This is a genomic window from Arthrobacter sp. 01T419 (assembly GCF_056398865.1).
This window is the reverse complement of sequence record NZ_JBFTQF010000002.1, coordinates 397,189-489,588: the sequence shown is the minus strand read 5'-3', so window position 1 is coordinate 489,588 and position 92,400 is coordinate 397,189. Positions and strand designations below refer to the sequence as shown.

General features: G+C 63.5%; 80 protein-coding genes and 1 tRNA gene (1 of these 81 only partly in view). 42 read left to right on the top strand and 39 right to left on the bottom strand.

Annotation, left to right across the window (positions count from 1 at the left end; genetic code table 11):
* The first annotated feature begins 477 nt into the window (after nucleotides 1-477).
* The 3 genes from AC1DLO_RS05935 to AC1DLO_RS05925 all read left to right on the top strand — a co-directional run bounded on the left by AC1DLO_RS05935 (nucleotide 478) and on the right by AC1DLO_RS05925 (nucleotide 3,709).
* Complete coding sequence (locus AC1DLO_RS05935) at nucleotides 478-2,046, top strand: NCS1 family nucleobase:cation symporter-1 (protein ID WP_476889605.1); 1,569 nt, start codon at nucleotides 478-480, stop codon at nucleotides 2,044-2,046.
* Between the two features lie 118 nt (nucleotides 2,047-2,164).
* Nucleotides 2,165-2,923: an aspartate/glutamate racemase family protein gene (locus AC1DLO_RS05930; RefSeq protein ID WP_284990320.1), complete on the top strand. Its 759-nt coding sequence runs from the start codon at nucleotides 2,165-2,167 to the stop codon at nucleotides 2,921-2,923.
* 21 nt (nucleotides 2,924-2,944) lie between these two features.
* Nucleotides 2,945-3,709: an SDR family oxidoreductase gene (locus AC1DLO_RS05925; RefSeq protein ID WP_476889604.1), complete on the top strand. Its 765-nt coding sequence runs from the start codon at nucleotides 2,945-2,947 to the stop codon at nucleotides 3,707-3,709.
* Here the strand turns inward: AC1DLO_RS05925 and AC1DLO_RS05920 are convergent.
* Both AC1DLO_RS05920 and AC1DLO_RS05915 read right to left on the bottom strand, forming a co-directional pair.
* On the bottom strand, nucleotides 3,706-4,617 hold the full coding sequence (locus AC1DLO_RS05920; RefSeq protein ID WP_476889603.1) for a glutaminase: 912 nt from the start codon (nucleotides 4,615-4,617) through the stop codon (nucleotides 3,706-3,708). The genes AC1DLO_RS05925 and AC1DLO_RS05920 overlap by 4 nt on opposite strands.
* Nucleotides 4,618-4,621: 4 nt before the next feature.
* Nucleotides 4,622-6,238 (bottom strand): PucR family transcriptional regulator, encoded by a 1,617-nt coding sequence (locus tag AC1DLO_RS05915; protein ID WP_476889602.1) that lies wholly within the window; start codon nucleotides 6,236-6,238, stop codon nucleotides 4,622-4,624.
* 275 nt (nucleotides 6,239-6,513) lie between these two features.
* On the opposite strand from AC1DLO_RS05915, the gene AC1DLO_RS05910 reads away from it, so the two are divergent.
* The 3 genes from AC1DLO_RS05910 (at nucleotide 6,514) to AC1DLO_RS05900 (ending at nucleotide 12,573) form a co-directional block, all read left to right on the top strand.
* Nucleotides 6,514-8,145, top strand: coding sequence for an amino acid permease (locus AC1DLO_RS05910; protein WP_476914428.1), 1,632 nt, complete (start codon nucleotides 6,514-6,516; stop codon nucleotides 8,143-8,145).
* Entirely contained in the window at nucleotides 8,145-10,958 is a 2,814-nt protein-coding gene (locus AC1DLO_RS05905) for an aminotransferase class I/II-fold pyridoxal phosphate-dependent enzyme (protein ID WP_476889600.1), read from the top strand. The genes AC1DLO_RS05910 and AC1DLO_RS05905 overlap by 1 nt, the downstream gene beginning before the upstream one ends.
* Nucleotides 10,959-11,082: 124 nt before the next feature.
* Nucleotides 11,083-12,573, top strand: a complete 1,491-nt coding sequence (locus tag AC1DLO_RS05900) for a cation:dicarboxylate symporter family transporter (RefSeq protein WP_476889599.1) — start codon at nucleotides 11,083-11,085, stop codon at nucleotides 12,571-12,573.
* 92 nt (nucleotides 12,574-12,665) lie between these two features.
* On the opposite strand, the gene AC1DLO_RS05895 is transcribed toward AC1DLO_RS05900, so the two are convergent.
* Both AC1DLO_RS05895 and AC1DLO_RS05890 read right to left on the bottom strand, forming a co-directional pair.
* A complete protein-coding gene (locus tag AC1DLO_RS05895; RefSeq protein WP_476889598.1) occupies nucleotides 12,666-13,097 on the bottom strand; it encodes a sterol carrier family protein in 432 nt (143 codons plus the stop codon).
* Between the two features lie 14 nt (nucleotides 13,098-13,111).
* Nucleotides 13,112-14,128 (bottom strand): asparaginase, encoded by a 1,017-nt coding sequence (locus AC1DLO_RS05890; protein ID WP_476889597.1) that lies wholly within the window; start codon nucleotides 14,126-14,128, stop codon nucleotides 13,112-13,114.
* Nucleotides 14,129-14,441: 313 nt separating this feature from the next.
* Here AC1DLO_RS05890 and purD point away from each other — a divergent pair, with 313 nt between their 5' ends.
* Together purD and AC1DLO_RS05880 are read left to right on the top strand one after the other, a co-directional pair.
* A complete protein-coding gene (gene purD / locus AC1DLO_RS05885) occupies nucleotides 14,442-15,752 on the top strand; it encodes a phosphoribosylamine--glycine ligase (protein ID WP_476889624.1) in 1,311 nt (436 codons plus the stop codon).
* Between the two features lie 3 nt (nucleotides 15,753-15,755).
* Nucleotides 15,756-16,691, top strand: coding sequence for a phosphoribosylaminoimidazolesuccinocarboxamide synthase (locus AC1DLO_RS05880; RefSeq protein WP_476889596.1), 936 nt, complete (start codon nucleotides 15,756-15,758; stop codon nucleotides 16,689-16,691).
* Between the two features lie 90 nt (nucleotides 16,692-16,781).
* Here the strand turns inward: AC1DLO_RS05880 and AC1DLO_RS05875 are convergent, their stop codons facing one another.
* Nucleotides 16,782-18,068, bottom strand: coding sequence for a helix-turn-helix domain-containing protein (locus tag AC1DLO_RS05875; RefSeq protein ID WP_476889595.1), 1,287 nt, complete (start codon nucleotides 18,066-18,068; stop codon nucleotides 16,782-16,784).
* Nucleotides 18,069-18,206: 138 nt separating this feature from the next.
* Between AC1DLO_RS05875 and AC1DLO_RS05870 the strand changes: the two genes are divergently transcribed.
* Nucleotides 18,207-18,467 (top strand): hypothetical protein, encoded by a 261-nt coding sequence (locus AC1DLO_RS05870; RefSeq protein ID WP_184738815.1) that lies wholly within the window; start codon nucleotides 18,207-18,209, stop codon nucleotides 18,465-18,467.
* Between the two features lie 294 nt (nucleotides 18,468-18,761).
* Here AC1DLO_RS05870 and AC1DLO_RS05865 read toward each other — a convergent pair.
* The 5 genes from AC1DLO_RS05865 to AC1DLO_RS05845 form a co-directional block, all read right to left on the bottom strand.
* Nucleotides 18,762-18,838, bottom strand: a tRNA-Pro gene (locus AC1DLO_RS05865).
* Nucleotides 18,839-18,910: 72 nt separating this feature from the next.
* Nucleotides 18,911-20,728, bottom strand: a complete 1,818-nt coding sequence (locus AC1DLO_RS05860; RefSeq protein ID WP_476889594.1) for an ABC transporter ATP-binding protein — start codon at nucleotides 20,726-20,728, stop codon at nucleotides 18,911-18,913.
* Complete coding sequence (locus AC1DLO_RS05855; RefSeq protein ID WP_476889593.1) at nucleotides 20,725-22,554, bottom strand: ABC transporter ATP-binding protein; 1,830 nt, start codon at nucleotides 22,552-22,554, stop codon at nucleotides 20,725-20,727. The genes AC1DLO_RS05860 and AC1DLO_RS05855 overlap by 4 nt, the downstream gene beginning before the upstream one ends.
* Before the next feature lie 438 nt (nucleotides 22,555-22,992).
* Nucleotides 22,993-23,955: a metallophosphoesterase gene (locus AC1DLO_RS05850; protein WP_476889592.1), complete on the bottom strand. Its 963-nt coding sequence runs from the start codon at nucleotides 23,953-23,955 to the stop codon at nucleotides 22,993-22,995.
* A complete protein-coding gene (locus AC1DLO_RS05845) occupies nucleotides 23,948-26,242 on the bottom strand; it encodes a transglycosylase domain-containing protein (RefSeq protein ID WP_476889591.1) in 2,295 nt (764 codons plus the stop codon). Before AC1DLO_RS05845 ends, AC1DLO_RS05850 begins: the two co-directional genes overlap by 8 nt.
* Here AC1DLO_RS05845 and AC1DLO_RS05840 point away from each other — a divergent pair.
* From AC1DLO_RS05840 to AC1DLO_RS05830, 3 genes are read left to right on the top strand one after another with little or no spacing between them, the layout of a single operon-like run.
* Nucleotides 26,241-26,396, top strand: coding sequence for a DUF4177 domain-containing protein (locus tag AC1DLO_RS05840; RefSeq protein WP_009359196.1), 156 nt, complete (start codon nucleotides 26,241-26,243; stop codon nucleotides 26,394-26,396). The genes AC1DLO_RS05845 and AC1DLO_RS05840 overlap by 2 nt on opposite strands.
* Nucleotides 26,397-26,398: 2 nt before the next feature.
* A complete protein-coding gene (locus tag AC1DLO_RS05835) occupies nucleotides 26,399-26,935 on the top strand; it encodes a RidA family protein (RefSeq protein ID WP_184738807.1) in 537 nt (178 codons plus the stop codon).
* Between the two features lie 17 nt (nucleotides 26,936-26,952).
* Nucleotides 26,953-27,864 carry an NUDIX hydrolase gene (locus AC1DLO_RS05830; RefSeq protein ID WP_184738805.1) on the top strand — a complete coding sequence of 304 codons (912 nt, stop codon included), beginning with the start codon at nucleotides 26,953-26,955 and terminating at the stop codon, nucleotides 27,862-27,864.
* A 101-nt stretch (nucleotides 27,865-27,965) separates the two neighbouring features.
* On the opposite strand, the gene AC1DLO_RS05825 is transcribed toward AC1DLO_RS05830, so the two are convergent.
* Entirely contained in the window at nucleotides 27,966-28,643 is a 678-nt protein-coding gene (locus AC1DLO_RS05825; RefSeq protein ID WP_011775987.1) for a Crp/Fnr family transcriptional regulator, read from the bottom strand.
* Nucleotides 28,644-28,890: 247 nt separating this feature from the next.
* Between AC1DLO_RS05825 and AC1DLO_RS05820 the strand changes: the two genes are divergently transcribed.
* Nucleotides 28,891-30,075, top strand: coding sequence for a MarP family serine protease (locus tag AC1DLO_RS05820; RefSeq protein ID WP_184738803.1), 1,185 nt, complete (start codon nucleotides 28,891-28,893; stop codon nucleotides 30,073-30,075).
* Nucleotides 30,076-30,353: 278 nt separating this feature from the next.
* On the opposite strand, the gene aroQ is transcribed toward AC1DLO_RS05820, so the two are convergent.
* From aroQ to AC1DLO_RS05795, 5 genes are all read right to left on the bottom strand, one after another.
* Complete coding sequence (aroQ, locus tag AC1DLO_RS05815; protein ID WP_476889590.1) at nucleotides 30,354-30,818, bottom strand: type II 3-dehydroquinate dehydratase; 465 nt, start codon at nucleotides 30,816-30,818, stop codon at nucleotides 30,354-30,356.
* A gap of 80 nt (nucleotides 30,819-30,898) precedes the next feature.
* Nucleotides 30,899-33,088 carry an alpha-galactosidase gene (locus tag AC1DLO_RS05810; protein WP_476889623.1) on the bottom strand — a complete coding sequence of 730 codons (2,190 nt, stop codon included), beginning with the start codon at nucleotides 33,086-33,088 and terminating at the stop codon, nucleotides 30,899-30,901.
* A gap of 108 nt (nucleotides 33,089-33,196) precedes the next feature.
* Nucleotides 33,197-34,552, bottom strand: a complete 1,356-nt coding sequence (locus tag AC1DLO_RS05805) for an ABC transporter substrate-binding protein (RefSeq protein ID WP_476889589.1) — start codon at nucleotides 34,550-34,552, stop codon at nucleotides 33,197-33,199.
* Between the two features lie 53 nt (nucleotides 34,553-34,605).
* Nucleotides 34,606-35,565 (bottom strand): carbohydrate ABC transporter permease, encoded by a 960-nt coding sequence (locus tag AC1DLO_RS05800; protein ID WP_476889588.1) that lies wholly within the window; start codon nucleotides 35,563-35,565, stop codon nucleotides 34,606-34,608.
* Nucleotides 35,566-35,577: 12 nt separating this feature from the next.
* Nucleotides 35,578-36,519: a carbohydrate ABC transporter permease gene (locus AC1DLO_RS05795; protein ID WP_476889587.1), complete on the bottom strand. Its 942-nt coding sequence runs from the start codon at nucleotides 36,517-36,519 to the stop codon at nucleotides 35,578-35,580.
* Between the two features lie 219 nt (nucleotides 36,520-36,738).
* On the opposite strand from AC1DLO_RS05795, the gene AC1DLO_RS05790 reads away from it, so the two are divergent.
* Nucleotides 36,739-37,941: a Gfo/Idh/MocA family protein gene (locus tag AC1DLO_RS05790; RefSeq protein WP_476889586.1), complete on the top strand. Its 1,203-nt coding sequence runs from the start codon at nucleotides 36,739-36,741 to the stop codon at nucleotides 37,939-37,941.
* A 14-nt stretch (nucleotides 37,942-37,955) separates the two neighbouring features.
* On the top strand, nucleotides 37,956-38,975 hold the full coding sequence (locus AC1DLO_RS05785; protein ID WP_476889585.1) for a LacI family DNA-binding transcriptional regulator: 1,020 nt from the start codon (nucleotides 37,956-37,958) through the stop codon (nucleotides 38,973-38,975).
* Between the two features lie 105 nt (nucleotides 38,976-39,080).
* Here AC1DLO_RS05785 and AC1DLO_RS05780 read toward each other — a convergent pair whose 3' ends face one another.
* The 6 genes from AC1DLO_RS05780 to acs all read right to left on the bottom strand — a co-directional run bounded on the left by AC1DLO_RS05780 (nucleotide 39,081) and on the right by acs (nucleotide 47,577).
* Nucleotides 39,081-39,860 carry a DeoR/GlpR family DNA-binding transcription regulator gene (locus AC1DLO_RS05780; RefSeq protein ID WP_184738787.1) on the bottom strand — a complete coding sequence of 260 codons (780 nt, stop codon included), beginning with the start codon at nucleotides 39,858-39,860 and terminating at the stop codon, nucleotides 39,081-39,083.
* A 29-nt stretch (nucleotides 39,861-39,889) separates the two neighbouring features.
* Complete coding sequence (locus AC1DLO_RS05775; protein ID WP_476889584.1) at nucleotides 39,890-41,983, bottom strand: beta-galactosidase; 2,094 nt, start codon at nucleotides 41,981-41,983, stop codon at nucleotides 39,890-39,892.
* Between the two features lie 6 nt (nucleotides 41,984-41,989).
* Nucleotides 41,990-42,901 (bottom strand): carbohydrate ABC transporter permease, encoded by a 912-nt coding sequence (locus AC1DLO_RS05770; protein WP_184738783.1) that lies wholly within the window; start codon nucleotides 42,899-42,901, stop codon nucleotides 41,990-41,992.
* On the bottom strand, nucleotides 42,898-43,902 hold the full coding sequence (locus tag AC1DLO_RS05765) for a carbohydrate ABC transporter permease (RefSeq protein ID WP_476889583.1): 1,005 nt from the start codon (nucleotides 43,900-43,902) through the stop codon (nucleotides 42,898-42,900). The genes AC1DLO_RS05770 and AC1DLO_RS05765 overlap by 4 nt, the downstream gene beginning before the upstream one ends.
* Before the next feature lie 123 nt (nucleotides 43,903-44,025).
* Nucleotides 44,026-45,342 carry an ABC transporter substrate-binding protein gene (locus AC1DLO_RS05760; RefSeq protein ID WP_476889582.1) on the bottom strand — a complete coding sequence of 439 codons (1,317 nt, stop codon included), beginning with the start codon at nucleotides 45,340-45,342 and terminating at the stop codon, nucleotides 44,026-44,028.
* Nucleotides 45,343-45,540: 198 nt separating this feature from the next.
* Nucleotides 45,541-47,577 (bottom strand): acetate--CoA ligase, encoded by a 2,037-nt coding sequence (gene acs, locus AC1DLO_RS05755; RefSeq protein WP_476889622.1) that lies wholly within the window; start codon nucleotides 47,575-47,577, stop codon nucleotides 45,541-45,543.
* 424 nt (nucleotides 47,578-48,001) lie between these two features.
* Here acs and AC1DLO_RS05750 point away from each other — a divergent pair, with 424 nt between their 5' ends.
* The 3 genes from AC1DLO_RS05750 to AC1DLO_RS05740 are packed head-to-tail and all read left to right on the top strand — an operon-like array spanning nucleotide 48,002 to nucleotide 50,708.
* Complete coding sequence (locus AC1DLO_RS05750) at nucleotides 48,002-49,228, top strand: hypothetical protein (RefSeq protein ID WP_476889581.1); 1,227 nt, start codon at nucleotides 48,002-48,004, stop codon at nucleotides 49,226-49,228.
* 11 nt (nucleotides 49,229-49,239) lie between these two features.
* On the top strand, nucleotides 49,240-50,031 hold the full coding sequence (gene nth, locus AC1DLO_RS05745; protein WP_184738775.1) for an endonuclease III: 792 nt from the start codon (nucleotides 49,240-49,242) through the stop codon (nucleotides 50,029-50,031).
* Nucleotides 50,028-50,708, top strand: coding sequence for an NUDIX hydrolase (locus AC1DLO_RS05740; RefSeq protein ID WP_476889580.1), 681 nt, complete (start codon nucleotides 50,028-50,030; stop codon nucleotides 50,706-50,708). The genes nth and AC1DLO_RS05740 overlap by 4 nt, the downstream gene beginning before the upstream one ends.
* A gap of 62 nt (nucleotides 50,709-50,770) precedes the next feature.
* Here the strand turns inward: AC1DLO_RS05740 and AC1DLO_RS05735 are convergent, their stop codons facing one another.
* The 3 genes from AC1DLO_RS05735 to AC1DLO_RS05725 all read right to left on the bottom strand — a co-directional run bounded on the left by AC1DLO_RS05735 (nucleotide 50,771) and on the right by AC1DLO_RS05725 (nucleotide 53,774).
* Nucleotides 50,771-50,971, bottom strand: coding sequence for a YegP family protein (locus AC1DLO_RS05735; protein ID WP_284983343.1), 201 nt, complete (start codon nucleotides 50,969-50,971; stop codon nucleotides 50,771-50,773).
* 209 nt (nucleotides 50,972-51,180) lie between these two features.
* On the bottom strand, nucleotides 51,181-52,044 hold the full coding sequence (locus AC1DLO_RS05730; protein WP_476889579.1) for a CHAD domain-containing protein: 864 nt from the start codon (nucleotides 52,042-52,044) through the stop codon (nucleotides 51,181-51,183).
* Between the two features lie 44 nt (nucleotides 52,045-52,088).
* Nucleotides 52,089-53,774, bottom strand: a complete 1,686-nt coding sequence (locus AC1DLO_RS05725) for a bifunctional 3'-5' exonuclease/DNA polymerase (RefSeq protein ID WP_476889621.1) — start codon at nucleotides 53,772-53,774, stop codon at nucleotides 52,089-52,091.
* Between the two features lie 186 nt (nucleotides 53,775-53,960).
* Between AC1DLO_RS05725 and ssd the strand changes: the two genes are divergently transcribed.
* From ssd to AC1DLO_RS05690, 7 genes are all read left to right on the top strand, one after another.
* On the top strand, nucleotides 53,961-55,127 hold the full coding sequence (ssd, locus tag AC1DLO_RS05720) for a septum site-determining protein Ssd (protein ID WP_476889578.1): 1,167 nt from the start codon (nucleotides 53,961-53,963) through the stop codon (nucleotides 55,125-55,127).
* On the top strand, nucleotides 55,124-56,404 hold the full coding sequence (locus AC1DLO_RS05715) for a TadA family conjugal transfer-associated ATPase (protein ID WP_476889577.1): 1,281 nt from the start codon (nucleotides 55,124-55,126) through the stop codon (nucleotides 56,402-56,404). Before ssd ends, AC1DLO_RS05715 begins: the two co-directional genes overlap by 4 nt.
* Entirely contained in the window at nucleotides 56,401-57,192 is a 792-nt protein-coding gene (locus tag AC1DLO_RS05710) for a type II secretion system F family protein (protein WP_476889576.1), read from the top strand. The genes AC1DLO_RS05715 and AC1DLO_RS05710 overlap by 4 nt, the downstream gene beginning before the upstream one ends.
* Complete coding sequence (locus AC1DLO_RS05705) at nucleotides 57,192-57,839, top strand: type II secretion system F family protein (RefSeq protein WP_476889575.1); 648 nt, start codon at nucleotides 57,192-57,194, stop codon at nucleotides 57,837-57,839. The genes AC1DLO_RS05710 and AC1DLO_RS05705 overlap by 1 nt, the downstream gene beginning before the upstream one ends.
* Before the next feature lie 161 nt (nucleotides 57,840-58,000).
* Entirely contained in the window at nucleotides 58,001-58,345 is a 345-nt protein-coding gene (locus AC1DLO_RS05700; RefSeq protein WP_476889574.1) for a DUF4244 domain-containing protein, read from the top strand.
* Nucleotides 58,342-58,977 (top strand): TadE family type IV pilus minor pilin, encoded by a 636-nt coding sequence (locus AC1DLO_RS05695; RefSeq protein ID WP_476889573.1) that lies wholly within the window; start codon nucleotides 58,342-58,344, stop codon nucleotides 58,975-58,977. The genes AC1DLO_RS05700 and AC1DLO_RS05695 overlap by 4 nt, the downstream gene beginning before the upstream one ends.
* A 104-nt stretch (nucleotides 58,978-59,081) precedes the next feature.
* Nucleotides 59,082-59,459, top strand: a complete 378-nt coding sequence (locus AC1DLO_RS05690) for an Rv3654c family TadE-like protein (RefSeq protein ID WP_476914427.1) — start codon at nucleotides 59,082-59,084, stop codon at nucleotides 59,457-59,459.
* A gap of 65 nt (nucleotides 59,460-59,524) precedes the next feature.
* Here AC1DLO_RS05690 and AC1DLO_RS05685 read toward each other — a convergent pair whose 3' ends face one another.
* Both AC1DLO_RS05685 and AC1DLO_RS05680 read right to left on the bottom strand, forming a co-directional pair.
* A complete protein-coding gene (locus tag AC1DLO_RS05685) occupies nucleotides 59,525-61,849 on the bottom strand; it encodes a DEAD/DEAH box helicase (RefSeq protein WP_476889620.1) in 2,325 nt (774 codons plus the stop codon).
* A gap of 85 nt (nucleotides 61,850-61,934) precedes the next feature.
* On the bottom strand, nucleotides 61,935-62,630 hold the full coding sequence (locus tag AC1DLO_RS05680; protein WP_476889571.1) for a GNAT family N-acetyltransferase: 696 nt from the start codon (nucleotides 62,628-62,630) through the stop codon (nucleotides 61,935-61,937).
* 124 nt (nucleotides 62,631-62,754) lie between these two features.
* Between AC1DLO_RS05680 and trhO the strand changes: the two genes are divergently transcribed.
* Entirely contained in the window at nucleotides 62,755-63,648 is an 894-nt protein-coding gene (gene trhO, locus AC1DLO_RS05675; protein WP_476889570.1) for an oxygen-dependent tRNA uridine(34) hydroxylase TrhO, read from the top strand.
* Here the strand turns inward: trhO and AC1DLO_RS05670 are convergent.
* Together AC1DLO_RS05670 and AC1DLO_RS05665 are read right to left on the bottom strand one after the other, a co-directional pair.
* Nucleotides 63,645-64,181: a DUF6023 family protein gene (locus AC1DLO_RS05670; protein ID WP_476889569.1), complete on the bottom strand. Its 537-nt coding sequence runs from the start codon at nucleotides 64,179-64,181 to the stop codon at nucleotides 63,645-63,647. The two genes, trhO and AC1DLO_RS05670, sit on opposite strands and share 4 nt — an antisense overlap.
* A gap of 45 nt (nucleotides 64,182-64,226) precedes the next feature.
* Entirely contained in the window at nucleotides 64,227-64,664 is a 438-nt protein-coding gene (locus AC1DLO_RS05665; RefSeq protein ID WP_476889568.1) for a hypothetical protein, read from the bottom strand.
* A 95-nt stretch (nucleotides 64,665-64,759) separates the two neighbouring features.
* Between AC1DLO_RS05665 and AC1DLO_RS05660 the strand changes: the two genes are divergently transcribed.
* The 7 genes from AC1DLO_RS05660 to proC all read left to right on the top strand — a co-directional run bounded on the left by AC1DLO_RS05660 (nucleotide 64,760) and on the right by proC (nucleotide 73,813).
* Nucleotides 64,760-66,466, top strand: coding sequence for a DUF7059 domain-containing protein (locus AC1DLO_RS05660; protein ID WP_476889567.1), 1,707 nt, complete (start codon nucleotides 64,760-64,762; stop codon nucleotides 66,464-66,466).
* A gap of 9 nt (nucleotides 66,467-66,475) precedes the next feature.
* Complete coding sequence (locus AC1DLO_RS05655) at nucleotides 66,476-67,117, top strand: ArsR/SmtB family transcription factor (RefSeq protein ID WP_476889566.1); 642 nt, start codon at nucleotides 66,476-66,478, stop codon at nucleotides 67,115-67,117.
* Nucleotides 67,118-67,258: 141 nt separating this feature from the next.
* Nucleotides 67,259-69,970, top strand: coding sequence for a type I DNA topoisomerase (gene topA / locus AC1DLO_RS05650; protein WP_476889565.1), 2,712 nt, complete (start codon nucleotides 67,259-67,261; stop codon nucleotides 69,968-69,970).
* A gap of 219 nt (nucleotides 69,971-70,189) precedes the next feature.
* Entirely contained in the window at nucleotides 70,190-70,663 is a 474-nt protein-coding gene (locus AC1DLO_RS05645; protein ID WP_476889564.1) for an SseB family protein, read from the top strand.
* A 71-nt stretch (nucleotides 70,664-70,734) separates the two neighbouring features.
* Nucleotides 70,735-71,799 (top strand): Ppx/GppA phosphatase family protein, encoded by a 1,065-nt coding sequence (locus tag AC1DLO_RS05640; RefSeq protein ID WP_476889563.1) that lies wholly within the window; start codon nucleotides 70,735-70,737, stop codon nucleotides 71,797-71,799.
* 1 nt (nucleotide 71,800) lies between these two features.
* The gene (locus AC1DLO_RS05635; RefSeq protein ID WP_184738743.1) at nucleotides 71,801-72,637 is read left to right on the top strand and encodes a sugar phosphate isomerase/epimerase family protein; all 837 of its coding nucleotides are present in this window, start codon (nucleotides 71,801-71,803) and stop codon (nucleotides 72,635-72,637) included.
* 345 nt (nucleotides 72,638-72,982) lie between these two features.
* Nucleotides 72,983-73,813 (top strand): pyrroline-5-carboxylate reductase, encoded by an 831-nt coding sequence (gene proC, locus AC1DLO_RS05630; protein ID WP_184738741.1) that lies wholly within the window; start codon nucleotides 72,983-72,985, stop codon nucleotides 73,811-73,813.
* A gap of 172 nt (nucleotides 73,814-73,985) precedes the next feature.
* Here proC and AC1DLO_RS05625 read toward each other — a convergent pair whose 3' ends face one another.
* The 4 genes from AC1DLO_RS05625 to AC1DLO_RS05610 all read right to left on the bottom strand — a co-directional run bounded on the left by AC1DLO_RS05625 (nucleotide 73,986) and on the right by AC1DLO_RS05610 (nucleotide 77,628).
* A complete protein-coding gene (locus AC1DLO_RS05625) occupies nucleotides 73,986-74,672 on the bottom strand; it encodes a YoaK family protein (protein ID WP_476914426.1) in 687 nt (228 codons plus the stop codon).
* A gap of 31 nt (nucleotides 74,673-74,703) precedes the next feature.
* On the bottom strand, nucleotides 74,704-76,314 hold the full coding sequence (locus tag AC1DLO_RS05620; RefSeq protein ID WP_476889561.1) for a gamma-glutamyltransferase family protein: 1,611 nt from the start codon (nucleotides 76,312-76,314) through the stop codon (nucleotides 74,704-74,706).
* A gap of 27 nt (nucleotides 76,315-76,341) precedes the next feature.
* The gene (locus tag AC1DLO_RS05615; protein WP_476889560.1) at nucleotides 76,342-77,055 is read right to left on the bottom strand and encodes a FadR/GntR family transcriptional regulator; all 714 of its coding nucleotides are present in this window, start codon (nucleotides 77,053-77,055) and stop codon (nucleotides 76,342-76,344) included.
* A gap of 75 nt (nucleotides 77,056-77,130) precedes the next feature.
* Nucleotides 77,131-77,628 (bottom strand): RidA family protein, encoded by a 498-nt coding sequence (locus tag AC1DLO_RS05610; RefSeq protein ID WP_476889559.1) that lies wholly within the window; start codon nucleotides 77,626-77,628, stop codon nucleotides 77,131-77,133.
* Between the two features lie 274 nt (nucleotides 77,629-77,902).
* Here AC1DLO_RS05610 and AC1DLO_RS05605 point away from each other — a divergent pair, with 274 nt between their 5' ends.
* Nucleotides 77,903-79,534, top strand: coding sequence for a purine-cytosine permease family protein (locus AC1DLO_RS05605; protein ID WP_476889558.1), 1,632 nt, complete (start codon nucleotides 77,903-77,905; stop codon nucleotides 79,532-79,534).
* Nucleotides 79,535-79,842: 308 nt separating this feature from the next.
* Nucleotides 79,843-80,163, top strand: coding sequence for a hypothetical protein (locus AC1DLO_RS05600; RefSeq protein WP_476889557.1), 321 nt, complete (start codon nucleotides 79,843-79,845; stop codon nucleotides 80,161-80,163).
* A 62-nt stretch (nucleotides 80,164-80,225) separates the two neighbouring features.
* On the opposite strand, the gene AC1DLO_RS05595 is transcribed toward AC1DLO_RS05600, so the two are convergent.
* On the bottom strand, nucleotides 80,226-80,864 hold the full coding sequence (locus tag AC1DLO_RS05595; RefSeq protein WP_171983496.1) for a potassium channel family protein: 639 nt from the start codon (nucleotides 80,862-80,864) through the stop codon (nucleotides 80,226-80,228).
* A 40-nt stretch (nucleotides 80,865-80,904) separates the two neighbouring features.
* On the bottom strand, nucleotides 80,905-82,338 hold the full coding sequence (locus tag AC1DLO_RS05590; protein WP_476889556.1) for a TrkH family potassium uptake protein: 1,434 nt from the start codon (nucleotides 82,336-82,338) through the stop codon (nucleotides 80,905-80,907).
* A gap of 112 nt (nucleotides 82,339-82,450) precedes the next feature.
* Between AC1DLO_RS05590 and AC1DLO_RS05585 the strand changes: the two genes are divergently transcribed.
* Complete coding sequence (locus AC1DLO_RS05585; RefSeq protein WP_476889555.1) at nucleotides 82,451-83,662, top strand: acetoin utilization protein AcuC; 1,212 nt, start codon at nucleotides 82,451-82,453, stop codon at nucleotides 83,660-83,662.
* Nucleotides 83,663-83,673: 11 nt separating this feature from the next.
* Here the strand turns inward: AC1DLO_RS05585 and AC1DLO_RS05580 are convergent, their stop codons facing one another.
* Nucleotides 83,674-84,183, bottom strand: a complete 510-nt coding sequence (locus AC1DLO_RS05580; protein WP_184738735.1) for a hypothetical protein — start codon at nucleotides 84,181-84,183, stop codon at nucleotides 83,674-83,676.
* Nucleotides 84,184-84,429: 246 nt separating this feature from the next.
* On the opposite strand from AC1DLO_RS05580, the gene AC1DLO_RS05575 reads away from it, so the two are divergent.
* Both AC1DLO_RS05575 and gdhA read left to right on the top strand, forming a co-directional pair.
* Nucleotides 84,430-85,044, top strand: coding sequence for a metalloregulator ArsR/SmtB family transcription factor (locus AC1DLO_RS05575; RefSeq protein ID WP_184738733.1), 615 nt, complete (start codon nucleotides 84,430-84,432; stop codon nucleotides 85,042-85,044).
* A gap of 204 nt (nucleotides 85,045-85,248) precedes the next feature.
* On the top strand, nucleotides 85,249-86,586 hold the full coding sequence (gene gdhA, locus AC1DLO_RS05570; protein ID WP_476889554.1) for an NADP-specific glutamate dehydrogenase: 1,338 nt from the start codon (nucleotides 85,249-85,251) through the stop codon (nucleotides 86,584-86,586).
* 120 nt (nucleotides 86,587-86,706) lie between these two features.
* On the opposite strand, the gene AC1DLO_RS05565 is transcribed toward gdhA, so the two are convergent.
* Nucleotides 86,707-88,005, bottom strand: coding sequence for an alpha-hydroxy acid oxidase (locus AC1DLO_RS05565; protein WP_311770552.1), 1,299 nt, complete (start codon nucleotides 88,003-88,005; stop codon nucleotides 86,707-86,709).
* An 80-nt stretch (nucleotides 88,006-88,085) separates the two neighbouring features.
* Between AC1DLO_RS05565 and AC1DLO_RS05560 the strand changes: the two genes are divergently transcribed.
* Nucleotides 88,086-88,790, top strand: a complete 705-nt coding sequence (locus tag AC1DLO_RS05560) for a FadR/GntR family transcriptional regulator (protein ID WP_476914425.1) — start codon at nucleotides 88,086-88,088, stop codon at nucleotides 88,788-88,790.
* Here the strand turns inward: AC1DLO_RS05560 and AC1DLO_RS05555 are convergent.
* Nucleotides 88,780-89,793 carry a LacI family DNA-binding transcriptional regulator gene (locus AC1DLO_RS05555; RefSeq protein ID WP_184738727.1) on the bottom strand — a complete coding sequence of 338 codons (1,014 nt, stop codon included), beginning with the start codon at nucleotides 89,791-89,793 and terminating at the stop codon, nucleotides 88,780-88,782. The two genes, AC1DLO_RS05560 and AC1DLO_RS05555, sit on opposite strands and share 11 nt — an antisense overlap.
* 319 nt (nucleotides 89,794-90,112) lie before the next feature.
* Here AC1DLO_RS05555 and AC1DLO_RS05550 point away from each other — a divergent pair, with 319 nt between their 5' ends.
* The 3 genes from AC1DLO_RS05550 (at nucleotide 90,113) to AC1DLO_RS05540 (ending at nucleotide 91,914) form a co-directional block, all read left to right on the top strand.
* Nucleotides 90,113-91,255 carry a 3-deoxy-7-phosphoheptulonate synthase gene (locus tag AC1DLO_RS05550; protein ID WP_184738711.1) on the top strand — a complete coding sequence of 381 codons (1,143 nt, stop codon included), beginning with the start codon at nucleotides 90,113-90,115 and terminating at the stop codon, nucleotides 91,253-91,255.
* A 158-nt stretch (nucleotides 91,256-91,413) separates the two neighbouring features.
* Nucleotides 91,414-91,626: a helix-turn-helix domain-containing protein gene (locus AC1DLO_RS05545; RefSeq protein ID WP_184738709.1), complete on the top strand. Its 213-nt coding sequence runs from the start codon at nucleotides 91,414-91,416 to the stop codon at nucleotides 91,624-91,626.
* A 189-nt stretch (nucleotides 91,627-91,815) separates the two neighbouring features.
* The gene (locus tag AC1DLO_RS05540; RefSeq protein ID WP_003792170.1) at nucleotides 91,816-91,914 is read left to right on the top strand and encodes a 30S ribosomal protein bS22; all 99 of its coding nucleotides are present in this window, start codon (nucleotides 91,816-91,818) and stop codon (nucleotides 91,912-91,914) included.
* A 398-nt stretch (nucleotides 91,915-92,312) separates the two neighbouring features.
* Here AC1DLO_RS05540 and AC1DLO_RS05535 read toward each other — a convergent pair whose 3' ends face one another.
* Nucleotides 92,313-92,400: the final stretch of an HAD family hydrolase gene (locus tag AC1DLO_RS05535; protein ID WP_184738707.1), read on the bottom strand. The gene runs 731 nt beyond the window's last position; the window shows 88 of its 819 coding nt (coding positions 732-819); the start codon falls outside the window, past its right edge; its stop codon occupies nucleotides 92,313-92,315.

Here is a 92,400-nt window from a genome sequence, read left to right as displayed (position 1 = left end):
CGCCCGCTCCGTGCCCTGCTCCCTGATCAACGCATCCAAAGACTCAACCCACTCGGCAGTCTCTTCCGGATCACGATCAGGCAGCTGGGAAGTCAACCCGCTAAGGATGTGTGAGGTCTCTTCTCCTGCAGCCACGTCCAACCTCTCTTCATTGAATGTCTGGGCGCTTGCACTGTGGTGCGCGCTGAAACGGCGTAGAAATTTCGTATTGTGAGAATAAAATTCTGTAATTCGAGATTAGCTATGCGTTCGCTGGGCGTCAATCCGGCGCCGCAGAGACTAGCGCCCACAAGGCCTTACGGCGGCGAGACTGCCATTTGTGACCGCGATTGGGGCCGTGGCCCTTGACCAAAGGTGATCCAGCTCATACAGTTATTTCACTATTCAATAACTAGATTCCACGATGCGAAAAAGCTTCATCCTCTCACAGTGTCTCGGAAGCCTAGTTGCAGCACCACAAAGAAGTGGAGATCCACGATGCAATCGACTCCCCCAGTCGGCGTCACGACGGCTCCGGAACCGACCACGCTGCCAGCCAGCTCGGCCCATCCGACCGTAGGAAATGAAACCCTTTGCGATGTAGCGTCCGTCGCAGCAGGCCGAACCATCAGCCCCAGCCTTTACAACCTCGACCTTGCCCCCACCAAGAAGGAGGGCAGGCGCTGGACCAGTTACAGCATCTTCACCCTCTGGGCCAACGACGTCCACAGCCTTGGCAACTATGCGTTCGCCATAGGCCTCTTCTCGCTTGGCCTGGGCGGGTGGCAAATCCTCGTGGCCCTTGGCATCGGCGCGGTCTTGCTGTTCACCCTCCTGACCTTCTCCGGATTCATGGGCCAGAAGACCGGCGTTCCCTTCCCCGTGATGAGCCGGATCAGCTTCGGTATCCGGGGCGCCCAACTTGCCAGCCTGGTCCGCGGGGCCGTGGCCATCGCCTGGTTCGGTATTCAGACCTACCTCGCCTCTGTGGTGCTCCGGGTCATGCTTGTCGCCATGTTCCCCGGACTCAAGGACATGGATGCCAACTCCATCCTGGGCCTGTCGACGCTCGGCTGGATCGCCTTCGTATCGCTCTGGATTGTCCAGCTGGTCATTGTCAGCTTCGGTATGGAAATGATCCGCAAGTATGAGGCCTTCGCTGGCCCGATCATTCTCGCCACCATGCTGGCCATTGCCATCTGGGTCTTCGTGGAGGCGGGGGGAGCCATCCAGTGGTCCGGTATCAAGGGCCTCGAAGGCGGCGAGATGTGGCGCACCATCTTTGCAGGCGGTGCACTCTGGGTCTCCATCTACGGCACCTTCGTCTTGAACTTCTGCGACTTCACCCGTTCCTCGGTGTCCAAGAAGTCGATTGTCCGCGGCAACTTCTGGGGCATCCCCATCAACATGCTCCTGTTCGGCGCAATCGTGGTCATCATGGCCGGCGGCCAATACAAGATCAATGGCAAGATCATTGAAAGCCCCTCGGACATCGTCCAGAGCATCCCCAACACGCTCTTCCTCGTCCTGGCCTGCCTTGCCTTGCTGATCCTGACCATCGCGGTGAACCTCATGGCGAACTTCGTGGCACCCGTCTACGCCCTCACCAACCTGTTCCCCAAGCACCTGAACTTCCGTAAAGCTGCGTGGGTCAGCGGCACCATCGGCCTGGTCATCCTGCCGTGGAACCTCTACAACAACCCCTTGGTGATCGTGTACTTCCTGGGCGGCCTTGGCGCCCTGCTTGGACCGCTGTTCGGCGTCGTCATGGCCGACTACTGGCTCCTGCGCCGCGGCAAGGTCAACGTCCTGGACCTTTACACGGACAACCCTTCCGGCACATATTTCTACAAGCGTGGCGTCAACCCCCGGGCGATCGCCGCGATGGTTCCGGCCGCCGTCGTCGCCATCCTCATCGCGTTCATTCCCGCACTGGAGGCCGTAGCGCCGTTCGCTTGGTTCTTCGGCGCAGGCATTGGGGCCTTGTGCTACTACTTGTTCGCGGACAAGAAGCAGCAGCACACCGACGTCTCCGGCGAGCCGATCTCCGTCGTCAGCAACCACTAAGAACCGCCAGAAGCCCGACTCGCTCGCAGAAAACGCTGTTTTGGCCCGTCAAAACGACAACAACTGCGAGCCAGTTGGGCTTGCAGGGCTACCAGGCAACCCAATCTAGGAGGAACCCATGCGAATCCTCGTCGCAAACGTCAACACCACCCAATCCATGACCGACTCCATCGCGGCCCAGGCGCGAAGCGTCGCGGCTCCCGGCACCGAAATCATCGGCATCACCCCACGGTTCGGCGCCGATTCCTGCGAAGGCAACTTTGAAAGCTACCTCGCCGCCATCGCCGTGATGGACCGCGTGGTCAACTACCCCGAACCGTTCGACGCCGTTATCCAGGCCGGTTACGGCGAGCACGGCCGCGAGGGGCTCCAGGAGCTTCTTGACGTTCCGGTGGTGGACATCACCGAGGCCGCGGCCAGCACTGCGATGTTCCTCGGCCACAAATACTCCGTGGTCACCACTCTGGACCGCGCGGTCCCGCTCATCGAAGACCGCCTCAAGCTCGCCGGGCTGGACGACCGCTGTGCCTCGGTCCGCGCGAGCGGCATGGCCGTGCTGGAACTCGAGGAGTACCCGGAACGCGCCGTGGAAGCCATTGTGGAACAGGCTGAACGCGCCGTGCGTGACGACAAGGCAGAGGTCATCGTCCTCGGCTGTGGCGGCATGGCCGGACTCGACGAACAGATCCGCCAACGCTGCGGAGTGCCGGTAGTGGATGGGGTGGCCGCTGCGGTGACCATTGCCGAGTCGCTCGTCCGCCTGGGACTGTCCACGTCCAAGGTCCGGACCTACGCCACACCGCGTCCGAAGACCGTCATAGGCTGGCCACTGACCACAACGGACACGACGACGGCGGACGCCCCCGCCGCGCACTAGCTCAACAAACAGGARAACCGCGTGAGCGAAACTATCCCCACCCAGCCCCGTGTCGCCGTCGTCACCGGAGCTGGTTCCGGGATCGGGCGGGCAGTCGCCCGGCTTCTGTTGGCCGAAGGCTACCGCGTTGCCCTCGCCGGACGCCGGGAAGCGCAGCTTCTCGAGACGGCTGACGGCCACCCCGAGGCGCTTGTGTTGCCGTGCGACGTGACAGTGCCCAACGACGTCGCGCGCCTTTTCCTGGCGGCCCGCCAGCGCTGGGGGAGGGTCGACGTCCTGTTCAACAATGCGGGCATCTTCGGTCCTTCCGGAGGTGTGGACGAGATCAGCGTGGCCGATTGGAATGCCACGCTTGCCGTGAATGTCACCGGCTCCATGCTGTGCGCGGCCGAGGCTGTGCGGACCATGAAGTCGCAGGAGCCGCAAGGCGGCCGCGTCATTAACAATGGCTCTATTTCGGCGCATTCCCCGCGGCCCTTGTCCGTGGCGTACACCGTGAGCAAACACGCCATGAGTGGCCTGACTAAGAGCATTGAGTTGGACGGGCGTCCGTTCGGCATCACGTGCGGGCAGATCGATATCGGCAACACCCGCACCGAAATCATGGACACCATCGGCGTGGGCTCGGGCGCGCTCCAAGCCGATGGCAGCAGGCGCGTCGAGCCGATGTTCCCTGTGGAGGACGCCGCACGGGCGGTTCTCATGATGGCTAACATGCCGGCGTCGGCCAATGTTGGTTCCGTGGTGGTGACCGCGGCGGGCATGCCATTCGTGGGCCGCGGCTAGAAAATCGACCAGCCCGTGCGGGTGGTGAACTCGTCCAGGGCAGCGACGCCCGCCAGCGAATTCCCGGATCGTCCCAGTCCAGGGCTCCAGACGCAGATGGTGCATTTATTGGGCACTACGGCGACGATGCCGCCTCCTACCCCGCTCTTGCCGGGGAGTCCCACGCGGTAGGCGAATTCGCCCGCGGCGTCGTAGGTGCCGCACGTCAGCATCACGGCATTGATCCGTTTGGTCTGCGAGGGGGACAACAGCGGCGTGCCGTCTCCGCGTAGCCCATTGTTGGCCAGGAACCTGCTCGCAAGGGCCAAGTCAGTGCAGCTCATTTCGAGTGCGCACTGGTTGATGTAGGCCTCAAGGACCGAGTCCACGGGGTTTTCGAGGTTTCCGTAGCTAGCCAGGAAGTGTGCCAGCGAGGCATTGCGGTGACTGTTCGCCGCCTCGGACGCGGCCACCTCGGGGTCGGTGTCAAGAGAGGCGTTGCCGCTTTCTTGCCGGAGCAATTCCCGGACGGGAGACGGCGAGTTGCCCGCAATGGTGAGCAGCCTGTCCGTCACAACCAGTGCTCCGGCATTGATGAAGGGATTGCGCGGAATTCCGTCTTCGTGTTCCAGCTGCACCAGGGAATTGAACGGATTCCCGGACGGCTCCCGGAATACCCGCTTCCAGATGCGGTCGCCATCCCCGGCGAGCACCAGCGCGAGGGCGTAAACCTTCGAAATGCTTTGGATGGAGAAGGGTACGTCGGCGTCGCCGGAGGAAAACACCTCGCCGTTGGCGGTGGCCACGGAAATGCCGAATTGCTTGGTATCCACCGCGGAGAGGCTCGGGATGTAGTCCGCGGGCGCTCCTTGGCCGAGCAGGGGCTGAACCGTGCCGACGATGTCGTCGAGGAGATTCTGGAGGTCCATATTCTTAGCGCCGTCCTTCGGAGTGGGTCCACAGCCTGAGCTGAAGATGTGCGAGCAACCGCTGCTCTGTGGAGGAGAGATCGATGCCGGCCACTTCGCACGCGCGCCGCAGCCGGTAGTGCACCGTGTTCCGGTGGACGGCTAGTTCCTCCGCGCAGCGGTTCACATCGCCGAAGAATTCAAGGTAGGTCAGCAGCGTTGTGGCGAACTCCGGGTACCGGCTGCAAAGGAGGGTGATGCCGCCGTGCCGAAGATCGGTCCTTGAGGCAAGCAGCTCCAGCAATTCCTTTGTCAGGACGGTCGTTTCAACGTCGGCGTAGGACGCCACATGGATCGAGGGCGTGCTTTCCAGGACCTTCAGGACGCTGCGGACGTGTTCAAGGGTGCCGTGCAAAGCGTCCAGGCGTTCGACGACGGGCCCGACGGCGGCCTGCACCTGGCAGTGCAGGTGGACCCTCGCGTCCCGGACAATAACGTTGATGAGGCGGTTGATGGCTGGCGGGGACTTTATGGGGTCGAGGTCAGGAAGAATCATCGCTATTTCCAAGCCGATGGCTCCCACCACGGCACCGGGACGGTAGGCGGCCGCATGGATCGATGCCACGTTGGCCAGCTCGCCACGCCGCAGTTGCAAGCCCGCCGCCGTCTCGTCGTCGCCCTGGGCGGAAATCAGGACGAGGGCTGCCGGCTTGGAGGGATCGATGCCCGCGGACTGTGCCTGGGAGTGGATCTGCGCCGTGCCGCTGAGCAGGCTGGAGATCCTGTCGCGCCGTAGTGCCTGGGACTGCTCATTACGGTGCCGGACCAGTTCTATGGCTGCGTGGCGCGCCGCTCCCACCATGAGCTTGTCAGTGTTGGGCGCGAGGGGTTCCTTCCCTTCCTGAAGCCAGATGTACCCGAGGATCCGGTTGCCTGCGTGGATACCGATGGCCACCCGCTCCCGGAGTCCTTCCGCGGGATTGGCTTCCATATGGATGGGAGCTTCGGCCGCTTGCAGGTGCTTGTAGACCCCGGACTCTTTCAACAGTTTCTGGTACCGCTCGGGCCCGCGCCGCGCGAGGATTGAGAGCCTGCGGAGCTCATCGACGTCGTTCGAGGCAGGTGAGTACGCCAAGACCCGGTTTGCCGGGTCCTCAATGACCACATGGCCGTTGGTCAGCGTCGCGGTAGTCTGGGCGATGGCAAAAAGATCCCGGTGGATGATCGTCGACGCATCGGTGGAAAGTGCAGGCTCCTGGATACGGTTCTTGGCGATGCCCTCCAGCGTGCCCCAGTTCATGGCGGGAGACACGGCGATCAACCCGATTCCGGTGGGCAGCAGCACCTCCCGGACGGCGTCCAGTTCCTCTTCGTTCCCTTTGACCGCGACGGCGGCGGGGTAGTCCGGAACCAGCTTCCGGATGCTGGGGAGTGCTGCGCGCCCCCGCACTCCGATCAGCAGGACCAAGGTCCCTCGCTGGACGGGCGTCCCGTCCTCGGCGTCCACGATGACCGTTTCGCGAACGGCGCCATTGCCGGGTCCGGGAGGAACAAGCAGCTGCCCGTTGTCGACGCCAATGTCTTCAAGTATGTCGCTGAGCATGGCGCCAATGACATGCTCGGCAGGTTCATGGGGTGCCACCCGTATTCACTTCCTCTAAGCGGCTTAGCCGCGCTCACAGCCATGAACATTACTCGCACTCCGCCTGAACGGAGTTGTCATCGGAGCACAATCGGGATCGGAGGAATTTAGCTGGCCAGACAGTTCGTTCCGTTCCGCCGGAATCTAGAGTTGTTTTCCGTCCCCCTCCGCCGATGATCCAGCAGTGCAGCTGTGATGACACACGAGCAGCAGGGGGACAAGTTCTGGAGCATGCAGCCGCACCCGCGGTACCGGAGTCAAAGGAGACCCCTGGAATGAAACGAACACTGAACTCGCCTGCGCCTGCGCCTGCGCYGGCCCCGGTCACCGGGCTGGACCCCGCTGATTCCTTGGAAAACGGCCGGGAGCTTCTCGGCGACCGTTCCACCACGGCGCAGGATTTTTCAAGCGAGGAAGCCGGATACCACAAGACCCTTAAGCCCCGGCAGATCCAAATGATTGCCATCGGGGGAGCGATCGGAACGGGCCTATTCATGGGAGCGGGCGGCCGATTGAACGGTTCCGGTCCGGCCTTGATCGTCGTCTATGCGCTCTGCGGCTTCTTCGCGTTCCTGATCCTGCGCGCCCTGGGCGAACTGGTTCTCCACAGGCCGTCTTCAGGCTCTTTTGTGTCCTACGCCAGGGAGTTCTACGGCGAGAAAATGGCCTATGCCGCCGGTTGGCTGTACTTCCTGAACTGGGCCATGACGTCGATCGTGGACGTCACCGCCGTCGCGCTCTACGTCAAATTCTGGGGACAGCTCTGGGCGCCGTTGCAAACAATCCCGCAATGGCTCATCGCTCTCTGCGCCCTTGTCATCGTGCTGGCACTCAACCTTGTGTCCGTGAAGATCTTCGGCGAGATGGAATTCTGGTTCGCCCTGGTCAAGGTGACGGCGCTGGTGGCCTTCCTCGTCGTCGGGGTCTGCTTCATTGTCTTTGGCGGAAGAACTGACATCGGCGTTCCCGGGCTGGGCGTGATCCTGGACCACGGCGGAGCATTCCCGACCGGTGCCGTAGCACCTTTGCTGGCGATCAGCGGCGTCGTGTTCGCGTATGCCGCGATTGAACTTGTTGGTACGGCTGCAGGCGAAACCGCCAACCCGGAAAAGGTGATGCCCAAGGCCGTCAACACGGTAGTGTTCCGGATCGCACTCTTCTATGTCGGTTCCGTGCTGCTCCTCTCGCTGCTCTTGCCGTTCACGGCGTACAAATCCGGAGAATCGCCCTTCGTCACCTTCTTCGCCCACCTGGGGGATCCCCATGCTGCGGCCGTTTCGGCGTCGGTGATGAACTTCGTTGTCCTGACGGCGGCGTTGTCGAGCCTCAACGCTGGCCTCTATTCCACGGGCCGGATCTTGAGATCCATGGCGGTCAACGGCTCCGCGCCGCGGTTCACGGCCAAGATGAGCCAATCGGGTGTGCCCTATGGCGGCATCCTGCTGACAGCAGTGATCACGCTGCTCGGCGTCGGCCTGAATGCCCTGGTGCCGTCCCAGGTGTTCGAGATCGTTCTCGAGGTATCTGCGATCGGGATCATCGGCGGGTGGGCAACCATCATCCTGTGCCACATCAAACTCCAGGCCTGGGTCAGGCGTGGCAAGGCCGCCCGCCCGTCATTCCGGCTGTTCGGTGCCCCTTTCACTTCATACCTCACACTCGCCTTCCTGGCCTTCGTCCTCGTCACGATGGGCTTCTCGGAGACAGGGCGCTGGGTCCTCGCTTCCCTGCTGCTCCTCATACCGCTGCTCATAGTCGGCTGGTTCGCTTGCCGCAAACGCATCCTGGAGGTAGCCGCGGCGCGCAGCGGCTACACAGACGGTCTACCGGTGGTCGCCGGGCCCTTTGCCCAGAGCGGTGCGGTTGCCCAGAGCGGCGCGGTTGCCCAGAGCGGTCAACGCTCCTGATGCCCAACGAATTGATGGAAAACGGAACTACCTTGCCCGCCACGACCTCCCTCAGCAACAGCACCCCGATGATCAGACGGATCTCCCTGAACAACGAAGCTCCAAGGCGGGAAATCGGCACTCCCAGCAGCGCCTGGCGTTCGCGCGCCGATGCCTGGGAGTTCCTCGGATACGCATTCAAGCAGCTGACAAAGGGCGGCCCAGGAACATCGCACTCCGGGCTAAAAGACCAAGCCGTCCAGGCGCTCCTCCTCCTGCAGGCCCTGGAATTGTATTGGGCGGCGCCCGGACCGGCAGCACTGGCGCCTCTGCGCGGTTGCGTGGATTCGGGAGATTACGACGCCGGACTGGCGATGATCCGCGGAATGTCGCCTTTGATGCCTTCCGACAGTCCGGGGCGGGCCGGGCCGGTCACTCCGGGGCAATTCCAGGCCGAGCGCTCCCTTTCAGGTGTCCTGGATGAAGACTCCAGGGAGCCGCGGCCGGCAAGGGATCGGCCCAGGTTCGAGGTCTTGTTCGTCGACGACATCACCGAAGAAGAAGCCGACGAGCTGAAAACGGAAATGCTGGCCCAGCGCAGGCCGTCCGATGCGTTCACCTACGAGCTCATCGTTCCCAGCTACGAGGATGCGCTGGTTGCCTTGGTTCTGAACCCGGCCATCCAGGCATGCATTCTCCGCCCGGGATTCACCATCGGCAGCAGCCAGCCCCTGGGCCGGGACCTGAGGAAATACCTCTCCGGCATGGTGGGTCCAGAGCTCGTGGGGATGCCACCGCTGGGCAGGTTCCTCAGCTTGGCGGAGCAGATTTCCGAGCTGCGTCCCGAATTGGATGTGTACCTGGTGGCCGGAGTCGCCATGGAGAGCCTCGCGGGCTCACTGACGAAGCGGTTCAGGCGGATTTTCCGTAGGCAGGACAATCTCGACCTGCATCTTTCGCTGTTGTCGGGCGTCGCTGAGCGGTACAGGACCCCGTTTTTCACCGCGCTGCAGGAATACAGCCGGCGGCCGGCCAGCGTCTTCCACGCATTACCGATCTCGCGCGGCGGTTCGGTGGGCAATTCGCCGTGGATCCGCGACATGGCGGATTTCTACGGACTGAACCTGCTTTTGGCCGAGACGTCCGCGACGTCGGGAGGCCTGGATTCGCTGCTGGATCCGCACGGATCGATCAAGGAAGCCCAGGACCTGGCGGCGCGGGCCTTCGGTGCGCAGAAGACCTTCTTCGTCACCAATGGCACGTCCACCGCCAACAAGATCGTCCATCAGTCCATCCTTGCCCCGGGAGATGTGGTCCTCGTCGACCGTAACTGCCACAAATCCCACCACTACGCTTTTGTTCTCGCCGGGGCGCAGGTTTCGTACTTGGACGCCTACCCGTTGGACAAGTACGCGTTTTACGGTGCGGTACCCCTGGCAAGCATCAAGGCCCGCTTGCTGGCCTACCGTCGAGCGGGGCGTCTGGACGACGTCAAAATGATCACGCTGACCAACTGCACTTTCGACGGCATCGTCTATGACGTCGAACGCGTCATGGAGGAATGCTTGGCCATCAAACCTGACCTCGTCTTCCTCTGGGACGAGGCCTGGTTCGCGTTCGCCAGGTCCCACCCCGTCTACCGGCGCAGGACGGCCATGGCCGCGGCCAGGAAACTTGATGCTTCCTTCAGTGATCCCGGCTATGCCGCGAGGCACGCCGAACAGGCGGCTTCCCTCCATGACCCGGCGACGGGCGCGCTTGCCGACGATGAACTCTGGTTGAAAACCCGGCTGATCCCCGATCCGGCCAAGGCCCGGCTGCGCGTCTATGCCACGCAGTCCACCCACAAGACCCTCACCTCGCTGCGTCAGGGATCCATGATCCACGTCTTCGACCAAGACTTCAGCGAGCATAACCAAGAGTCATTCCGGGAGGCATATATGACCCATACCTCCACCTCGCCCAATTACCAGATCCTCGCTTCGCTTGACGTCGGCCGCCGTCAGGTGGAGCTTGAAGGTTTCGGGTTGGTGCAGAAACAGGCAGATTTGGCGACCATAGTTGCCCAGACAGTGGCCCGCCACCCTCTGCTGAAGAAGTACTTCCGCGTCCTCACCTCGAGGGACCTGATTGCGGCCCCCTATCGGGAAACCGGAAGTGCCATGCCGCTCCGGGACGGCCTCTCCGCCCTGGCGGACGCGTGGCAACGTGACGAGTTCGTCGTCGACCCCAGCCGCCTCACGCTGGATATCAGCCGGACAGGGATCGACGGCGACACTTTCCGGCACCGCTATCTCGCGGACGAACACGGTATCCAAGTCAACAAGACCTCCCGCAATACCGTGCTCTTCATGACCAACATCGGCACGTCTCGCAGCGCCGTCGCCTACCTGATCGAAGTCCTGGTCAAGCTTGCCGAATCGTTCGAGGAGGAGCATCCGGCACGGGGCGACGCCGGAACCCCCTCACGTGCCAACCCGCCGCTGCCGGACTTCAGCAGCTTCGCGTCGCGATTCCAGCGGGATCCCCGAGCAGGCGGTCCCAGCAGCCTCGACGGGGACATTCGTGCCGCCTATTTCGAGAGCTACAAACCAGGTTCCACCACGTACCTTTCAGCGCGTGAACTCACGGCGAGGATAGAGGCGGGCGATGAGGTGATTTCAGCCGGATTCGTCACGCCCTATCCTCCGGGATTCCCCATCCTCGTCCCAGGCCAGGTCATCACAAGCCAGACGCTGGAGTTCATGGCTGTCCTCGATACGCGGGAAGTCCACGGTTTCGACTCACAGCGTGGATTCAGGGTCTTCGCAGATAAGGAGTTCGGCAAGGAGTAGCGTCACCTCACAGGATTCCACATTGTGAAATTTGAATTTCCCCTTGTGGAATCCTGTGATCGGGATTACATTGAAAACAACCCCCGAAATCAGGGGCTGTTCCCAAACTGATTGGTTCAGATCAATGAAGATCCCAGACTCTGCGGCGCTGAAGGCGAGTTCGGCCCCGCGGAAGAAGAAGCCACTGTACAAGTCGCTCTTCTTCCAAATTCTGATCGCCGTCGTCGCAGGTGTACTCATCGGCCATTTCTGGCCGAACATCGGGTCCACCCTCCGGCCCCTGGGCGATGGTTTCATTCAACTCATCAAGATGATCATCGCTCCGCTGATCTTCCTCGTGATCGTCACGGGAATCTCGGCAGTGGGCGACGTCAAGGCGGTCGGAAGGGTCGGGGTCAAGGCCCTCCTGTACTTCACCGGCGCCACGCTTTTCGCACTGGTTTTCGGACTGATCGTCGGAAACCTTGTCCAGCCCGGTGCTGGACTGCACATCGATCCCAGCACTCTCTCCCAGGATGCGCTGAACGCCAAGACCGGGACCGCGCCGCCCAAGGATGCGGCTTCCTTCCTCCTGGACATCATCCCCACATCGGTGATTGGCGCTTTCGCCAGCAACAGCCTTCTCCAGGTCCTGTTCTTCTCGGTCTTCTTTGGCGCGGCAATCGTCGTCATCGGACGCGAGCGTTGCCTCCCGGTCATCAGCCTCATGGAGACCGTCCTTGAACTGATCTTCAAGATCATGTCCTGGATCATGAAAGTGGCGCCCATTGGTGCCTTCGGTGCCATGGCCTTCATCATCGGCCAGTACGGACTCGACACCCTCGGGACCTACGCGCTCCTGATCGCCTCCTGTTACGGGGCAGCCATCGTCTTCATCGGCCTGCTGTTCCTCGTCGCGTGGAGCTTCGCCCGGGTGCCCCTGTGGCAGTTCCTCAAGTACACCCGCGAGGAATTCCTCCTCGCCCTCGGCACGGCATCCACCGAGGCTGTCATGCCCCGCATCATGACCAAGCTGACCAACGCCGGCTGCTCCCGCGCCACCACGGGCCTGGTTGTCCCCACGGGCTACTCCTTCAACCTCGACGGCGCCGCGATCTACCTTTCGATCTCGCTGTTGTTCCTGGCCCAGGCCTTCGGACACCACCTTGACCTGGGACAGCAGTTGGCAGCCCTGGGCGTCCTGCTCCTGACATCCAAAGGCATGGCAGGCGTACCGGGTTCGTCGTTCCTGGCTCTCTCCGCCACGGCCGCCGCCCTCGGCATCTTCCCCGTTGCCGGCGTTGCCTTGCTCCTGGGTGCCGACCGCCTCATGGACTCCATGCGCGTCGTCGTCAACCTTCTCGGCAACTGCGTGGCCACGTTTGTGGTCGCGAAATGGGAGGGCCAGTTCGACCGTTCCGTCATGGTTCGCGCCTTCCGCGGCGAAATTACCAACGAGGACTCCGCCATCATGCTCGGAGCCGAGGCCGTCTTCGAACAACAGGAAATCGAGCGCCTCAGTGGAGGGCAGGAGCCGTCTCCGAAGTTCCGCGGCGGGCCCAGCTCGGATGCGATCCCGCAGTTCGAGATGACCAAGCCGGGCCAACACCGGAGCCCGACTGTGAGTCCCGACTAGGTCAGTCCCGACTAGGCACCACGTTCCAATGCAAGTTGAGCGCTCCACGACACCGTCGTGGGGCGCTCAACTCTGTGCGGATCGCGTGGAGCTTAGTAAAGCGGAAGTAGCTCAGACAGGTCGGCGCGCAGACCCGATGCGGCTACCCGGCCGGCGTCGACGGCTGCGGACCACGCCAAGCGGCCGGTGACCATCTCCAGCCAGGTGGCGGCGTCGCACTCAATGACGTTCGGGGGAGTGCCGCGCGTGTGCCGGGGACCTTCCACGCACTGGGTGACGCCGAACGGCGGGACCCGGACTTCAACCGAGTTCCCCGGGGCGCGAGCCGTGAGTTCCTCAAGCGAGTAACGCACTGCGGTTGCCAGCACAGTGCGCGACGGCGGCGTCCCCGGCACTGCTTCCTGCCCTGCGGAGGACTGTCCGACGCCGGCCTGCCCGACGGCGGCCTGCCCGACGGCGGCCTGCCAGGCGGCCAGTGCCGCGCGGCCTTGCTCAAGGTCGATCCGGCGTCGCGCAATTGCCATTTTCGGGGCTCCAATCAGTCCAGCAGCGCCGAAACGGCGTGGCCGAGGCGGATCCTGCCGACCGAGTGGCCACCGCCGAGGACGGGCTCCACGACCTTTTCGAGCACGCTGGAGACACCGGGAATATCAACGGCGCCCGCGACAGCGAGGAGCGTCAAACCAACGAGGGTAGCTGCACGGGGATTCCCGTCCAGGATCTTTACTGCAACGGAGGCGCCAGTGGGTGTTGCCAAGACCAGGACACCTTCCGCCCCGCCCTTGGCAAGCACTTCTAGCTCATCCATCACGATGGTGTTCGCCTCGCCGCGGCCCTGCACTGCCCATGGGTAGTCCAACATGGAGGTGGCAATGGTTGCCGCGCGGGCATTGGAGCTCTGGTCCCGCGGGGCCTGCGCCAGGCGCGAGTAGGCCCGCGCCAGGCCGGTCAGGGAAAGCGCGGCCACGGGTGCTCCGCAGCCATCAATGCCGAGGTGCGCGATTTTCTCGCCGCTGTATTCCTCGATCACGGACCGAACGCGCTGTTGTAGGGGATGGTTGGGCTCCAAGTAGCTGTGCGTGTCCCAGCCGTTCTCGGTGCACGCCCAGAGGAACGCCGCATGCTTTCCTGAACAATTGGAAGCTAACTTCGACTTGCCGTGCTCGGAACGGATCAACCAATTACGGGCAACTTCGTCCTGTGGCCACACAGAGGGGCATTGCAGCTGTTCTTCCCGGACGCCGGCGGCTTTGAGCATTCCTTCCACCACGTCCATGTGGTCCAGGGAGCCCACATGGCTGGAGCAGGCCAAGGCAACCTGGGCGCCTCGCAAGGGCACGCCCGACTGCATCGACGCGAGAGCCTGGAAAGGCTTGAGCGCGGAGCGGGCATAGATAGGGGTGGTGATGTCGCCGAGCTGGGTCACCACGGAGCCGTCACCGGAAAGGACGACCGCGGAACCGATGTGGCGCGATTCGATGAACCCGCTGCGTTCAATCACTGCCAGCTCGACGGCGGAATCAACGCTGAAGGTTTCATGCGAACTCAAGGGCATGATGCAAGTCTAGGGTGCAGGAACCGTCTTCCCGGGCTACTCCACGGTCACCATAACGGAGTGCCAGTGGCGGAGTGGGACATGGCCCCTGTTGGCGCTGAGGGATGGGCATGTCAGTGCTATGTCCGTTGCTCGTGGCCAAGGCTGGGGATGCTCCTCCTCGGCGGTGGCTCCCAGTTTGGACATGGCCCCTGTTGGCGCTGAGGGATGGGCATGTCAGTGCTATGTCCGTTGCTCGTGGCCAAGGCGGGACATGTCCAGTGGTGGAGACAGCTTAGGAGTCCGGCCCTCGCACAAAGTACCCTTGAAGACTGTGAAGGTACTCGTCATTGGCCCCGGGGGCCGCGAACACGCCATTGTCCGCTCTCTGCTCAAAGATCCCAACGTTTCCGAGGTCCATGCGGCTCCGGGAAACGCCGGCATCGCCAAGCTGGTCCCCACGTACGCGATCGACGGCAACGACCCCGCCGCCGTCGCAGCGCTTGCGACGAAACTGGCCGTTGACCTGGTAGTCGTCGGCCCCGAAGCCCCGCTCGCCGCAGGCGTTTCCGACGCTGTTCGTGAAGCCGGCATTCCGGTCTTTGGCCCCAGCAAGGCCGCCGCCCAGCTCGAGGCTTCCAAAGCATTCGCCAAGGAGGTCATGGCTGAGGCCGGAGTACCCACGGCCATGGCCCGCGTGGCAACAAATGCCGCAGAAGCCGCTGACGCTTTGGATACCTTCGGCGCTCCGCACGTTGTCAAGGACGACGGACTTGCCGCTGGCAAGGGCGTGGTGGTCACCAACGATCGCGAGGAAGCCCTCGCACACGCGCAGACCTGTTTCGACGCCGGTGGAACCGTGGTGATCGAGGAGTTCCTGGATGGACCCGAGGTCTCCCTGTTCGTGCTGTGCGACGGCCGCACCACGGTCCCGCTGTCCCCGGCGCAGGACTTCAAACGAATTTTTGACAATGACGAGGGCCCCAACACGGGGGGCATGGGCGCTTACACGCCGCTCGACTGGGCACCCGAAGGACTGGTGCAGGAAGTCATCGACCGCGTGGCCCAGCCGACCGTGGACGAGATGGCCAGCCGTGGCACACCGTTCGTCGGCGTCCTCTACTGTGGCTTGGCCCTGACCTCCCGCGGCACGCGAGTCATCGAGTTCAACGCCCGCTTTGGCGATCCCGAAACCCAGGCCGTCCTGGCCCGGCTCAAGACCCCGCTCGGCGCCCTCATGTTGGCAGCCGCCAAGGGCGAACTGGACCAGGCAGAAGAGCTGCGCTGGTCCAAGGAGTCGGCCGTCGCCGTCGTCGTTGCCGCCGAAAACTACCCGGACACGCCCCGTACGGGGGATCGCATCCGTGGACTGAACAAGGTGGAAGCGCTTGAAGGCGTCCACGTCATCCACGCCGGCACCAAACTTGACGACGAAGGCAGGGTAGTTTCCGCCGGCGGCCGCGTGCTGGCCGTTGTGGCGTTGGGGACAGATCTCGTGGAGGCCCGCGAGCGGGCTTACGACGGCGTGGAACTGGTCCAGCTCGACGGCGGGCAGTTCCGTACCGATATCGCCGGCAAGGCAGCTCGCGGCGAGATCCACGTGGTCTCCTCGGCCACCGGTTCCATTCCGAACGTGAAGGCCTGAACCATGCCCGAAAACAACACAAACGGCCTGCAAACCGAAACCCTCGACCTCCCGGGGTGGGAGCACTTCTACTCGGGCAAGGTGCGCGATCTCTACGTCCCGGCAGAGGACGCCATGGCGGACGAAGTTGGCCAGGACCGCGTACTGGTGGTGGCCAGTGACCGCATCAGCGCCTACGACCACGTCTTGAGCAGCGAGATCCCGGACAAGGGCCGGATCCTGACGCAGCTGAGCCTGTGGTGGTTCGAGCAGCTCGGCGTGGAACACCACGTCCTGGCCTCCACGGCCGCCGAGGGAGTGCCGGCAGAGGTCGAAGGCCGCGCGATGATCTGCAAGCGCCTGGAGATGTTCCCCGTGGAATGCATTGCTCGCGGGTATCTCACGGGTTCGGGCCTGGCCGAGTACCGGAATTCAGGCACGGTCTGCGACATCCCGCTGCCGGAGGGCTTGGTTGACGGCTCGCGGCTGGAACACGCCATCTTCACGCCTTCCGCCAAGGCCGAAGTCGGCGAGCACGACGAGAACATCACCTACGACGACGTCGTAGCGATGGTGGGCGACGACATCGCCGCACGCTTGAGCGAACTGACGTTGAAGATCTACACCCGCGCGGAAGAAATCGCCCGCGGGCGCGGCATTATCCTGGCCGACACAAAGGTGGAGTTCGGCCTGGACACCGCAACCGGTGTCATCACCTTGGGCGATGAGGTCCTGACTCCGGATTCCTCGCGGTTCTGGGACGCCACCACTTACGAGCCGGGCAAGGCCCAGCCTTCGTATGACAAGCAGTTTGTGCGTGACTGGCTGACGTCTGCGGAATCAGGCTGGGACCGCTCAAGCGACACCCCGCCGCCGGCACTGCCGGCCGACGTCGTGGAGAAGACGCGTGCCCGCTACGTGGAAGCCTACGAAAAGCTGACCGGACGTACCTTCGTCTAGCCTGCGATGCTCAGCCTGCAGCTACCAGGCAACACGCATGGGAAGAGCCCCGGACCGTCTGGTCCGGGGCTCTAGCCGTGTATGGGGCTCTTAACTTGCGCGGGAAGACTGCGCGCTGCCACCTTGGCCTGCTGCCGCCCGACGTTCCGCCAGCTTTATTTCCAGCACGGAGTCGAGTGCCTGTTGGACCCGGTCTGCCGCTCCCGCGGCGGTGAAGTCACGTTGCGCTTCTTCGAGATGGACCAGGGCATCGGCGTTTTCACCGGCCGCTTTGAGGGCCTTGCCAAGGAGGAAAGCGACTTCGCCTGCGGTGTGGCGGGCAAGGACGTCGCGGTCTGCGTGGATTTCGCGCAACTTGGCGATGGCGGCCGGAATGTCGCCCGTCAGGTAGAGCCAGCGGGCGCGGATAAACGCAACCTCCAGCTGGTCCGTCTTGTTTCCCCCGACGATCGACAGAGCCAGTTCAGCCCGTTCGATGGCAGAGAGCGTCTCCGGCTCCACGATTCCCGAGGAGAGGCGTACAGCCGCAGATGCCTTGTTGAAGCGGGCCCACAGCTCAATGTCATTGGCGGGGGAGAGCAGCTTGGCGGCACGCTCGTGGTGCTTGATGCCCTCGATGTAGTCATGCCGCATGAAGGCCACGTTTCCCACCACCCAGGCCACCTCGCCTGCGAGCTGCGACATCGAATGGTCGTCCATCTGGCTGTTCATGGCCTGGCAATACGTCCAGGCTTCATCCAACCTGCCGCTCTCGGCCAGTGCTCCGATCAGCGCCCGATGCGCACCGATGATCAACGTTGAGCCTTTGGGCAACTGCTCGGAAAGCCTCACAGCTTCCTTTGCGTGTTCGACGGCGGTGGCCAGTTGGCCCTGGCCGTGGCAGACTGCGGCAAGCATTTGCCGGGCACGGACTCCCAAGCCCGCGGACTCTGTGGCCATGGGGTGTTCCAGGAGATGCTGGATGATCTGCTGGCAGTCCTTCAATTGCCCCTGCTTCATGAGGCACTCGGCCTGCATGTACGTCATGTTCCACCACGCGCTGGTGTTCTTTGCTTCAAGCGCGATTTGGGCTGCGGTCAATGCGTGGCTCGCTGCAAGGGGGTAGTCCCTCAGGTCCCAGGCCTGCCTGGCATACAGCCCCGCGAGCACGTATTCGGCGTCGCTGAGCGATACCGGCTGGCTCCAGGCCTCCAGTGCTTTTGGTGCCAACTCGAGGCGCCGGGCGAGTTCTTCAATGACCTCGGCAGTGGGTTCCCGCCGGCCAGTTTCAAGAAGTGAAATGTAGCTTGGAGAGTAAAGGTCCCTGCCCAATTCAGCCTGGGTCAGCCCACGTTCGAGCCGTTCGGCACGGAGCTTTTCTCCGAATCCGTTCCCCACAGGTTCCTCCTAGAGGCTTGTCTTTGCGCTGTCTTTACGCGTAAACCTTGACAGTCGCTGTGGAAAACATTTTACAATGAATGTCAACAGGGACCGCGTAATTTCCGTAACGAATCCGACTCGCATTGAGGAAAAATTATGTTGAAGAAGATTGCTGCAGCAGTCGCCTTGGCCGGCGCTCTTGCATGCTCCGCCGCGGCGCCAGCCGTCGTTTCCGCAGCCCCTGTGGCAGACACCGTCAGCACGGTGCTCAGCATTGGCAACTGGCCTGACCCGATGAGGGTCGCCCAGGCTATCGGCAACTGGCCCGATCCCATGCGGGCCTCGCAGGCTATCGGCAACTGGCCCGATCCCATGGTGGTGAGGCCGATGATCGGTAACTGGCCTGACCCTATGTAGGCAAAGACTGATGGCGGCTCCCGGGGAACCGGGCAGACGACGAATAATTCACATGAAGTGATGAATCCCCGGGGTGTGTAAATCGACACGCCGGGGATTTTTTTTGCGCCATGATCCGCCTGCTGTCATGGTCCCGTTCCCCCATTGCTTCGGGTTGTTAACAACACTTGTCTCTAAACCTCGGGCAGGCTCGGGAAAACCGGTCATAGGAATGTTTTTGAGATTTTACTGGCTCCGCCTAAACCTCGTTAAATAACGATAGAAGGCCTTCCGACTGGAAGACCTTCTATCAATTGGTCGGGATGACAGGATTTGAACCTGCGACCTCTTCGTCCCGAACGAAGCGCGCTACCAAGCTGCGCTACATCCCGATCCGCTGCGAAAGCAACTGTTCAAGAATAGCCGATGCCCGCGCGGATGCGAAATCGAACCGGGCGCCGACGTCAGACCAGCGAGTCCTTCCAAGCGCCGTGCAAGCGAGCGAAGCGGCCTCCACCGCTGATGAGTTCGGCCGGTGTGCCGTCTTCCACGATGCGTCCCTCGTGCACCACCAGTACCCGGTCTGCGGTCTCTACTGTAGAGAGCCGGTGGGCGATGATGATGGCGGTCCGCTCGGAATCCGATCGCGACAGGAGCCGGGACAAGCCTGCCTGGACCAGGCGCTCGGAGGGAATGTCCAACGACGAGGTCGCCTCGTCCAGGATGAGTACCGCAGGGGCGGCAATGAACGCTCGGGCGAAGCCGATCAGTTGCCGTTGACCTGCCGACACTCGTCCGCCGCGCTTGTTGACGTCGGTATCGTAGCCGTCGGGCAACGCGGAGATGAAGTCGTGCGCACCAACAGCCTTCGCAGCGGCTTCGATCTCCGCACGGGAGGCCTCCGGACGCCCCAGGGCGATATTGTCCGCCACGGAGCCGCTGAAGAGGAATGCCTCCTGGGTGACCATCACGACGGCGCGGCGCAGGTCCGCCGTCGAGAGTTCCCGTAAGTCAACGCCGTCGAGGGTCAAGGAACCTTCGGTGACGTCGTAGAAGCGCGCGATCAGCTTGGCGAAAGTCGATTTCCCGGCTCCGGTCTGTCCCACAAGCGCAACGGTTTGCCCGGCGGGGATGTGTAGGTCCAACTCGGGGACCACCACAGTCCCGTTGTCGTAGCCGAACTCCACGCCGAGGAAGTCGATTTGGCCGCGGGCATGGGGCAAAGGCGCGGGGTTCTTGGGAGGTCGGACGGTGGGGATCTCCTGCAGCAGGCCGGACACCTTCTCCAATGCGGCCTGTGCGCTCTGGAAGGAGTTGTAGAACATGGCCATCTGGTCCACGGGCTGGAAGAAACGCTTCGTGGAAAGGATCAATGCCAGGAGGACGCCCACTGCCAGCTCCCCGGAGAGTACCCGGAAGCCGCCGAACAGCAGGACTACCGCCACGCACACATTGCCGATCAGGACCAGGCCTGGTTGGAAGATGCCGTTGAGGTTGATGGAGCGGACGGTGACCTTGCGGTAGTCCTCGGACAGCTCGGCATAGCGCTCGGCGTTCTCCGGTTCCTTGCGGAATGCCTTGATGGCCCGGATGCCGGTCATGGTCTCCACGAAATGCACGATCAGCCGGGCAGAGACCACTCTGGATTCGCGGAAGGCGATCTGGGAATGCTTCTGGTACCAGCGGGCCAGGAAGAACATGGGCACGCCGGTGGCGAGCATGATGAGCCCACTGCGCCAATCGAGGACGAACACGGTGAATGCCGTAAAGAGCATGAACAGCAGCCCGGAAGCCAGGGAACTAACGCCCGAATCGAGCAATTCGCGCAGTGCCTCAAGGTCCGATGTCTGCCGGGCGATAATGCGGCCCGAGGTGTACTTCTCGTGGAACTCCAAGCTGAGCCGCTGCGTGTGCCGGAACACCCGCAGCCGCAAGTCAAGGAGCATGGCCTGGCTCAGGTTCGCCGTGGACGTGACATAGAGGGCCGTCAGTACAGCTGTTGCGATGGCCGCCGTCAGGTACAGGACTCCGGCAAGGAGCAGTGGCATGTTGTTCCCGGCGAGCAGTGAGGGCAGTGCATGGTCAATGCCGAAAGCGATGATCGCCGGCCCCGCCACGCGGGTGGCCTGCGAGAGCACCACCATTCCCAGCGTCAGCCAAAACCGCAGCCGCACCGGGCGGATGAGCGAGCCCAACAAGGCGACCGACCGCCGTCGTACTGCTTTGCTGTCGCTCCGGCTCAGGTGGGCATTGTCTTCATTGGCGGTTCCGAAAGTGCTCATCGGCGGCCCTCCCCGGCTTGGTCCATGTGCTGCTCCGCATCCAGCTCGTGTTCCAGTTCGTCCAGCTCGCGGTCGAGGTCCTTCGGACCCGCGTCCAGGCTCGCGATCACATAGCGGTAGTGCGCATTGTGGGCCAAAAGTTCCGTATGGGTCCCGACGGCGGTGATGCTTCCGTTTTCGAGCAGCGCGACGCGATCGGCCAAGGCCACGGTCGAGGGCCGGTGGGCGACGATAAGGGTGGTGGTGTCCCGGAGGACTTCGCGGAGCCTGGCCTCGACGAGTTCCTCGGTGTTCACGTCCAGGGCCGACAGCGGATCATCCAACACCAAGACTTTCGGCTTGGCTGCGATGGCGCGGGCAAGGGCAATGCGCTGCCGCTGGCCGCCGGAAAGGCTCAGTCCTTCTTCTCCGATGAGGGTCTCGACGCCGTCGGGCAGCGAGTACGCGAAGTGCGCCTGCGCGACGTCGAGGGCTTTGTCGAGGGCTTCCTCGGAAGCGTCGGGCGCGCCGAGCAGCACGTTGTCCCGGACAGAGCTGGAGAACAGCGTGGTGTCCTCGAAAGCAACCGCTACAACAGTCCGAAGCTGCTCCACGTTGAAGTCGCGCACATCCACGCCGTCGATGCTCACGGAACCTTCAGTGACGTCGTAGAGCCGCGGGACCAGCTGAAGCAAAGCACTCTTTCCGCTGCCGGTGATGCCCACGAGTGCCATGGTTTCGCCGGGCTCGATGTCCAGGGAGATGTCGTGCAGGAGCCGGGCGCCGTCGTCGAAGCCGAAAGCGGCAGCGTTGAAGCTCAAGGCCCCACGCAGTTCAGCTGGTGTCGTCGGGTTCGCGGGGTCCGTGATGGTGTTGGGCGTATCCATGACCTCGAAATGCCGGTCCAACGCCGTCTTGGCAGTCAGTGCCATGGCCAGAAGCATCCCCGAGAATTCCACGGGCGACGCCACCACCGCCGCGGTGGCGAAGAACGCAACGAGGGAGCCGATGCTGAGTTCGTGCGTCGACACCAGCAGGATGCCCGTCACGAGCCCGATTCCGAGTGCCAGTTCCGGCAACAGGGTGACCACCAGGGTGAACGTCGCCTGATGCTTGGCCTTGGCGATCTCGGTCTGCCTCAGCTCCTCGGCCTGCTCATTGAAGTTCTCCAGTGCTTCGCGGCTCCGGCCGAACGCCTTCAGAACGCGGATACCATGGACGGATTCCTCCACGGTGGTGGCGAGATCGCCGGCCTGGTCCTGGCTGAGCCGGGTCACCAGGCTGAAGCGGCGACGGAAACGGAACGAAAAGACCATGATGGGCACCGCGGCGGCCAGGAAGATCAAAGCCAGCTGCCAGCTCATCGAAAACATCACGACGACGCCGATCACCACTGTCAGCGTGGTCACCACCAGCATGATCGCGCCGAACGCCATCCAACGCCGCAGGAAATTCAAATCGGTCATGGCGCGCGACAGCAACTGTCCGGAACCCCAGCGATCGTGGAAGGACACCGTGAGATCCTGCAGATGCCCATAGAGCGACACCCGCATCCTGGTTTCCACCGTGGTCGCCGGATTGATGACGAACTGGCGCCGTAGGGCCACTAGCCCCGCCTCTGCGATGCCAAGGGCAAGAACCACGACGGCGGCGATCCAGACGGCGCTGCTGGGGCCGCCAGGGTGCAGGGAACCGTTGATCAAAACCCGCAGTACCTGTGGGATGGCAAGAGCTACGATGCTGGCCATCAACGCGCTGAGCAGCCCCATGAAAAGCCGGGGGAGGATCGGTTTGACGTGCGGATAGAGACGTTTGACGGAGGTGAAGAATGAAGTCTGTTTGGCCATGCCCACTTCTCAACAGCTTGTCCTGGTGTTCCGCGCCAACCCGGCGCGACGCTCGGATGTAGTTTCCTGTAGCAACTACCCTATGCCATCGCGTGACGGGATTCACAGCAGCATTGCGGTGCGTGATGGGAGGTATTGAGAACCTAGTTCACTGAGGACTTGGTTTCCCTGCGGGACCTGTTTTCCCGAGGGACATGTCCAGCTTTGGTAGCCAAGGATGGACATAGTGCTGTCATGCCCATCCTTGGCTCGGTGCGAAGGACATGCTCAGTGGTCAAGGATGGACATGTCCAACCTTGGTCTCGCTCGATGGGCATGCTCAGTGGGGCGGGGAGAGCTGGAGGGGACATGCCCGACCTTGGTCTGGCTGAACGTGCATGCTCAGGGGGCGGGGGCGAACTGTGTGCCGCGCTGCTGCTCGCGGGCTCGGCAGAAGGGCTACTGGCGGGCCGTGAGTGTCAGCAACACCGCTTCGGGCTTGCAGGCGATCCGTACGGGGGCGAAGCGGGAGGTGCCGATGCCCCCTGAGACGTTGACCGGCGTCGTGCGTCCGTTGTTTTCCCAGTCATGCAAGCCCTTGGCCCGCCACGTGGGGAGGTCGCAATTGGCAACGAGGGCGCCATAGCCGGGGATGCAGATCTGGCCGCCGTGGGTGTGCCCGGCGAGGATGAGGTCTGCGGAATCGTCCGTGAAATGGTCCAGGACGCGTTGGTAGGGCGCATGAATGACGGCTACGCGCAGGTGCGGGCGGGAGTCCTGGCCGGCAGTTCCGCGGGGCCAGCCAGCGTAGCGCTCCCTCTTCAGATGGGGATCATCGACGCCGGAGAAATCGAATCGGATCCCGTTGATGGGCAGGGATTGATGCCTGTTGGTGAGATCGATCCAGCCGGACATCCCGAAACCCGAACGCAGGCGCGGCCAATCAAGCTCGACGGGATTGTTCTTAACGCGCGAGGGGCCGAGGAAATAGCTGGCCGGATTCTTGAACCGAGGAGCGTAGTAGTCGTTAGAACCAGGGACGAAGACGCCTGGGAACTTCAACAGCGGCTGCAGTGCATCCAATAGCGGTACGACGGCGTGAGGGTGGCTGAGGTTGTCGCCAGTGTTAACCACGAGGTCTGGTTCGAGCGCCGCGAGCGAACGTAGCCATTCGGCTTTCTTCCGTTGGCTCGGGACGAAGTGAATGTCGCTCACATGCAGGACCCGCAGGGGAGCCGAGCCTTCGGGGAGGATGGGAAGGGTTTCCTCACGGAGCACGAACTGGTTCTTTTCCCACAGGCCATAGGCAAGACCCGCCACTCCAGCGGTTGCGCCTGCACCTGCAGCGACGGCGAAGCCGCGCCCGATGCTTCGAACGCGGCTTGCCAACGATTCAATGGCGGGCTTGGAGCCGTTAGCCATTCTTTTTCCCATTTCCGTTGCTGGGCTGGGTGCCCGGCTGGCTGCTTGGCGACGTGTTGCTCGGCGTCGGGGCTCGGAACGAGGGTGCATCCAGAAGGTTGGACGGCGGAGCCGGGAACGGGTTGGTTCCATAGGCGGGCGCAACCTGGGACATGTAGTTCGAGAACTGCGGACCGGCGATCATGTAACCGTCAATGCCTTGGTAGAACTTTCCATTGATGGTCACGTTTTGGCCCGGCCGTTGCTGGTTGCCCAGCGGATCTCCAAACCATGTCGCGGTCGCGAGGCCAGACGTGTAACCGGCAACCCACGTGGAGCTGTTGGTGTCGTTCGTGCCAGTCTTGGCTGCGATAGGGAAATTGGTCTTGGTGGAAATGCGCGGCTGGATCAGTGAGCCGGATCCCTTGTTCAGAACCTCTTGCATGGCGTAAGCAACGCCGTGAGCAACCTCTGGAGTCACCGCATCCCGGCAGTTGGTGGACTGAGCCGGCAGCTTTGCGCCCGTCTGGTCCGTCACCGAAGTGATAGCAATCGGCTCGCAGTACTTGCCGTTGTTGGCAAAGGTGGCAAAGGCGCTGGCCATGGTCAGGGGCGAAGTCTGCGTAGCGCCAATCAAGTTGGACAAACGGGTCATATTGACCTTGGGATTCGGGTCGCCTGTAGTGGCGTCAGGGAGGCCACTGTGGATGCCGACGGCATCGACAATCTTCTGGATGCCACACAGGTCAACCCTTGCTGCTGTGGCAAATGTCATGGTGTTGATGGAGTTGGCCAAGCCATCAACAACAGTCATAGGCCGGTAGTAGCCGCCTTCAGCGTTCTGAAGGTCGTGGGTTCCATTGGTGCTGTCGTACGAGTCGACGACTGGAGTCGGACAGGTGTTTTTCCAGGGGAATCCTGGCGCGTACCGCCGGACGGTGCCATCGAGCACGGTGTTCATCGACTTGCCCTCATTGAGCCATTCAGCAAACGTGAAGGGCTTCATGGTGGAGCCGGGCTGGAAGCCGCCCAAACCGTTGAGGTCATTTCCCTTGGCATCGAGCTTGTCCACGTTGAAGTTCTGTGTCTGATCAAACTTTCCGGCGGCGGGAAACCAGACTGTGTTTTGGGCCATCGAGATGATCTTGCCGCTGCCCGGCTGGACCGAAACCAAGGACGCCCCCCACTTGTCCGGATTGGCCCCGGCAGAAGCGTCAACTTGGGCTTGGGCCACGGCCTGGGCCTTGGGATCCAGAGTGGTCTGGATAGTCAGACCACCGCGCGAGACGCGGTTGACTCGCTCGTCCGGCGTGGCGCCGTAGGCCGGGTTGTTGTAGAGCAAATGCAACACGTAGTCACAGAAGTACGCAGCCGTAGGGGAATAAGGGCAGCCTTGGCGAGGCTGCGTCACTTTGGTGGTTACCGGCGTCGCGATGGCGGCGTCGTAGTCCGCCTTCTTGATCTTGCCCTGGTCTAGCATGAGGCCGAGTACCAGGTCGCGGCGCTGCTTCGCGTGGTCCGGGTTCGCGACGGGATCGTAGTAGGACGGGCTGTTGACGACGCCAGCCAGCAAGGCGGCCTGTGGCAAGGTGAGGTCCTTGGCACTGGTGCTGAAGAACAGCCTCGATGCGGCCTCGATGCCGTAGGCGTCTTTGTTGAAGAAGACGATGTTGAGGTAACCCTCAAGGATCTGCTGCTTGGAGAACTTCTTCTCCAAGGCGATGGCCAGCTTCATTTCCCGGAGTTTGTCGCCCACTCCCTTGTTGACGCCATTGAGCTTGACGTCTGCGGCCTTGTCCTGGGACACGAGAGACTCGTTGATGACATTGTTCACGTACTGCTGGGTGATGGTGGAAGCACCCTGCTTCTGGCCGCGCGCCGTGCTGACGATGGCGCGCATGATGCCAGTAGCGTCAACGCCGCCGTGCTCGTAGAAGCGGCTATCCTCGACCGCGACGATCGCGTCCTTGATGTACGGGCTCATCTGGTCAAGGGGGACTCGTGTGCGGTTCTCCGAATAGATGGAGGCGATCTGGCTGCCGTCCGCTGCCAAGATGGTGGTCGCCTGGCTGGGCGGGTTCACCTGGAGCTCAGCCGGCAGCGTGTCAAAGAACTGAATGGACCCACTGGCCGCACTGCCCGAAACGGCGGCGGCGGGGACGAGCAAGCCCGCCACCAGGACACCACAAATAGCGCTCACACCAAGGAATCCGAGGATCTTTCCAAGAGTGGTGGCAGTGTCGAATAGAGGGTTCCTACGAGTCACCATGTTCTCCACTTTACCGGCAAGGGCTAGTCTTTCTTTCATGACCAAATGGGAGTACGCGACAATTCCGCTCATCATTCACGCCACAAAGCAGATTCTGGACCAGTGGGGAGAGGACGGCTGGGAGCTCGTCCAGGTTGTTCCCGGACCCGATGGAAACGGACTCGTTGCATACTTGAAGAGGGAGAAGCAGTAACAATGACAACCCCCGCAGAAGCCACCGTTGGCGCGGATTCCACAGCTCCGGCATCCGCCGTTGAGCAGCGCCTTGCCGAACTCGGATTGACCCTACCGGCAGTTGCCGCTCCGGTCGCGGCCTACGTCCCGGCCGTCGTCTCCGGCAACCATGTGTACACCTCCGGACAGCTGCCCTTTATTAACGGCAAACTTGAAGCTACGGGCAAAGTCTCCAGCGGCGAAGAAGGCCTTTCGGACGAGCCGACAGTATCTCCGGAAGACGCCCACAAGTACGCAGCCGTCTGCGCAGTCAATGCCTTGGCTGCCGTTAAGAGTGTCATCGGAGACCTCGACCGCATCACGCGCATCGTGAAGGTGGTCGGCTTCGTGGCCTCCGATACCTCCTTCACCGGCCAGCCCGGTGTAATTAATGGTGCGTCCGAGCTCCTCGGGCGTGTCTTCGGCGACAAAGGGCAGCACGCGCGTTCCGCCGTCGGCGTTGCGGTCCTTCCACTCGACTCTCCTGTCGAGGTCGAGTTGATCGCTGAATTCAGCTAAGGAACCGGTTCACTCAATTGCCACAACTAGCCCGACGCCTGTTTGCGTTGCCCCCCGAACTCGAAGGGGCGGCACGGAACTGGCTTCAGCTCGGCGAACCGACCCCCCGCGCCGCGCGTTACGCATCATCCGTTGTTCTGCTCCGCGATTCACCCACCGGCCTGGAGACGTGGATGGGTTACCGTCCCGGCTCTTCGCCGTTGGGAGTCGTCGCGTTTCCCGGCGGTTCGCTGGAACCTAGCGACGACGACGCCCTCGGCTGGCTCGGCCCCTCGCCTCAGCATTGGGCTGAGGCGTTAGGGACCGCCGACGTCGGACTCGCCCGCCGCCACGTGGTGGGCGCCATCCGCGAACTGTTCGAGGAAACCGGGGTGCTGCTGGCCGGCACCGACCTGTCCTCCACAGTGGAGGCGACGTCCACGCCTGAGTGGATGAAAGCCCGCGAAGCGGTGGCTGCCCAGGACAAGTCGTTCACGGATGTGCTGGCCAAGCGTGGCTTGTCGCTGCGGACGGACCTGCTCAAGCCGCTCGTTAACTGGCTCAGCCCGGACTTTGCGCACCGGCGCTTCAACACCCGCTACTTCGCGGCCACCCTTCCTGTTAACCAGCAGCCCTCGCTGCTTGCGAGCAAGGGTGTCTGGGGGCGTTGGGTATGCGTTTCCAAACTCATGGCCGAGCGCGAGACCACGGCTCTTGGTGACGAGATCGGTGAGGAAAACACAGTTGGCTTGCCATTGGGCCAATTGCTGGTGCCGGGCTCGGAGATCATCCTCGAAAAGATGGCCGCTGCCCAAGGTTGCATTGCGTACCTCAGCTACAAACGCAAGCCGCACGTGTACCAGCCGCGCCTTGTCGAAGAGGACGGCACACTCATGCTCGAAGTCGAAGCTGCCCGGACGGTTTCAGGGGAGCCGCAGCGGGAGCGCTGACGACGCGCACCCTGGCGACCCGCAAATCTGCTGGCGACACGAAAAATGCCTGGCGACACCGGAATTCCGGTGTCGCCAGGCATTTTCTGTGTCGCTGAAAATTAGCGGGAGCGCTGGCGGAGGCGCTGCATGTCCAGGATGACTACTGCGCGGGCCTCCAGGCGGAGCCAGCCGCGCTGGACGAACTCGGCGAGGGCCTTGTTGACCGTTTCACGGGAAGCGCCGACCAGCTGGGCCAGCTCTTCCTGCGTGAGTTCGTGGGCCACCAGGACGCCGTCAGTGGCAGGCCGGCCGAAGCGGTCCGCGAGGTCCAGCAGGGCCTTGGCGACGCGGCCCGGAACGTCCGAGAACACGAGGTCGGACAGGGAATCGTTCGTGCGACGCAGGCGGCGGGCAAGCGCCTGCAGCAACTGTGCGGATACCTCGGGACGCGTGCGGAGCAGGGCGTTGAGGCTTTCGTTCTTCAGGCCCGCCAGGCGTGTCTCGGACACTGCAGTGGCTGTCGCGGTCCGCGGGCTGGGGTCGAACAGGGCCATTTCGCCGAAGAGCTCCCCCGGGCCAAGGATAGCCAACAGGGATTCGCGGCCATCCGGAGAGGTACGGCCGAGCTTCACCTTGCCGGACACGATGAAGTAAAGCTGGTCACCCTGATCGCCCTCGCGGAAAACAGACGCTCCGCGTGAAAGGTCCACCTCTGTGAGTTCGTCCGTCAGCAGACGGAAAGCGTCGTCGTCAAGGGTGGCGAAGAGGGGTGCGCGGCGCAATACCTCGATGTCCATGAAATCTCCTGAGTAAAAGTTCGGCTGTGGCGCTTCAGCCATTGTTTCAGAATTTTGTCGCGTCTGTGACGTACTTGGCAGCCGAAACGCCCTAAATCACGCGGAAGAGGCCCAAAATCGCGCCCCAACTGGCCGGGAATGCTCCGCTGAGAGGCGGCTTCGCGATGCGGTTGGCGGCCTGCTCGTGACGGGAAGCTGTCAGGCTGTGCATCTACAATTGGGGCTTACCCGGCTGTGAGGAGCTTTGGTGTTCGGCTTGACCATATTGGACCTGGCGTTGATTCTGACGCTTCTTTCCTACCTGATCTACGGACTGCGCAACGGCTTCTTTGTGACCCTCGGTGGAATCGCAGGCTTCGCGGCGGGAGCCGTGGCAGCCTTCATTGCGGTCCCGCTCGTCGGTGACTGGGTGAAGGACAGTGGCTGGAGGCTGACGGCCATCATCGGCTCAGCTGTAGTGCTGATTGTCTTGGGACACGGCTTGGGCACTTGGATCGGCCAGAAGGTCCGCAGGGCCGTCCGGATCCAACCATTGAACGTCCTGGACCGCCTGCTGGGTGGTTTCGTCAGCCTAGTGGTTGCGGCGCTGGTCATGTCCATGTTGGCGTTCAGCATCGGCTCCTTGGGTGTGCCGTTCGTTTCGCAACAACTCGCCGATTCGAGGGTGATCCGCTTCATCGACACCATGACGCCCACACCCGTCAAAGCCGGCGTCGCGCAGCTGCGTTCCACCGTCATGGGTAACGGCATTCCTCACCTCATCGAGGGCATCGGGCCTGTTACCCCGTTGCCCATCCCGAACACCAGTACGGACACTCCCGCACTCAACAATGCGGCACATTCCGTTCTGAAAATTGCCGGCACGGCCTACCAGTGCGGCCAGAACCAGACCGGCTCCGGATTCGTCGTCTCTCCTGGCCGCGTGGTGACCAACGCACACGTCGTGGCCGGAGTGCCCCAGCCTGTGGTGGAAATCCCCGACGGCGGCGCGTTGCCAGGCCGTGTGGTCTACTTTGACAGCCAACGCGACCTCGCCGTGCTCGCCGTCGACGGTCTCCCGACGGCGCCCTTGCAGTTGAGCGCCGATCTTCCGGCGGGCTCACCTGCAGCCTTCGCCGGATACCCTCACGGCGGTCCCTTCCAGTCCAAACCGGCCGCCGTGGAGGGGATCTCGACCCTCCTGGTCCCGGATATCTACGGCAACAACCCGTCCCCGGAACAGGTCTACAAGATTGCCGGCGACGTGCAGCCGGGCAACTCGGGCGGTCCGCTTCTCACGACGGAGGGCCAGGTTGCTGGAGTGGTCTTCGCCAAGACCACTTCGGACGTGGCGGTGGGCTACGCCCTCACCATGGACGAGCTCTCGCCCGTGGCCCAGCAGGCACCATCCTTGAGCTCGGCCGTGTCGCCGGGCCAATGCACCAAAAAATAGCCCCGCCCACCAAGGGACATGCTCAGCGCTGACACCAAGCAGTGGACATAGTGCGTTTATGTCCAGCGTTGGCCTTGAAGAATGGGCATGTCCAAATAGACAGGTCTTGGGTAATACCCTGCCCACCAAGGGACATGCTCAGCGCTGACACCAAGCAGTGGACATAGTGCGTTTATGTCCAGTGTCGGCCGTGAAGAGTGGGCATGTCCCCAAGGGGTGGGTGCTTATGTCCAACGCCGGCCGTGAAGAGTGGGCATGTCCTGAGTGGCAAGCCTCTTCTAGACCGCAGTGGCGAGGTAGTCGATGGCCAGCTTGTAGCCCTGGACTCCTGCGCCGACGATCACCGCGGAGCAGACGGGGGAGAGGTAGGAGTGGTGCCTGAATTCCTCGCGCTGGTGCACATTGGTGATGTGGACCTCGACGGCGGGAAGCTGCACCGCAGCAAGGGCGTCCCGCAGTGCCACTGAAGTGTGGGTGTACGCGCCCGCGTTGATGACGATCCCGACGGCGGTGCCGCGCGCGCCGTGGATGGAGTCAATGAGGTCACCCTCGTGGTTGGACTGCACGCAATCCACGGTGAAGCCGTGGGCCTCGGCGGCTGCCATGGCGAGCTGTTCGACGTCGGCCAAAGTGGAGGTGCCGTACTTTTCCGGCTCGCGCGTGCCCAGGAGGTTCAGGTTGGGGCCGTTGAGGACGAGGATGGTGCCGCGACCGGCTTCGGTGGCGGTGGGAGCTTCAGTCATGCCTCCCAATCTATCGGTGTGCGCAGCCGGTCCGGCGTTTCTTACGCTGCCGTGGGCTCGTAAGAAACGCCAGACAGCAGCTACACCGCAGTGACGCGGAGCAAAAGCGCGTGCTCCGGGTTCAGGACGGGCATGGGAAGCCCCACCTCAGACAGGAAGCGGCCGCTCGCCTGCGCGCCGGAGGGTAGCCATGCCGGCGGCTGCACCTGGGTGAACGTGCGGGCGTAGTCGGCGTCGCCGGGGGCCGGGAAAATGGCCTGCACCGTATAAGAGCGATCGGGGTCGAGGCCCGGAATCGCCACCCGGCCGGGTTGTTCGGCGAACGACGTCCGGGTACTGACGACGGCGAACAGGGCGGACCCGCCGTCGTCGGATACTACGCCGTGGAGCATCAATGAGTCGTCCGGGACGTCTGCGCGGACCATCCGCCCGCTGTGGATGAGTCCGCGGTGCTCCTTGTAGAGGCCGATGAATCGTTTGAGTTCTTCGCGTTCAGCGCCCTGTACCTGACGGACATCCCATTCCATGCCGAAATGCCCAAACAGCGCGCTGATGGCACGGAAGGAGAGATCATGCGTGCGGGCCGTGGTGTGCGAGGTGGTGGGGCCGATGTGCCCACCCACGAGTTCGGGGGGAACCACGACGCCGGTCCACCGCTGGATGGTCTGCCTCTCGAGGGCGTCGTTGCAGTCCGATCCCCAGATCCGGTCGGTCCGCTCAAGGATGCCGAGGTCCACCCGGGCACCGCCGGAGGAGCAGCTTTCGATCTCGACGCCGGGGTGGGCCTTGCGGAGCTCGTCGAACAGCCGGTAGGCGGCGAGAGTCTGCGCATGTACGGAGGCGCGCCCTGCGTGCCCGTGTTCGCTGAGGTCCCGGTTCTGGTCCCACTTGAGGTAGCTGATGTTGTTTTCCCTCAGCAGGGCGTCGATCCGCTCGAAGACATACTGCCAGGCAGCGGGGTTCACGAGGTCGATGATGTGCTGGTGGCGCCATTCCAGGGGGAGGCGGCCGCCGTCCTTGTGGGACAGCGCCGCAGGGCCCACGATCCAATCCGGGTGCGCCCTGGCAACATCCGAGTCTAGGTTGATCATTTCAGGCTCCACCCAGAGCCCGAATTCCATGCCGTGTGAGTTGACGGCCTCGACCAGTGGCGTCAGGCCATCCGGCCAGAGGGTTTCGTCGACGTACCAGTCGCCCAGGCCGGAGTGATCGTCGCGGCGCCCGCGGAACCAGCCGTCGTCGAGCACGAATCGCTCAACACCCAGCTCGGCAGCGGATTCCGCGAGCTCGATCAGGGTGTCCAACTTGTGGTCGAAGTACACGGCTTCCCAGGTGTTGAGGACCACGGGGCGCGGCTTGCCGGCGGGCAGTCCGGTGGAAGCAGCGGGAAGGACGTGATGCGGGCGGGACCGGAACCAGCTATAGAAGGCCTCGCTGATGCCGTCCAGGCCGCGGTCCGAGTAGGCCGCGAAAAGGGCGGGCGTGGTGTAGCGTCCGCCCGGCTGGAGGACCACTTCGGCCGGGCCCAGAAGCTCCGAGCCGCCGATCATGGTGCGGCCATCGGCCACGGTGTCGGCGAACTGTTCGTGGTTGCCGCTCCAGGCCAGGTGGGTGGCCCAGACCTTCCCGTGGCGATTGCCGAATCCGGCGGTTCCCGCGGCGAAAAGCAGTGAGGAATCGTGTCCTGTGCGGCCGTGGCGTCCCGTGCGTACCCACGTGCCTTGCTGGACGGGCCGGCGCTGGGGGTGGCGCTCGCGGCACCAGCGTCCGGTGAGGTCAAGGAGTTCGACGGCGTCCGGTCCCACCGGGAGGACGGTGGCCAGTTCGTCGAGCTGGAAAGGGGACGTGCCGTCGTTGACGGCTGTGTGGCGAAGCTCAAGGAGCCCGCCGGTGTGAAGCATCAGCGTGGACGTCACGGTGATTCCGGCGTCGGGATCCTTCTGGACAATCACTGCAGAGGCGACGGCGGAACTGGCGTCAGCCTGTACGTCTGCCACACGAAGCCGGAGCGAAAAGTCCAGGCCAGGAACGCCGTCGGCGATCCTCTGGCCGCGCAGGCCTGGGCGGCCCTGCCAGGCAGAGGAGCCTTGCGGAAGAAGCGCGGCCGGGACGGTGGCGTCGACGGCGGAGTGCGGGATGGGTTCGCCCAGGATGGCGAGGTCCGGAAGGGCGTCGCCGAGATCGGCGCCCCAGTGGATGACCTCTGCCTCTCCGCTGTTGAAACTGACCACCAGGCTTGTGCCGGTGGAACGGAGGTAGAGCGGGTCCATGAGCTGGTTCACTTTCGAAGAGTTGTTGCGTAAGGAGCGGTGGAGAGTCCGGGCGCCGCCGTCAAAGGAGTGAAGCGGCGGCGCCCGGACTGGTTTTGGGGACTGGTGTTACTTGAAGAGGCTGTTGACCTGGTTGTTGGCGTCGGACAGGGAGCTGGCGGGCTTCTTGCCGCTGAGTACTGCGTCCATTGCGGGCTTCATGATGCCGTCAACTTTGGCAGCCTTGTCCGCGATGGGGAAGAGGAACGTGGTGCCGTCCTTGACTTGGGTGGTGAAGGCCGAGACATCTACACCCTTGGCCGCGAAAGCCTTGGCGGCCAAGTCCGAGGAGGTGGAGATAGCCGGGAAGACCACTGCCTTGTTGGCGACGACGTCCTGGCAGGCGGAGGAACCGAGGTATTCAACCCACTTGGTGGCTGCCGCGGGGTTCTTGGTGCCGGCCCAGATGGAGTCCGCCAGGCCGTTGAACATGGACGCCCGCTTGCCGCTGGGGCCCACCGGGGTGGGGGCGATGGCAGTCTTGATGCCCTTGTAGCTGGTGTACTGGCCGATCATCCATGAGCCGCTGGTGTTGATTGCAGCCTTGCCGGCGCCGAAGTTGTCCGAGACGCTGGCGCCTACCGTCGTTTCAAGTTTGGGCATGTAGCCCTTGTCCGCGAGTCCGGCCCACCAGGCGATGGTCTCCTGGAACTTGGGGTCGTCGTAGTTGAACTTGCTGGCCCACGGGTTCTTGTCCGTGGCGGTCCAGCCGGTGGTGGCGGCCAGGAAGCTCCACTGGGTCTGGCCCTGCCCGGAACCGGAGGACTCCAGGCCCAGGCCGTAGACGGCCACATTGTTCTTGTCGAAGCCGGCTTCGTCTCCGCGCTTGCCGTTCTTATCCACGGTCAGGTGGGCGATCGTCTTTTCGTAGCTGCCACCGTCCTTGGGATTCCAGTCCAACTTGGCCATTTGCTCGGCCGTGATGCCGGCGGAATCTGTCATGGCCTTGTTGTAGAAGAGGCTGATGGTGTCCCAGTCCTTGGGAAGGCCGTAGCGCTTGCCGTCCTGACCCACCCAGAGATCGGCCAGGCCCTTGTTGTAGCTGTCCAGCTTGACACCGTCTTTTGCCACGGCGTCGTCGAGGGCCAGCAGTTGCTTCTTGGAAGCGAACTCCGGGTACTTGGAAAGGTGGTCGGTGAAGACATCAGGGGCGGTGCCGGACACGAATCCGTTGGTCAGGGTGGTCCAGTAGTCGTCCCAGCCGCGCTGGGTGATCTTGACAGTGATATTCGGATTGGCCTTGGTGAAGTCGCTCGCACACTGCTGGTATGCCGGAAGCTGGTTGGCGTCCCACAGCCAGTAGTTGATCTCGCCTTTGGCTTCGCTGGAGGCAGGGGCGGAGCCGCCGCCACAAGCGGAGAGTGATAGCGCGGCTGCGGCAGCGACGGCGACGGCAGCTGCGACGGTGCCAATGGATTTCTTCATGGTGGACCTTTCAGGGGGTTGCGATAGAACGGGGCGTTGTTGGGGAGGGAGAACTATTTGATGCCAGAGAAGCCGATGGAGTTGACGACCTTCTTGCCGAAGGCGATGAAGAGGATCAGGACAGGCAGCGCTGCCACGAGCGTGGCGGCCATGAGCCCGCTCCAGTCCGGCGCCCCTTGCGGAGATTGGGACTTGAAGACGCCCAGGCCCACGGTGAGGACGCGGACACTCTCGTCCTGGCCTACCAGGAGCGGCCAGAAGTACTCGTTCCACTGACCGATGAAGGTGAGCAGCGCAAGGGTGGCGAGGGGGGCTGCTGCGTTGGGGATCACAATCTGGAAGAAGATCCGGAGGTGCTTGGCGCCGTCGAGCATGGCTGCCTCTTCCACTTCGCGGGACATGCTCAGGAAGAACTGGCGCAGGAAGAAAATGGCGAACGGAGTCATGAACATGAAGGGCAAAGCCAGCCCCGCGAAGGTGTTGAGCAGGCCGAGGTTCTTGATCATCAGGAAGTTGGGCAGGGCTGTGAAGATCGGCGGGACCATCATGGTGGCCAGGAAGATTGCGAAGACCTTGTTCCGGCCCGGCCAGCGCAGCCTGGAAAAGGCGTAGGCGGCCATCGCGCTGAAGAACACCTGGCCTGCGGTGGTCATGGTGGCGAAGATGATCGAGTTGCGCAGGTAGAGCCAGAAGTTGATGTCCGCGCCGGAGCCGCCTTCGGCGATGGCTTGCTCGGGGCTTTGCAGCCCGAAGACTCGCTGGAAGGCACCCCAGCTGAAGTCCGCAGGGAGGAGATTGCCGGCGTTGGAGGCTAGCGAGTGATTGCTGGATAGGGCCGTCCGGAGCATCCAGAGGAACGGGGCGATGGTGACCACGACGGCGATCACCACGAGGACCCAGGCGCCGGTGCGGCGCCAGTTGACGGGTTTCGTGCCGGGGCGGCGGGACTGCGGGGAGCCGACGACGGCGGCAGCGGACTCGCGCGTACGGCGGGAATTGGTGGAGGTACTCATGGCGGGGTTTCCTTAGTCCAGGTCCGTCTCGTTGCCTTTGAGGAACTTCATCTGGATGAAGGCCACCAGGGCGAGAATGATGAAGAGAATCACGGACAGCGCCGAGGCGTAGCCGAAGTCCGACTCGCCGAAGGCCTTCTGGTAGATGTACATCTGGATGACGCGGGAGGCGTTGACCGGTCCACCGCCAGTGGTCACGGCGACCGTGTCGAAGACTTGGAACGAACCGATGACGGTGACCACTAGGACAAGGACCAAGACGGGGCGCAGGAGCGGCATGGTGATGCTCCAGAACGTCCGGGTGGGGGACGCGCCGTCAAGGTTGGCTACCTCGTAGACGTGGTTGGGTATGGACTGAAGACCTGCAAAAATCAGCAGGGCGGTGTAGCCCATGTGCCGCCAGACATTGACGAAGGCGATGGTGGGGATGGCCCACTGTTCACTGCCGAAGAATGCGATGCGGGGCAGGCCCATCCAGCTGATGATCTCGTTGACGATGCCCAGTTGGTAGTCGAGCATCCAGAACCAGAGCAGAGCGACGATCACGTTGGCCACCAGGAACGGGAGCAGCAGCGCGCCGCGGATGAACGTCGATTTGGCCACGCGGTGCATGAGGAGTGCGAGTCCGATGGCGATGACGGTCTGGAAACCGATGTTCAGAGCCACGTACTGAACGGTGACGGCCATGGCGTTCCAGAACAGATCGTCGCTGAATATCGAAGTGTAGTTCTTGATGCCGATCCAGGTGGGGTCGCCCAAGATGCTGTACTCGGTGAAGCTGAGGTAGATGCCCCGGATGGTGGGGACGAGGAAAAAGAGAACGAAGCCGATCATCGCCGGGAAGATGAAGAGCAATGCGATCTTCAGGTCACCGATCCGTCGGATGCCGAACCTGGATGGTTTGCCCGATTGGGGAGGTGCGGCGGGCTCCGCATGTTTGGCAAGGGTGGTCATCTTCGACCCTTTCCTGACTGTGATGTGGGTTACAACTGATGGAAATCTACACGAGTAGATCTAGAGAGGTCAAGAGGTTTTGTTAAGTTTTGTTCGATTATTTTGGATTTATTGCGTTTTGTTGACTCGAGTAGATCCTAGTGATTCACTGGTCTGGACCCCTCGCCGGGCCTCTTCCGGCGCAGCGAGAAGCCACCCACACAAATCGAAGGGCTAACAATGACGTTTTCAATGGGAGTAGTAGGACTTGGCCAGTTTGGCGGCCAATTTGCCCACCTCTTCAAACTCCACCCGGGGGTTTCCGCGGTCTACGCCGTGGACGAGCTCCCTGAACGGGCAGCCAAGGCCGTAGAGCAATTGGGCTTGGACGGATCAATGGGCAGCTTCGACGAGTTGCTGGCCTCCGACGTCGACGCCGTCGCCATCTTCACGCAGCGTTGGACGCACGGTCCGCTGGTGATCAAGGCGCTTCGCGCTGGAAAGCACGTCTACTCTGCGGTGCCAATGGCCGTTTCGGAAGAAGAGATCGGGAACATCATCGAGGCCGTGCGTGAGACCAAGCTTGTCTATGCCATGGGGGAGACCAGCTACTACAACCCCGCCACCGTCTACGCCCGCGAGCAGCACGCCGCCGGCAAGTTCGGCCGCATCTTCTACACGGAAGGTGACTATGTCCACGACATGGATCTGGGCTTCTACGAGGCCTACCAGTACAGCGGCGGCGAAAACTGGAAGGAGACCGCCAGCTACCCGCCCATGCTGTACCCCACGCACGCCATCGGCGGTGTCCTGGGTGCCGTGCCTGGACATGCCGTGAGCGTCAGCTGCATCGGCGTCAAGGACGATCGTGGCGACGGCGTCTTCGACAAGGAAGTCAGCATGTTCGACAACGACTTCTCCAACGCTACTGCGCTGTTCGAAATGAACGACGGCGGCGTGATGCGGACCAACGAGATGCGCCGCGTGGGCTACCCCTCGCACATCCGCGAATCGCGCTTCCGCTTCTTCGGCACGGAGGCAAGCTTTGAACAGTTGGCCACCACCACGCTGTGGCAGGACAAAAAGGGGGTCCTGGACGTCTCGGACCAGGTGGAGACCAAGCCGAGCATGTCGGCGGATGACCCCTCGTTGGCGGACGTCGCGCCCGAACTTCGCGGCGCGTTCATCTCCGGCCTCGCTCCGGTGCACGACTCCGGCCGGCTCCCCGTTGAATTCGAGGGAGCTCCCACAGGGCACGAAGGAAGCCACCAGTTCCTGGTGGATGACTTCGTCACAGCCGTGAACAAGGGAAGCCTTCCCCCGGTCAACGCCTGGGTGGCCGCGCGCTTCACCCTCCCCGGGGTCGTGGCGCACGAGTCTGCCCTCCGGGGCGGCGAACGGCTCCCCATCAGGGACTTTGGAGATGCCCCCGAGGCTTTGTAGCTAGCATGATCACCATGACTACTTCGGCAGTGCACACCCCGCGCGGACCGGTGACGCGCAAAGACGTGGCCCGGTACGCCGGGGTGAGCACCGCCGTCGTGAGCTATGTGGTGAATGGTGGTCCCAAGAAGGTGGCGCCGGCCACGGAAGCCAAAGTCCAGGACGCCATCCGGATCCTGGGGTACAGGCCGAATGCCGCCGCGCGCGCACTCAAAATGGGGTCCAACCAAACCCTCGGCCTCGTGATTCCGGACTCCAGCAATCCGTTCTGGGCGCTGCTGGGACACGCCGTGGAAGTGGCCGCAGCCGAGCGCGGATATGCCCTGTTGTTGACGAATTCCGACAACAAGCTGGACTCCGAACGCCGCCACATCCGCAACCTCGCCGCCCGTCAGGTAGATGGCGTGGTCCTGGCAAGCGTCATGTTTGAACCCGATTTACTGGAGCTTTTCGGCGCCGAAATCCCCTCGGTCCTGTTGAACCATGCCTCGGTTGCTCCCGGATTCAACAGCGTAGGCGTGGACCTTGAAGCCGGAGCCCGCCTGGCCGTGGAACATTTGATCGGCCACGGCCATACCAGCATCGGACTCGCCATGGGCATCACGGCCGACAACGAGGCCGATGGGCGCGAGGAGGGGTGGCGGCGGGCGCTGGAAGCTGCCGGACTCCCTGTTGGGCCGCTCGCCCGCGGCGGGTTCGACCGCCCTGGGGGCTACGCTGCCGGACAACGCCTCCTGACCGCGGACAACCGCCCGACGGCGATCTTCGCCAGCTCCGATATGCAGGCAATCGGACTCCTGCGGGCAATCCGCGAGGCCGGCCTGTCCGTTCCGGACGATATCGCCGTGGCGTCCTTCGACGGTTCGATCGAGGCCGAATACAGCTGGCCGGCGCTGACCACCGTGGAGCAGCCGGTGTGGGAGATGGCAGAGGCCGCAGTGTCCGCGCTGGTGGGTGAGACCCGCAACGAACCCCCGCAGCACAGGGTCTTCCCCACCCAGCTCCGCATCCGGCAATCGTGCGGGTGCCCGTAGCGCGGTGCCTGCCCAACTAACTCGCATTAGGTGTCGTTTTCGGGGCTGATAACGACAACAAATGCGAGTCAGTTGGGTTCCGGGCAGGGAACTCGGGCCGGCCCCTTAGGCCTTTGCGATCCTCAGCTTCCCGACGCCTTCGGCGAGAATGCGCCGCGCATCCTCGCCGAGATGCGAATCCGTCACGAGCACGTCGGCCTCTTCCAGCTGGGCAATCGAGGCGATGCCCACTGTTCCCCATTTGCTGTGGTCCGCCAAGACCACCACGTTGCGGGCCGCGCTGATGAAGGCCCGGTTGGTTTCGGCTTCCTGCAGGTTCGGGGTAGTGAACCCTGCGTCTGCATCCATGCCGTGGACGCCCAGGAACAGCGTGTCGAGGTGCAGCTGCTTCAGCGCGGCCGTGGCGATGGGACCCACCAAAGCGTCCGACGGCGTGCGCTCACCACCGGTCACGATGACCGGGAAACCCTGACGGGAACCCGAGGCATTGTGGAACAGATCCGCAATCCTGATGGAGTTCGTCACCACCGTGATCCGCGGGCCGTCGAGGAGTTCCTTGGCGAGCTCGTAGGTGGTGGTTCCGGCGCTCAGGCCAACAGCCATGCCTTCGTGGACCAGGGTGGCGGCCTCGACAGCGATCGCATGCTTTTCCTCGATCAGCTGCGTGGACTTCAGCTCGAAGCCGGGCTCGTGGGTCCGGGCGTCGCCGGGTATCTTGGCCCCGCCATGGATGCGCTCCACAAGTCCTGATTCCTCAAGCGACTCGATATCGCGCCGAACGGTCATGGCGGAGACGCCCAACTGTTGCGCGAGATCCGAGACTCGGACAACCCGTTCGCGCTGGACGGCGTCGACTATGGCGGTATGGCGCGCTGCCTGAAGCATCGGAGCCTTTCTGGAGGGTTGGCAGTGGGTTAGGCGGGAGCTGCGACGACCGCGACGCCCCCGGCAGTAAGGTTTAGCGTACCTCCGGTGGGGGTTCCGCTCAGGAGCTCGACGCCGTCGAGCGGCACGTCCACGTTCTGGGCGCTGTGGTTGATGACGAAAGTCCAGTCCTTGCTGCCGTTGCTCCTGCGGACGATTTCCACGTCCTCCGGCGGCTGAACGCCCAGGACCGGCTCCACCCCCGCGTCTGAGCAAAGCAGCTGGACCAATTCGGCCAGCCCTGCGCGGCCCAGACTCGTGGCGACGTAGTACGCGGCGCCGCGTCCAGTCGATCCCGCCCGGCGGGTCACCGCCGGAGAGCCACCGACGCCGGACGCGCCCCGGCTGCCTATCGCTGTGCCGTCGAGCGCTGTGCCGCCGTCGAGCGGGCCGCCGTCGAACGTGGCGAGAACCTCAGCGCCGGTCGCCTTCCCGAGCTCGCTCCACAGCGCCCCGGAGCCGAACTGGCTCAAGCCCACGGTGTCTCCGGAACGCAGGGGGAAGAATTCCTCCATGCTCACGCCCAGCAGTTCGGAGAATGCTCCTGGGTAGCCGCCGCCGTTGACCGGGTCCATCAGGATGTGGTCGTTCTGATCTACGATTCCGGAGAAATAGGTGATCACCAGGGTTCCACCGGATTCGACGTACTCGTGTAGCTTCGCGGCGCCCTCATCGGTGACGAGATACAGCATGGGCGCGATCACCAGCTTGTAGCCGGAAAGGTCATCGGTGCTTTGCCTGATGTCCGTGGTGACGCCGGCGCGGTAGAGGGCATCGTGCCAGCGCCGCGTTTCGGGGAGGTTCCGGGCATCCTCGCTGGGCTGCGAGTCCAGTTCGGTGCCCCAGCGGGCGTCGGTGTCGTGGATGATGCAGGCCTCGGCCTGGACCGTGGAGCCGGCCACCTCCGAAATGCTCTCGAGAGCCCGGCCCAGCTCCACCACTTCGCGCCACACCTTGCTGTCGCGGCCAGCGTGGGGGACCAGCCCGGAGTGGTATTTCTCGGCGCCGGCCCGGGAAGCCCGCCACTGGAAGAACAGCACGCCGTCGGTTCCGCGGGCCACATGCTGCAGGGAGTTGCGGAGCATTTCACCCGGCGCCTTGGCAATGTTGCGGGGCTGCCAATTGACCGCCGACGTGGAGTGTTCCATCAACAGCCACGGCTTGCCTTGCGCCCACCCGCGGGTGAGGTCCGCCGTCATGGCCAGGTCCTGGAAGTTCCGCTCGTCGGCGGCAATCAGATAGTGGTCATTGGACACAACGTCCATGTGTCTGGACCAGCGCCAATAGTCCACTGGAGCGTTCAAACCCATGTTGAAGCCCATGAAATTGGTGGTCACGGGGTGCTTGGAATGCGCCCGGATGATGTCCGCCTCGGCCTTGAAGCACTCAAGGAGCGCATCCGAAGAGAATCTCGCGAAGTCCAGTTGCTGGGTGGGGTTCACCCAGGTTCCGGAGCGGCGCGGCGGGAGGATCTCGGCCCAGTCGTAGTAGTGCTGTGACCAGAACGCCGTACCCCATGCCTCGTTGAGCGCCTCGAGGTTCCCGTACCTGTCCTGGAGCCACTTCTGGAAGCCACGCTCCGCATGCGGACCGAAGTCCGGTTGGTTGTGGCAGCCGTACTCGTTGTGCACATGCCACATCACGACGGCGGGGTGCCCGGCGTAGCGCTGCACGATCGCCGTCGTCAGGGCTGCTGCCGCCCGGCGATAGTCCGGGGAGCACGCAGCGAAGGCCTGGCGAGAACCGTAGCTTTGCCGCACGCCGTCGGCATCCACCGGGAGCGAATCGGGGTACTTGCGGCTGAACCACGGCGGGGGAGAGGCGCTCGCATTGGCGAGGTCAACGCAGATGCCGTTGGCGTGAAGGAGCTCAAGGACCCTGTCCAGCCAGCCGAACTCGTAACGGCCTTCCTCCGGCTCCAGTAGTGCCCAGCTGAAGATCCCGACGCTCACCAGGTTCACGCCGGCTTCCTTCATGAGCGCGACGTCGTGTTTCCAGACCTCTTCGGGCCATTGTTCGGGGTTGTAGTCCCCGCCGAAGGCGATCCGGCCGCCCAGCTTGTCGACGATGTAATCCATGGCCATGCGTTTTTATCCTTTGCTGGAACCGAGCGTCAGGCCGGCTACGAATTGCCGCTGCAGCGCGAGGTAGATGATCAGGGTGGGTATCAGGGTGATCATGGCGCCCGCGGCAATCAGGTTGTAATTGCTGAGGAACTGGCCTTGGAGGTTGTTGATGGCGGTGGTGATGGGCAAGCGGTCTCCACTTTGGATGAAGAGCAACGGCCAGAAGAAATCGTTGTAGATGAAGATGACTTCCAGGGTGCCGAGCGCTGCGAGGGCGGGCCGGCACAGCGGGAGGATGATGTTCCAGTACTGCCGCCAGATTCCGGCCCCGTCTACCAACGCGGCCTCCGTGAGGTCGGACGAGAGTGCCTTCATGTAGTTGGAGAGCACGAAGGTGCAGAAACCGATCTGGAAGGCCGTGTCCACGGCGATCACGGAAATGTAGGTATTGAGCAGGTTGCCGGAATCGCTGAAAGAGTACGGGAGCGAGAGATGCTTGAACATTTCGAACAACGGGGCTGCGAGGACCTGCGGTGGCAGGAGGTTGCCCGCGGTGAACATGATCAGCAGCGTGATGTTGAATTTCCAGTTCACCCTGGAGACGGCGAACGCCATCATCGAGGCGAAGAACAGGGTCAGGAGCACCGCTGGGACAGTGATGAGTACGGAGTTCAAGAGATACTTCGAGAATCCGCCTTGGGTCCAAGCTTGGATGAAGTTGTCGAAGCTGAAGCTGCCACCAAAACTGAAGTAGCCGTACTTGTCCGTGTCGGCTTTGGGGCGCAAGGCCGTGTACAGGGACCAGCCGAGCGGAATCAGCCACATCACTGCCATGACGGTCAGGAAGATGTGGGTTCCGTAGTGGCGCTTGCCGGAGTTCCGCGACACGGCCGCGGCTCCTGCTGTGCTGGGGATGGGGTTGGCGAGGGTGCTCATGCCTTGCTCTCCTTGCCGAAGGTGCGGATGAGGTAGAAGACGATGGGAATCAGCGAAATGACCAGGAGGATGACCGCGAGGGCGGAGCCGACGCCGATTACTTGGCCTTCACCGACGAGGTTCTGGATCACGAGGGCGCTGATCAGTTCAAGGCCGTTGGTTCCTCGGTTGATGATGTACACAATGTCGAAGGCACGCAGCGACTCGATGATGGTGATCACCACGATCACGATGTTGACCGGGCGCATGGCCGGGAAAACGACGCGGAAGAACGTCTGCACGGCGTTGGCGCCGTCAATCGACGCAGCCTCCCGCAGGGACGGGTCCACACCCTTGAGCCCGGCCAAGTACAGGAGCATGACGTACCCGGCATGACGCCAGGTCGCAGCGACCATGGCTGCCCAGATATTGACGTTGGAGTCTCCGAACCAGTCGACGGCCCGCGGAGTGCCGGCCGTGCCGAGGAGGTAGTTGAGCAAGCCGCTGTCGCGGTTGTAGAACAGTTGCCAGATCACGCCGATGAGGGCCAGGGACAGCATGACGGGAGTGAAGAAGATGCTTTGGTAGATCTTGCTGCCACGGATTTTCTGGTCCAGGAGCACAGCCAGCAGCAGTCCGAGAGGTGTTGCGATCAGGGCCAGGAAGACCAGCCACAGAATGTTGTGCTGCATGGCGGGCCAGAATGGGGGATAGTCCTGGACCACGAAGCGGTAGTTGTCCGTTCCGGCGGGCTTGATGTCCTTGAGGTCCAAGCCGTTCCAGCGGGTGAAGCTCAGCGCGATGGAAAAGAGCGTGGGCAGCCAGACCAGCAGCAGCTGGATCAGGGTAGGCAAACCCACCATGATTGCGAGGACGAACTTGTCACGCCGCGTGAGGCGGCGGACTTTGCCTGCTTTGCCCGGCCGTCTCCCGGCGCCAGGGTGGGCCTTGCCGGCCGTGGTTCGCCCTGCAGCGCCGGGCTCGCTGTCCGGTGCGGCCGGTTTTTCGGCGGTAGTACTCATGGGGATTCCTTCAGTTTGCAAAAGGTGGCCCGACGACGGCGGGCGGTACCGCCGTCGTCGTTCCTTTCCTTGGGATGCCGATGCGCTTGGCCTGCGAAGCAGGTCGCGGCGCTGACACGGCAACTACTGGGCGGCGTAAAGCGTCTTGGCCTGCGCTTCAAGGTTCTTGACGTCCACGGTGCCGTCCTTGATGAAGGACTGGAGTGCGGGGATCATCACGTTGTTGGCCATGGCGGGAAGGGCGTCGCGGTCCAGGAACTGGCTGATGTACTTGGCGTTGGCGATGGTGTCTGCGCACTTCTTGTTCAGCGGGGTGAACTTTGACGTGTCGGCGCCCTTGACGGTGGCGATGTTGGAGGTGTCAACGGCAGCGTAGGCGTTCTGGCCCTCGGCGGAACCCATGAAGGCAAGGAAATCGTGGGCTGCTTTATTGTCGCCGCCCTTCTTGGACAGGAGCAAGCCGTCGATGGGGGCCTCGACGGCGTCCGTGCCTTCCACGGCGATTTCCGGGAACGGGAAGAAATCGATGTCCGCCAGCACCGCGGGATCGGTGAACTGCTGGGTCACGAAGGAGCCCAGCAGGTACATGCCGGTCTTCTTGGCTTCGAGGGCTTTCGCGGCGTCCTGCCAGGTCTGGCCGAGGGCATTGGGGTCTTGGAAGGGCAGGAGGGCCTTCCACGTGTCGAAGACATCGCTGACCTTCTTCTGGTCCCAGCTTTCCTTGTGCGCTGTCAGGTCAATGTGGAATTGGTAGCCGTTGAGGCGCATGTTGATGTAGTCGAACGTGCCCATGGCCGGCCAGCCGTCCTTGTCCGCGAAGCCGATGGGGATGATGCCGTCGGACTTCATCTTGGTGGCCAGGGTCTTCAGCTCGTCGAACGTCTTGGGGACTGCGTAGCCCTTTTCGGCCCAGAAGCTCTTCCGGTAGAAGAAACCCCAGGGGTAGTTGTAGTTGGGGACCAGGTACATCTTGCCGTCCGGCCCGGTGGAGGCCTTCTTCATGGCGTCCGAGAAGTTGCTGCCAATGGTTGCCCATACATCGTCCACCGGGGCCAGGAGTCCCTTTCCGGCATAGTACTGCATGCGGTAGCCGGCGAACCAGGTGAAGGCATCGTCCGGACTGCCTTGGAGGTAGGAGTTGATCTTGTTCTGGAAGTCGTTGTGCGGGACGACGTTGGTGGCCACGGTGACGCCGGTCTTCTTGGTGAAGGCATCGGTGACGGCTTTGTAGGCGTTCTTGGGCACGTCGTCCGAAGAGCCGGAGCCGAAGGTGAGGCTGTTCGATGAGGCTCCCGGAGCGGGGCCGGAGCCGCCCGTGCAAGCAGCCAGCAGCGGAATGCCCGCCAGGCCGGCGGCACCGATACCGAGCGTCTTCAGGATGGTGCGGCGTCCAGGCCCAGCGTTGTACGCCGACTGGAACGGGTCAAGATTCGCTGCCATGTTCTCTCCCTTGAAAAGCGTGGTGCTTGTGAGTTATCTCACGTAGAACTCGACTATAACCGCTCAAAAGAGAACATGAAAGAACTAAATATAACATTCTTGCGACGGTGGGTTTCATGACAAAGGCGGCGGTCCTCGTGGGAGGGGACCGCCGCCTTTGCGTGGTGGCTTGTCGCCGTGCGTCGCTTGGCGAAGTTCCTACTTCTTCAGGGACTCCGCGATCTGGGCCATGATCGTGGGGTCGGACAAAGTGGTGGCGTCGCCTACTTCGCGGCCTTCTGCGACGTCCTTGAGGAGGCGGCGCATGATCTTGCCGGACCGGGTTTTGGGCAGTTCGGGGACCACGAGGATGTGCTTGGGTTTGGCGATGGGGCCGATTTCCTTGCCAACGTGGTTGCGCAGTTCCAGGACGGTGGCGTCGCCGTCGTTCGCGGCATCCCCACGCAGGATGACGAACGCGACCACGGACTGGCCGGTGGTTTCGTCGGCGGCTCCGACGACCGCGGCCTCAGCCACGGACGGGTGGGACACCAACGCTGACTCGATTTCGGTGGTGGAGAGCCGGTGCCCGGAGACGTTCATGACATCGTCAACGCGGCCCAGGAGCCACACGTCCCCGTCTTCGTCCTTCTTGGCGCCGTCCCCGGCGAAGTACATGCCCTCGAAACGGGACCAGTAGGTGTCCTTGAACCGCTCCGGGTCCCCCCAAATGCCGCGCAGCATGGCGGGCCAGGGTTCGCGGACCACGAGGTAGCCGCCGTGGCCGTCCGGGACGGATTCGCCTGCCTCGTCCACGACGTCGATTGCGATGCCCGGCAGCGGGACCTGCGCGGAGCCCGGCTTGGTCGCGGTGACGCCGGGCAGCGGTGCGATCATCTGGGCGCCGGTTTCGGTCTGCCACCAGGTGTCCACGATCGGTGCGGGGTGTTCCTTCTTCTGCCCGTTCTTGCCGGCATTGCCGCCGATGACCTCGCGGTACCACATCCAGGCCTCGGGGTTGATGGGTTCACCCACGGAACCGAGGACCCGGATCGAGGACAGATCGTACTTGGCCGGGATGTCCCGTCCCCACTTCATGAAGGTCCGGATCGCGGTGGGGGCGGTGTAGAGGATGGAGACCTTGTACTTTTCCACGATTTCCCACCAGCGGCCCTGATGTGGGGAATCCGGGGTGCCCTCGTACATGACCTGGGTGGCGCCGTTGATGAGCGGGGCATAGGCGACGTAGGAGTGGCCGGTGACCCATCCGACGTCGGCGGTGCACCAGAACACATCTGTTTCAGGGTGCAGGTCGAACACTGCCTTGTGGGTGTAGGCACCCTGGGTGAGGTAGCCGCCCGTGGTGTGCAGGATGCCTTTGGGCTTGCCCGTGGTCCCGGAGGTGTAGAGGATGAACAACGGGTGCTCGGAGTCGTGCCCGACGGCGGTGTGTTCCGTCGAGGCTGCCCCGACAGCTTCGTCCCACCACTGGTCCCGGCCCTGGACCCAGTCCACGGATTCCCCGTTGCGCTTGACCACCACGACGTTCCGGACGGAATGGCCTGGTGCGGACAAGGCGTGGTCCACGGCGGGCTTGAGTGGGCTGGGCTTGCCGCGGCGGTAGGTACCGTCCGCGGTGACCACGAGCTTGGCCTCGGCGTCATCGATCCTGGAGCGCAGCGCGTCGGCGGAGAAGCCGCCGAACACCACGGAGTGCACGGCCCCGATCCGGGCACAGGCCAGCATGGTGATCACGGCTTCGGGGATCATGGGCAGGTACACGGCCACGCGGTCACCCTTGGCCACGCCCAGGGACTCAAAGGCATTCGCAGCCTTCTTCACCTCCTCGGTCAGCTGCGCGTACGTGTAGCTCCGGCTATCCCCGGGCTCGCCCTCGAAATAGATCGCCACCCTGTCCCCGAGCCCGTTCTCCACGTGCCGGTCCAGGGCGTTGTACGCAGCGTTGACCTCGCCGCCGACGAACCACTTGGCGAACGGCGGGTTGGACCAGTCCAGGGCCTCGGTGAAGTCCTTGTCCCACGTGAGGAGTTCGCGTGCTTGCTTGGCCCAGAATGCGGGGCGGTCCGCATCTGCTTCCGCATAGACCTCGGCGCCGACTACTGCGTTGGCGGCAAATTCAGCGGTGGGCGCGAACTTCCGGTTCTCGTGGAGAAGGTTTTCGAGGGCGTCGCCGTTGCGTATCCCGTCAGGTGCGGGTGCAGCGGTGGTCGTTGATCCATTGGCGTCCTGGGACATGTGAACCTCATCATTCATCGATCTCTGCTGCGCGGGTCCCGTGGCGGTCCGCCCGACCCAAACGCGCCAAGCATGCACGGCGTTGGGCTGCGGCGCCTCACGGGATTCCGCAAGAGCTTTTCCGGAACCCACCTTAGCGTTTTGCGCCGACAACAAGTGTCTGCGGTCACACTCCGGACCGTGAACGGCGTCTGATTCGCGCCGAACGGCTCCGACGTTCTCAGGGTAGCTCCAAAAACGGGGAGATGACGCGGCAGCCTCCGAGTCTCCGCGCGTGTGCCAGCTAGTGGACTGTGAGAAGGGTGGCATAGGCTGAAGAGGTCTCGAGACGCGAAAGACCTGGTGCCCCCGCCTAGCCCGAAAACACTGGGTGCAGCCTTGGGCGGCAGCGTCCCGGGCACCGCCGTACAAAGGAGATTTGCACATGAACCAGACGAGCCAAGGTCCGAAATACGGTGCGCTGGCGCCCGGATCGGCCCCCGAAGCAGCTGGAGCCGGGGCGCCAGAGCCCGGAAGCAAGACCTCCCCGAAGTACCAAGCTGTACTGGGTCCTTTCACCATCCGGGACTTGACTGTTTTCGGTTCCACTTTGCTGATGTTTGTAGGTTCCCTCCTGCCGATGTTCGGCGGACGGTACAACCTGTGGAACCTGGGCAACCTCTTTTTCCTCGCCTTGGGCATCATTCTTCCCTTGGTGGTGACGGCTTTGTTCGTCGCACGGCGCCTGCAACCGGGGAATGTTGTGCGAATCGGTTCGCTTTCGATCGACCAGTTCGCTTCCGTGGTGGCGTCGTTCGCCGTGACCATGTTCTTCCTCTCCACGGCGGGCGCGTTTACTGTTTTCGCGCTCGTGGGCCTGATCGGATCGGTGGGCCTTCTCGCTGCGACGGTCCTGGCACCGCATTTGCCGGTGCTCCGCGAGGACTTCAAGGACCGGGCCGAACAGCCCGCGCACGTTGTGGCCAGGGAATCGGCCATCCCGTCCCGCAAGCCCGTGGTGCCCAAGCCCCTGGTGCCCAAGCCCCTGGTGCCCAAGCCCGAAGCCTCTCCTGACGCTTCCGCGCCGGCAAGTACGCTGCCCGCCACTCCGGTGACCGCCCCCGCGGCAGCACCCGCCGCCGTCGTACCTGCCGAGCCTGCCGAGCCTGCCGAGCCTGCCGGGCCCAGCGAAGTTGCGGAAGGCGACGCCGTGAAGCCGCGGGAAGCGCCGGCGGCAACCCCCGCAGAGCCCCAGCACACTTCTGCCGCCACTATGGCGACGCCGCTCGTCGGAGGCGCGGACACCGGAACCGCCACCCAACACATTGGGACAGTTAACAAGGCAAACGCGGAGAACCAACCCGACACGGAGCAACCTCATCTCGAACAGACCAATCTCGAGCAGACCAGGGCGCATCAGATCATCGGGGCAACCGTAGATCCGGCGACGCGAAGGGGCGACGATGAGGAACACGGAGGGTACGAGGCCTTCTGGTTCGCCGTGGCCCATCCACGTGCCGTCGTCGACGAGCACACAGGAACCCCCGTCTTCACTATCGAACCGGGCGCCTGGGTCCTGGCCCTTGAGGACCGCGGCGAGGAATTCCTGGTGCAGGATACCGATGGCAAAGTGGGCGTCCTGCGCGATCTCAGCCACATCGAACGCGGCTAGCCAGGCCCTCTGTGGACACCATCGTCGAAACCCCGCTGGCTTTGAAGCGGCGTGCGCGCAAAATCAACAAGGCACTCGCCGAGCTCTATCCCTACGCCCACGCGGAGCTTGATTTCCGGAACCCCTTTGAACTTGTGGTGGCCACCGTGCTGTCCGCCCAGACCACCGATGTGCTGGTCAACCAGGTCACCAAAATCCTGTTTGCACGCTACCCGGATGCCCGGAGGATGGCCGAGGCCGAGCCTGCGGAGCTGGAGGCGATCCTGCAACCGACCGGTTTCTTCCGCGCCAAAGCGAAGAACGTCCTGGCCCTCAGCACACGCTTGGTGGACGAGTTCGACGGCGAGGTCCCCGGCAGGCTGGAAGATTTGGTGACGCTCCCCGGCGTCGGGCGTAAAACGGCGAACGTCGTGCTCGGCAACGCTTTCGGCGTCCCGGGAATCACCGTGGACACGCATTTTGGCAGGCTGGCGCGCAGGTTTGGGTGGACGACGTCCGAGGATCCGGTGAAGATCGAGTTCGACGTCGCCGAACTTTTCGAGCCCAAGGACTGGACCATGCTGTCCCACCGCGTGGTTTTCCACGGTCGGAGGGTCTGCCATGCGCGCAGGCCGGCGTGCGGAGCGTGTCCGGTGGCCAATTGGTGTCCCAGCTACGGTGAAGGCGAGACCGATCCCGTCAAAGCCGCGAAGCTGCTCAAATACGAACTGGCGCCCGGCAACGAAGCGCTTTTGGCAAAGCTCCTCGCCGAGACCCACCGTGCTGCGGAGATCCGGATGGAATCGCAAAGGAGACCGCGATGACCGCGCTCGAAGACTTGGTCAGTCTCATCACCAAAATTGATTCCGGGCTGCATCCAGGCCCCGACCCGCGGATTGCCGCCGCAACGGTGGATCCGGACAAGGCGCGAAAAGCGGCCGTGCTCATGCTCTTCGGCGTCTTGGACGATGTCCCCGCTGAATCCACGAAACCTGTGGCGCCCGCCGACTTGGATGTCTTGCTCCTGGAACGCGCGCACACCCTGGACGATCATCCGGGACAAGTGGCGTTCCCTGGCGGCAGCATCGATCCAGGGGATGAGTCTGCCGTAGCGGCAGCGCTCCGGGAGGCAGTAGAGGAGACCGGCTTGGACAGTGGAGGCGTACAAGTACTGGGGGTCATGCCGGAACTCGGACTGATTCGCAGCAATTTCGTCGTCACACCCGTCTTGGCATGGTGGGCATCGCCCTCGCCCGTCCGCGTTGTGGACTACGCCGAGTCGGCGCAAGTGTTCCGTGTCCCGGTGCGGGATCTCCTGGACCCCGATAATCGCTACACGGGGACGCTCACCCGACTTGGCCGGACTTTCTCGAGCCCTGTCTTCAAGGTCAACGGACTAGTGGTCTGGGGTTTCACGGGGATGGTGCTCAGCGGCCTTTTCGACGCCTTGGGGTGGACGGTTCCGTGGGACGCGGAGCGCCTGCTTGAGATAGAGCTTTAGCCTCGCGCTGTAGGTGCGCCGCGCACCGGCGCCGCTGATCCGCCGAGCGCCGCTGACTCGCGCTACGCAGCGTGTGGGGCTGTTTTTGAAAGATCCACGACGATACCCGTGGCGGCATTTTCCCGCACGGCGGTGATGCCGGCCGACACGGCCTTCAGCTGTTTAAACTGCGGAGACTCCGCAACCAGCGTTCCGTCGGCTGTCACCAGCCGGAATCGGTAGCCGTCTTCGCCGTCCTTGAGAATTTCGAATCGTCCAGCCATCGTTGCTGTTCCCCCTTGTTTACTGCCCGCACAGTGAGTGCGTCCTTGCACTGTGGCGTCCCTCACTTAGGTCCGCCGTGAACGAGCCTATCCGGAAGGTCGGAGAGGGTTGAAGTTACTTCGGGGTACATTACTTGGCAGGGTCATGCCAAGTACGTTTCCGCCTTATGACTCGCTTTCGGCCCCGTTGGGGGCTATGGTTCCGGACTTCAGAAGATCAGCGCTCGCCTCGGGGCCGGCACTGGGTATTCCGCCATTGCCATCCGGAATTCTTCCTCCGCGTTGAGTCGCCGTCGGGATTCCATTGCCTCCAGCCTTTGGGCATCTTCCGCGTCGACGCCTGGAGTGTTTGCCAGTTCCCTGATCCAGTCTCCGGCCACGACGGCGTCGTGTTGCTCGCCCAGCAATCGTTGCAGGCCAATCGCCGGTTGGATCACTCCGGCAGCGTGGTGGCTGAAGGCGTCCGCAACTGACTCCGCGGAGTACCGGAGGCACTTGACGTCTTTGCGAGCTTGGTGGAGCGCGGCGTTGCGCACGTCCGGGTCGCCACTGCCCGCTTCCTCCGCGAGGCTGTGCTGCAGCCGCTCCCACTGTACTTGGAGGCGCTCCGCAAGGTCCGCCGTCGGGGGCTTGTATTCCTTGGCGTCGGGGGCTTTCAGTAACGCTGCCCTTGCAGCCCGCACCGTCCGCTTGCTGCGCTTGCGCACACCCAGGGCAGTCGCCAGCCGGGCGCTGGACAATTCCAGCTCCTCAACGGCCAGCCGCAAGGACTCGGGAGCATTCCATGAATCCTTCGTGTCAAGAGAGAGCCGTATTCTCTGGGCCAGGACATAAGCATCCCGGGACTCACCCAGGGAAGTTGCCAGCCACTTGACTTCCTCGCGGGCCGGCCGCGGGAGCTCCGGGACCAGGCCGCGATAGCAATTGAGGACGGAACGGAGCCGGCGAATCGCGAGCCTGGCGTTGTGCACGGCTTCCGGGTCAGCCGCCCCGATCAAGGGCAATTGGCCCTCCAGTTCGGTCAGCTGGAACGCGATGTATGCGGCCAGTAGCGTCCGGCCTTTGCTTCCCACGGGGCAATCGTCCTCCGCTGTTGAGCCGGGGGCAATAGCGGTGCCTACTTCGCCTTGTCGTACGAATCGACGACGGCGATACTCACCGGAAATTCAACCGGAATCCGCCCGAACAGCAGCTCCTTCGCGGCAGCGGCGGCCTCCTCGATGGCACAGATGCAGGCATCCACCGACTCGAGGGGGGCATGAACCATGACTTCGTCGTGCAGGAAGAACACCAATTCCCCGGCGGGCAGGCCCTTGGCACGCACAGTGCGCAACCGCCGTCGAAGTTCGGCAAGCCAGCACGATGCCCAGTCCGCTGCGGAACCTTGCACCACAAAGTTCCGCGTGAAACGTCCCCGTGACCGGGCGATGCCGTCCGCTCGCCTCTGCTCTTCCGCCGTCGTGGACTGCTGGCTGCGGATCCAGCGTTCCGACGGCGGCGGGCTGCTGCGGCCCAATCTGGAGGTCACGGTCCGGCCGGCTTCGCCGTCTCGGGCTGCCTGTTCGACGAAGCCGACTGCTCGCGGGTAGGTGCGGGCCAGCTGGGGCATAAGCCGCCCTGATTCGCCCGTGGTGGCGCCGTAAATTGCACCCAGCAGCGCGATCTTGGCCTTCGCCCGGTCACCACCGAAGCCTTGCGCGGCGATGCCGGCGTACAGGTCCTTGTCCCGCGCAGCCTCGGCCATCTTCGAATCCTGAGCCAGGGCGACCAGAACCCGCGGCTCAAGCTGCGAGGCGTCGGCGACGATCAACTTGTGGCCCGGGTCGGCATGCACTGCGCCCCGGATTTGGCGGGGAATCTGCAAAGCCCCGCCTCCACGGGAAGCCCAACGGCCGGACACCACGCCACCCACCACGTACTCGGGACGGAACCTGCCTTCGCTCACCCACGCGTCCAGCCAGGACCAGCCATTGGCCGTGAACAAGCGGGAGAGCTTCTTGTATTCCAGGAGGGGTCCGATGGCCGGGTGCTTTGATTCCTTGAGTTCCCATTGGCGGGTTGTCTTCACTTCGATGCCATTCCGGTGCAGGGCGCGCATGAGGTCCTGGGGTGAATCCGGGTTCAGCCGGGGAGTCTGGAGGATCCCGCGAAGCTCGTTGCAGAGCGCCTCGAGCCGGGCTGGACGGTGGCCGGCCAGAGGACGGGGACCGAGGTGGCCTTCGAGGATTTCTTCGTACAGTGTCTCCTGCCATGGCACACCCGTGAACTGCATTTCCGCGGCAATCATGGCGCCGGCGGATTCCGCAGCAAGCAAGAGTTTCAGGCGATGCTGGCGGCCTTCTTCCGTGGAAGCCTGGCCAAGCGCGTGCTGCTGGGCCGCGAACTCGGTACGTATGTCGTCGAGGCCGGGCTGTGCGCTACGCGGGACAAGGTGGTCAAAGAGCGCGCCTTGCTCGGCGGGGGCCGGTGGAGGCTGGAGGATGCGCGGAATTTCATCGTCCTGTGTGAGCTTTTCGGCGCTGCGGGCGTAGTCAGTGTGTGCCGTGAATTCCGAGTGGGCCAGGATGGCGCGGCTGAGTGTGAGGTCATGGCACCGCTCCAGCTCCACTCCGGCCTGGAGCATCGCCGGGTACCAATCCTGCGTCCGGTTCCAGACCCAGCGCGGCCGCCTCTTTTCCAGCCCGCCCACGACGCCGGGAAGATCGGCTTTGCTCACGACGCTCGGCTCTGCCAGGGCTGCTCCAGCCGCATTGGTTTCCTGAATGGCTGCGCCGTCTGGATGGGCGGCGAGCAGCAGGTACATGATCACCATTCTGCCTTGCGGTTCCGCTGAAACTTGCACTTCGCGGACAACTGCCGTCCGCAACGCTTCCGTCGCAATGCTGCACCCGCATTGCGGACTCCCCCTCCACAGGGTCTTTGCGGTTGCTTGTCCACATACGCAAAGAGAGTTCTTCAATGCTCCCGGGAAAACGGGGACAGTGGCTTCATGAGCGGGCAACATCTCCAACAGCGCGATGACGGTGGCGGCGCCGTCGGTGGCAAGGGCGGCGCCGACAGGGCCGGCAGCGGACCGGATCTTGGTCCGGTGCCGGGCGAGTCGTGGCTTCCTGTCGATTCCGGCGAAGTCCTGTTAGTGACGGGCAATAGCCGGCTGCAGGCTGAGACGGAAAGGATCGCAGCCGCTGTCGGTGCCAGTCTTCGGACAGCGGTCGATTCGTCCGAGGCCTTGTCGGTATGGGACTCCGCGGGGACGGTGCTTCTCGGTAGCGATATCCGCGAACTACCGCCCCGCCGTCGTGCACCTTCCGTTTTGCTAGGACTCAACGGTGAAGGGGACTCTTTGTGGCAGTTGGGAGCGGCATTGGGGGCCGAACGCGTCGCCGTATTGCCGGAGGCCGCGGCATGGCTGGCGGAGCACCTCAGCCGTTCCCACGCCCCTGAACCCGGTGGCATGGTGCTCGGAGTGACAGGCGGATGCGGTGGTGCGGGCGCCTCGACGGTCGCAGTCTGGCTGGCCCAGGAAGCGGCCGGCCACGGGGTGCGGACTCTGTTGGTGGACGGCGACCCCCGGGGAGGCGGCCTTGAGCTTTGCCTTGCTGCTGAAGGCGCGCCTGGGCTGCGCTGGCCCGATTTTGCGGGCGCCAGTGGCAGCATCGGTCCCGCGCAGCTAAGCGACTCACTGCCCGTAGCGGGCGGATTCTCTTTTCTCTCCTGGCCGGGCGGCCGCGACCATCCCCTGGATGTCGGGGCTGGTGCAGTGGTAGCTGTTCTGGACGCGGCTAGACGGGGCTTTGAGCTGGTCATTGTCGATATTGGCCGCGGAACGGAATCGCTGAGCAGCTTCGGATGGGACTGCGACAGGATCCTCCTGGTAGCACCGGCGCAGCTTCGAGCGGCCGTCGCCGCGGCCCGGCTCCTCCAAGAGCTACCCGCCGTGGACACAGCACTTGTGGTCCGTGGGAACACCAGTTCCGCAGTGGATGGACCGCTCATTGCCGAATCGCTTGGCCTACCCCTCCACGGTGTTCTGCCCGAGCTTCGCGGAACCACTGGGGCCGCTGAGCTTGGACGCCTCCTGGAATTCGGTAAACGCAAAGCTGTGCGTCGCTTTGCGGGATCCGTCCTTCAACTACTCGACCACGGAGCAGCATGAGTACGCCCGTATTCCCAACTGGCGGCCGCCGACGTCGGGCCCAGCGCTTGGACGCCGCGCTCCTTGAAACCGTCAGGGAAACCGTCATGTCCGACGCCGGACCTGTCACTCCGTCACGGGTGGCCGCCGCCGTCCACGCCACGGGCCGGCTGCTAGGAACCGCCGGCGCGCTCGCGGCCGTCGAATCAATCAGCGCCGAACTGAGTGGGCTGGGACCTCTCCAACAACTTGCACGGGATGCTTCGGTGACGGACATCTTCGTGAACGGCCCGGACTCCGTCTGGTTCGACCGCGGCAAAGGGCTGGAAAGAGCCCAGCTCCACTTCGACGGCGAACCTCAAATCCGTGCCCTGGCCTCCCGACTTGTGGCAGCGGGCGGACGCCGCTTGGACGACGGCTCACCGTGCGTCGATGTCCGGCTCGACGGCGGCTACCGGGTGCACGCAGTGCTCCCGCCGATTTCCACCGCGGGAACGTTGTTGTCAGTGCGGATCCGGCGTGAGGAAGTGTTCTCCATGGACGAGCTCCGCGCCGGCGGAATGTTTGGACCACCTGTACAGCATGTGCTGCAGGCGATGGTTGACCGCAGGCTGAGCTTCCTGATCAGCGGTGCCACCGGTTCCGGAAAGACCACCTTGCTGTCCACGATGCTCGGGCTGAGCAATCCCCATGAGCGCCTTGTACTGATTGAAGACGCCTCGGAGCTGAACCCCGTACACCCGCACGTCGTGTCCCTTGAGTCCAGACACGGAAATCTTGAAGGTGGCGGCGCGCTGGACCTCGGCGAACTTGTCCGGCAGGCGCTGCGGATGCGGCCGGACCGGCTCGTCGTGGGCGAATGCCGCGGAGCCGAGGTCCGTGAACTGCTGACCGCACTTAATACCGGCCATACAGGTGGGGGCGGCACGATCCATGCAAACACTGCCGCCGCTGTTCCTGCCAGGCTAGTGGCCTTGGGCGCGCTTGCAGGGCTGAGCAGGGAAGCCGTCCGCCTGCAACTTTCAACAGCTTTGGACGCAGTGGTACATGTCGAGCGGACTCTCTCCGGAAGGAGGGTTTCGTGCATCGGACTATTGGCGGATGACGCGACAGGCCAAGCCGTAGTGCCCGCTGTAGAGCTGCACGCAGGCGACGCTGTTGCCGGTCCTGCGTGGAGGGAGCTTGCACGCCGCCTTGAGCTTGACCCGGGGATCTTGCGCGAGCCACAGGCTACGTCCGAATTGCTCGAGCCGCAGGGGTGGATTGCCGGTTCGGATCATCTTGGAGCTGTCGCGTGACCGGACTTCTGCTGTTCGTCCTGGCAGCCGCTGTGTGGGTGACATTCCAACCGTCCCGGCGACGCGGCAAGCGAGTGGTGCGCGCTCTCGCGCCCGCTCTGTCAGCCCCGGCCATCCCAGGCAAGCTGCGGAGACGCGCCCGCGTGGACGCGTTGCCGCTCACGGTGCTCGTGCAGCAACTGGCTGCGCTCCTCCGAGGCGGCCGGTCGCCGTCGAGGCTTTGGGAGGAACTGTGCATGGTGCACGCAGACAAGGATCAGGGCGATGGTTCGAGCGACGCCGGGGTACCCAAGGCGAACAGGAAAGCTTCGGGATTCCCCCGGCTGTCTTCCGGGTCTCTTCGCGTTCTTGCGGCTGCGCGGGCGGCCTCGATGATCGGGGCATCCGTCGCCGCAGCCATCAGAATGTCGGCAGCGAAGGATCTTGCTGGTGGACATCCCGCAGAACGGCGCATCTGGGGAGAACTTGCTGCCTGCTTGGACGTCGCCGAGGCAAGTGGTTGTCCGTTGGCGGATGTGCTTGCCAGGTTTGCCTCCCAGCTTGAGGCAGAGGACGACGCCGGTGATGCCCGGCAGACTGCGCTGGCCGGTCCGAAAGCCACCGTGCGTCTTCTGACCTGGTTGCCCGTGTTCGGGCTGGGACTGGGCATGGTGCTGGGGGTGGACCCTTGGGGGATCTTGTTGGCCAACGGGGTCGGTTTGGCGGCGCTCGCGGCTGGGATCGTCTTGACGGTGGCGGGCAGGATCTGGTCATCGCGATTGGTGTACGCGGCGGCGGGCACCGACTGATGGACTCCGCTTTCCCTGCCATCGCAGTGTCTGTGGTGTTGGTTTCCGCAGTAGTCCTGGGGCTGGCGAATCCGGGAAGAACCCGGCGGCGTACGGCTCTGCGGATGCTTCACGGCTCACCCAATGGCATTGACCCGCTGAAGGACCTTAATGGGGGCCGGGCCCCTGACGTGCCCGGGAAATCCCAGAAGGGGAAATCCCACGGACAGGAAGGACTGCGTAGCGTGCCCATGATTCTTGAGTTGGTGGCCGCCATGCTCGATTCTGGGGCGGGACTTGGACGGTCCCTTGAATTGATCGCTGGCTGCGCCTGCCCGCAGCTCAGCCGCTCGCTGGGATCTGTGGTTGCCGCCCTGGACATCGGAACGGACTGGGAGACCGCGTGGCGGAGTTCGGGCCAGCAATGCGCTGAAGCACGCAAGCTCAAGGATGCCCTCGCCTTCGCGGCCCTGACAGGCGCGCCATCATCTGCCCTCCTTTATGCCCAGGCAGCCCGCCTGCGGCGCGAGCAGTTCAGGGCTGCGGAAAAGCGCGCTGCGGCGCTTGGTGTGAAACTCGTGGTCCCACTGGGCTTGTGTTCCTTGCCTGCTTTTATCTGTCTCGGAGTCGTCCCGGTGCTGTTGGCCATGCTTCCCTCAGCGGGATAGTCGGCAGCGGCGCGTGAGGCGGTCGATCGAGTTTTCCTCCACATGGGGCGTCAGAAGCGAGTTTTCCACTTAGAAGAGTTGGGTCCTTTTGAAGACCAGACCCCAACGGGAGAGTCGAAGTACGGCCGGCAGCCAAGCCGGTTCCAGCGAAAGGAATTGAAATGAATGCAACCGCGGATACCCTGGTCCAACCGGCCCCTTCCGGGCCGAATGCCGAGGTTCTTGAGCTGTTCCCCGCCTCACAGCGAAACCAGCCCGGCCGGCCGCCTACCCGCCCACATTCTTCCGGTGAAACGGGCCGTGCGCGGTCCGACGACGGGTCTGCTGCGGCCAGACCCTCGAAGAAGCGGCTCATGGGGTCCGAGCTTGGGATGGCCACAGCCGAGTACGCCATCGCCACGCTTGCCGCGGTGGGCTTCGCCGGACTCTTGGTGGTCATTCTTCGCAGCGAGGAAGTGCGCGGTTTCCTCCTCAACCTCATTCGTAGTGCACTCGCCCTGCCATGACGGAAAGGCATCTCTCCAAGAGTCGTGCTGAGAGCTCGATACGCCCGTGGGCACGGGCTGCGAGCCGTGCGACGCACAGGCTCGCGCGGCGGCATCCTTCTACCAGAGGGCGTTCGGAGGAGAAACTTCCTGGCTCGGGGAAGGGCCGTCGTAGCCAGGCTCTCTCCGGGAGGGACCAAGGTGCAGTCACTGCGGAGTTCGCCGTGGCACTGCCGGCTGTCTTGCTTCTTTTGGCGCTGCTTCTCGCCGGCTCCGCGGCCGGAATTACCCAGCTGCGTTTGGAGGAAGCAGCTAGGGCAGGTGCTCGGGCCTTGGCCCGCGGTGATGGAAATTCGGCCGTGGAAGGGATTGTCCGGAGATTGGCAGGGGATGCCGCCTCGGCCGTTGTTTCGGAAGACGGCGATTGGATCAGGGTCACGGTCTCCGCCCCGGTGACGGGTCCGCTGGGGTCCCTCATCCCATGGAAGCTTTCCGCCGCGGCTTCGGCCAGGGGCGAGACGCCACGGGCATCAGTGGCCACCTTGCCCTTTCCTGATGTTGGGGACGGGGTTGTTGACTTCAACGGTGCCGTGCCAGTCGCGGCGGTGGCGAGACTGGGACTCCCGGAACCTGCGCAAGAGGTAGCGGCGTGAGGGCAGGTATCGCCCGCGCCAATGCCAGTCGCTGCTTGGCTGAGCACGGCGTGGGGGCTGGGGTTGCCAACGCAAGTGTGATCCGTAGCGATGGGGAGCGCGGCGTGAGGGTTGGTATCGCCCGCGCAAATGTGATCCGTAGCGATGGGGAGCGTGGCTCGGGGACCGTGATGGCTGTTGCCTTGGGTCTAGTCGTCATGATCTGCATGGCAGCAGCCCTTATGCTGGCCCACGCGGCAGCGATGGCCCAACGTGCCGCCACCGCTGCCGACCTTGCGGCGCTCGCGGGAGCGGATGCGGCCCGTGGCCTGACAGCAGGAGATCCTTGCGTCGTCGCCAGTGAAACCGCGGCGAGGCATGGAGCGTCGTTGTCGGACTGCGCGATCAGCGGAGGTGAGATCGTGGACGTCCGCACGCAGTTGGCTCGCGGCACGGTTTTCGGGACCGCAACCGCGCGTTCAAGGGCGGGTCCACCGCCCTAAACGGCTGCCCGGCCAGCTGCCCCTGGACCGGGTCTAGCAGGGCACGTCGAGCCGGGTGGCGGTCGCTAGACTGCATCCCGCAGGAGCACGTCGATCAAGGTGACTGCGGCGTCCTTGTCTAAGGGGTTGTTCTTGTTGCCACATTTGGGGGACTGGACACAGGAAGGGCAGCCGTTCTCACACTCGCACGCTTTGATGGCGTCCCTTGTGGCGGTCAACCACACTTTGGCTTTCTCGAAGCCACGCTCGGCAAATCCAGCACCGCCTGGATGGCCGTCGTAGACAAAGATCGTGGGAACCCCGGTATCGGCGTGAAGCGCTGTTGAGACACCACCGATGTCCCAGCGGTCACTTGAAGCCACCAAGGGAAGAAGGCCGATGGCGGCATGCTCAGCTGCGTGAAGCGCACCCGGGAACTGTGCCTCGATAAGGCCCGCGCTTGTCAGAGAGCGGTTGTGGACCACAAACCAGACTGCCTTGGTGAAGAGATCCCTGGCCCCGAGTTCCAGCGGCTCCTCTCCTAAGACCTCATTGGAAATCAGTGCCTTACGTTGGAAGGAAACCACCTGTGTTGTTACTTTCACTTCCCCGAAGTGGACCGCGATGTCACCCCACTCCATGGTCCGGAGAGTCTGCAGGACCTCGATCTGCGTTACGTCCCGGGCTGTTGTGTAGTAGTCCGGGTTGGTTCTCCGAACCATCACGCAATGGTCTTCTTCGTTCAGTTCTTCAACCAGGTAGCTGTCCCCCTGGTGCACGTAGATGGCGCCGGTGTGGGCCTGGTAGTGCGTCTGGGGCGAATCCATGGTGCCCAACAGGGAACCAGTTTCGGAGTCCACGATGCTCACGGGGCCGCCGCCGTCTGCACGAAGGTTCACCATGGCCGCGGCGCTCTCGGGGTGGGTCCAGAACCAGCCCGCGGGCCGTTTCCTCAGGTACCCCTGCTCCACCAGCTGATTCAGCAGCGGCTCGGACGTTGGTCCAAACAGGCCAAGTTCCGCCACCCCGATGGGGAGCTCGGCAGCCGCTGCGCACAAGTGGGGGCCCAGTACGTAGGGGTTCCCGGGGTCGAAGACGGTGGCCTCGACCGACACATCAAAGATGGCCTCCGGATGGTTGACGAGGTAAGTGTCGAGGGGATCGTCGCTGGCCACGAATGCAGCGATGGCGTCTTGGCCCGCGCGGCCCGCTCGTCCGATCTGTTGGAACAGGGACGCCCTGGTCCCTGGCCAGCCGGCTACCAACACCGCGTCCAGTCCGGAAATGTCGATTCCCAACTCCAACGCGGACGTGCTGGAAACTCCTAGCAGTTCGCCCGAGCGCAGGGCCTTCTCCAAGGCGCGTCTCTCCTCCGGGAGATAGCCCGAGCGGTACGCAGCAACCCGCTGGGGCAGGCTGGGGTCTACCTCGTCGAGGAGGCGCTTGGTGATGGACGAAATTGTCTCTGCGCCACGCCTGGATTTGATGAAGGCGATGGTCCGGACACGGGAGGACACCAGGTTGGCCAGCATGTCCGCGGTCTCGGCCACGGCGGTTCTGCGGGCTTTTGCCCCGTTTTCGCCCTTCAGCTCGGTCAGGGCAGGCTCCCAAAAAGCCACCGTGGTTGAGCCATGCGGTGAACAGTCCTCGGAAACTTCTCGGACGGGAGTGCCGATGAGCCGGGCAAAGGACGTACCAGGGTCCGAAGCCGTAGCGGACGCCGCAATGAACACCGGTTCAGGAAAGGAGGTGCCCGCACCGTAGTATGCGCAGATCCGCCGGAGCCTTCGCATGAGGTTGGCGACGTGAGACCCGAACACTCCACGGTAGCTATGAGCCTCATCCACGATGACGTACCGTAGCCGGCGGAAGAAGCGGGCCCACCAGGTGTGGTTGGGAAGGATCCCGAAGTGCAGCATGTCCGGGTTGGCGAGGATGAAGTTGGCGTGGTCGCGGATCCAGCGGCGCTGCGACTGGTCGGTATCGCCGTCATACGTTTCGGCCCGGACCGTCGGGAGCTTGAGTGAGCGGATCGCTGCCAGTTGGTCGGCGGCAAGGGCTTTGGTGGGGGAGAGATACAAGGTGACTGCGCCGTCGTCGTGGATCTTGCCCGGTTCGGACAGCACCCGCAACTCGGAACGATGGATGGCGTCGAGGGCAGGCAACTGATAGGCAAGGGACTTCCCGGAGGCAGTGCCCGTGGCAATGACCACGTGTTGGCCGGAATGGGCGAGTTCGGCTGCTTCGATCTGGTGGCGGTACGGTTCGTGGATGCCCAAAGTTCCGTAGGCGGCAACGATATCGGGATGGGCCCAGCCCGGCCATGCCTCATGGATTGCCTGGCGTGCAGGAATGGTTCGGACGTGTCGCAGCTGCTCCGGGTCCGGGCTCCTGCCCAGCAGGGAGATCATCGATTCAGTTGCGCTCACTTAAACATTCTGTCATCGCGCCTGAAACCGACCATTGTTGACGCCGCTGCAGACGCCGAGGACGCCGCTACGCGACAGACAGGTCGGTCTCGTCGACCCGCTTGGTAGACATCATGAGTACTTGGCTGATGTTCTTCCACCCTAGGTGCGAATACAAATGCTGTCCGTCCAGGGAAGCCAGGAGGAGACCGCTTTCAACGTCGTGCTCAAATGCCTGTGCAGCGAGGGCTTTCATGATGAAGCTGCCCAGTCCCCGGCGTTGGAAGTTGGGTTCTGTGACGATTTTGTCGAACACGGCCGTGTGCTCGACCACGAATACCTGGCCGCTTGCCGCCACCTCTTCGCCAGCGTGGACCACCGCATAATGGACGCCCTTGCTTTCGGAGGTCGCGAGTTTGAGATCGTCATCTGAGAGCCATGGGTCTTCGGCGTCTTGGGTTTCCATGTCCACGATCATCATGGTCTGGGAATCGGACGTGATGTTCAGCCCGTGCTCCCTCGCCAGTTGGTCATAGCGGGCCACGTCGTTCGTGAGGATCGTCAGGATGCGGGCGTCCGCTTGGCGGGTCTTGGCGGCAAGTTCCGCGAACTCGGCATCCGATGGGTCGTGCGCGAAGTACTCCCAGTCGCCGGTCTTGTCCGCACGCAGTGCAGCCGGGAACCGGCCTTCCTTGCGCGTCTCGTAACCACGGGAACCAGACCAACCGGCCACCCAGACTTCCAGCAGATCAGCGATGTCTTCAACCAAGGCGTCGTGACTCATGTAGAGAGACTATGTCAGCAGTCTGGGAATCAACAGGGGGCCGCCAGTAACAGCTCAGTTAACACTTTGGGTGGGCGGACGGAACCTCGAAACAGGAATTTGGCACCACAAAGTACCCTTAAATGTGGCTTTGAACCGAATTGTGCTCTTTTACGGCTTTACTCCGATCGCGGACCCGGACGCGGTGCGGCTCTGGCAGCGTGCCCTGTGCGAGAAGCTCGGCCTCACAGGCCGCATCCTTATTTCGCGGGACGGCATCAACGCCACGGTTGGCGGGGAGCTGAATAACGTCAAGCAGTATGTGAAGACCACCAAGGAATACAAGGGCTTCCACGGCATCGACTTCAAATGGTCCGAAGGCGGGGCCGCAGACTTTCCCCGGCTCAGCGTCAAGGTCCGCGATGAGATCGTGTCCTTCGGTGCTCCAGGGGAACTGAAGGTGGACGAGAACGGCGTGGTCGGAGGCGGCACCCACCTCCAGCCGGAAGAGCTCCACGCATTGCTGGAGGAGAAGAAGGCCGCCGGGCAGGAAGTGAAGTTCTTCGATGGTCGCAACGCCTTCGAAGCCCAGATCGGCAAGTTCAAGGATGCAATCGTTCCCGACGTCGCAACCACCCACGATTTCATCAAGGAACTCGACTCCGGGAAATACGACGAACTCAAGGACCAGCCCGTGGTCACTTACTGCACCGGCGGAATCCGCTGCGAAGTCCTTTCCAGCCTCATGGTGAACCGCGGATTCAAAGAGGTCTACCAACTCGACGGCGGGATTGTCCGCTACGGCGAAACCTACAAGGACCAGGGCCTCTGGGAGGGCTCCCTCTACGTCTTCGACAAGCGCATGCACATGGAATTCAGCGAGGAAGCCAAGACCATCGGCCAGTGCGTCCGATGCCAAGCACCCACCAACAAGTTCGAGAATTGCTCCAACCTGAGCTGCCGCAACCTCACCCTGTATTGCGCCGAGTGTGCCTCGAGTCCGGAAACGTTGCGCTGCCCGGAAGGCTGCGCGGCTTAGATCCGGCTCACCCGGTACGCGAAGTTCGCCGAGGCGTTTGCCGTCACAGTAATGCCGAGGACGGCATCCTTCTCCAGTTGCAGGACGTTGACCCGTGTGGTCCCGCACTGCAGCATCAGTTCGATGAGGACCTCGCTCCCGTTTCGCACCGTGAATTCAGTGCTGTGCGACCCGCGGCACGCGAGCGTCACGGCGTAAGAACCGCCGGGAAGTTGCGTTGTTTCTTCGGCGCGGGATTCTCCACGTAACAACAGTCCATAGCTGCTATAGAAGGACTGCCCGTTCACGTCCGGAAGTACGTCCCTAGCCCAGGCCTTCAGCGCATCGCCCGTGACAGTTTGGCTCAATGCCGGATCGCGAGGCAGTACGGGATCCGTGATAACCGCCGACGGCGGACTGCTCACCGGCGCACGGCCGTCGTCGTAGGTGTATTCGCACGACGCCAGCGTGCCGCACGCGAGCACACCACAAAGCACGACGGCGGGAATCGCCACCCGCGTCGCCGGCACCTTCAGGGCGTGTACCCACCCCATAGTCCGACTCTACGCCGGGCCGCCACAGTAGGAACGATGCAGCAGTTACGAAGCCGGCACCAGCTGGTACGCGTAGATCACCGGCGCGTCCACGCTGCTTGCGCTGATGCTCAAGGGGCCGGTCGAGGTTACCTTGATGCGGGAGGTCTCGCGGCTACCATTGCACGCCGCCCCGGCTTCGGTGATCTGCGTGCCGCCCGACGAAACGTCGAAGAATGCCTTGCCGCCGCCGTCGCAGGCAACAGTCAAGACGTAGCTTCCCGCAGCGACGCTGGGGAAGGTCTTGACCAAGGGGTCGCGGCTAGGGATTTTCCCGGAGTCCTCCAAGACGATCCCAGTCGCCGATGGCATGGTGGTTGCCTTCCACGAGGGGATGTCGGCGTTGGAAACGGATCCCCCTGGTGAGCACGCCGTCACCGCCAGGGTGCCAGCGCCAATGACGAGGAGTGCGGCGCGTCGCAAAGTGGAGGAGTGAAATGCCATGATTCAACGCTACCGTCTCAGACGCCCACGCCGGGACGCGGGCGCCCACCCAGAAACGGCGGGTACCCACCCGCCAGCCCCAATAGACTTGCACGGTGACTGATCCCGCAACGCCCACCATCTTTGGGACCACCCCGAACACCCTCGATGCTCCCCGCAGCGATCTCCCGGAGATGCTCACGGCGCTCGCCGCAGACCTGCGAATCGTGGGCTACACCGTCGATGGAGTGGCGGAACTTCTGGGGGAGTCCGCACACGCGGCGCTCGCCCGGGATCAGCTCATCCCTGCCCTGATCGTCACCGAACCGACTGCCCGCACCACAGACTCGGCGACGGACCGCGCAAAAGCCGCGCTCGCCGTCGTCGTCCGCTTGTGGCTTCTCGCTGTCCCCCAAACTAAAGACGACATTGACGCCGCGTTGCCGCGCATCCGCACTTCGGGCCTGGTTGAGCTTGGCTTGGTGGAGAAGAACGGCGCCGGTGCCGTCGCTGCCAAAGTGGACTTGCGACCGTACGGTTGGGAAGGCGACTCCGGAGCGGGCGGCAGCGGAAGGGGTGGCGCGGAGCTGTGGGTTTCCAGCGACCTGGCCGCCCATCAGCAACCCGGCGTGCTCCGGCATGATCACGTGCTGGGCATCGGGCAGGCTTCCACCACGCTCGTCCAGACCACCATCCGGCGGCACTCGAAACGCGCCCTGGACCTCGGGACGGGCTGCGGAATCCAGACCTTCCACCTCCTGCACCACAGCGAGCACGTCACCGCCACGGACATCTCCGAACGGGCGCTCGCGTTCACCCGTTTCAACTTGATGCTCAACGCCGAGGCCTTGCACCTTGACCCGGCCAATCTTGAGGCGCGCGTGAGCTTGCGGCTGGGATCCCTCCTGGAACCCGTGGCGGGCGAGGCCTTCGACCTCGTGGTGTCCAACCCGCCCTTTGTCATCACCCCGCGAAGCGCCGGCGAGCACGCTTCGGATCAGTTCACCTACCGCGACGGCGGGCTGCCCGGCGATGACATCGTCGCGAACCTTGTCCGCACGCTGCCCGACGTCCTCACGCCCGGGGGCACGGCGCAGATGCTCGGCAACTGGGAGATCCCTGCGGGCAGCGGATGGAACGAGCGGCCCGCCTCATGGCTGTCCGGTTCCGGCACGGAAGCGTGGTTCATCCAGCGCGAACAAGTGAGCCCCGAGCTTTACGCGGAGACGTGGCTGCAGGACGCTTCCGAGGGCCGCGACCGCGAACTCTACAGGGATGCCTACGCCGCCTATCTGGAGGATTTCGCCTCCCGGAACGTCGAGGCCATCGGCTTCGGAATGATCTGGCTGCGCAGGCCCAAGCGACCCGTAGGTGCCGGAACCGCCGCACCGGCCCGCTTTGAGGAAATCACGTACCCCATCGAGCAGCCGATCGGTCCGCACCTCGCTGCCGCCGTCGAACGCGCGGACTGGCTGGATGCCCACCAGCTCCTCGACGCCCACCTGGTGGTGGCTGAGGACGTGACCGAGGAACGCCACCAGCGGCCCGGCGCCGAACACCCGGGCGTCATCCTGTTGCGCCAGGGCGCGGGGCTGCGCCGGACGAATCTGCTAAGTACCGAGCTGGCCGGTTTCGTCTCGGCGTGCGACGGCGATTTGTCCGTCCGCCAGCTGATCGGCGCCCTGGCCGCCCTGCTGGGTGGAGGGGACGACTTCGACGACGATGCTTTCCGCTCCGGATTGCTCTCCGACGTCGGGAACCTGGTCCGGGACGGTTTCTTGCTGCCCGTGGCGTCGGACAAACACGTCGATGATGCCGGATAAACTGTTCCGGTGAATGAAGACAACGGGGTATCCAACGGGCTGGCATCCCCGAAACGCCGGAAACGGCCCGAGAAAACGGTGGAGATCACCGACCCCAAAGCCATCCGGGCGCTGGCGCATGCAGCCCGGCTTGAGGTCATCTCGGAGCTGTATTCCACGCAGCTGAGCCGCACGGCAACGGAGCTCGCGGTACAGACCGGGCTCACGCCCAGCGCCATGAGCTACCACCTGCGGGCCCTCCAGAAATGGGGCATCGTGACTCCTGCGGACAACGAAGGCGATGCACGCGAACGCCGTTGGAAGGCCGCCGGCTCGGACTTCACCATCAAATCCGGCGGCAACGCACCGAGCCCGGAGATCGCCGTCGTCGAACTCGAACTGGACGCTTTCCGGCGTCGGGCGACTGCCTTCACCCGCGCCCGTGGCGAGCGGCGCCAACGCGGCGAGTCCGCGAACGAGGCAGCCGCGATGGTGCTGTCCAGCGATCTGTTGTACTTGACTCCGGCGCAGCGCGCGGATCTCAAGGGGAAATTCCAGGACCTCATCAGGTCATATGAACTCGAAGATCCCACGCAGATTCCCGAAGACGCGGTGCGGATCGCTACGATGTGGTCGATGATTCCGGACGATCGGACGCCGTCCGTCAGCTAGTCCCCACCCTGGCGGCGTGGGCCCCAACGCACTGTTCCTCCACAGCACTTGTGCACATAGAAACGCACGATTCTGCAAAATATGGTGAACTAGGCCAATATGGGCAGGAGCCCAAGCAATTCTTTTTTCTGTAGGAGAACCGTGCCCAGCAAGGCAAAAACCGGCAAGAAACTCGTGATCGTGGAGTCTCCGGCCAAGAGCAAGACCATCGCCAAGTACCTGGGCGAAGGCTTCATTGTCGAGGCCTCGATCGGCCACATCCGCGACCTCCCGCAGCCTTCGGACCTCCCTGCAGAACTGAAGAAGACCTCGGTGGGCAAGTTCGCCGTCGACATCGAAAACGACTTCAAGCCGTACTACGTCGTGTCTCCGGACAAGAAGAAAAAAGTCGCCGAACTCAAGGCCCAGCTGAAAGACGCTGACGCGCTCTATCTCGCAACCGACGGGGACCGCGAGGGCGAGGCCATCGCGTGGCACCTCCTGGAGGTCCTAAAACCCAAGGTTCCCGTCTACCGCATGACCTTCGGGGAAATCACCAAGGAAGCCATCCACCGCGCCATGGACAACCTGCGCGACGTGGACAGTGCTTTGGTGGACGCCCAGGAAACGCGCCGCATCCTGGACCGCCTGTACGGCTACGAAATCTCCCCGGTGCTGTGGCGCAAGGTGGCCCGAGGCCTGTCGGCCGGCCGTGTGCAGTCCGTTGTGACCCGCATGGTGGTTGACCGTGAACGCGAACGCATGGCCTTCAAATCCGCGTCCTACTGGGACCTGACCGGCCAGTTCGGTACGGGCTCTGCGTCTTTCAAGGCGAAGCTTGCTGCGGTGGACGGCGCCAAGGTGGCCAGCGGCCGCGACTTCAACGACGACGGCGTCCTCACCTCCGCGAACGCCGTGCACCTCAACGAGGAACTCGCGACGTCGTTGGCGGCCGGACTGGAGAACGCGGACTTCCGCGTCCGCTCGGTCGACACCAAGCCGTACACGCGCCGTCCCGCCGCGCCGTTCACGACGTCGACCCTCCAGCAGGAGGCCGGCCGTAAGCTGCGCTTCTCCTCCAAGAGCACCATGCAGATCGCCCAGCGCCTGTATGAAAACGGCTACATCACTTATATGCGTACTGACTCCTCGGCGTTGAGCGACGAAGCACTCACGGCTGCCCGCCGCCAGGCCGCAGAGCTGTACGGTCCCGAGTATGTGCCGCAGTCTCCCCGCGTCTACGCCAACAAGGCCGCCAACGCGCAGGAAGCCCACGAAGCCATCCGCCCCGCGGGTGACTCCTTCCGCACCCCGGCCCAGGTGGCCAGCCACTTGACCGGCGACGCCTTCCGCCTCTACGAACTCATCTGGAAGCGCACCATCGCCTCCCAGATGGGCGACGCCAAGGGTTCCACCGCCACCATCCGCCTCGGCGCGGTGGCTGCCGATGGGCGTGACGCCGAATTCTCGGCCTCCGGTACGGTCATCACCTTCCCGGGCTTCCTCGCGGCCTACGAGGAGGGCAAGGACGAGAGCCGCGGCGACGACGACTCCGATGAGGCCCGCCGCTTGCCCAACGTGGCCAAGGATGACTCCCTCACGGCTTCGGAAATCGTTGCTGTTGGCCACGAGACCTCGCCACCGCCGCGGTACACGGAAGCATCGCTGACAGCGGAGCTGGAAAAGCGCGGCATTGGCCGTCCGTCCACCTACGCCTCCACCATCTCCACCATCCAGGACCGGGGCTACGTCCGGAAGCAGGGTTCCGCACTGGTTCCCAGCTGGATCGCTTTCTCCGTCATCCGCCTGCTGGAGCAGCACTTCACCGACTACGTGGACTACGAATTCACGGCAGACATGGAAGGCGACCTGGACAAGATCGCCAACGGCCAGGCTGTTGGTGCCGCTTGGCTCAAGCACTTCTACTATGGTGAAGACGCCGATCCCGGCTTGCTGAGCATCGTTAACAACCTCGGCGAAATCGATGCCCGCGAAATCAACTCGGTGCCGATTGCCGAAGGGATCACCCTCCGCGTCGGTAAGTTCGGTCCGTACCTTGAGAGCTCGATCCCCACCGTCGATCCCAAAACGGGCGAGGTTGTGGAGTCGGCGCGCGCAAACGTCCCCGAAGACCTTGCTCCGGACGAGCTCACTGCGGCCAAGGCCGTGGAGCTGATGGAAACGGCTGCCCCCGAGGAACGCGTCCTAGGCGTGGATCCGCACACTGGCCACACGGTGGTTGCCAAGAACGGCCGATACGGTGCCTACGTCACTGAGATCATCCCGGAGATGACCGAGGAGCAACTGGCAAACCAGCCGGTGGAGTACTACAAGAACGGCAAACCCAAGCCGCCGAAGAAGCCTGTCAAAGCCAAGCCGCGCACGGGCTCACTCTTCAAGTCCATGTCCGTTGACACGATCACGCTCGACGAAGCCTTGCAGCTCATGAGCCTGCCCCGTGTCCTCGGCGAGGACGCCGAAGGCAACCCCATCACGGTGCAGAACGGCCGTTTCGGGCCATACTTGAAGAAGGGCACGGATTCGAGGTCCATCGGCTCCGAGGAAGAGATCTTCACTATCACGCTGGAGCAGGCGCTGGAGATCTACTCCCAGCCGAAGCAGCGTGGTGCACGTGCAGCCGTACCGCCGCTGGCCGAGTTCGGTCCGGACCCTGTTTCGGAGAAAAACATTGTGGTCAAGGAAGGCCGTTTCGGTCCGTACATCACCGACGGCGTCACCAACATCACCGTTCCGCGTGCCACGTCCTTGGAGGAGCTGACCCGCGAGCAGGCCATCGAGCTGCTTGCCGAGAAGCGCGCCAAGGGCCCGGTCAAGCGGACCACGACGGCCCGCAGAGCACCGGCGAAGAAGTAGTTCCTGCACCGTAGGGCGGAGCGGTTGGCGAAACCCAAACGCGTTTACGATGCGCATATTCCCTGGCGACACCGGAATTCGGATGTCACCAGGGAATATGCGTATCCCGCGGAATTATCTGTGTCCTCAACCGGCCCGAAACTCACGATCTCGACGGTCACGGGGCGGCGAGCACGCCGGGAATTGCGTCCTGGACGGCACTCATGATCGAGTGGAACCATGACAGACCAGCCAGCTGCCCCGGAATCCCTGCCCCTGAACGACCTTGAGTCCAAGCTCGCGAAGGCCGGACAAGCCGACGCGAACCCTGTGGACGTCATCCTGTCCTTCCTGAACAACGAGGTCTACATTCTCAGCGCAGACTCCTTGGATAGGCCTGACGCCGCGGTGGAGCCACTTGTCCTCTCCAACTCCGAGGGCCAGCCCGTCCTGGCCGTGTTCAGCCACCCGAGCCGGGTGGAATCGCAGTTCCTGGAGGCAGCCCCCAACGTCCTGGGTACTCACGGCGCTGCGATCCTGGACAGCATCGGCGACGAGCTCGGCCTCGTGATCAACCCCGGCAGCGAGCACGGCTTCGAGATGGGCCCGGAAGGCATCGCCAACGTCCGCCGCGACTTCACCCGCGCCGACGAAGCCGCGGATGCGGCCGACGAAGCCGCTGACGTCGCCACAAACGCTGCGCCCCAGGAATAATTGGCGAGCCAGCAGCATGAATCGGCAGTCGTACTTGCTTCAGTCGCTTCGAATCGGGGAATAATGGCAGAATGCGTCTTGGCGTCCTAGACATCGGTTCCAACACCGTCCATTTGCTTTTGGTGGATGCGCACCCGGGCGCACGCCCGGTCGCGTTTGCCTCCCATAAGCGCCCGCTTTCGCTGGTCCAGTTCCTGGACGCCGACGGTAATATCAACGACGCCGGACAACACGAGTTGATCGAATTCGTCCTTGAAGCGTGGGAATTCGCAGCCCGCCACAAGGCCGAGGACCTCTTGGCTTTTTGTACCTCAGCCATCCGTGAAGCCACCAACGGCGTCGAGGTCCTCGCCCGGGTGAAGCACGAGACCACCGTGACGCTACAGGAACTGACGGGTAGCGAAGAGGCGTCCATGACCTTTTTCGCGGTTCGACGTTGGTATGGCTGGGGCGCCGGTCCCATCCTGGATTTGGACATCGGCGGTGGCTCCTTCGAAATGGCGTTCGGCCAGGACGAACTGCCCGAACTCGCGGTGTCAGTACCCCTTGGCGCCAGCCGTTTGACCAGGGACTGGCTCCACAATGACCCGCCCACGGCCAAGAGTGTCAAGGAGCTGCGCAAGTACATCCGCCACACTCTCAAACCCGTGGTGCGTGAGTTCAAGCAATTGGGCCGGGCCAACCTGGTCGCCGGAACTTCCAAGACCTTCCGTTCCCTTGCGCGCATCGCAGGTGCGGCCCCCAGCGGCGCCGGTCCGTACGTCAAGCGCGAACTCCATGCCACAGACCTGGGACTCTGGGCGCAGCGGATCTCGGCCATGACGGTCGAGGACCGGCTGTATCTCCCAGGAGTCTCGGACGCGCGCGCCGGGCAGATCCTCGCCGGGGCCCTCGTGGCCGAGGCAGCTTTGGAAATGTTCGAGTTCGCCAGCATGGAGATCTGCCCGTGGGCGTTGCGCGAAGGACTGATCCTGCGCCGACTCGACCAACTGATCTTCGACGGTCCACTGGCACCGGCCCCGCACGTCGGACTCGGCGGTGCGGTGCCGGTGCCCCGCGTGGGCGCCAACACCGGAACGGCCGCGCCCGCGGCGGTGTCCATCTCTATCCCGACCGCTGGGAGGCAAGCCAACTGACATGAGCACCGACGTCGAGCATTCCGAAGAAGACACACCGAGGATCCCGGTTGCGCTTTCCAGCGCTTCTGTCTACCCGCTCAGCGTCCATGACGCTTTTGCGGTGGCCCAGGACTTGGGGTACGACGGCGTCGAGGTGATGGTGACCAACAACGCCACCAGCCAGAATCCCGATGCCCTGATCCAGCTCAGCCACCGCTACGAGCAGCAGATCGTCTCCATCCACGCGCCCACCTTGTTGCTCACCCAGCAGGTCTGGGGTCCGGCGTGGAACAAGATCGAGATGTCCTGCCAGATGGCGCGGGAGGTCGGTTGCAACACCGTGGTGGTTCACCCGCCGTTCCGCTGGCAATCGAACTATGCGGAGAACTTCGCTGCCGGTGTGCGCGAGATCGCGGCGATGTACCAGGTGCACATCGCGGTGGAGAACATGTACCCGTGGCGTGTGCGTGGCCGGGAAGCCCTTGCCTACCTTCCGCACTGGGACCCGATGGGCCAGGATTACGACGACGTGACCTGGGACTTCTCTCACGCCGCCACAGCGGGGGCCAACAGCCTTGAGGCGGTTCGGGCGCTCGGGAGCAAGCTGCGCCACGTGCACCTCACGGACGGCTCGGGTTCCGGCAAAGATGAACACTTGATCCCGGGTTACGGGACCCAACAGTGCGCCGAGGTGCTGCAGTATCTGGCATCCAATGGATTCGAGGGCACGGTGGTTGCCGAGATCTCCACCCGCAAGGCAAAAGCTGCCGGGGAGCGCGAAGAGTGGCTCGCTGAAACACTCCGCTTCGCGCGCCAACATTTGGGAGCGCCGCTCGTGGGAGCCTTCGAGATCTAGGTCTTGAGGGTTCAGGCGCACGACGGCGCCGGGCCGCTAGCTCGCGTTGCCCCGCCGTCGCGCTTGGGTGCTTGACTCGACCCCGCCCGCCCGCCCGCTTAAACGAGAAAGCACCGGCGGTCGAAACGGGAAAATGGGGGGAAACCCGTTCGACCACCGGTGCTTGTGGCGGACATCCCCATGCCCGCCTCATCACTCGCACCCTCAATGAGGTAACTACTAAGGTACGGAGCAATATTGGGTGCAGCCTGCAATAACCTTGTGAACTAGCTGGGAATCCTGGCAGCCCCGGTTGCTGCCCGGCGCTGGTTCTGCTGGGCGCGGATGAACTGGCATCATGGAGCCATGAGCAACCGAATCGCATTCCTTGGCTGTGGGTCCATGAACGAGGCCATTCTGGGTGGCCTGCTGGCCGCCGGAACGGATCCGTCGGATGTCGTCGCGACCGTGCGTCGCGCAGAACGTGCCGCCGAACTGGCTGAGCGCCACCATGTCATGACCATCGCCGGAGCGGAGGAACCAGACAACAACAAGCTCGCAACCAAAGGCGCTTCGGTTGTCATCCTGGGGGTCAAGCCCGTGGGTATCGCTGAGCTCGCCCGCGAGATCTCGCCCGCGCTGGCCAAGAACACCATCGTGATCAGTGTTGCCGCTGCCGTGTCCATCGCCCAGCTGGAAGCTGCCCTGCCGGCGGGCCAGCCGGTCATCCGCACCATGCCCAATACGCCTGCCAGGCTCGGCCGCGGGGTGGTTTCCGTTTCGCCCGGAACCAACTGCACTCCAGGGCAGCTCCAGCAGGCCAAGGACATCCTCTCCGCCGCCGGAACCGTGGTGGAAATCCCCGAGGAACAGGTGGATGCGCTGTCTGCCATCAGCGGCTCCGGCCCCGCGTACGCGTTCTACCTGGCCGAGGCAATGGCTGCGGCCGGCGTCGAACTAGGCTTGGATCCCGAGCTTTCCCTCATGATCTCCCGGGAGACCGTGGCAGGTGCCGGCTTCATGCTTGCCGAGCCGGGCGCGGACCCCACCGCCCTACGCATCGCCGTGACCAGCCCGAACGGCACCACTGAGCGCGCCATCGCGGCCTTCAACGACGGTGGCATTCCCGCGATCATCGCCGATGGAGCCCGCGCAGCCGCAGCCCGTGCCGCGGAAATAACGCAGCAACTCGCCTAACCTTCCCCGGGCGCTGTAGCGGCGTCTTCTTTGTAGGGTGGGGCGTTCATTAGCCCGTGCCCGTCCGGATCGACCCTTTTGCAGGCGTTTTCGCTGCACTCCACGGCCTTCGCCATGCCGCACAGTGGTGCTGGAGATCCGATCGAGGCGTCGGGCCGGTGGGTGGCGTCGCCTATGCCGAAACGAGCGCCGTCGAGGAGTCGGCCCCTTTCTTCTTGTCCACCCGTTGAACGGTGTAGACGATGGCGACGCCGGACAGAATGGCGGCAGGCAAGAGCAGCGCTATGCCCAGGCCAAGGCCCAGATGGAGGAGAAAGGCCCCCGCGATGGCACCTAGGAACATGGACAGTACCGCGGCGAGCCGACGCCTGGTGACCGGGGTGCTGGCCCCACCCCGGAACCTGCCGGCTTCACTGAAAAGCAGCGACAGGGTGGAGGTGATGACCACTGTTGAGATGTCAGGCACGCCCACCCTGCGTGCCGCAATGGCCTGGCAACCCATGAGCAAGCCAATGGCAAACGTCACCACGTGGAACAGGGTCTCGCTGCTGGGCAGCAGGGAAAGCGCCGTGGCCACGGCGAGCATGCCGAGGGCGGAAATCCAGAAGAGCGAAACCAGAGTCGTATCGGCGCGTCCGGACGGGGGAAATCGTCGCAGAGTCTGGCCGAGGACCCAGGAGCCCGTGATGAAGCCGCCAAGGGCCGCCAAGGGCCCAAGGAGCGGAATGTGCTCTGCCCCGGTGAGGGCAAGCCCGACGACAATGACGTTGCCTGTCATGTTCGCGCCAAAAACGCGCTCCATGCCCAGATAGGTTGCTGCATCCAGGGCGCCGGTGCCGAAGCTCAGGGCGGTCATCATCCAAAATGACAGTCGTTGATGCTTCACAGACTTAGTTGCTCTCAGGAGACAGCCCATCGGAGCGTGGGTCCGACCCTGTCGTAAATGTGCCGGGCAATGGACCTTGGCGGACCACCTGGAGATGGCCGACGGCGTCGTCGAGCGGTTCGAGTTCCTTGGTGTGGAACCCGGCCTCGACGAGCGTTCCAACGGATGAGGCCGAAACCCCTTCTTCGACTGAAATCGTCACGGCCTCATTGGCGGCCGTGGCCCCGGCCTCCATTTGGCCCACGATCCAGCGCGGTCTGGCAACGGACTGTTCGGCGGTCATGCCGAGCGCGAGGTTCAATGCCAGATGGGTGTGTACTTGTGGTTGGGCGCGTCCACCCATGGTGCCGTGCGCGCCGATCAGCTGCCCGTCCCGGCGGGCGAGGACGGGCATGAGGGTGTGCGGGGGTTTGCGTCCTGGTGCGAGTTCGTTTGCGGCTCCGGGGCGGAGGCTGAAGGAGGCTCCGCGATTGTGCAGCAGGATTCCCGTGCCGGGGTCAAGGACGCCGGATCCGAAGGCGTGGAAGGCGCTCTGGATCAGTGAGACCCAGTTGCCGTCGGAGTCTGCAGTGACAATGGCAACCGTGTCGCCGGTGCGGCGGGCATACGACCGTGGCCGCAGTTCAGTTGCGGCGGGGTGGCCGGTCAGTGCTGCGTCGGCCAGGCTGTCTGCCGCTGTCCTGGACAGCAGGTCCGCATAAGGGATGGTGGTGTGGAGCGGGTCACCGAGAAGCCTGTCCCTGTCGGTGGCGCAAGCGGCCAGGATGCTGGCGACGACGGCAGCTTCGGCGCCGACGGGGTCGGGGAGGCGGCCGATCCGGCCGGCAACAGCATCGAGTGCGGCCAGGCCCTGGAGGAAGAAGGTGCCTTGGCTGTTTCCCCCGGCGCTGAGATATTCGGTGCCGTCGAAGTGGGCCGCGAGGGGTGTCTCCATGGTGGTTGCGTGTGTGGAGAAATCGTCCATGGTGAGGTCGCTGCCCAGCCGGCGCAGGGTGTCCACGATGCTTTGCCCGATGTCCCCGGCGTAGAACGCGCCAATGCCGGTTTGCGCAATGGTTGTGAGTGATTCCGCGAGGCGGGCAAGTTCAAGGTTCTGGCCGGCACCAATGAGCTTCCCCTTGGGGAAGAAGAGGGCGTGCGTGCCTGCATCCTGGGCCAGAAGGTCCTGTTCGCGCAGCAGGTCCCGGTGTACGCCCGCCGCAACGGGCACGCCGGCGGCGGCCGCGGCCGCCGCCGGGAGCAGCGCGGCCGAGAGCGGATGCCGTCCCCACCGTTCTGCCAGCACTTGCCAGGCCGAGAGCACGCCGGGCACTGTTACGCTCTTTGCCCCCGAAACGGGAACGAAGCCGTCCGGTCCGGTGTAGTCGGCTGGGTCCAAAGCTTGCGCCGATTTCCCCGTGCCGTTGACCACTAAGACACTGCCGTCCGCCGTGCCCACCATGGCGATGGCGTCGCCGCCGATGGTGCATTGGTTCGGGTAGACAACGGCGAGCATTGCGGCTGCAGCGAGTGCCGCGTCGATGGCATTGCCGCCTTTGGCGAATGCCTGGTGTGCCGCGTCCGTTGCATCGGTGTGGGGGGTTGCCACGGCCCCGGTGACGTTGTTCTGGTGCATGGTGCATTGTGCTTTCTGGTTAGTGTGTCAGGGTGCCCAGGTTTCGACGCCGATGGTGCTGAAGACCTCTTGGATGTGCCCGGACATGGCCTCGCGCGCGTCATCTGCCTGATGACGGGAGATGGCCTCGTAGATTCGCCGATGCGCTGCAACGGACTGTTCGATTCGTTTTGTTGTTTGGTGCGTCGATTCCCGGGACGGCGCCATCCATTCGTTGGCCACGTCCAGCAGCCGGACCAGCATGGGATTGTGCGTGAGCTTGGCAACTCCGATGTGGAATTCGACATCGAGCCGGACCAGCAGTGGTGTTGACGGGTTCTCTCGGCGCAGCTCGTGTTCGGCAAGGTCCAAGGGCCGGAGCAGGGCGGCCAATTCGCCGTTGCTGGCACGCAGTGCTGCGCGTTCAGCCATGGGCGGTTCGATCACGGCCCGCAGGTCCATGACTTCGCGTAGCATCCGCTGGGAAGGTTCCATCATTCCGAGCATTCCGGCCTGCAGCTCAGGCCTGGTCTGCGCCTCGACGATGGTTCCGCGGCCCGGTTTTCTGCTGATCAGCCCCCGCAGCTCAAGCTCACGCAGGGCTTCCCTGACTGAGGTCCGGGATATCCCGGCCGTGTCGGCGAGCTCTCGTTCGTTCGGGAGCTTGTCTCCGGCTTTGAGATCACCTTCGCTGATCATCCGGATCAACCGCTCACTCAGCTGTTCCGAGAGTGAACCGCTTGCTATTGAAATGCTGCCCAAGGACGACACCGCTACCTCCGCTGAAATTGGTTTGACAAACCTACCAGCCGTCGGCTTCGAGACTCACAGCTGGCGTTATTCGAAGATTTCGACCGTGACCCAGTTCTCGAAGCAACTCCCGCCGGCAAGGCTGGTGACCCCGATCGTGGCGCGGCCCCCCAGCCCGACCTCAGGACCGAAAACTTCGACGAAGAGATCCGTTGCGCCGGAAGACACCTTGTGCACATCCGTGAATTCCGGGGTCGAGGTGACGAAGCAGAGGGAGCGCACGATTCCCTTCACGCGATCCAGGGAGCCCAGTGCGTATCGCATACCCCCCAGGCAGTTCAGCGCCGTCAGGCGTGCCGCCTGGTACCCCTCTTCGACGGTCACGTTGGCGCCCAGTCGGCCCGGGTAACGGACAGTGCCGTCACTCTTGTCCGGAGTGTGTCCGCTCAGGTAAAGAACGTTCCCCACGATGTGGTGGGGCTTCATGCTTCCGTAGGTATCCGCACCGTAGTAGCCATCAATGCTGAAGTCCGGAATTTCCAGTCCGAGCTCACGCACACGGTCTTCGTATGTCATTGTCATCATCGCAACCTCCTTATTTGTGTTCTGCCGCGCCGACGACAGTTAGTCCAATGGTCCAACCAAGTTCTATGAGCCTAGTCACAGCCTGGGGCGGATGTCAATGCCGGAAAGAAAAATGAATGACATTCATAAAAAGTCATTGACTTCGGTCTGAAGGTCGGACAAACTCCTGTTAAGGAAGTCTCGCCGCCTTCCTGCCAACCAAGTGATTCTTATCCCTGAACCGGGTTCTGGGGAGCACCCTCGCTCCGGTCACATCACTTGCAAAGGAACCACCATGTCGGCACTAGACCGAACTTTGGACCCACTTGAGGTCAGCTATGTTGACGATCCCCGGGTTGTGAAGGAAGCCGCAACCGAGGACTACACCACCCACGTCGTTCCCCATTCGTGGCGCAGCAGCAAGAAGTCGCTCTCCATGTCCTGGTACTCGCTGGTCAGCGGCATGTTCTACCTCGTCACCGCTGCAACCCTCGCCGCCGTCGTCGGCACGGTGGACACGCTGATCGGCGTTCTCCTGGCCTGCGCTGTGTTCGGAACCTTAGGGTATGTTTTTTCACGTTACGCCGCCAGGACCGGACTGACCGTGGCCCTGATTTCCCAGCGGCTGTTCGGGGCCTCGGGTTCCATTGTGGCGCCGCTGATTCTGGCGGCCACGGCGATGTACTACGGGGTCTTTGAGAGCTCCGTGATCGCCCACGCCTTCCAGGCCTTCTTCGGAGGGCTCGATATCCGCATCTGGTACGCCATTGCCGTGGCCATGAACCTGCCGCTTGTCATGGGTGGGATCCGGCGATGGATGGACAAATACAATGCGCTGCTGCTGCCCATCTATTGGGGCGGACTCATTCTGGTCGTCATTCTTGCCGCATCCCGGATCGACGCCTCCGCCTGGCTGACCCACACACCCTCGGCCGCCGCCGACCTCGCTGCCCCAGGATGGGTCTACGCGTTCTTCGTGTACCTCGGTGTGCTCGTTCTCATGATGTTCACCATGGACTTCGCCCGGTTCGGAAAAGTCCGCGACACCAAGGTCAACGGCATCGCCACCTTCGGGCCCGTCTTCTATGTCTTCGTCTACCTGGCCAACGGCCTCTTTGGCATCTTCATTGCCTATGCGGCAGGGCTCTCCGGAGGCATCTCGTCCACGTCCATCGTCGACTTCATCATCACGCTCCTCGGTGGTTGGGGCCTGCTCCTGGTATGGGTGACCCAGGCCCGAATCAACACCGCCAACTTCTACGTTGCTTCAACCAACATGGAAGCCCTGTGGACGCGGTTGTTCCACCGGCGGCTCCCGCGCGTCGGGGCGGTGCTCATTTGCGGTGCCATCATCTACGTTTTCATGCTCACCGATGTTATGAGCTATCTCTTCGTGGCCTTGGCCTGGCAAGGGGCGTTCATTGCCTCCTGGGTCAGCATCCTGCTCGTCCACATCATCCTCAGCACGGTCGGGGACAAGAATGGTTTGCCGGAATTCCGGCCCGGCCGCCTCGCCCGATTCAGCACGGGGGCTTGGATCTGGATTGGCACGTCTGTGCTGGGTGTACTTTTCTACCAGTACGGCGGAACCATCGGCACAGTGTGGTCCACCCCCGTGACATTCGCTCTCGGAGCAGCGCTCTATGCCATGGCGTACACGGCGCAGGCACGGAAGGTCCTCCTGCACAGGGCCAACGACCCCCGCGATGAAGTCGAGGACATCTGGGAAGCACGCATCCGGTGCCACGTCTGCGACCACAGCTACATCGCCGTGGAAATGGACCGCGACCCAAGTGTTACCGGCAGCCCGGCCATCTGCACCGCGTGTGCAGGCCTGAGCCGCAGTTTCCGGGCGGCCTGCATCGCCGAACACTCGAATGCCGCCGTCGTCGGCCTCGACGCACTGCACCAGCCCGCAGAAACCTAAACCAGCGCACGCTGTCCGCCCGGACCTGCCCTGGGCGGACAGCGTGCGTGCACTCCAATGCCCCGCCCTTCTCGGTAAGTGACACAATCACGGCGAAGGCCGCCGGCGGCATTGTGAATGTCTTCGTGTGAATGGACTCGGTTCGGAAAATGTGGCTTTCAACATCGATTGGGTCGAGTTGCCATGCCGTCGGCACGTGGTTGGCATCAGCACACGCCGGCGGTTTCTCGTGCCGGCTTTAGGCCACTGCTCCGACTGGCAAGGCAAACAATCCGAGCATTTCCGTTCCCGCGAGAGAACTGTCAGCGATGACCCAATATTCCATTCACACTCCCGTCACCGAACTAATCATGAAACATGAGCCCATGTTGGCTCGGGAAGTCGCTGGCGGGCAGCCGACCATTGCGAGCACTGGGATGAAGGGCATCGGGGATTGCGATGTCGGCATTTGGGAGACGATACCCGGCTCGGTCAACTTCGTCGAAGAGGACGAATTGATCGTTGTACTTTCCGGTTTGGGCGAAGTCATTCTCCACGAGGAGCAGCAAACGATCCCTATCGGACCCGGTTCGCTGCTTCACATGCGGAAGTCCGATGGGAGACGCCCAAAACGGTACCAATATCCTTGACTGTCAACCCGATGCCTTGAAGTTCACGTGCTGCAGCGCTGATGCCTATGCACACACCAAAGTTACGGCCGCGCCGCGAACCGCTCCAGCAGGTCCACGTGCCCGGAGACAATCAGCATGTCGCGCCCGGAAACCTTCGTATCCGGCCGGGCGTAGGTAAAGTCCTCGCCCGGTGATTTCACGCCGACAATGGTCACGCCGTATTTGGAACGGACCTTGGACTCATCAAGCGTGAAGCCCACGGTTTCTTTCGGTGGGTACATTTTCACGATCGCGAAGTCGTCGTCGAACTCGATGAAGTCCAGCATGCGCCCGGAGACCAGGTGCGCGGCGCGGACGCCTGCGTCGGCTTCGGGATAGATGACGTGGTTGGCGCCGATGCGGGTGAGGATCTTGCCGTGCGAGGCCGTGATGGCTTTCACCCAGAGGTGTTCGATGCCTAGATCCACGAGGTTCACCGTGATGAGCACCGAGGACTCGATCGACGTTCCCACGCCTACAACCGCGGAGCTGAATTCCTGCGCACCGAGCTGGCGGAGGGCGTCGATGTTCGTGGCATCCGCTTCCACCACATGGGTCAGCACGGAAGCCCAATTCTGTACGAGAGTGCGGTCCCGTTCGATCGCCAGGACTTCGCGTCCCTGCTTGACGAGTTGCTCGGCGGTGGCTGCACCGAACCGGCCCAGGCCGATCACCAGCACGGGCGCGTTGTGCGCCGGTCGGTTGGGGGCGCCTGTTGAATTAGCCAATGATCGGCCTTTCTTCCGGGTAATGGAATAGCTGCCTGCGCTGGCGGAGGGCCAGGGCAGAGGCAAGGGTAATGGTGCCGATGCGGCCGGCGAACATGAGGGCGGCGAGAATGTAGGCCCCCGACGGCGGCAGTTCGGCGCTGAGGTTCGTGCTGAGGCCCACCGTCGCGAAGGCTGAAATGGTCTCAAAGAGCACCCGGTCCAGGCTGGCGCCGCTGATGGACAACAACAAGAATGCGGCGACGCACACCAACGTGGCACCGGCGACGATCACCGAGATGGCCACCCGCATGGTGCCCTCCGGGATCGTGCGGCCGTAGACCTTGACGTCGGAGTCGCCCCGCGCCTCAGCGACGATGGCAAGGAACATGACCGCGATGGTGGTCACCTTGATGCCACCCGCCGTCGACGCCGAACCGCCGCCGGCGAACATGAGCGCGTCCGACAGCAATCTGGTGGTGGAATCCATATGGCCCTGGTCAACCAGGTTGAAGCCTCCGGAGCGTGTCATGACCGAGGCGAAAATGGAATGCGTGATCTTGTCGCCAACGCTCATGTTGGCGATGGTGCGGGTGTTGTCCCACTCCATCAAGGCCCAGAGGACTGCGCCGGCAACGAGGAGGATCAGGGACACCTGGATGGTCAGCTTGGTGTGGAGGCTCCATTTCCTCCAATTCAGGCCATGCCGCCGGAGCACCAGCATTACCGGGAAGCCGAGGCTGCCGAGGAACACGCCAAGCATGAGTGGTACAAGGATCCACAGGTCCATCTCATACGGCACTATGCCGTCGGAGTGGGGCGTGAATCCGGCATTGTTGAACGAGGAAACGGAGTAGAACACTCCGTGCCAGACCGCCTGCCAGAAGTCCTCTCCGAGGGTCAGGAACCGGGGAATCATCGCGACGGCCAGTACGGCCTCGATGGTCACGGAAGTCGAGATGACGATCCGCAACAACGTACCCACTTCGCCCAATCGTCCGGCGTTGTTCATGGCCTCCTGGGCGATGAGCTTTCCCCTTACACCCAGCCGCTTGCTGACCATGAGCGCCAGGAGGGAGGCGAGTGTCAGGGTTCCCAAGCCACCCACGAAGATGCCCACAAGGATGACCAGCTGGCCGAAGAAGGTCCAGTGGGTCGCCGTCGACACAACAGTCAAACCGGTCACGCAGACGCTGGAGACCGCGGTGAACAACGCCTGGTGGAGGGGAGTGACCGCCCCGTCGGCGGATGCCGCTGGCAGCGAAAGCAGGCCGGTGAACAAGAGAATCGCGAAGACGTAGGCCGTCAGCGCCAATCGCGCCGGTGAGGTGTTGGCGATGTTGTCGATGAAGTCGCGGACACCTGTGAAAATCCACAGGCCTCCCCGCTCCGGCTGGACGGTTTGCCAGCTGGCCGGGTCTCGGTACCTCGACTGGCTCTGGGTCATGGTGGTGCTGTTCGCTTCTGGTCGATTGATTCTGCTTTCTTGAGTAGTAAACCACTAATCGTCCGCAGTAACGGGGCGGTTGCGCTCCCGCCGCTCGGGTAGCCTGTCATTGATGACTTCCTGGGCAGGCCTCCGTCCGTCCGCGCTGCCAACGACGGTGGCGTGGGATCCCGCCATGACCGCCTACAATTTCGGTCCTTCGCACCCGATGGCCCCCGAACGGCTGGAACTGACGGCCAGGCTCGCCGCGGCGCTTGGACTCTTCGATTTGGAGCACGTCTCCGTCCACGCGCCCGAGGTGGCGTCCGACGTCGAACTCTTGGCGGTCCACAGCACCGAATATGTCGCCGCTGTTCGGCGGGCCAGTGAAGACCCGACGACGCCGGACCCGGAACGCGGGCTCGGCACCGAAGATGATCCTGCCTTTGCGGGGATGCACGAAGCCAGCGCCCGGCTCGCCGGCGGATCCTTGCTCGCGGCCGAGGCGATCTTATCCGAAACGGCGGTCCGGGCCGTCAACTTCGGCGGCGGCATGCATCACGCGTCGCGTGAGCGGGCCAGCGGCTTCTGTATCTATAACGACGCCGCACTCGCCGTGCAGAGGCTGCTCGACGGCGGCGTCCGGAGGGTTGCGTACATCGACGTCGACGCCCACCACGGCGACGGCACCCAGAGCATCTTCTGGAACGACCCCAGGGTCCTCACGATCTCGCTGCATGAAAGCGGCCTCTCGTTGTTCCCCGGAACGGGATTCGCCAACGAGATCGGCGGCCCGGATGCACTCGGCGCAGCCGTCAACGTGGCCTTGCCCGCGTGGACCGGCGACGCCGGATGGCTGCGTGCCTTCCATGCCGTGGTGCCGCAACTCGTGCAGGCCTTCGAGCCGGAAGTCATCGTGAGCCAGCACGGCTGCGACTCCCACAAACTCGATCCCCTGACCCACCTCAACCTCAGCGTGGACGGCCAACGCGAGGCGGCCACCGCCGTCGCGGGCCTCGCCGCCAGGTTCTGCGAAAACCGTTGGATCGCCACCGGGGGAGGGGGTTACGACATCACGGGAGTGGTGCCGCGGGCATGGAGCCACTTGATAGGCATCGTGGCACAGCATCCCGTCCAGTTGACGGCTCCGGTTCCGGAACTTTTCCGGAGCTATGTCAAGGAGAAGTACGGGGAGTCGGTGCCGGAATTCATGGGCGACGGCGTCGACACTTGGTGGCGTTCCTGGGAGGTGGGGTATGACCCCGCCGACGCGGTGGACCGCACCATCATTGCCACGCGCAAGGAGATCTTCCCGCTCTACGGACTGGACCCCTGGTTCGACTAATGGTCGTTCGGCTAGTGGCTTGGCTTCTCTGTCTGGAAGACGACGCCAGCCGCCCCCACCAACCAGCCGAGCAGGGACAGCGCGAAGGCGCCGATGAGATCCGTGGACGCCGTACCCTTGAACAGCCAAAGGATCAGGACCAGCAGTCCGATCACCATGTACACCATGATCGCGGCGATAATCCGCCCGGACAGCCTGGCCGCCACCTCGCTCGGGTAGGAGGTTTCCCCGGCCGTCGGGGCTGTGGCGGCAGCCTGGGCCGCGGCGGCAGGTTCAACGACGCGGTCCCGTCGGACCTCGGAAATGGTGAATCCCAGGGCTGAAGCAGTCAAGGAGCTCAAAGAAGTGGCGAGGACGCCTGCGGCGGTGACCAAGGCGCCGTTGAGGCTTGGGGCGGTGGCGTCGCCCTCCGGAATCCAGATCAACACCCGGATGAGCACAGCCAGCCAAACCGCCACGAAGAGAAGTAGGAACACGGCGGCGATGACGTTGAACAGCTGCCGGCGGAAATATTCAGTCATGGCATCGCATCCCAACCCGCTCAATCGGCCCTGACCTTGATTCCCGCCTCGGGCGGGCGCCGCGGCAAGAAGGGCGCCGTGCATCCGTTGTAGCACCGGCCCCGGGCCCGGTCAACGATCCCTCCTTTAGCGAACTTACCGTCGGCGCAAGGCCGAACTCACCGCCGGCGCAAGGCCGGAGCGACGCTGCGGTCACAGGCGAAATAGTTGATGCCTTTTGGCGTATATGTCGCTAGGGTGGGAGGCATGGTGACTGACGACGTATTTGCCGTCATTGCTGAGGCAACCCGGCGTGACATTCTGGTTTCCCTCCGCTCTGGGGACAAAGCTGTGGGGGAACTGGTGGAGGAGCTCGCAGCGAGCCAGCCCACCATTTCAAAACATTTGAAGGTACTCCGCGAGGCGGATCTCGTCAGCATGCGCGCACAGGGGCAGAAACGCTACTACGCGTTGAACCCCAAGCCGCTCGCCGGGGTTGCCAGCTGGCTGGAGACGTTCGACGTCGGGCCCGCCCGGCCTGCAGCCGAAACCGCCACCGCTGCCCGCAGCCCCCGCCAGCGCGCGGGCCAGCAGGGTGACGTCGGGGAGGGCCTTGCCGGCCAGCGCGCAGCCAGCCAGCGCGGCGGGAGGAACGAGCTCTCGCAGCCCGACGGCGAGCCCCTTGGCGCGTCATCGGCGAGCACCGACGTCGCGCGCTCGCCGGAAGCCGTGCCGGATTCCGGCGCCGTTGCTGCCGGACTGGACGACACCATGCCGCAGCAGATCGGCCGCACGGTTGGCCGCGCGGCAACGAAGGCAGCGGACCTCTTGGCGAATCTGCCGAACCTGCCCAACTTGCCGAAGTTCGGCCGGAAGAAGTAGCCGGATATTTGGAGTGATCCCGATCACACGTCGGGGTGGCTGCTGCTTGCTGATTTCCTTGAAACTCGGCGCTTTTCGCGGACCCCTGCCTTGAGGCCTGCCCGGTCGTAATCGGTTCGAATGGAGACTGCCGCGCGCCAGGTGCGAGCATGGGCGGGATTGAACGCAACCCCGCCTGTCGGCGCAGAAATTGTAGGGAGTCACATGGATTCGAGGCTGGAAGCAGTCAGGGACACCGTCTTGGCGCGCAACCCGGGCGAACTGGAATTTCACCAGGCCGTCACCGAGGTCTTTGAAAGCCTCGGCCCTGTCCATGACAGGCATCCGGAATTCCTCGAGGGCGCTGTCCTTGAACGCCTGTGCGAGCCGGAGCGCCAGATCATCTTCCGCGTCCCCTGGACCGACGATGCCGGCCGCGTCCACGTCAACCGCGGCTTCCGCGTTGAGTTCAATTCGGCTCTCGGCCCCTATAAGGGCGGCCTGCGTTTCCACCCTTCGGTCTACTTGGGCATCGTCAAGTTCCTGGGATTTGAGCAGATCTTCAAGAATGCCTTGACGGGCATGCCCATTGGTGGCGGTAAGGGCGGCTCGGACTTCGATCCCCGCGGCCGCTCTGACGCCGAAATCATGCGCTTTTGCCAATCCTTCATGACCGAGCTTTACCGCCACATTGGCGAATACACGGACGTTCCCGCCGGCGACATCGGCGTGGGAGGCCGCGAGATCGGCTACCTGTTCGGCCAGTACAAACGCATCACCAACCGCTACGAATCGGGCGTGCTGACGGGCAAGGGCATGTCGTGGGGCGGCTCCCTGGTCCGTCCGGAAGCCACCGGTTTCGGCGCGGTCATCTTCGCCCAGGAGATGCTCAAGACCCGGGGTCAATCCTTCGACGGCCAACGCGTCGTCGTCTCCGGCTCGGGCAACGTGGCCATCTACGCCATCGCCAAAGCCCGGGCTCTTGGCGCCACCGTGGTGGCCTGTTCCGACTCGGCGGGTTACGTCGTGGACGAGGCCGGCATCGACGTCGCGCTCCTCCGCCAGATCAAGGAGGTGGAGCGGGGCCGCCTCACCCAGTACGCGGAACGCCGCCAGGGTGCCGTCTACGTCGCCGGCGGTTCAGTGTGGGACGTCAATGGCACCGTTGCGCTGCCGTGCGCGACGCAAAACGAGCTCGACGGCGATGCCGCAGCCAAGCTCGTCAGCAACGGCCTGCTGGCAATCGCCGAAGGCGCCAATATGCCTTCCACCCGCGAAGCCGTTGCCGTGTTCCAGGACGCGGGCATCCTGTTTGCCCCGGGCAAAGCCGCCAATGCCGGTGGGGTGGCAACATCGGCGTTGGAGATGCAGCAGAACGCCAGCCGAGATTCATGGTCCTTCGAACACACGGAAGCACGTCTCACCGAAATAATGGTGGGCATCCACGATCGCTGCGCAGAGACCGCGGAGGAATACGGAGCGCCGGGCAACTACGTCCTGGGCGCCAACATCGGCGGCTTCGTAAAGGTTGCCGATGCCATGTTGGCGCAGGGCCTCATCTAGGCCCAAGCCACGCCCGCGCGCACCCGCGCCATCCTGCCCACCCCACCCAACTAACTCGCATTTGTTGTCGTTTTGAGGCCCCAAAACGACAACAACTGCGAGTTAGTTGGGCAGCCCGGCCTAGCGCTGCAGTAGGCGCACATGGTCCGGGTTGAGTTCCGAGACTTTGGTGACTCCAAGCAGGGCCATGGTGCGGGCCATGTCCTTCTCCAGGATCTGGATGGTGCGGTCCACGCCTGCGCGGCCGCCGGCCATGAGCCCGTAGAGGTAGGCCCTGCCGATCAGCGCGAAGTCTGCACCGAGTGCCAGGGCTGCCACGATGTCCGCGCCGCTCATGATGCCCGTGTCCAGGATGACGGCCGCGTCGCTGTCTTTCAGAGCGGCGGAGACCTCTGGAACGAGGTGCAGCGGAATCGGGGCGCGGTCCAGTTGGCGTCCGCCGTGGTTGGAGACCACCACGCCGTCCGCGCCGTGGTCCACCACTTTGCGGGCATCTTCGACGGTCTGGATGCCCTTGACCACCAGCTTGCCCTTCCACGTTTCGCGCAGCCAGTCGAGATCATCGAAGGTCAGGGTGGGATCGAACATGGAGTTGATGAGGTCCGCCACGGTGCCCGTATAGCGCGAGAGCGAGGCGAAGGTCAGCGGCTCGTGCGTGAGGAAGTTGAACCACCAAGCGGGCCGGTACGAGGCGTCCAGCACGGTCTTCACGGTGAGTGCCGGCGGAATGGTCATGCCGTTGCGGACGTCCCGCAACCGAGCGCCCGCGACGGCGGTATCCACCGTGACCATGAGGGTGTCGTTTCCGGCCTTGTCGGCGCGCTCGATCAGTTCGAGGGAGCGGTCCCGGTCCGTCCAGAGGTACAGCTGGAACCAGTTGCGGCCGTTCGGAGCCGCCGCAGCCACGTCCTCGATGGAGGCCGTGCCCATCGTGGACAGGGTGTAAGGAATGCCAGCCGCTTCGGCAGCCTGCGAGCCCGCGTACTCACCCTCCGACTGCATCATGCGCGTGAATCCCGTGGGCGCGATGCCGAAAGGAAGCCGAGACTCCTTGCCCAGAATCTCGGTGCCGAGGTCAATGCTGGAGACGTCGCGCAGGATCCCCGGCCGGAACTCGATGTCCTGGAAAGCCTGGCGGGCCCGGCGAAGGGTGATCTCGGCTTCCGCAGCACCATCCGTGTAGTCGAATGGTGCCTGGGGAGTTCGCCGCTTGGCCATGTCCCGCAGTTCCCAAATGGTGGATGCGCGCCGCAGCTTCGCCGCGTTGCTGAACTCGGGCTTCTTGAACTTCATCAGGGGGGCCAGGTCCGCGTATTTGGGAACCCGACGCTTGAGTGCAGCGGGACGCCCGACGGCGGTGGGGGCTTTCGCGGGCACCTCAGGGGAAGGGGTGCTGTTCGGCTGGACGGTCTGCGTCATGGTGCTGTCTCCAGGATTGACTGTGTGGTTAGACCACACTCTATGTCATGTGGTCCAACCACATCAACTAGTATTTATGCATGCGAACGCACGAGCTCGTCCTGAGCTGGATCGAAAAACAATTGTCCGACGGGCACTTGGTGCTGGGTGGACGGCTTCCCGCCGAACGGGCACTCGCCGAACAATTGGAAGTCTCACGGACCTCGGTGCGCGAAGCCATCCGGATCCTGGAAGCCATGGGCGTGGTGCGGGCGAGCGTAGGCTCGGGCAAGGACGCCGGGACGGTGGTCATCGCAGAACCGGCCACGGCCCTCGGCTCAGCGCTCCGCCTCCATGTGGCCACCCAGCATTTGCCCGTTGCGGATATCGTGCAAACGCGGGTCTTGCTCGAATCGTGGGCGGTGTCCCGCGCCAAAGCCGACGCCTCCGAACTCAAGGAAGCGGCACGGTTACTTGACGAAATGGACTCGAGCTCCGCCGTCGACGACTTCCTCGCCCTGGACGTCGCCTTTCACTTGGCGTTGGCCGAAGCGGCGGGAAATGCCGTGGTGAGCACCATCATGGGCTCGCTGCGTGAAGCGATTGAGGGCTACGCCGCGGCCCTCACGGCAAACCTGCCGGATTGGGATAGCACGGCCAAGCGCCTGCGCTGTGAGCACCGTGCCATTTTGGCGGCAGTGAACGACGGCGACGGCGCCCGGGCAGCGACGCTCGTAGCCGCGCACATCGAAGGGTACTACCGCGAGGCCGGGCTAGGGCAGCCGCCTGCGGAAACTAGGCCTTGACTGGCCCCGTGCTGCCCCTGAGCTTAATCTGCGGCGGGAAGTAGTTCGTGGGGGAGGCGGCGTCGTTGGCCTGGATCTGCTCCCGCATGCGGCGCCACGCGAGATCCCCGAGGTCGGAGATCGGCACGGCGGCTGTGGTCAGCGGAGGCATCGTGTACCGGGCGAACGGCATGTCATCGAAACCCGTCAGCGACAAGTCTTCCGGTACGCGGATTCCACGCTGGCTCAGCCCGCTCAACAGGCCCATCGCGGCGACGTCGTTGAAGACGAGGATGCCGGTGGCACCACATGAGGCGACGGCATCGCTCGACTCGAATCCGGCGTCGAACGTATTGCCGCCGGGAATGAACCGCAATTCGACGTCCGGGTACTCAGCCGTGAACTTCTCGAGCCCGCGGAGCCGCTGAACGTTGGACGCGCTGCGGTCCGGCCCTGTCAGGTAGGCCAGTTTGCGATGGCCCAGCTCAACGAGATGGGCGGCAAGTTCCTGGATGCCTTGGCCGTAGTCCACTACGAGGCTGGGTGTCGGCACAGACTCGGTGGTCCGGTTGATGAGGACGAGGGGATAGAGCGTGGGGGCGAGTTCTTCGAGTTCGGCGTCGCTCATGCGGGGGGCGCAGAGAACGACGCCGTCGCAACGCCGCCGGGCTTCTCCCGCGAGAATTGCCTCTTCACTGGAAACCTCGGATGAGTCCGCGATCAAGACGCGGTAGCCGTCGCGGGCGGCGGCAATGCTGAGCCCGCGAAGGATGGCCTGGAACGTGGGGTTGGAAAGATCCGGAACCACGATTCCGATCGTGTCTGTTTTCCCCAGGGCCAGGCTCCGGCCCACCGGGTTCGGCTTGTATTTCAGCTCGGAGGCGGCCACGCGAACGCGCGCGGCAATGTCCGCGTCCACAGTGGTATTACCGTTCATGACGCGGGAAACGGTGGCATGCGAAACGCCGGCCATGGATGCCACATCTGCGATGCCCACCCGCCGGGTGTTTCTTCTGCCTGGCATGGGTTCCTTTCTGGAGTTGCCCGCCTTCTTATGGGACCGGCAACGTTGTTCTGAGGTGAAGTTTATAGTGCGCGGGGAAGCGGTTTCTCTTGATGTCGTTGCATTTCGATTTGCGGGCACCGGGAAACCGACGCTATGGTTTGGCTATGACTAACCGTTGGTATGCGTATTTTTCGTTGGCTCTGGAGGGGCCCGCGTCTAACTGACACGCATCCAACTTTCCTTCAGAGCCAACAGGGCAGAGATCATTCTCTGCCCTTCGCCATTTCCAGGCGGGCTCTGAGTAGGGTCCGCTCCTCTCCGGAACAGGACCCACTTCATGACCAGCATCGCCGCAGAGCCCACCACACATCACGCCGACGTCGAGAATGCCGCCGCGCAGTCGACGTCGAACCTGCGTGTCAGCCGCTTCGAACCGCTCCCCACGCCGCAGGACATCATTGCGGAACTGCCCCTGGACGCGAGGGCCGCGGCCGTCGTCGAGCGCGGGCGTGATGGAGTCCGCGCCATCATGGACGGCGTGGACGACCGCCTCCTGGTGATCGTTGGCCCGTGCTCCATCCACGACCCCAAGGCCGGGCTGGAATACGCCCGTCGCCTCGTCAGCCAGGCCGAGAAGCACAAAGAAGACCTCCTGATCGTCATGCGGGCCTACTTCGAGAAGCCGCGCACCACGGTCGGCTGGAAGGGCCTCATCAACGATCCCCACTTGGACGGCAGCCACGACATCGCGGCCGGCCTCCGTGCGGCGCGTGGATTCCTGCAGCAAGTCACAGCCTTGGGCCTGCCGACGGCTACCGAGTTCCTGGAACCCATCAGCCCCCAGTACATGGCCGACCTCGTGGCGTGGGGCGCCATTGGTGCCCGCACCACCGAGAGCCAGATCCACCGCCAGCTCGCCTCCGGTCTGTCCATGCCGATCGGCTTCAAGAACGGAACCGACGGCGACCTCCAGGTAGCGATCGATGCTTGCGGTGCGTCCGCCGCCCCTCAGGCGTTCTTGGGGATCGACGGCGATGGCCGTGCCGCCCTCGTGGCGACGTCGGGCAACCCGGACACCCATGTGATCCTCCGCGGAGGCCGCAAGGGACCGAACTACTCCGCCGCCGACGTCGCTGCCGCCTCGGAGAAGCTCTCGGGCAAGGGACTGAATCCCCGGCTGATCGTGGACGCGAGCCACGCCAACAGCGGCAAGAGCCACCACCGCCAGGCCGAGGTGGCCCTGGAGATCGGCGCCCAGCTGGAGGACAACGTGGCTTCGCCGATCGCCGGCGTCATGCTGGAAAGCTTCCTGGTAGGCGGGGCGCAGAACCTGGATGTGGAGCGGCAGCTGGCCGGGGAGCAGGACTTGGTGTACGGCCAGAGTGTTACTGACGCCTGCATGGAATGGGACGTCACGGTGTCCGTCCTGGGCCAGTTGGCGGCCTCGGCCCGCAAGCGTCGGGTGGCGGCTGCGGACTAGCGGAACCCGAGCCCCGAGTTGGCCGAAAGACTTTCACTTTCGTACCAGCAGCCTCTAGAGTATCTAGCACATGGTTGTTTGATGGCTCAGCATCGGCACACCAGGTAATGAATGCTGGGGTTCGCCGCTAACCGCTGAGAGCAAAGGAATATGGAGAAATGTCCGCAGAGGCTAACTTCTCGAACGCGCGTTTCATGACAGTGGCCGAAGTCGCCGAAGTCCTCCGGGTTTCTAAAATGACCGTGTACCGCCTGGTTCACTCGGGAGAAATGCCAGCCGTCCGTTTTGGACGATCATTCCGTGTCCCTGAGGAAGCAGTGAGCCAGTACCTCAAGGGAGCAGTCGTGGACGGACACTCAGAGACCGCCTGAGCCTTGCTTGGTTCCCCTGAGGGCCCGGCGGTCATTGGGTGCCCCTGATAGGCGGTACCCTGTTAAGGAACGTTTTACGTCATTGTAAGAATCTGTCAGTTGTAAAGTCTGTTGCTCAGTACTCTGTTACTCAGTAGAAGGACCTCACCCAGCAGACAGAGCCTTCATCTAGTTTGGTAAGGAACTTTCGTGGGTTCAGTTATTAAGAAGCGCCGCAAGCGTATGGCCAAGAAGAAGCACCGCAAGCTGCTTCGCAAGACCCGCCACCAGCGCCGCAACAAGAAGTAGAGATACTTCCTATAGCGTGAATGCCCGTTGCCTTTCGAGGCTGCGGGCATTTTTGCGTGCGGGGCCCGACGACGCTCGCTCACGTTTGTCGCTTGTTTCGACGACGCTCGCTCACGTTTGTCGCTTGTTTCGACGACGCTCGCTCACGTTTGTCGCTTGTTTCGACGACGCTCGCTCACGTTTGTCGCTTGTTTCGACGACGCTCGCTCACTTACGCGGCCAAATCGTGGAACCCTCCTGCACCTTTGGGGCATAACACTGAATCCCGTCTTTGCATCATGTGCAGGAGGGTTCGTCTTTTCGCCGAAAGAACTGCAGGAGGATCGGCCGAAACCGGCACAAAAGTGAGCGAGCGTCGCTGGCTAGGGAGTCAGAGGCCGGCGGGCGGTGCGTGTGAGTCAGGCCCTCGGGCTGCGGAACTTGGAGAAACCCCGCCAGAGGCCGTACACGGCGCCTCCGACAGTGGCGGCTTTGAGGCCGAGCGTG

Coding starts and splice junctions, on each gene's coding strand:
- AC1DLO_RS05935 (WP_476889605.1), top strand. CDS start 478: ATGCAATCGACTCCCCCAGTCGGCGTCACGACGGCTCCGGAACCGACC.
- AC1DLO_RS05930 (WP_284990320.1), top strand. CDS start 2,165: ATGCGAATCCTCGTCGCAAACGTCAACACCACCCAATCCATGACCGAC.
- AC1DLO_RS05920 (WP_476889603.1), bottom strand. CDS start 4,617: ATGGACCTCCAGAATCTCCTCGACGACATCGTCGGCACGGTTCAGCCC.
- AC1DLO_RS05905 (WP_476889600.1), top strand. CDS start 8,145: ATGCCCAACGAATTGATGGAAAACGGAACTACCTTGCCCGCCACGACC.
- AC1DLO_RS05900 (WP_476889599.1), top strand. CDS start 11,083: ATGAAGATCCCAGACTCTGCGGCGCTGAAGGCGAGTTCGGCCCCGCGG.
- AC1DLO_RS05895 (WP_476889598.1), bottom strand. CDS start 13,097: ATGGCAATTGCGCGACGCCGGATCGACCTTGAGCAAGGCCGCGCGGCA.
- AC1DLO_RS05890 (WP_476889597.1), bottom strand. CDS start 14,128: ATGCCCTTGAGTTCGCATGAAACCTTCAGCGTTGATTCCGCCGTCGAG.
- AC1DLO_RS05880 (WP_476889596.1), top strand. CDS start 15,756: ATGCCCGAAAACAACACAAACGGCCTGCAAACCGAAACCCTCGACCTC.
- AC1DLO_RS05870 (WP_184738815.1), top strand. CDS start 18,207: ATGTTGAAGAAGATTGCTGCAGCAGTCGCCTTGGCCGGCGCTCTTGCA.
- AC1DLO_RS05860 (WP_476889594.1), bottom strand. CDS start 20,728: ATGAGCACTTTCGGAACCGCCAATGAAGACAATGCCCACCTGAGCCGG.
- AC1DLO_RS05855 (WP_476889593.1), bottom strand. CDS start 22,554: ATGGCCAAACAGACTTCATTCTTCACCTCCGTCAAACGTCTCTATCCG.
- AC1DLO_RS05850 (WP_476889592.1), bottom strand. CDS start 23,955: ATGGCTAACGGCTCCAAGCCCGCCATTGAATCGTTGGCAAGCCGCGTT.
- AC1DLO_RS05840 (WP_009359196.1), top strand. CDS start 26,241: ATGACCAAATGGGAGTACGCGACAATTCCGCTCATCATTCACGCCACA.
- AC1DLO_RS05845 (WP_476889591.1), bottom strand. CDS start 26,242: ATGAAAGAAAGACTAGCCCTTGCCGGTAAAGTGGAGAACATGGTGACT.
- AC1DLO_RS05835 (WP_184738807.1), top strand. CDS start 26,399: ATGACAACCCCCGCAGAAGCCACCGTTGGCGCGGATTCCACAGCTCCG.
- AC1DLO_RS05825 (WP_011775987.1), bottom strand. CDS start 28,643: ATGGACATCGAGGTATTGCGCCGCGCACCCCTCTTCGCCACCCTTGAC.
- aroQ (WP_476889590.1), bottom strand. CDS start 30,818: ATGACTGAAGCTCCCACCGCCACCGAAGCCGGTCGCGGCACCATCCTC.
- AC1DLO_RS05810 (WP_476889623.1), bottom strand. CDS start 33,088: ATGGACCCGCTCTACCTCCGTTCCACCGGCACAAGCCTGGTGGTCAGT.
- AC1DLO_RS05805 (WP_476889589.1), bottom strand. CDS start 34,552: ATGAAGAAATCCATTGGCACCGTCGCAGCTGCCGTCGCCGTCGCTGCC.
- AC1DLO_RS05800 (WP_476889588.1), bottom strand. CDS start 35,565: ATGAGTACCTCCACCAATTCCCGCCGTACGCGCGAGTCCGCTGCCGCC.
- AC1DLO_RS05795 (WP_476889587.1), bottom strand. CDS start 36,519: ATGACCACCCTTGCCAAACATGCGGAGCCCGCCGCACCTCCCCAATCG.
- AC1DLO_RS05790 (WP_476889586.1), top strand. CDS start 36,739: ATGACGTTTTCAATGGGAGTAGTAGGACTTGGCCAGTTTGGCGGCCAA.
- AC1DLO_RS05785 (WP_476889585.1), top strand. CDS start 37,956: ATGACTACTTCGGCAGTGCACACCCCGCGCGGACCGGTGACGCGCAAA.
- AC1DLO_RS05780 (WP_184738787.1), bottom strand. CDS start 39,860: ATGCTTCAGGCAGCGCGCCATACCGCCATAGTCGACGCCGTCCAGCGC.
- AC1DLO_RS05775 (WP_476889584.1), bottom strand. CDS start 41,983: ATGGCCATGGATTACATCGTCGACAAGCTGGGCGGCCGGATCGCCTTC.
- AC1DLO_RS05770 (WP_184738783.1), bottom strand. CDS start 42,901: ATGAGCACCCTCGCCAACCCCATCCCCAGCACAGCAGGAGCCGCGGCC.
- AC1DLO_RS05765 (WP_476889583.1), bottom strand. CDS start 43,902: ATGAGTACTACCGCCGAAAAACCGGCCGCACCGGACAGCGAGCCCGGC.
- AC1DLO_RS05760 (WP_476889582.1), bottom strand. CDS start 45,342: ATGGCAGCGAATCTTGACCCGTTCCAGTCGGCGTACAACGCTGGGCCT.
- acs (WP_476889622.1), bottom strand. CDS start 47,577: ATGTCCCAGGACGCCAATGGATCAACGACCACCGCTGCACCCGCACCT.
- AC1DLO_RS05750 (WP_476889581.1), top strand. CDS start 48,002: ATGAACCAGACGAGCCAAGGTCCGAAATACGGTGCGCTGGCGCCCGGA.
- AC1DLO_RS05740 (WP_476889580.1), top strand. CDS start 50,028: ATGACCGCGCTCGAAGACTTGGTCAGTCTCATCACCAAAATTGATTCC.
- AC1DLO_RS05735 (WP_284983343.1), bottom strand. CDS start 50,971: ATGGCTGGACGATTCGAAATTCTCAAGGACGGCGAAGACGGCTACCGA.
- AC1DLO_RS05725 (WP_476889621.1), bottom strand. CDS start 53,774: ATGTACCTGCTGCTCGCCGCCCATCCAGACGGCGCAGCCATTCAGGAA.
- ssd (WP_476889578.1), top strand. CDS start 53,961: ATGAGCGGGCAACATCTCCAACAGCGCGATGACGGTGGCGGCGCCGTC.
- AC1DLO_RS05715 (WP_476889577.1), top strand. CDS start 55,124: ATGAGTACGCCCGTATTCCCAACTGGCGGCCGCCGACGTCGGGCCCAG.
- AC1DLO_RS05705 (WP_476889575.1), top strand. CDS start 57,192: ATGGACTCCGCTTTCCCTGCCATCGCAGTGTCTGTGGTGTTGGTTTCC.
- AC1DLO_RS05700 (WP_476889574.1), top strand. CDS start 58,001: ATGAATGCAACCGCGGATACCCTGGTCCAACCGGCCCCTTCCGGGCCG.
- AC1DLO_RS05695 (WP_476889573.1), top strand. CDS start 58,342: ATGACGGAAAGGCATCTCTCCAAGAGTCGTGCTGAGAGCTCGATACGC.
- AC1DLO_RS05685 (WP_476889620.1), bottom strand. CDS start 61,849: ATGATCTCCCTGCTGGGCAGGAGCCCGGACCCGGAGCAGCTGCGACAC.
- AC1DLO_RS05680 (WP_476889571.1), bottom strand. CDS start 62,630: ATGAGTCACGACGCCTTGGTTGAAGACATCGCTGATCTGCTGGAAGTC.
- AC1DLO_RS05670 (WP_476889569.1), bottom strand. CDS start 64,181: ATGGGGTGGGTACACGCCCTGAAGGTGCCGGCGACGCGGGTGGCGATT.
- AC1DLO_RS05665 (WP_476889568.1), bottom strand. CDS start 64,664: ATGGCATTTCACTCCTCCACTTTGCGACGCGCCGCACTCCTCGTCATT.
- AC1DLO_RS05645 (WP_476889564.1), top strand. CDS start 70,190: ATGACAGACCAGCCAGCTGCCCCGGAATCCCTGCCCCTGAACGACCTT.
- AC1DLO_RS05640 (WP_476889563.1), top strand. CDS start 70,735: ATGCGTCTTGGCGTCCTAGACATCGGTTCCAACACCGTCCATTTGCTT.
- AC1DLO_RS05635 (WP_184738743.1), top strand. CDS start 71,801: ATGAGCACCGACGTCGAGCATTCCGAAGAAGACACACCGAGGATCCCG.
- proC (WP_184738741.1), top strand. CDS start 72,983: ATGAGCAACCGAATCGCATTCCTTGGCTGTGGGTCCATGAACGAGGCC.
- AC1DLO_RS05625 (WP_476914426.1), bottom strand. CDS start 74,672: ATGATGACCGCCCTGAGCTTCGGCACCGGCGCCCTGGATGCAGCAACC.
- AC1DLO_RS05620 (WP_476889561.1), bottom strand. CDS start 76,314: ATGCACCAGAACAACGTCACCGGGGCCGTGGCAACCCCCCACACCGAT.
- AC1DLO_RS05610 (WP_476889559.1), bottom strand. CDS start 77,628: ATGATGACAATGACATACGAAGACCGTGTGCGTGAGCTCGGACTGGAA.
- AC1DLO_RS05605 (WP_476889558.1), top strand. CDS start 77,903: ATGTCGGCACTAGACCGAACTTTGGACCCACTTGAGGTCAGCTATGTT.
- AC1DLO_RS05600 (WP_476889557.1), top strand. CDS start 79,843: ATGACCCAATATTCCATTCACACTCCCGTCACCGAACTAATCATGAAA.
- AC1DLO_RS05590 (WP_476889556.1), bottom strand. CDS start 82,338: ATGACCCAGAGCCAGTCGAGGTACCGAGACCCGGCCAGCTGGCAAACC.
- AC1DLO_RS05585 (WP_476889555.1), top strand. CDS start 82,451: ATGACTTCCTGGGCAGGCCTCCGTCCGTCCGCGCTGCCAACGACGGTG.
- AC1DLO_RS05580 (WP_184738735.1), bottom strand. CDS start 84,183: ATGACTGAATATTTCCGCCGGCAGCTGTTCAACGTCATCGCCGCCGTG.
- AC1DLO_RS05575 (WP_184738733.1), top strand. CDS start 84,430: ATGGTGACTGACGACGTATTTGCCGTCATTGCTGAGGCAACCCGGCGT.
- gdhA (WP_476889554.1), top strand. CDS start 85,249: ATGGATTCGAGGCTGGAAGCAGTCAGGGACACCGTCTTGGCGCGCAAC.
- AC1DLO_RS05565 (WP_311770552.1), bottom strand. CDS start 88,005: ATGACGCAGACCGTCCAGCCGAACAGCACCCCTTCCCCTGAGGTGCCC.
- AC1DLO_RS05560 (WP_476914425.1), top strand. CDS start 88,086: ATGCGAACGCACGAGCTCGTCCTGAGCTGGATCGAAAAACAATTGTCC.
- AC1DLO_RS05555 (WP_184738727.1), bottom strand. CDS start 89,793: ATGCCAGGCAGAAGAAACACCCGGCGGGTGGGCATCGCAGATGTGGCA.
- AC1DLO_RS05550 (WP_184738711.1), top strand. CDS start 90,113: ATGACCAGCATCGCCGCAGAGCCCACCACACATCACGCCGACGTCGAG.
- AC1DLO_RS05545 (WP_184738709.1), top strand. CDS start 91,414: ATGTCCGCAGAGGCTAACTTCTCGAACGCGCGTTTCATGACAGTGGCC.